Consider the following 112,545-nt stretch of genomic DNA (forward strand, 5'->3'; position numbering starts at 1 on the left):
TGGTATCCCAGGTCGGCACCTGCACGCCCTTGTAGCCGCAATCGGCAGCCCACTTGGTGATCGCCGCAAACGAGTTGAACGGCGCCGCATCCCCGGCAAACTGCGCAAGAAACAGACCGGGGCCCTTGATCGTTTTCATGATTTTTCCTCGTCTAAGCTGCCGTGACCGGATCGATGTCACGCTGAAGAGGCGCCGGACACAGGGTTGGCCAAGCGCGATTGTGACCTGAAAAATGGGTGCGAAAGGAAAAGGCGCGCCCGACCGACGGGCGCGCCTGGCTTATCAGAACGGAGAATCCGGGAAGTAGAACTGCTCGGCATTGTCCTTGGTCACCAGCGTGGCGTCGAGGATGTATTCGCCGCTGACCGGGACCTGGTCGTAGAACTTGGCAGCCGTGAGCTGCATTGCGGTTGCGACCATCGCCGGCGGATAGAGCACGTCGACCGGGACCATCTTGTCGCCGTCCATGACCTTCTTGATCATGTCCTTCGAGCCGGCACCGGCAACGATGTACTGGATATCCGTGCGCTTTGCCTGGCCGATGGCTTCGAGTACGCCGACTGCCATGTCGTCGTCCTGGCACCAGACCACGTCGATCTTCGGGTATTTGGTCAGGTAGTCCTGCATGACGCGGAAGGCGTCGTCGCGGTTCCAGTTGCCGTACTGGCGGTCGAGAACCTTGACGTTGGAACCGGCAATGCCCTTGTCGAAACCATCCTGGCGCTGCTGGTCGATCGGGATCGGCAGACCGCGGATAACGACGACTTCGGCATCCGGCGTCGTCTTCTTGATATATTCGCCCGCGACCTGGCCGAGCGCCGGGTTGTTGCCGGCGACATAGAGATCGCGGATCGAGCTGTCGTTGACCGACGGGGCGCGGTCGACGAGCGCGACAAAGGCGCCGGAATCCTTGACCTGCTGGATGGCGTTGACGAGCGGATCGGGATCCGACGGCAGGATGACCAGCGCGTCCAGCCCCTGAACCGCAAGGTCCTGCACGGCGTTTGCCTGGGTGGCTGCGTCGGGCGATGTCTTGACGATGACGTTCAGGCCCGGATGTTCCTGCATCAGCAACTTGGCGACGCGTTCCGCATGGAACACGACGCCGGCCGTCCAGCCATGGTCGGCTGCCGGGATCGATACGCCGATGGTCACCTTCTTGTCCTGCGCAAAGGCGCCGGGTGCGGCGCCTGCAAATGCCGCCACGGCGGCAACGGCCAGGCCGATAATTTTTTTACGCATAGTCTCCCTCCCAAGAGTTCCATGGGGCATAGCTTGCAATGAAACCGGGCTCGCCCCAACGGCCCGGCCAATCTCATGTGCGGCGCATCAGCGACCGCTGCACCAGCATGGCGATGATGATGATCGCACCCTGGATGGCGCCGATCAGGTATTCGCTGACGAAATTCGAAAGCAGCATGATGTTGCCGACGATCTCCAGGATGAAGGCACCGCAGACCGTGCCCCAGACACGTCCGACGCCGCCTCTGAGCGCCGTGCCGCCGACGACCACGGCGGTAATCGCCTGCAACTCCCAGAGAATGCCGGTGGTGGCCGACGTCGAGCCGAGGCGTGGCACATAGAGCAGGACGGCGACGGCGACGCAGAGGCCCTGGATCACATAGGCGATGGTGCGAACCTTATTGACCGAGATGCCGGAGTAACGGGCCACGTCCTCGTTGGAGCCGACCGCAATGACGTGACGGCCATAACGCGTGCGATAGAGCACGAAGGCAGCAATCGCGGCCGTCACGAAGATGATGATGATCGGCACGGGAACACCGGCGACCGATCCGAAATAAACTGGCCGGTAGATCTGCTGCAGTTCGCGGTCCTGTAGGGTGATCGCGCCACCTTGCGACAGCCAGGTGGTCAACCCGCGATAGATGCCCATGGTGCCGAGCGTGGCGATGAAGGGTTCGATCCGGCCGACGGTGGTGATGAGCCCGTTGACGAGCCCGCAGGCAGCCCCCAGCACCAGCGCCAGGATCGCGGCGCAGATCAGCATCAGCACGGGGTCGGCGATGACGCCGCTGTTTATGAACAGGATCATCAGGCTGGCGACGAAGGCGACCATCGAGCCGACGGAGAGATCGAGCCCGCCCGACGAAATCACATAGGTTGCACCCAGCGCGATGATGGCGATGAAGGCGCTGCGCGTGATGACGTTCAGCAGATTGGCGACGGAAATGAAGTTCGGATTGGCGAAGTAGCCAAGGATGAGCAGCAGTGCCAGCGCGACAAAGGGGGCGATCGCCGCCATGTCCCAGTCTCGCGAGGTTCGCGGCGCCTTCTGCGTTTCGGTTGCAACATTCGTCATGATCGTCTCCCGCGCTTACGCGGCCTCCCCGGTATTGGCGCCTGTCGCAAGAACGACGATCTCGTTTTCGTTCATCTTGTCTCCCGTAACTTCGCCGACGATATGGCCCGCCCGCATGACCAGGATGCGGTCGGAAATACCGATCAACTCCGGCATTTCAGAAGAAACGACGATGATCGACCGCCCCTCCTCTGCGAGCTTGGCGATGAATTTGTAGATCTGCTCCTTGTTGCCGATGTCGATGCCGCGCGTCGGCTCGTCGATGATGACGATCTCCGGATCGAGCATCATCATTTTGGCAAGCAGCAGCTTCTGCTGGTTGCCGCCGGACAGCTGCCCGGCAAGGATATCCTTGCGGCCGGTTCGGATGTCGAACTCGCGGATCGCCCCGTCGAGCGCGTCGGCTTCCTTCTTGCGGTCGATCTGCAGGGTTTTGACGAAGCGGGACAGCGACGCAAGCGTCAGGTTGACCCTCAGATCCTTGGTCAGCAACAGGCCCTTGCCCTTTCGGTCCTCGCTTAGATAGACCAATCCGGCCTTGAGGCTCGCCTCAACGCTCGAGAAATTCACCGTCTGGCCGTGATGCCTGATCCGGCCATGACCCGGACGAAGCCCGGCAATGCCCTCCATCAACTCGGTTCGGCCGGCGCCGACAAGCCCGGCAAAGCCGAGGATCTCGCCCTTGCGCAATTGAAAGGTGGCGTTGCGCGCGAAGCCCGGCACCGAAAAGTCTTCGATCTCGAGCACGACGTCGCGTGCAGGCCCACCGTGGCGTTCGGGGTAAAGTTTTGCGACATCGCGCCCGACCATCAGCCGCGCCATGTCGGCCGGCTGCAGCTCGGCGGCAGCGTGCCCAGCAACGACCCGGCCGTCGCGCAGCACCGTCACCCGGTCGGCGATCTCCTTCACCTCCGGCAGTCGGTGCGAAATATAGAGAACGCCGACGCCCTTGGCGCGGATATCCTTGATCACTTTGAGCAGCGCTTCAGTTTCATGCGGCGTCAGGGACGCCGTCGGCTCGTCGAAGATCACCACCCGGTGCGGCACCAGCAGCACCCGCGCGATCTGGACCAGCTGGCGCTGGGCGATCGACAGACGGCGCACAATGGTCCTTGGGTCGAGATCGGCACCGAGATCACGGATCGCTCTGGCCGCGCCATCGTTCATGGCCCGGTCGTCGACGGAAAGACCTTTGCGCAGTTCGCGGCCGAGATAGATGTTCTGCGCCACCGTCAGATCCGGTGCGAGCAGGATTTCCTGGTGAACGAGGACGATGCCGGCCTGTTCGGCATCGACAGGGCCGGAAAAGCTCACCGGTTTTCCATCGATCGCCAGCTCGCCCCGGGTCGGCAAATGGTTGCCGGCCAATATCTTCATCAGCGTGGATTTGCCGGCGCCGTTTTCGCCGATGATGGCGTGGACTTCGCCGGGCCGCACGGACACATCGATGTCGCGCAGCACCTCGACGATGCCAAACGTCTTTGAAATGCCCCTCGCCTCGAGGACGGGTGGCGCACTCTGGGATGCCGCAGCCGTCATGTGGCGACCGCAATCGTCAAGCCACGCCCCATAGGGTCGGCCGCCACGCCCCGTGCTCGGGCACGAACGCAACGAAACAATGTCATAAGAATTCCTCCGGAAGTACTGCTAACCCATTTTCTGAGGTACGTAAATCAGAATTTGTTTTTCAGCCTGTTGATTTCGAACGGCGAGGCCAAAAGCCAAAGAGAGAGCCCCGAGGCAGCGCAGCGTCAGCACGGACGATCGGTTTTAGGAAGAGAGAAGCTCAGCTGCAGCCGACCCGATGCGGGGCTCCAGACAGACGATCAGCCAGTCCGATGATGGCATGGCCGAGTGCGCGCGCGCTGTCAGAGGGGGCGATTGGCACACACGCCGCATGGCCGGATACGCGTGCGCCTAGAAGCGCGAGAAGCCTTTCAGCGGTGGCATGATCATGCCACGTCCGTCACCCATGAACTGGGACACGCCTCTCGCCACCTCCTCGCTCGGATCGCCGTAGACTTCGAATTTTTCGACGGTGCAATGCGCAGACACGCTCTGAATATGCGCATCCGACATCTGCCAGTGGCGCAGGACATCGGCGGAATTTCGGTAGAGCTGGTAGCTGACCGCCCGCATTTCTGTCTCGTCGATGAACGTGCGGACCATCAATTGTGGAGCGTTCTCTTCCACGAAGTCGACCGCTGCCCGCACCGCTTCACGGAAGGGCTGCAGATGCCCGGCTTTGATCTTCATGACATTTCGAAAGAGTAATTGGTCGGTCATCATGTTTCTCCATAGCGCTGTACGGAGTGCCTTATAGAAACTCAAGCATAGTTGAGGTCAATGGGCGCGATCTGTCGACGGCAAGATCTTGCATCAGACTTTGGTCTTGCAGGGCGGGCCGGCGGCACGCCGCATGATTGCGCTGAGCACCAGCGAAACAGCTTCACGTATTTCTTGTGAATGAGAACCGTCGAATTCAGCTAGCTTTCGCCGCGCACCCAACGTTGGAGGACGGCGGGCGCCCCACCGAATGTTTCGAGACATTCGGCGATCGACAAGGGAGGAACAATGTCGAAACTTTCAGCCGACCGACGGACTTCGAAATCGCGCACGCCGAACCTGCTCGGGACCCTGACCATGGGTCGACGCGCATGAACATACACAATCCCACCGCCGCGCCAACGCGGCCGACCGAACTCGTGCTCGGCCTCGACGATCGCCCCTCGCCGCCGATCGCCTTTCTTGCAGCGCTGCAGCATTTGCTGGCAATCATCGTGCCGATCGTCACGCCAGGCCTGCTGATCTGCCAGGCACTCGGTGTCTCTCCTCGCGACACGAACATGATCGTGTCGATGTCCTTGGTCATCTCGGGGATCGCAACCTTCGTTCAATGTCGCCGTTTCGGCCCGCTCGGCGCGGGCCTGCTGATCGTTCAGGGAACAAGCTTCAACTTCGTCGGCCCGTTGATTGCCGGCGGTGTGTTGATGGTGAAGCATGGGACGCCGGTCGAAACCGTGATGGCGTGCATATTCGGCGTCGTCATCGCCGGATCCTTCATCGAAATGGGCCTTTCGCGCGTGCTGCCCTTCGTCAAGCGCCTGATCACCCCTCTCGTCACCGGCATCGTCGTTCTGATGATCGGCCTTACCTTGATCAAGGTCGGCCTGATCAGCATGGGCGGAGGCTTTGCCGCAATGTCGCAGGGCACCTTTGCCAACGGCGAAAACTTGCTGCTGTCAGGCGTTGTGCTTGGGCTTATCATTGCGCTCAACCGCATTCCGGTCGTCTGGGTCCGCAGTAGCGCCATCATGCTGGCGCTCGCCGCCGGTTATCTGCTGGCGGCATGGATGGGTAGCCTCGACTTTGCCGGCGTGCATCAGGCAGCCTGGTTCCAGGCGCCGGTGCCGTTTCATTTCGGCGTCGACTTCTCGTGGTCGCTGTTTGCGCCGATGGTGGTCATCTATCTCGTCACATCGCTTGAGGCGATCGGCGACATCACCGCCACCAGCAAGATCTCGCGCCAGCCGGTCGAAGGTCCGCTTTGGATGGAGAGGATCAAGGGCGGCGTTCTCGTCAACGGCGTGAACTCGCTGCTGGCGGGCATCTTCAACACCTTCCCAAGCTCGGTGTTTGCGCAGAACAACGGCATCATCCAATTGACCGGAGTCGCCAGCCGTCACGTCGGCATCTACATCGCTGCCGTGCTGGTCCTGCTAGGGCTGTTCCCGACGGTGGCCGGCGTCATCCAGGCCGTGCCGGAACCGGTGCTCGGCGGTGCCGTCATCGTCATGTTCGGCGCGGTTGCAGCCTCCGGCATCAACATCCTTGCCGGCGTTCATCTGGACCGCCGCGCGCTTCTGATCATCGCCATCTCGCTTGCCCTCGGGCTCGGCGTCTCTCAGGTTCCCGAGTTCGTCACGCATATGCCCCGGGCGCTCGCGGACGTCCTGGAATCAGGTGTGGCAACCGGCGGCATCTGCGCGGTCTTCCTCAACTGGCTTCTGCCCGAGCGCCAGGAAGAAGTCATCGACTGACAACAAGGGGATCGCCACCCCAACCGCCCGCTCGTGCGAGCGGGGCCGGTTGGGGTCACCTTCGAGAGGTCAGTGCCTGCTCGGCGCGAAACTGACGGTGGCACCCTCAATCGTGGAAGCCGCAGCAAACAGGCCTATCAAGGGCGAAGGTTCTTGCGAGCTCACATCATAGATACACGGTGCTGCAAAAACCGCCGCTCCAAGTGCGATGATGATCATCAGCTTCATTGGATCCTCCGATGGCGATGCGCAAGCATCGCCCATTCCTTTCCATTCATCGTTTTAGGCGACCGTCAGCTCGACGTTGATGTTGCCGCGCGTCGCCTTCGAATAGGGGCAGGTCTGATGCGCCTCTTCGACAAGAGCTGTCGCCAGCTCCCGCTCGATACCCGGAATGTTCACCTTCAGCCGGGCCTGCAGCAGATAGGCGCCGTCGGTCGATCCGAGATCAATCTCGGCAGCCACGGAGAGATCTGCAGGAAGCTTGACGTCGCGCTTTCCCGCCGCTTTGCCAATGGCGCCAATGAAGCAGGCCGACCATCCGGCCGCAAAGAGTTGCTCGGGATTGGTCCCGGCATGGGCGCTTCCCGGTGGCGAGAGCTTGATGTCCAGCCGCCCGTCGTCGCTGCGCGAAGCGCCGTCGCGACCGCCACTGGTATGCGTCCTGCCGGTGTAGAGAACCTTGTCGACCTGTGTCATGGAACACTCCGTTGTTGTGTCGCTTGTGGCGACTGCGTTGACGGAGGGAGATTTGACCGGCTGAGGTATCCGGCATGTTTCCGAAAACGCCGGAAATGTACCAAAGCGTAGCGGTGGTCGCTCCGGACACCCACTGCATGTTTCCTTAAATCCTATTCGATTTGAGGATAAAAACATGCAGCAATTCAAAGTGCTACAGCGACCTTGGCGCGTCTAATAAGACGCGCGGCGCTGTAGAGCGACAAACCGCTTCGGCGAGCCTTGCCCGCGATATCAGCGGATGACGACCTCCGCCGCCAAACCGCCGCCGGCACGATTGTAGAGCCGCACCGAGCCGCCGATGGCCCCTGCCAGTTGCTGGGCGATCGCAAGTCCGAGCCCGGTGCCGCCCGTCTCCCGATTGCGGGACTGTTCGAGCCTGAAGAACGGCTGCATCGCAGCCTCGAGCATGTCGTCCGGAATGCCCGGCCCCCGATCCATCACCGTGATGGCGACCTCACCATTTTCCCGTCGCTCGACACTGATCTCGGCAGCGCCGGCAAATTTCAGCGCGTTGTCGATGAAGTTGGAGAGGATCCGGCGCAACGCATGCGGCTTGACGGGTATCGTCCCGTCAACGGCACTGACGACGGCCACGGACTTTCCGGTGTCCTGATAATCATAGGCCAGGCTGTCGATAAAGGATGCGAGGTCGATGCGGGAAGTCTTCTCGACATTGCCGTGCGCACTTCGGGCGTAGGCAATACCGTCCTGAACCAGTCGTTCGATCTCGCGGAGATCCTGCACCAGCTTATCCCTTTCAGGCGATTCATCCGCCATGTCGGCGCGAAGCCGCATGCGCGTGATCGGCGTCTGGAGATCGTGGGAAATGGCGGCAAGGATCTGCACGCGCTCTTCGAGATAGTGGGCGATCCTGTCGCGCATGGCATTGAAGGCCCGGGCGGCATGCGCGACTTCACGTGGGCCGGCCTCGCTCAACGGCGCGGCCTTCCTGTTCGGGTCCAGCGCATCGGCGGCAGCGGCAAGATCGCTCAAAGGGCGGATGACCTGATGCACGGCAAACCAGACGCAAAGGAGCAGAAGCGCCATCTGGGTCGCCAGCACGTAAGGCAGCCATTCGGCGATCGGCATGACGCCCCGTGGCGTCACGTCTATCGTCAGGGGCGCGCCGTCGCTGAGCGTCAGGTGGGCCTGCAATCTCTTGTCCTCACCTGGGATCGCCTCCACGTGCACGGGAAAGCGATGCCCGGCCGCCTCCTCGATCTTGGTAGCGATCTCCGCACCACGGGTGGTGAGATCCGGCACGCCGGGAAGGCCGGGCCCCAGCACGAAACGATAGCTGCCGCGGCTGAGACGATCGAGCCAACCCGCTCGCTCGCTCGCCGGCAGCCGATCGAGAATGGCGATCGATGTGGCAACATCGGTTTCGAGCGTGCCAAGCATGACCGCCTTCGCCGACATGTAGCGTTCGAGAAACAGGACGCTGAAAGAAAGGCCGTAGGCGATTGCGAGACCGAGGAGAAGAACGAGAAAAAGCCGAGCGCGTAAGGTGCTCGGCCAATACCAGCTGACAGTCGATGTGACGCCCAAGCTCATTGCCTGGGCTCCGAGATCTCGACCGGAACGGAAAAGACGTAACCTTCGCTGCGCAGGGTCTTGATGTAGGTCGGCTCACGCGCATCGTCACCGAGCCGCTGGCGAAGACGGCTGACGAGAAGATCGATCGAGCGATCGAACAGCTCGGCGTCGCGCCCCTGGGTCAGATTGAGAAGCTGGTCACGGTTGAGCACGCGCTGCGGATGATCGATGAAGACACGCAGCAGCCGGTATTCGGCACCACTCAAGGCGATCTCCGTGCCCTGCCTGTCGAGAAGGCGGCGGCCGACCGTGTCGAGCTGCCAGTCGCCAAAGGTCAGCAATTGACCCGCCTCAGTGATCTGCAGGTTCGGAGGCAGCATTCGGGTTCGGCGCAGCACCGCCTTGATGCGTGCCAAGAGCTCGCGCGCAGCAAATGGCTTGGGCAGATAGTCGTCCGCTCCCATTTCCAGGCCGATGATCCTGTCCATCTCATCGCTGCGAGCCGTCAGCATCAGGATCGGCGTCGCCTTGTGCTTGCCGGCGCGCAGCTCCCGGCAGAGGACCAGTCCGTCGTCGCCGGGCATCATCACATCGAGCACGATCAGATCGACGGTGTTGGCTTCCAGAAAGGCGCGCATCTGGCGGCCATCCGCGGCAACGGCCGTGCGCAGCCCGTTCTTCTTCAGATAACTCGACACCAGCTCGCGAATTTCGCGATCGTCGTCGACGACCAGGATGTGATCGACGTGTTCCATATCCGACTTCCCACTCCCCTATGCACTCAGCCAACAGCGCCTGATGCCTTTAGACCCAAGGCGGCTTGCGCGAGGCAGGCATCCACCAGGTCACGCGCCCTGTTGCCGACCATCGTCGGTCTAAAAGCGATCCACGTCCATAACCGCCTGTGCGAACGCCTGCGGCGCTTCCTGCGGCAGGTTATGCCCGATGCCGCCGCTGATGGTACGATGTTCGTATTTTCCGGAAAACTTGCCGGCATAGGCGGCGGGCTGCGGATGCGGCGCGCCGTTGGCATCGCCTTCCAGCGTGATGGTGGGAAGCGAGATCTTCGGTCCCACGGAAAGCCGCTTTTCGTAGGCGTCGTATTTGCGTTCGCCTTCCGCCAGGCTCAATCGCCAGCGATAATTGTCGATGACGACGGCGACATGGTCGGGATTGTCGAAGGCTTCAGCCGAACGCTCGAAGGTCGCATCATCGAATTTCCAGGTGGGCGAGGCGGTCTGCCAGATCAGCTTGGCAAAGGCGCGCCGATTTTCCTCGTAGCCCAGCCGCCCGCGCTCGGTGGCGAAATAGAACTGGTACCACCAGGCAAGCTCGGCGCTGGGCGACAATGGCTTCCTGTTGATTTCCTGGCTTCCGATGAGATAGCCGCTCACCGAGACCATCGCCTTGCAGCGCTCCGGCCAAAGTGCCGCCATGATATTGACGGTGCGTGCGCCCCAGTCGCAACCGCCAAGCACCGCCTTTTCGATGCCCAGCGCATCCATCAAGGCGATCATATCCGCCGCGATCGCCGATTGCTGGCCGTTGCGCGGCGTATCCGGCGAAAGGAAGTGCGTCGTTCCGTAACCGCGCAGGTAAGGCACGATCACGCGGTAGCCGGCTTGAGCAAGCAAGGGCGCGACGTCGACATAGGTATGAATGTCATAGGGCCAGCCGTGCAGCAGCAGAACAGCCGGCCCATCGGCGGGACCTGCCTCCGCGTAGCCGACTTTGAGCACGCCGGCCCGGATCTGCTTGAGTGCGACAAAGGAGGTGTGTGTGCCGGGCTTGATGTCAGGCAGCCGTGCGGCGGACGCTTGCCCCGACTGCGCCATCGCGGCACCCGCCATGCCAAGCTCGACCGCAGCAATGGTCATGGCAGCCACCCCGAAAAACTTGCGGCGTTCATGGTTGATTTCGTCAGACATCGGCCTCTCCTTTTTGAACCCAAGCACAATGGGAGAAAGATGGGCCGCTTGTATCCTGCGTGTGTCGCGCCCGCCCGATCTTGAATACCAATGTAGCGCCGACCCGCCCGGATACAGTCTGATACAAAGACGCCTTGCGACCAGCCAACTCGATCCGCCGGCGCGTGTCTGATGGCTGATCATCGGCAGCCGATTTGTATCGCTCTGTAGCAGGCCGGGCTACGCCTACATCCCGGTACATTTTCATACCTGAGCGGACACATGCGGGATACGTCGCAAAGACCAGATGCGATCCGTTGCTGGTCAAGGCACATCGCCGTCCAGAGCCCGATCAATCGGTTCAAAGGAAACGATGATGACGCTTCTCATCATAGCCTATCTCGGAGGCGCGCTGACGATCTTCAGTCCGTGCATCCTGCCTATCCTGCCTTTCGTTTTCGCACGCGCCGAACAGTCCTTCCTCCGAAGCACGCTGCCGATGCTTGCCGGCATGGCCATCACCTTTGCGCTTGTCGCCACCCTGGCAGCCATCGGCGGCAGCTGGGCCATCCATGCCAACGAATATGGCCGCATTGCCGCGATTGCCTTGCTTGCGGCGTTTGGCGCAAGCCTGCTGTCACCGCGGATCGCCAGCGCGCTTTCACAGCCCGTCGTCGATTTCGGCAACCACCTGATGAGGGCCACCGGCCATGGGCGCGCGACGCCCGATGTGGCCGGTTCGTTTGTTCTCGGCATCGCGACCGGCCTGCTCTGGGCCCCTTGCGCCGGGCCCATCCTTGGTCTGGTCCTGACCGGCGCGGCACTGCAGGGTGCCAATCTTGCGACGACATTCCTGCTGCTTGCCTATGCTGCCGGTGCGGCCACCTCGCTTGCCACAGCCATGTTTGTCGGCGGAAAGGTTTTCGCCGCCATGAAGCGGTCGCTGGGGATCAGCGAGCGCATTCGCCAGGTCCTGGGTGCCGCGGTGCTCGCCGGCGTTGCGGCAATCGCGCTCGGCCTCGATACCGGCTTGCTGGCCCAGCTTTCCTACGCCAGCACGGCATCCCTGGAACAGACCGTGCTCGAAAAGCTCGATACCAAAGCCGCTGGCGGACCATTCTCCGCGGCTGCCGACAAGGGCGTGGACGTCGCATCGGCCGATACGACCCGCCCCTTTCAAAGCGACCTGCCCGTCGAAGGCGCTGCACCATCGCTTGATGGAGCGGTGGAGTGGCTGAACTCGCCGCCGCTCACCGCGGAAGCCTTGCGGGGGAAGGTGGTGCTCGTCGATTTCTGGACCTATTCCTGTATCAACTGCATTCGCACCGTCCCCTATGTCCGCGCGTGGGCGGAAAAATACCGGGATCAAGGCCTCGTCGTCATCGGCGTGCATGCGCCTGAATTCGCCTTCGAGAAGAAGATCGACAATGTCCGCAAGGCGGTCAGCGATTTCAACATCGGCTATCCCGTCGCCATCGACAACGACTACCGCATCTGGCGCGCCTTCGAGAACAGCTACTGGCCGGCCCATTACCTGATCGATGCCAAGGGGCAGATCCGCTACCATCATTTCGGCGAGGGCAATTACCCGCAGACGGAGAAGGCCATCCAGGACCTGCTCAGAGAAGCCGGTAGCGACATGGCGGCGAGCAGGCCGGTAGTGCCCGAGACCAAGGGCGCTGAACTCGGCGCCGACCTCAACAATATCCGCTCAAGCGAAACCTATCTCGGATACCAGCGCGCTTCGAACTTCGCCTCCAACGAGAGCCTGAGCGCCGATGCGGCGCGCAAATACACGGTCGCCGAACCGGGTCTCAACGAATGGGGCCTCACCGGCACCTGGACCGTCGGCCCGGAACAGGCAACGCTCGACGAGCCGGGAGGCGGCATCGCCTCGCGTTTCAGCGCCCGCGACCTGCATCTCGTTCTTGGGCCGGGAGCGGCCGGAAAGCCGGTCCGCTTTCAGGTGACCATCGACGGCAAGGCGCCGGGCAAGGACCACGGCGCCGATATCGACGTCAATGGAAACGGCACGGTCACGGCAACAAGGCTTTATCAGTTGGTGCGCCAGGCAGGCGACGTCTCGGCGCGCAACTTCAGCATCCGGTTCCTTGCCCCAGGCGTTCAGGCCTACGCCTTCACCTTCGGCTGAGACCTCGAGACATGTTCAAACCTGCCAATCGCCATCAACCCGACAAGGAGTGAAATCCATGAACCGTCATCTTTCCACCCTCGCGCTCGCCCTCTTCACCAGCGCGATTGCCTTTGCGGCCCAGGCAGCCGAGGTCCAGAATATCGTCATCGTTCACGGTGCATTGGCCGATGGCTCCGGCTGGCGCCAGGCAACCGAAATTCTCGAGAGGCGGGGCTATGCCGTGACGATCGTTCAACAACCCATCACGTCGCTGGCGGATGACGTTGCCGCCACCAACCGCGTGCTCGATCTGCAGCATGGTCCGACCTTACTCGTCGGGCACAGTTATGGCGGCATCGTCATCACCGAAGCCGGCAACCGTGCCGACGTCGCAGGCCTCGTCTATGTCGCCGCCTTCCAGCCCGACAAGGGCGAAAGTCTGCTCGCCCTCGCCAGCTCCAAACCGGCCGGCGGCATGAACATCAGGGAGACCAAGGACGGAAAATACCTCTATCTCGACCCAAGCGCCTTCGCCGCCGATTTCGCTGCGGACCTTCCGAAGGACGAAGCGGCATTCCTTGCAAAATCTCAGGTCTTTGCCGCCAAGGCGGCGTTTTCGGCCAAGGTCGACGATCCGGCCTGGCGAACCAAGAAGAGCTGGTCGATCGTGGCGACGCAGGATCGCGCGATCAATCCCGATCTCGAGCGCGACATGGCCAAGCGGGCGAACAGCGAGGTGACGGAGATCACGGCGAGCCATGCCGTCTTTGCCTCTCAGCCGGAGATGGTTGCTGATGTCATCGAAAAGGCAGCCAAACAGCTCGGCCAGTAAGTCGATGCACGGCAACTGACGTGCAAACATCTGGCTGCAGCGTTTATCGCAATTGGTCCGGGCGTTGCAGCGCCCGGCCGAGCATTCCTTCACTCGTTCGGGAACCTGGACGGCTCGAAGCCGTTAGTTGGGATCGATAAAACGAGGGCAAGGACATGAGCTTCGATCAACTCGTTCCGGCGCCGGATCTCGCAGCCAAGGGCAAATCGCCCTTTCCCGGCGAAACGGCTGAGTACAGAAAGGCGCGGCAGGCTTTGCTGCGCGAAGAAATCGAGTTCCGGCGGCAGATGACGCGGCTGGTCGAGCTGCGGCGGTCGCTGCCGGATGGGCCGGTGATTGAAAAGAATTATCGCTTCAAGGATGCCAACGGCAACGACATCGGCCTGCTCGACCTCTTCGGCGACAAGCAGACGCTTGTCACCTATTTCTGGATGTACGGGCCAGAGCGCGCACACCCCTGCCCGATGTGCACGAACTGGCTCGGCGCAGTGAACGGCAATGCCGCCGATATCAAACAGCGGGTGGCGTTGAAGATCCTCGGCCGCAGCCCCGTCGAGCGCCAACTGGCGTTTGCCCAGGAGCGCGGCTGGCGAGACCTCGATTTCGTCCAGACCGTCGGCGACGACTATGCTCGGGATCTCGGCCTCATCAATGCGGACGGAAGCGAAAACCCGGCGCTTGGCGTCTTCAAGCGTGAAGGCAATGCCGTCAGGCTCTTCTGGGCAAGCGAGATGACGATGGAGATGGCCGACCCCGGTCAGGACCCAAGGGATGCACCCGACATCGCCTCGCTCTGGTCGATCCTGGACCTGACGCCGGAGGGTCGCGGCACAGACTGGTATCCGAAGCTCAGCAACTGACGATCGACACCAGACCGAGTTAGAACGACTGGAACCGGTCGCTGTTCGCTGTGGCAGACCCCGTGACGATCAGGAGAGCTGATTGCATCGAAATGTTTTCAACTCCGCAAGATTTGTCTGCCCGTTCGTGCAAATCTTTTCGCTGTGGAGAGCGGAGAGGACACGAACATGCGTAAAGATCTGCCGCAGCGGGAATTACGGACCTATCCCGGCGCCGACGGACGCACCGTAACGAGCCCGCCCGTTCCGCGCGACGTTGCCGAGGTTCTCGCGCGCCACGCCGAGCCAATACAGGCGCGCCTCCTGCAGGTTCGCGATCTCATCTATGCCCTGGCAGGCGAGACCGATGGGGTCGGTCCGTTGACCGAGACACTCAAATGGGGAGAGCCGGCCTATTTGACGGAGGCAAGCGGAAGCGGAACGACCATCCGGCTCGGCGTCGCCAAATCAGCGCCCGAACGTTGCGCTGTGTTCTTCAATTGCAGGACGACGCTCGTCGAAACCTTCCGCATTCACTTTGCCGATGATTTCACCTTCGAGGGCAATCGCGCCCTCCTCATCCCCGCCATCGGCGATTTGCCGCGAGAACCGCTGGCGCTCTGCCTGCGGGCGGCACTAACCTATCATCACGATCAGCGAGTCTGCACGTGGACTGGTTCAACAAGCAGCTGAGCTGACGCGGTCCGCGGCTGTCTCAGTTCGACACCACCAGTCGATGATCGTTCTAGCGGGGGCCCGCGGCCCGTCGATGAAGGGTTGGGCAGGCCAGGAGGCGATTTCGGACCTGCCGCAAATCGCCTCGCTCACACGATGAAGCGGATGGCGCGCTGGATTTCGAAGAAGTCCTTGGCCTCGAAGCGCAGCGTGCGGGCGGCGACATGTTCAACGCCGGGATACCAGCTGCCGCGATAGGCCTCGATCGGGGTCGTGTATTCGACAACAAGCTCGAAGCGGTCGGCGAGCTTCGGTAGGCAGGCCCTCAGATCGCCCGACAGCGCCTTCTCCACGCCCTCGCTAATGGCTGCAACCGAAGCCTTCGGCGTCAGCGATCGGGTCGCGGGGCCGAAACCTTCGCTGGTGGCAACGGTGCCGATGCCGGAAACAATCGCCCTGGCCTCAGCGCACATGCCGGCGTCGCCGGAGAGAAACGCCGACGGAACGCCGTAGCGTGCGGCGCAAAATGCGTTCAGCGTGAATTCCGACGCCACGTCGCCATTGATCAAAAGCCGCGACACCGTGCCGGTCAGCGTATGGGCGAGCGGATTGGTGTCGGTGCCGGCCTTGTTGTGATAGCCAGTGTAGAGGGCTGCCGAAAAACTCTTGTCGATGCCGAACATCATCAGATCGGGATGACCGCTCCAGCCCCTGACGATGCTGACATAGGCCGGCAGCTTCGACAGGATCAGATTGCGCGCGGTCGAATGCGCATCCTTGACTACCACCTCCTTGGCACCGGCCGCCTTCGCCCCTTCGCAGGCCGCCACCAGCTCGTCGGTCATGTATTCGCGGAATTCCTCGTATTCCGGATGCCCCTTCTTGGCCTCGTCCCAGGCGGTGATCCCCGCCGTGCCCTCGATATCTGCGCTGATGAAAACCTTCATGATCGTTGCCTCGTATTTCAAAGAAGCTCGGCCATCGACTGCAGCAGCCGATCGATCTGAGCTGGGGAATGTTCGGAAAACACCGCGAGCCGCAGGGTCGGCACGTCGGGTGCGTCGGAATAGCCGCCCGCCGGCTGCACACGGACGATGATGTCGCGTTCGGCGAGACGGTCGCGAAGCTGCTCGAGATCGGTCACGCCCTTGACGGTGACGATCGGCACTGGCGTGTCGGCGACCTCGAAGCCCAGCGCTCGCAGGCCGCTGCGCACATGCTTGATGTTGCGGGTGAGGTTCGCGCGCTTTTCCGGCGTCGTTTGCAGGACCCGGAGCGATGCGGCCGCCGCCGCCGCAAGACCGGGCGGCGCCGGCGAGGCGCCGCGCATGATCATTGCGTTGCGGGCAATCTTTTCGGCAAGCGCTGCGTCGCCCGGAACGACGCGCCGAGTGCGCCGAATGCCTTGCTCATGGTGCCGGCCAGAAAATTGCCCTCGCCCTCGAGCCCGGCATGCTGCAGCGAGCCACGCCCGGTTTCGCCGAGAACGCCGACGCCGTGGGAATCGTCGATGCAGAGCAGCGCGCCCTCGTAGGCCGCCATCGCCTGGCGGTAGTCGGCAAGCGGTGCAAGCTTGCCTGATGACGGGAAAACGCCGTCCGTCAGAACAGCCGGCCGCTCGCCTGCCTTCACATGCAGCGACAGTTGCGCTGCGAGATCTTCCGGGTCGGCATGGCGAAACTCGTGGATCGGCTTGCCGAGCGTCGGGATCGCGTCACGGGTGCTGTAATGGGTGGCCGAGTCGATGAGGATGACGTCGAAATCGTCGCGTAGCCCCTGCAGCAGCACCATCGGGCTGGTGTAGCCGGAGATCATGTAGACGACCTCCTCGGTGCCGAACCAGTCGCGCAGCCGCTCCTGCAGGTCGGCATAGACCTGCATGTGGGCGAGCGTTCCCGGCCCCATGCCGTACTGCCGGGTGGCGTCGCAGGCCGCCTCGATCACTTCGGGGTGGCCGTGCAGGCAGAAGTAGGACGTGCCGCAGTAATAGTCGACCTCGCGCCCGCCGATGAACATACGGGCGCCGAGCGGCGATTCCATCTTGATCGGAGCAACCATGGTCCGGATCACGCCGCTTCCGCCTGGGACGGGCTGCGCCGTTCCAGGAACATCGGGCCGACGCGGATGCCGCGCTTGCCGTTGTCATCGACGGCGTCGAGTTCGAGGATCTCGTCCTCGTAGAGCCGGCCGTGCATGCGGAAGCGCCCTTCCTCGACCGGCTCGCACGTGTGCGTGCAGAAATACTCGATCAGGCACTTCAGCCCACCATGGCTGTGGGTCAGGTATGTGATGTTGAAATCCGGCCCGTATTCGCCGAGATGCGGCTTGATCGCGTCGGGCACGGTCTCGTCGAGAGGTGCCTCGATGCGCGTCCAGTTCGCATCCTTCCAGAGGAGCTTGCCGGCTTCCGGGAAGGAGAGGTTCATATGGGCATAATCAGCGCCGCGCCCGTAGATGCGGCCGTCTATGACGAAGTCGTTGCCGGCGACCGGACGAATCTGGTGTGGCACGCCCTCGCCCATCAGGTAGATCTTGCCGTCCTTGGACTTGACCTCGACGATCTCCTGCGTGGCGTCGTCGCGGTAATAGCCCGGCAGCGTCTTGAACTGCGCCTCGGAGATTGCAGGCGGGCGCTGCACGCGCTCCGGCATCTTGCCCATCCTGCGTTCGGCAAGGACGATGCGCACGCCGTCGACGCCCAGCCGCGAGGCGATCTGGTTGGAGAAGTCAAGCGTCGCGAAGATCAGCACACCGACGCCGGCGGCCGGCAGCAGCATCATTTGCGAAGCATAGCCATAGACGGCGCCGCCATGGCCGACAGAGGTCCAGCCGTCGACATCACCGGACCCGAAGCACAGGCCGTAGCCGGCAAGCGTCTTGTCGTGACCGGCCGGGCGCTTGCCGAACGGCGTCCACATTTCGCGCAGCGCCGCCGGCGAGATGATGGAATTGCCTTGCACGTCGAACCCGCCGCGCAGCAGGCACTGGGCGTAACGCGCCATGTCGCCGGTGGTGGAGAAGATATTGCCGGCCGGCGATCCGCCGAGGCTGAACACCGGCGCCGGCGTGTCGCCGTCGAGCGTCCACATGTCAGCTGGTGCAAGCCTTTCACGAATGCCGGGTGCCATGCCGCACGAGGAGCTGTCCATGCCGAGCGGCTTTAGGATGTTGGCGGCGACATAATCGGAGTAGCTCTGGCCGCTGACCGTCTCGATCACCCGGCCGACGACGGCGATGCCGGCGTTGGAGTAATGCATCACCCCGAGGCTCGGGTCCTGCTTCAAGGTCGAGCTTGCCAGCTCGTTGACCGTGTCTTCGAGCGGCGGACGGGTGGCATCGAGATAGTGCCCGCTCTTCGGCTCGCGTACAAGGCCGGCCGTATGGGTCATCAGCTTGCGCAGGCTGATGACCGAGCCGTAGGGCCCGCCTTCGGCGCCGGCGAACGGGTTTATCGGCTTGAAGCCGGGGAGATAGGTCGACACGTCGACATCGATATCGACAAGCCCCTTCTCGACCAATTGCATGATCGCCAGTGAGGTGAAGGTCTTGGTGATGGAGCCGATGCGGAAGCAGGTGTCCCTGCCCATGTCGAAATGCCGGTCATGACGCTGGACATGGCCTTCGGCGAGCACGCCGTCACGGTCGACAAGGGCATAGGAGATCGACGGGATCGCCTTGTCCTCGACCTCGTAACGGATCAGATCCTCGAAAAGCTCGATCGAGGCGGCAGACAGAGAGGGCATCGGTACGCTCCTTGGGTCTCGATAGGATGGGTCTCAATGGGAATGGCGAGGGTCCAGCATGTCGCGCAACGCATCGCCGACAAGGTTCCACGACAGCACGAAAAGGAAGACGGCAGCGCCGGGGAAGGCCAGCGTGTACCAGAACTGGAAAGGGTTGCCGGGCTGGCCGACGATCCAGTTGCGCGAGTAGGCGATGAACTGTCCCCAGTCGGCATAGCCTTCTTCGGTGCCGACGCCGAGGAAGCTGAGCGCCGAGGCAGACAGCACCATCGAACCAGTCGCCATCGTTGCCAGCACCAGCACCGGGAACATGGCGTTGGGCAGGATGTGCAGCACGATCAGTCTGAGATCGCTGGCGCCGTAGCTGCGTGCCGCATGGATATAGTCCATCTCGCGAATCCTCAGGATCTCGCTTCGGACGATACGGGCATAGCTCATCCACCCGAACGTCGTCAGGGCAATGGTGATCGGCACGATGCCCTTGCCAAGCAGCGCCGTCAGCACCATGGCCGCGATCAGGAACGGCACCGCCATGAACACGTCGACGATGCGCATCAGGATTTCTTCGGCAAGCCCGCCATAATAGGCGGCGACCGCGCCGACCACCGTGCCGATCAGCACGGAGATCGCCACGACCCCGAGACCGATCTTGAACGCCGTGCGCGTTCCCCAGACGACACCGTAGAAGATGTCGTACTGGCCTTGCGTGGTGCCGAAAACGGCCTCCGGCGAAGGTGGCTGCGGCGTTGCCAGGAAGCCTGCGCGCGGCGTGTCGTAGGGTGAAAGCTGGAAGCTTTGCGGCGGCGCCAGAACGGGTGCGAAGACGGCGATCAGCACGAAGGCCAGAAGCACCACGACGCCAAAGAGGGACACCGGATTTCTTGCGAGGTAACGAAGAACCTTCATTGCGTCTTCACCCTCGGATCGAGCAGCGGATAGATAAGGTCGACGATGAGGTTCATCAGCACCAGAACGACCGCAAAATAGAGGCCGAAACCGAGAACCGCCGGGAAATCCAGATTGGCGGCGGTCTTGGCTGCGAACTGGCCGAGGCCGGCATAGTCGAAGATCGTCTCGGTGATGACGACACCGCCCATCATCACGGCGAGTTCCATGCCGGCGATGGTCGCAACCGGCAGAAGCGCATTGCGCCGGGCATGGCGCAGTTCGACGACGCGGCGCGGCAGACCCTTGGCGCGAGCGGTGCGCACATAGTCCTGGCGCAGCGTCTCCAGCATCGACGTGCGCATCACCCGGGTCATGCTGGCAACGTTGACATAGGTCAGCGTGATCACCGGCGCTGCCAGATGGCGAAGCGCATCGCCGAAGATCGCCAGATTGCCGTTCAGCAGCGCATCAACAGTGTTGGCGCCGGTATAACGCACGAAGTCGCCGGAACTGACCACGGTCTGTGCCCATTGGCTGAGCCGGCCGGGCGGAAACCAGTCGAGCGCCGAGTAGAAGATCAACAGCATCAGCAGACCGAAAACGTAGACCGGGAAAGACCAGCCGAGAATGGTGAAGATGCGGATGAGGTGATCCGGCCAACGATTGAGATAGATGCCCGCCCGTGAGCCAAGGAAGATCGCGAGCAGCAGGCATGGAACGAAGGCCAGCACCACCAGTTCCAGGGTCGCCGGAAACAGCGACATCAGCGCGGTCGAAACCGGCTGGCGGGCCGTCTCCGACCAGCCGAGATTGCCGGTCAGGATGCCGCCGATCCAGCGGCCGTACTGAATGTAGAAGGGATCGTTAAGCCCGTACTGTTCGATCATCCTGCGGATGCTTTCCTGACCACCCTTGAGATAATCAGGCGACGGCGCATAGGCCGCCAGTCTCTGCGTCGGCGAAAGCGACATCTGCAGCGCAAAGATCATCAACGACAGAGCGAAGAGAACGATGGGCAACATCATCAGTCGTCTGAGTGCATAGTTCAGCACGGTTCACACGTTCCGATTTCAGGGAAAATGAAACAAAGGGATGTCGGGCGGGGATGCCGCCCGACATGCAGCAATTCAAAGTGCTACAGCGACCTTTGCGCGTCTAATAAGACGCGCGGCGCAGTAGCCAATCAGTCGTTGGCCTTGGTGACCGGATAGAAGTCCCAGGCACCGTAGAGGATCATGTTGTCGACATAACCATCGATGTTGCTGCGGGTGACGACGTAGCCGAAGTCCTCCCACAGGAACTGGGTGGTGGCGTATTCGTACGACATTTCCTGCAGCTTGGCGTAGATCGGCTCGCGCACGGCGGGATCGACCGAGGCCCAGGCCTCATCGAGCAACGGCTTGAACTTCTCCGCCATCAGGTCGCGATAACCCTGGCCAACCATGCCGCCGACGAGACCCGTGGGCGAGAGATAGTAGCTGGCGGCACCGAGCGGACCGCCCGGGTCGGAATAGTCGGGCCCCCAGCCCATCACCGTCAAGGGTGCGGCCGGCTTTTCGCGGTTGTTGAGCTTGTCCGAAACGGATGCCCATGGCAGCGCCTGGATCTGCATCTTGAACTTCGGGTTGATGCGCGACAGGCCCTGCTGCAGCGCCGAAAGTGCGGCGGTCAGCTGCGGGTTGCCTTCGGTGACATAGGCCGTAAACGCAAAGCCGGTCTCCCAGAGCTTGCCGCCGAACGCCTTCTTGAAGTGTTCCTCGGCCTTGGCGGGATCGTAGCTGTAAACAGGCGAATCCGGGCGATAGCCCATGATGCCGCGCACGGTCGGCCCGCGCGACTGCACGGTCTTTCCGAGCAGCACCTGGTTCAGGAGCGCATCGTAGTTCTGGGCGTAGTTGAAGCCCTTGCGCACATCGATGTCGGCGAAGAAGTCCGGCGGAATGCCGGCACCGTCGAGCTTGCCGCTGCCGATGGCCGGGTTGTCGTTGTCGTCGAGCGGCCAGGCGAAGAAGACGCCGCGCGAAAACACCTTCTGCAGGCCGTCGATGACCTTGACGCCCTCGGTCTTGCTGAGTTCGTCGATGAACTCGACCGGCGCGGTGACAAAATCGGCGTCGCCGGACAGAAGCTGCAGGCGTCGCGTCGTCCATTCCGGAACGGTGCGCATGACCACCCGCTCGAGCTTGGCCGGCCCCATGAAATAATTGTCGAAGCGCTTCAGAGTGATGCGCCGGTCGGTGCGGTCCCATTCCTCGAGCATGAATGGCCCTGTGCCGTTCTCCTCGGCAAACAGCGGATTGGCGCCGAGTTCCGGACGATAGTGGGCCTTCCAGGTATCGCCCGAGCCATCCCAGCCGCCGACCGAGGCAACCCATTCCTTGTCGAGAACCGAGGTACCGAACGGCAGCGCGATCACGCCAAGGGTGGCCGGAAACGACTTCGGCAGCTTCAGCGTGAGATTGTCGCCATCGACGATAATCTGCGAGGCGAGCTGGTCATAGACCTTGCGCAGGATCTCGGGGCTGGCGTCGTTGATGGACTTGACCTCGCCTTCGGTCTCTACCCACTTGGCGATGTCGGTATATTTGCCGGCGGTGATCACCTCGGTGATCGCGTTCGACATCCACGACTGACCCTGAAGAATGGCGCGCAGCAGCGAATAGCGCACGTCCTCGGGCGTGATCTGGCCGTAGCCCGGCTCGATCGTCGCCTTCTGGGCGTCGGTCAGCTTGTCGTAATATTCCCAGGTGACCTTGCCGTCGGCGCCCTTGACGCCGACCTTGTGGGCGAAAACGCCCTTGCGGATCGGGAAGGTATAGCTCACCGAGCCGTCGTCGCCCTGCTTGATGAGGCCGTTTTCAAGCGACGGCACCTCGGTCGAAAGCGACGGCACGAACTCGGAGATCTTCGAGCCGTTGAAGTTCAACAGCCGGCTGTAGATGTTGAGCGCGCCGTAGGAGCTTGGCGTGTTGGCGATATAGGCCGGATCGAACGACTGGATGTCGTCGGTCCACATGAAGACGAAAGTGCCGGGGTTCTTGGTCTCGGCCATAGCGGGCGCAGCCGCGATGCCGAGCCCCAGGCTGAGGGCTAGGGCTAAGGTGCGTTTCATCGTTGTTCCCATTTGGTGGAGGCGGAAGTTTTCTTCTCGTTATAAGGGAGGCTAGAAGAGCGCTTGCAGGTCTGTCCAATGTGTAGTTAGGATAGACTATGCAAAACACGCATGAGGGCCGGCATGGAACTGCAATGGCTTGAAGATTTTCTGGAAATCGCCGCGACGCGGAATTTCTCGACGGCGGCGACCGCGCGCAATATTTCCCAACCGGCCTTCAGCCGACGCATCAAATCGCTGGAGAACTGGATTGGCGCCGACCTGATCGACCGCAGCACTTACCCCGTGCAGCTGACCCGGGCCGGCACGATGTTCCTGCCCGGCTGCCAACGGCTCGTCCGCGAAGCGTACCGCCTGCGCACCGACTGCCGCAATGTCGCCGGCGAAAGCTCGGCCATGCTCACCTTCACCTCGCTGCATACGCTGGCGATGTATTTCTTTCCAAAGTGGATCGGCTCGCCGCTGATCTCGCGCATGCCGCTTCGCACCAGCATGCATGCGGCCGACTTCCTCGAAAGCATCGATCACCTGTGCTCCGGCCAGTGCGATTTCGCCATCACTTATGTCCATCCCGACGGCCCTCCGGTGCTGGAGGGCGGCCCGTTCGAATCCCTGCAGATCGGCAAGGACCGGCTCATTCTCGTATCGGGAACCGACGACAACGGCCGGCCGCTGTTCGACATCGACGTGCCCGAAACCACCGAGATCCCCTATCTCGCCTATTCCTGGAGCGACGGTTATATCGGCAAGCTGGCAACGCTGATCCAATCGCGCTGGCGCCGCCCGCTCAACCTCAGCACCGTCTACCAGTCCGGCCTTGCCGATGGCTTGAAGCACATGGCCGTTGCCGGGCGGGGCGTCGCCTGGCTGCCGCAGATTTGCGTCGCCGAGGCCATGCGGCAGGGACGCCTGGCCCAGATCGGCGGCCAGCAGATGTCGCTGGAAATGGAGATCCGGATCTTCAGGCGCGCCGGCCCCGGTAGCCATGACAGCGATGCGCTATGGCAGCATCTCAAGCAATGTGCCGCACTGCCCCAGTACAAGAGCGGCTTCGAGGCAACGACCGACGCGGCCTGAGGCGTCAATCCGCCCGAAATCGCACGACCGGCGCGATATGCGAAGACAGGCGATACAATGCGCAAAGCACATAGTTTTGCCTGCCACAATCGTGACACATTGATTTCACTGGATTTTGCGGCGGCAGCGGATTGGGAGCGAGGCCGATGTCTGCTCCAGCGACCCGGCGGACAGGGCTGATCGCACCTCCCTTCCGTATTGACAGGATGCGACCTCGTTGCGAGACCTGAAAGCGCAACGTCCCTTCGAAATCGGGTGCATGTGCTGATGATCCTGTCCAAATCCGCAAAGCCTGAGCTGCCCGAGGATGTCATCCTTTCCGTGGAAGACCTCGAAGTTTCCTTCGCTGCCGGCACCCGGGCGCAGCTGCGCGCGGTGCGTGGCGTCTCCTTCAGCATCGCGCGCGGCGAGACCGTCGCGCTGGTCGGAGAATCCGGATCGGGCAAATCGGTCACGGCGATGACAATCATGCGGCTGACCGAATATGACGGCGCAGCCATCACCGGCGGACGGGTGTTGATGCGTTTGAAGGACGGCAAGGTCGCCGACCTCGCCAAGCTCTCGGAAAAGCGGGTCGAGGCGCTGCGCGGCGCGGAAATCTCGATCGTCTTCCAGGATCCGATGTCGAGCCTGAACCCGGTCTTCACTGTTGGCGATCAGATCGCCGAGGCGGTGATCCATCATCAGGATAAGACGCCGGAACAGGCGCGCCAGATCGCGCTCAATACCCTGAAGCTGGTCCGTGTGCCCGATGCCGAGCGCCGGCTCGACCAGTATCCCCACCAGCTTTCCGGCGGTATGCGCCAGCGCGTCATGATCGCCATAGCCCTTGCCTGCCGCCCCTCGCTGATGATCCTCGACGAGCCGACAACCGCGCTCGACGTGACCATCCAGGCGCAGATCCTCGATCTGGTTCGCGCCTTGCAGCGCGAGATCGGCATGTCGGTGCTGTTCATCACCCACGACATGGGCGTGGTTGCCGAAGTCGCCGACCGGGTCTGCGTCATGCTCAAGGGCGAGATCGTCGAGGAAGGCTCGGTCTACGACATCTTCGCCAAGCCGAAACATGCCTACACACGCGCGCTGATTTCCGCCGTGCCCCGCCTCGGCAGCATGGCGGACAAGGACGCGCCGGAGAAATTTCCATTGCTTGTGTTCGAACCCGAGCGCCTGCTTGCCGAGGTGACAGAATGAACGCGTCCGCGCCGATGAAGGAAACCCGAAAGCCGCTCGTCGAGGTGCGCAACCTGGTGACGCGCTTCGATTTGAAGGCCGGATTGTTCGGCCATGTCTCGGGTCGGGTGCACGCGGTGGAGAACGTCTCCTTCGACATCTTTCCGGGAGAGACCCTGGCGCTGGTCGGTGAATCCGGCTGTGGCAAGTCGACGGTTGCCCGTTCGATCATGCAGCTCGACCGACCGCGTTCGGGCTCGATCCGGTTCGACGGAACCGAGTTGATCGGCGCGCCGCGCACTATGCTCGCGCGGTTTCGACGCGACGCCCAGATGGTCTTCCAGGATCCGTTCTCGTCGCTCAACCCGCGCATGACGATCGAGCAGTCGCTGATGGACCCTATGCGCGTTCACAAGCTGGGCTCGACCGCGGTCATGCGCGCCCGCGCCGCCGAGCTTCTCTCCAAGGTAGAGCTGTCGCCTGAGCATCTCGAGCGCTATCCGCACGCGTTTTCCGGCGGCCAGCGCCAGCGCATCTGCATCGCCCGCGCGCTTGCGCTCAACCCGCGCCTGATCGTCGCCGACGAGGCCGTCGCCTCGCTCGACGTGACGATCCAGGCGCAGGTCATCAACCTCCTGATGGACTTGCAGCGCGAGATGCAGATCGCCCTCCTGTTCATCAGCCACGACATGGCCGTGGTCGAGCGCATCGCCCACCGTGTCGCGGTGATGTATCTCGGCGAAATCGTCGAGATCGGCGACCGCCGTTCGGTCTTCGGCAATCCGCAGCATCCCTATACCCGCAAGCTCCTGTCGACCGTTCCGATCGCCGACCCGACACGCCGCCCGGAAGGCCGCCAGCCGATGTCCGACGAGATCCCAAGCGCCGTGCGCCCGCCGGACTTCGTGCCGCGCGAACTGCCGATGCAACAGGTCTCATCCAGCCATTTCGTGCGACAGGTCGCAACGGGCTGACGACGACAACCAATCCCCTCTTCAGATCAGAGCATTCCGAGATGAACACTTCCAAAGTGATGCTGGCGGCTGCGAACGCTACCGGCAACGTGACCGCAGACATCGACAGCGCCCCGGCGCAACCGAAAGCCAACGGCTTCCTGCGCCCTGCGGCCGCAGAGCGACCGACGCCCTATATCGAAGTCGACGAATTGCGCCTTGCCCGCAACATTGAGGCCATGCAGCAGCGTGCCGATCAAGCCGGCGTCTCGATGTTTCCGCACGTGAAAACGCACAAGAGCCTTTATGTCGCGCGACGGCAGCTGGCACTTGGCGCCCGCGGCATCACCGCGTCCAAGCCAAGCGAGGCGCTGGTCTTTGCGGAAGCCGGGATACCGTCGATCATCCTTGCCTATCCCATCGTCAAGCCGCAGTCGCTCGACCGTCTGCTGCCCGTGGTCAAGGCGCGCGGCACGCAGCTGCGCACGATCGTGGCGAGCGCGACGGGCGTCGAAGCGTTGTCGGCGCCGCCACAAGTCACGGTGTCGAAATCGGCGTCTTCCTCAAGGTCGATGTCGGCCTCGGCCGCGTCGGCCTCAAGCCGAACGATCCGGCTGCGCTCGAATTGTGCGCCCAGATCGCCGCTTCCGACGGCCTGCACTTTGCCGGCCTGCTTTCGCACGCCGGCCATTCCTACGCGGCCACTGGCCCGCAGGGCCTGGCCAAGGTCTCCCGCGATGAGGCCGCAGACCTTGCCGGTCTCGCCGGCCGGCTTCGGGACCGCGGCATCGCCGTCGACTGCATTTCCGTCGGCGCAACGCCGACCTGTGTCGGCGCGCCTCTGTCCCAGGAGGTCGACTGCGTCCGGCCCGGCAATTACGTGTTCCTCGACGGAACCGCGCTCAGGCTCGGCATCTGCACGGCCGACGACCTGGCGCTCTCGGTGGTTGCGCGCGTCGTTGCCTCCAATGACACGCACTTCATCATCGACGCCGGCTCCAAGTCGATGAGCTCCGATCGCGGCGCACACGGCATGGGCGGCGCCGGCTTCGGCACCGTCGTCAGCGCCGAAGGCGATGGCGAAACAGGTGTCTGGACGCTCGAGCGGCTGTCTGAAGAACATGGCTTCGTTCCCTTCTCGGGACGCCCCTTGACCCTCGGAAGCCGTGTGCGGGTCTTTCCCAACCACTCCTGCGCATCGATCGCCAACTTCGATCATTTCACGCTGCATCACGCCGATGGCGGGGCGACGACACTGCCGGTCGATGCCCGCTGCTGCCAGACCTGATCGGGCGTGTGACGCACGGATGCGTCACAACGACATCGCCGCCCGTGCTACGCGATGGCCGTGTGGCCCAACCGGAGCCCACTGCATGTTTCCTTAAGTCCTATCCGATCTAAGGATAAAAACATGCAGCAATTCAAAGTGCTACGGCGACCTTTGCGCGTCTATTAAGACGCGTGGCGCTGTAGAACTGAAGGCGGGCCTTCGCCTTCAGCCGGCAAAACCTGCCCGCCGGCACGCCACCTTTACCCCTAAGGATCAGCCCCGCTCTCAAGCGACCCCGGCCGGTGAAACGTTCGTTACCAACGGCAGACGGTCTTCCGTTCCGTCTGGACCGAACTGCTGTCATTGGTCAGGGCGTTGCACTTGTCCGCGGTATCTATGCGCGGGAAGAAATCGCCGACGGCCGCCTAGCCGTCGCTCTCGATCGACCATGGCCGAGCGAATTCGCCTATTATATCGTGACGTTGCCTGCGGCGATCGAACGGCCGGCAATTGCGCATTTCGTCGACTGGCTGATGGAAGAGGCGCAAGCGCGACACTTTCGCGGCTCCAACGCCTGAGGCAACGCCCGCCTCCAACTTTGCCTGAATGGCAATTTGACTTATGTCACGACCGATGAATAATGTCAGCAATCGACAACTGAAGGATCCCCATGCCTATCCGCAACACCGATCAGATCATGCACAAAGCCGCGTGGCTCTACTATAGCCATGGGTTACGGCAGGACGAAGTTGCGCAGAAACTGGGGATCTCCCGCGCCTCTGTCGCGACCTATCTCAGGCGAGCACGCGAGACCGGGATCGTCAACATCACCACTTCGACCGAGCTTTTCACCGACGACGTGCTGGCGCGCGAGCTCGAGGATGCAACCGGGGTCACGGCGGCCTGGATCGTGCCGGAGGACCGGCAGGCCATGGACCCGACGGCTGAGATGCCGGTGCTGGCTGCATCCGTCTTTCTCGAACTGATCAACAAGGGAGATCGCGTCGGCGTCGCCTGGGGACGGACGGTCTATCATATCGCCGACGTGATGCCCTTCGCCGACCTGCGGGGCGTCACTGTGGTCCAGCTCTGCGGCAATCTCGGCGCGCCCTATTCCTACCGGCCGGACCAGTGCACGACGGAGATCGCCCGGCGGCTCAACGCTGAAGGCATCAACTTTTATGCCCCGCTGGTACTTTCGTCCGAACGGCTGGCCGAGGAGCTTCGCGGCGAGCCGGTGATCCGCGAGCAACTGTCGACGATCGCCGACTGTCATCTGGCGCTCTATTCCGTCGGCGGCATCGAGGACGACAGCCACCTCGTCAAGTGCGGCGCGCTCAGTGCCAGCGAGATGCACCGCATGGGCGAGGAAGGCGCTGTCGGCGTCATTGCGGGACAATTGATCGACCGTGACGGCCAATGGGTGAATTGCGCCCACAATCGCCGCTGCATCTCGGCGGACCTCTCTTCGATCCGCGCCATCAAAAAGCGCATGCTGGTCGTCCAGGAAGACAGCAAGTTCGAACCGCTGATGGCGGCGCTGAAGGGCGGCTTCGCCTCGCATCTGGTGGTCACGACATCAATGGCGCGCCGCGTCATGGAGCGCTGGAGCCGGGACGGTCTCGGCAAGGTAGACGCAACGACGACTTAAAGCGCGTTGTGATGCGTAGGGCTGGCAGTACGCAAACGGGGCGGTCTTTCGACCGCCCCACTTTCATCAACAAACCGCGTGATCAGGGCTTCGGCATCCACGCCGGCATGGCGACATCCGCATGGGCGAACTGCGGCAGCTTGGTGCCGAGTTCTTCCATGTTCTTGATGTCCTGATCGTTCAGGTCCTTCTGGGTAATCAACGTCGGGGGCACGATGACGCTGCGGCCCGGATCCTCGCCGGCAAGCAGCATGGCGAGTGTGCGAACCGAGACTTGCCCGACCACGGCCGGGTTGGTGGCGGCAGTCGCAGCCCAGGCGGAATCCGGCTCGCGCATTGCCGCGATATCGGAGGTCGAGATATCGGCGGAATAGATCTTCACGTTGGACGAAAGACCGGCTTCGTCGACCGCAATCTTGACGCCCTTGGCGAACTCGTCATAGGGCGCGAACATCACGGTGATATCGGGATTGGCGGAGATGACGGAACGCGCCTGGTTGGCAACCGAGTTGGCAATCGGGTTGTCCATGGTGCCGAATTGCGAGACCTCGCTGATCCCGGAATACCTGCCCTTGAATTCCTTCCAGGTCTCGTCGCGACGGTCGAGCGGAGCGATGCCGGCGACATAGACGTAGCCCGCCTTGAAGCTCTCGCCATTGTCCTTGATCGCCTGCTCCAGAGCGAGGCGGGCAAGATCGCGGTCGGACTGTTCGACCTGCGGGATTTTCTCGTTTTCGACGTTCACGTCGAAGGCAACGACCTTGATGCCGGCGTCGACCGCGCGCTGTGCCGCTTCCTTCATCGATTCCGTCAGGCCGTGCTGGATGATGATCCCCTGCACGCCGAGCGCGATCGCCTGGTCGACCATGTCGGCCTGCAGCGCTGCATCCTGGCGGCTGTCGAGAACCTGCAACTGAACGCCGAGAGCCTTTGCCTGCGCCTCCACGCCGGCAAGGTAGGACTGGAAGAAATCGCCGGTCGACAGATAGCGCACCAGCGCGATCTTGACGTCAGCCGGCTTGTCGAAGGGCTTCGGCATATCGGCGGCAAAGGAAGCGGTGGCGAAAGCCACGGTTCCGGCAAGGCCAAGCGCCAGCTTGCCCATTGCTCTGCGTGTCATGTTCATTTCAGTCTCCTCCACTGGTGAACGTTTGTTGTCCGCGGGCGGGGCTTTCCCGTCAGCGTTTGCCTCTTTTCGAGAGCGCAAAGGTGAAGATCAGGGCGATGACGAGAACCGCGCCCTTGATGAAATCCTGCGTGTAATAGGGCGCATTCATCATCGTCAGGCCCTGGAGCAGGATGCCGACGAAGAGCGCGCCGATCGCCGTGCCGAACGCATTCGGCTTGGCCGCCCCCAAGACGGCAAAGCCGATCAGCGCGGCGGCAACGGCATCGAGCAGCAGATTGTTGCCCGAGGCGATGTCGCCGCGGCCGAGGCGCGCGGCGAGCAGGATGCCGCCGATCGACGCGAAGACGCCTGAAATGACATAGGCCGAGATCTTATAGGCGTTGACCGGAGCGCCAGCCAGGCCGGCGGCGCGCTCGTTGGAGCCGACCGCATACATCATGCGCCCAAAGCGGGTGTATTCGAGGAAGAACCAGATCAGTACCGCCAGCACGATCAGCACCACGACGGCAACCGGCACGAGGTTCGGCAGGATGAGATCGAAGCGATGGCGGCCAAGCCCCAGGAAGGCAGGGCTGAAAGTGCCTGTTGCCACCGAGCCATCGGGAAGCGTCATGCCGGCGGCGATCGAACGGCCCTCGGTCGGTATGCGCTGCAGGCCGAGCAGCAGGAACATCATGCCGAGCGTCGCGAGCAGGTCCGGCACGCGCATGTAGACGATGATGATACCGTTGATCAGCCCGACGAGAACGCCGATCGCCAGGCAGACGAGCGTCGCCGTCAGCGCATCTCCGCCCATCACCACCATCACATAGGATGACGCCATCATTGACGTGGTCGCGACCGAGCCGATCGACAGGTCGAAACCGCCAACAACGAGCGTGGCCGTGACGCCGAGCGCCAGGATGCCGGTGATCGACACGGATTGCAGGATGAAGACGGCGCTCTGCGGCGAGGAAAACCCGTTCGTCACCAGCGAGAAGTAGACGACCAGTCCGCCCAGAAGGACAAGGAAACCGTATTTGATGGCGATATCGCGCAGGCCAACCGTGGCCGTGGGCGGCAGCACCGGCAACGCGGAAGCGGCGGGCACCGCGGGTTTCATCTGTTCACTGCTCATGGGGCTGTCCCTGCTGATGATGTTGACCGGCGATCTCCTGCAGGAGGCGCTCGACGTCGACCGAAGCGTTGCGATGCTCGCCGACCACAGTGTGTTCCGACATCACCAGAATGCGGTCGGCGACCTCGAAAGCTTCGTCGAGTTCGGTCAGGAAGACGATAGTGGCGCGACCCGCCGCCGAGGCGCGCAGTTTGGCGCCGATATCGCGGCGTGCGGCGATGTCGACGCCCTGGAAAGGCTCGTCGAGGATCAGGAGACGCGACGGCTCGGAAAGCCACCGCCCGACCATCACCTTCTGCTGATTGCCGCCGGAAAGCGTCTGCATTTCGTCGCGCTCGCTGCGGCAGACGACGCCGAGGGCGGCGATCTGCGCCCGCGATTTCGCCCGTTCGGACCGGCGGTTCGCTATGCCGAAGCGCGACAGCCGCTTGAGGAACGGCAGGCTGATATTCTCGTAGATGTTGAAATCGGGAACGATGCCGCTGTCGGATCGATCCTTCGCCACCAGAAACACGCCCTTGGCAATCGCCTGGCCGGTCGATTGCGGGCGATAGGAAGCGCCGTCGAGCGTCATCTGGCCGGCGGCGGGCGGGCGGGCTCCGAAGAGCGTCTCGGCCAGCGCCGTCTTGCCGACGCCTACGAGGCCCGTGACCGCGACGATTTCTCCATCGCCCAGTTTGAGATCGAACGGACGCGACGTGTCGGTAAGTTTCAGTCCCTGGGCAGAAAAGACGCAACCGAGCCCTTCGCGCACGGTCACGTCGCCTGCCGAGACTTTCTGTCCGAGCATCGCATTGACGGCACCCTCACAGTCCAGATCCGCGCCTTCGAAGCGGCCGGTTATGCGCCCGTCGCGCAGGGTGACGATGCTGTCGGCGAGCCTGCGGATGTCGGACATCCGGTGCGAGATATAAAGGATCGCGACCCCACGGGCTTTCAGCCGGTCGAGAAGCTCGAACAGCCGATCGGCCTCTGCACTCGAGAGCGACGACGTCGGCTCGTCGAGGATCAGCACCTGCGGCTCGTGCGCCATGGCGCGGGCGATCGCCACCATCTGCCGGTCGGCGAGCGTCAGATCGTTGATATCAGCGGAAAGATCTATGGCGAGGCCCATGCGGGCGGCAACGACGGCTGCCTCGCGCCTTACCCGGCGCGGGTTGAAGAACAGGCGCGCACCGCGGCCGTTCAGCCGGTCGAGCGTGAGGTTGGTCGCGACGTCGAGGTCGGCAACGACGCCATCATTGATGTTCTGGTGAACCGTCACCACACCAGCACGGATCGCCTCCGCCGGTGTTGTCGGCGAAAAAGGGAGATCATCCAGCTGCATGGCTCCGGCGTCTCCGACGTAGACGCCGCAGAGGATGCGCACCAGTGTCGACTTTCCAGCGCCGTTGGCGCCCATCAGCACCGTCACGGCACCCTTACGCAATTCGAGATCGACGCCCTTCAGAACCGGTATCGGCCCGAAGGATTTGCGCACGCCCTCGACGCGAAACACTGCTTGTTCGCTCATGCTCTCCTCCCAATGAAGTCAGGTTAGGATGGCTATCCATCAAATGTCAAGGCGATTGACATTTGACAGAATGCCGACTTACCTATGGTCCATGACAGCATGGCGAGGAGCGGCCGAGGCCGGCCATGCCCATAGGGAGGACCATATGGACAAGCACGTTTTCGAGGCGCTCAGCGCCGAAACGCTGCCATTAAGGCTGAGCGGCAATGCTGCGCTATGTGACAGGATCGGCGGCGATCATGGCCGTTGGCAGGTCAAGGAGGTCGGCGACGGCAACCTCAATCTCGTCTTCATCGTCACGGGCGATAAGGGCGCGGCGATCGTCAAGCAGGCGCTCCCCTATGTCAGGCTCGTCGGCGAGCGCTGGCCCCTGCCGCTGAAACGGTCATTTTTCGAGTACCACGCCCTCACCCGCCAGGCGGCGCGCGACCCGGGCATGGTGCCGGAAATCCTGTACTTCGACGCCGAGCAGGCGATGATCATCATGGAGTACCTGACGCCGCACGTGATCCTGCGGCGCGCGCTGATCGCGGGGCGCAGGCTGCCGAAGATCGGTCGCGATCTCGGGCTTTTCGCCGCCCGCACGCTCTTTCGCGGCTCGGATCTTTCGATGCCGACGCGCGACAAAAAGGCCGATCTCGCGCTTTTCGCCGACAATGTCGAACTTTGCGATATCACCGAAAACCTGGTTTTCTCCGATCCCTACTTCGAGGCGGAGATGAACCGGCATACGACACCACACCTCGACAGCCTGGTCGAGGAACTCCGCCGCGACCGTGACTTGAAGGTCGAAGCGCAGCGCCTGAAACATATCTTTTCCGCCAAGGCCGAAACGCTTTGCCACGGCGACCTGCACACCGGCTCCGTCATGGTCACCGACGACGAAACGCGCGTCATCGACCCGGAATTCGCCTTCTACGGCCCGATCAGCTTCGACGTCGGCATGCTCTTGGCGAACTTCTGGATGAGCTACTTCTCTCAAGGTGGCCACGAGAGCGCGGCCGGCGAACGCGACCAGATGCGCACCTACCTGCTGGATACGACAGAGACGATCTGGGAAACCTTCTGCGACGAGTTTTCCGCGCTCTGGCGCAGCGAGCGCAATGGCATTCTCTACCAGGCAAGCGTTTTCGAAGAACGCGACGACCCGTTCGGCTCGGAACAGGCGCTGACTATCGTCCTCGATGAGATCTACCGCGAGATGCTCGGCTTTGCCGGGGTCGAGATCCTCAGGCGCATCCTCGGCCTTGCCCACAACGCCGATTTCGAAACCATCGACGACCTCAGCCGCCGCGCCAAATGCGAAAGCAAGGCGCTGAAGCTCGGTCGCCATCTTGCCGTCAACCGGGATCGCATTGCGAGCCTCAGGGATATTCGCGCAACCGCGCAGCGGCTTCAGCAGGAGACACTTTCGTGAAAGTCGGAGAAAAGCACTACCATACGATCTGGCTCAACGCCGACGGCCGCTCGGTCGACATTATCGACCAGCGCTGGCTGCCGCACGAATTCCGGATCGTCACGCTGAAGACGGTCGCCGACGTCGCCGTCGCCATTCGCGACATGTGGGTGCGCGGTGCGCCGCTGATCGGCGTCACGGCCGCCTACGGCATCGCCATTGCCATGGCCGACGATCCGTCAGACCGCCATCTCGATTCAGTCTGGGAGGAGCTCAACGAGACACGGCCGACGCGATCAACCTGCGCTGGGCGCTCGACGCCATGCAGCAGTTCCTGCGCCCTCTGCCGGCCGAAGAGCGCGCCGAAGCCGCTTATCGCCGCGCTGGAGAGATCGCCGAGGAGGATGTCGAACTCAATCGGGCGATCGGCGCCAACGGCCTGAAAATCATCCGCGAGATTGCGGCGACCAAGAAGCCCGGCGAGCCGGTCAACATCCTCACCCACTGCAATGCCGGCTGGCTCGCAACGGTCGACTACGGAACGGCGACAGCGCCGATCTACATGGCGACGGAGGCGGGCATCCCCGTCCACGTCTATGTCGACGAGACCCGGCCGCGCAACCAGGGTGCGCAGCTCACCGCCTGGGAATTGAACGGCCATGGTGTCCCGCACACGCTGATCGTCGACAATGCCGGCGGCCACCTGATGCAGCACGGCGAAGTCGACATGGTGATCGTCGGCACCGACCGCACCACCGCCAATGGCGATGTCTGCAACAAGATCGGCACCTATCTGAAGGCGCTTGCCGCCAGCGACAACGACGTCCCCTTCTATGTCGCGCTGCCCTCGCCGACCATCGACTGGACGGTCAAGGACGGCGTGAAGGAGATTCCGATCGAGGAGCGCACCGGCGACGAGGTGAGCTTCGTCCAGGGCCGCGGCCCCGACGGTTCGATCATCTCGGTTCGCGTTTCGCCAGAAGGCAGCCCTTCGGCAAACCCGGCCTTCGACGTGACGCCGGCCCGGCTCATCACTGGCCTCATCACCGAGCGCGGCGTCGCCGTGCCCTCGCCCGAAGGCCTCAAAGCGCTGTTTCCGGAAAGGAGCTGACCGATGAGCCTTACAAACCAGAAGACCACCGAAGAAATCGCGCTCGGCATTCGCCGCCGCGTCTTCTTCCACACGATGAAGAACAACGGCGGCTATCTGAGCCAGGCCTGCTCGGCCGCCGAAAGCCTTGCCTTGCTCTACAACGAGATCCTGACGCTCGGCGAGCCGACCTTGCCCAAAGTACCGCTGCCGTTTCGCGGCGTGCCCTCTGCCGATAACCCGGAGGCCTTCACCGGCGCGGGCTATCACGGCCCGGCAGCACCCGAGTACGACCGCTTCTTCATCTCGCCGGCGCACTATGCGCTGGTGATTTATAGCGCGCTCATCGAAGTCGGCCGTATGGACGATAGCGCGCTCGACCATTTCAACAAGGACGGAAGCTCGGTCGAGATGATCGGCGCCGAACACAGCCCGGGCATGGAGGTTACGACCGGCTCGCTGGCACAGGGGCTTTCCATGGCCTCCGGCGTCGCCTTCGCTCGCAAGAAGCGCAACGAACCAGGCAAGGTCTGGGTCTACATGTCCGACGGGGAATTCCAGGAGGGACAAACCTGGGAGTGCCTTGCCGCCATGGCCCATCACGGGATCGACAACATCCGCGTCATCGTCGACGTCAACCGCCAGCAATGCGACGGCGCCATGTCCTCGGTTCTCGATCTGAGCGACCTCGCCGGTCGGGTCGAAGCCTTCGGGGCAACCTGCCGCTCGATCGACGGTCACGATCTGCAGGCCATGCGCATTGCTGCCAACAGCGCAGAACCCGGCAAGCCGCTGATCATCCTCGCCAATACGTCGCCGTTCCAGGGAATGAACTTTTTGCAGAAACGCTTCCCCCGCCTTCATTACGTGCGCTTCAAGAGCGCCGAGGAGCGGCTTGAGATGCAGGCGGCACTGGCTGTCGAACTGGGCGTGAGCCCGAACGAAATGGAAGGGGCCTGACCATGGTCGAAATCGTCAACCGCCCTTATGCGAGAGCATTCGAGGCTTTCGCGACAGCGCGCCCGGAAGTGCTTTGCCTTTCGGCTGACCTCACCTCTTCCTGCGAAGTCGACGGTTTCCGTGATCGGCATCCGGAGCAGTTCCTGTCGCTGGGGATGGCTGAGCAGAACATGCTCTCCTTCGCCGGCGGGCTTGCCATGCAGGGTTATCGGCCGTTCATCCACACCTTCTCGGTCTTTGTCTACCGCCGCCCCTACGATCAGTTGATCAATTCGATCGCCTATTCCAATCGCAAGGTCCGGCTGATGGGCTTCCTGCCGGGCATCACCACGCCGGGCGGTATCACCCACCAGGCCATCGAAGACATCGCCGTCATGCGCGCCGTGCCGAACATGACGATCTTCGAGACCGGCGACGCGACCGAGGTCGAGACCGTGCTCGAGGTTGCCGATGCGATCGACGGCCCGGTCTATGTCCGCGTCCTTCGCGGCGAAGTTCCACGGCTTTTTTCTACGCCGTTCGCCTTCAACAAACTGCGCACGCTCTCGGAAGGCGACGACATCCTCGTCGTCAGCTCGGGCGTCTGCACCGAAGAGGCCCTGCGGGCGACACGGCCGATCGAAGCCCGCGGGATCGGGCTGCATCACCTGCACGCCTCGACGCTCAAGCCGTTCGACCGAGACGGGTTGATCAAGGCTGCGCGCGGCAAGAAGGGCATCGTCACGCTCGAGAACCACACCATCGTCGGCGGGCTCGGATCGCTGGTGGCCGAGATCCTCGCCGAAGAGGGGCTTGGCGTCCGTCTGAAGCGCCTCGGCCTGAAGGACACTTTTGCCCATGGCGCCTCGAAGCCTTACCTGATGAAGAAGTACGGCCTTGATGCCGGCGCGCTGGTGTCGGCAATCGAGGAGCTTACCGGCAGATCGCTCGAAATCGGCGAGGACGAACTGACCGAGGTTCGTCTCGACCACGTGCATTCGGCACAGAAGGCGGAGGCGCTCTGATGGCGCCCCGGTTTACCGTCAGCTATTACGTCAGGGCCGCAGATGAAGCCGAGGCGCGCGCACGGGCGCTGGATATCGCCCTGGAACAGACGGTCGAAATCCCGCGCGATGTCGTGCCCAAAGGTTATGTCGAGGATGAAATCCTCGGCAAGCTCGAAGCCCTCGCGCAGGACCCGGTCGGGCGCCCCGGCTACCTCGCCACCATTTCCTATAGCGAGGACGATGTCGGCGGCGACTTCCTACAATTCCTCAACATCGTCTTCGGCAACAGTTCGATCAAACCGGGATTGAAAGTCGAGGACATCGGCCTGTCCAAGGGCATCCTTGCTCTCTGCCATGGTCCGCGACATGGCATTGCCGGGCTGCGGCAAAAAGCCGGCATCGGCGCGAAACCGCTGTTGATGTCGGCCATCAAGCCGGTCGGATTGTCTACGTCCGAACTGGCGCGCCGCGCGCACGACTTCGCGCTCGGCGGCATGCATTTCGTCAAGGACGACCACGGATTGGTCGATCAAAGGACGTCACCATTTGCCGCACGCTTGGCAGCTTGCGTCGACGCCGTCGGCGAAGCCAATGCGAAGGGCGGCGGGCGAGCCAGTTTCGTGCCGAATATTACAGCGTCGTCAAAAGAGCTGTTCGAGCGGGCGAAGATGGCGGAAGAGGCCGGCGCCGGCGCGGTCATGATATCCCCGGCGCTGGCCGGCTATCACGTCATTCACACGCTGGCGTCCGACCCGGATTTCACGTTGCCGATCGTTTCACACCCCGCATTTTCGGGCGCCAACGTCGTCTCGCCGGATACCGGCTTTTCCCATCGGTGCTTCTACGGCGCCTTGCAGCGGCTGATGGGTGCCGATGCGGCGATCTATCCGAATTTCGGCGGCCGTTTCGGCTTTACCCGCGAGGAGTGCCAGTCGATCGCCAAGGCCTGCGCCGACGACATGGGCGGCCCGAAGGCGATCGTGCCGGCGCCAGGTGGCGGCATGAATCTTAGCCGTGTGCCGGAGATGCGCGAGGCCTACGGAAACGACGTAATGTATCTGATCGGCGGCGCGCTGCTTCAGGACACGGACATCGTTTCGGCCAGCCGCCGGATCGTCGAAGCGGTTGCACGCTAAGCGTACGACGGTTCAGCTACGAGATAGCCTCCCAAGGCTCTGCCGGGCGCGATGGTGCGCCCGGCAGGTTTGATCGCCGTCGCAGCAAAGACGCGGCAAGGACGGCCCGCCCTACGCGGCGCAAAGCGCTTTCCGGGTGTCCATCCCCCCGCAGATGCCAGCTCGACAATGAGCCTCCGTGGCTCTTGCCAAGGCCGCTGGCTTGACGCTGTTTGGAAACTGGCAGGTGGTTTCGCCCGTATCCGCGAACTGAGCGACTGCCGTCGCTCGACGGCCGTCGGCCCCCACGCTCAGATATCGCCGGATAACTTACCGCTCCTGCGACGATGCGCATCCCGCCTTCGGGAAACGTCCGTGCGAAGCGGGCGCCTGTTCGTCAGTCGGTGTCGCGATCGAACTGGTTGACGATGCGCATGGTCGCCTTCCTCTGGGCGTGACGCACGTCGGCATCGTTCCTGCTTTTCAGCATCAGGTGAGCGGCACGCACCGCCGGCAGCGCCACCGGCTTGTAGCCGGGCTCGATTACGGGATGGGCCGTGGAATTAAGCTTTGGCTTACGCATAGTTCACTCCTCAGTCGAACACTGCCCAGGTCGTTCATGCACCTTGACGAGGCGCGATCTGAGACCGGACACGACGGGAGCGTGCCCGCCAATGGAGGCGAGCGTTTGATCAGACGATTCAAGATTTGTTGCGGTCTGAAATGACGTTTCGGGTTCGACCGGATGAACCGGAACCTCCCAACTCCCCAATCGTGTCGAGGAACCGGCACTTATCCTTTGCCTGCTGGCACTCTTTGGCGAACGGCAAGGGGCACAGGAAACGAAAGCACTGGCCGCACCTTGACAAGGGCGGCCACGCTCGGTAAGTTCACTATATAGCACGCGTTCAACATATTGAACAAGGAAAAAATCGCGATGAGCGGCCGGGGCGCGGAAAGAATTTTGGACCTGATCGAGTGGCTGGCGTCGCGCAGCGAAGCCGTCTCGCTCGCCGAGGTCGTCCAGGCCCTTGCCCTGCCGAAGAGCAGCACGCTGCTTCTGCTGCGCACCCTAGTTGAAGCCCGGTACGTCACCCGCCAGACCGACGGACGCTACCTGTTGATCCGGCTCCCGGGTGAGCCGTCGGAGGCAAACAGCGGCTGGGGCACGATCCTGCGGGTGGCTGAGCCGATCCTTCGCGAAACGGTGGCGGCGATCGAGGAGACCGGCTTCATCGCCGTGCTGACGGACGACCGGCAGGTCCGCTATCTCAACAAGATCCTGCCCATTCGCGAGATCCGCTATGACCGCGATATCGCCACACAGCGTGTCGCCCACTACGTCGCAAGCGGACTGATGCTACTGTCCGGCCTGACGGACCAGGAGCTCGAAACCTATCTCGGCCGATCCGTCCCGACCGAAGACGATCCGCATGCCATCGCCGAGCGCGTGAGCGCCGGCCGCCGAGAAGGCTATGTCGCCAACCTCTACGGCCGGGTCGAGGGTGCCGCCGGCGTCGCGGCGCCCATTCGCGATCCTGATGGCCGCATCGTAGCCGTCGTCAATATTTCCGGTCCACGCGAGCGGATCGCCAACAATCTCGATCGCGTCACCGAGGCGACGGTCGAAGCCGCGCGTCGCGCAAGTGAGGAGCTCTCGCGACGCATTTTCAAAAATGGGAAAACCCACGGGAGGAATTGATGTCCTATTTGAAGAGAGAGCTCGCCGGTTGGCTGCTGGCCGCATTGGCGATGGTCTCGACCAGCGCCTTTGCCCAGGAGCCGAAGCTGCCTGAGTACTATCCGGCCGATTACGGCCAGATCGTCGAAGCCTCGCGCAAGGAAGCTGGCCTCGTCGTCTACTCCAACATGGCCGACAACAACTGGCAGCCTGTCATCAAGGGCTTCAACGAACTCTATCCCTGGATCAAGATCGAGACGCTCGACCTCGGCTCCGGCACCGTGCACACCCGTTGGGAAGCGGAAGCTGGCAGCGGTGCGCGCACCGCCGACATCCTGGTCTCCGGCGCAAACGACCGCTGGGCACGTTATGGCAGCGAGAGCCGCATGCTCGATTATGCCAGCCCGGAAACCGAACGCCTGCCGGGCTTCGCCAATCCCTATCCCGGCATCTACGTGATGTCGGCGGACCCGCTCGTCATCACCTACAATGCCGCGCTGCTGCCGGTGGGCCAGCGCCCGACCGGTTTCGCCTCGCTCGTCAAGGCGGCAGCCGCCGACAAGGCGACGTTCGACGGCAAGATCACCACCTATGACGCCGCCCGCAACTCCTTTGGGCTTGCTGCCTGGTGGAAGACGCTGCAGGTCAAGGGCGACGACGGCTGGAAGGGCTTGCGCGAAATCGGCCCGATGATCCGCGGTGAAGTCTCAGGCGGCCCGATGAACGAGAAGATCGCCACCGGCGAATATCTCGTCGGCATCGCCGTGTCCGGCATCACCATCTTCCCCCGCCTGGAGCAGCCCGGCGGCGAGATCCTCGGCTTTGCCTTCCCCGATGACGGAACGCCGGTCATGCTTCGCGGCCTCGGCATCCCGAGCGAGGCGGCCAACCCGAACTCGGCAAAACTGTTCGTCGACTATCTGCTCAGCCAGAAGGGCCAGACGCAGGTCGGCAAGGGCGGACTGACGCCTTATCGCGAGGACGTCGAAGAAGCCGAGGTTCGCTACACCTATCAGGCGATCGCTGCCAAGGTAGGCATGGAAAACCTGATCGCCGTCGGCTTCGACAAGGCGATCATCGATGACGCTGCGGGCTTTGCCACCAAGTGGACCGCCGCGATGGCCGGCAACTAACGGGCCTCGACTCAGCAACCGTCGGCCGCGATACGGTCGGCCGGCGGTTCCTCTGCCCTCATTTTCAACTCTACGAAGCCTGACGACCGTCTTTCGCGTTCGCGGACGGCTTTCGAGGACTATTGCCATGACCGAGCTCACAGCAGGGTCGGCACCGAGCGCCACGCGTGACCGGTCGACCATCACCTTCTGGGCGGTAAGCATCTTGACCACGATCCTGGTGATCGGGCCGATTGCGCCCATTATTCTCCAGGCCTTTCTCGACCGGCCGCTCTACAAGCCCGACGCCGTCGTCACCGCCGGCAACTTCGTTCGCCTGTTCACCGAGGCGGGCATGGGCAAGATCGTGCTCAACACGCTGTTCTTCGCCGTCGTCACGATGGTCGTTGCCCAGCTGTTCGGCTCGGTTATGGCCGTCATCGTCGGCCGCACCAATCTGCCCGGGCGCAAATGGATCGGCGAGATCCTGATCTGGCCCCTTTTCGTCAGTAATCTCGTCATGGCCTTCGGCTGGTTCACCATGTACGGACCGTCGGGCTATATCACCCTCGCCTTCAAGGCGAGCACCGGGCTCAGCCCGTGGAACCTCTACAGCCTGACCGGCATGAGCATCGTTGCGGGCTTGAGCCAGGCGCCGCTCGCCTATCTCATGTGCATCGGCGCCGTCACCAAGGCCGATGCCCAGCTGGAAGATGCTGCCCGCTCGGCCGGCGCCAGCCCGATGCGAGCGCTAATCAGCATCACCGTACCGATGATGCGGCCGGCCATGGTCTATTCCGCTGTTCTGAACTTCGTCATCGGCATCGAGATGCTGGCAATCCCGTTGGTTTTCGGCGGCCCGAGCGGCATTCATACCGTCACGACCTTCCTCTATGACCAGGGCATCAACGCCGCGGTGCAATCCGACTACGGCATCGTCGGCGCCGGCGCGGTCATGCTGCTTGTGATCGTCGGTCTGCTCGTCTGGCTGCAGGGCCGGTTGATGAAGGACAGCGGTCGCTTCGTCACCGTGCGCGGCAAGGCCTCCCGCCCCTCGCTCGTCGACCTCGGACACTGGCGCTGGGTCGCATTCGCCGCCGTCGCGGCCTATGTGCTCTTCACCATCGTCGCCGTCTTTGCGGGCATCTTCATGCGCGCCAGCGTCAGCTTCCTGACGCCGCTGGTCCCGTTCTGGAAGCTACTGACCCTTGCCAACTTCGAGCTGATCTTCAATCAGCCGGGATATGTCAGGGCGATCCTCAATTCCGTCGTCATCTCCTTCCTCGGCGGCATCATCGGCACCGCCTGCGTCGTGCTCATCGCGCTTGTCGCCAAGCGTTCCGAATTCCGCTTCCGCCGCGCGCTGGAATATGTCGCGCTGTTCCCGCGCTCGCTGCCCGGCATCATCGCCGGCCTCGGCTTCTTCTATGCCGTGGTCTGGGTCCCGGGCCTCGACATGATCCGCGGCACGATCTGGATCCTGATCGCCGCCTTTGTCGTGCGCTACATTCCGATCGGCTTCGGTGCGATCGCACCGGCGCTGTCGCAGATCGGTGAGGAGCTTGACCGCGCCTCGCGCATTTCCGGCGCCGACTGGTGGACGACGGTGACGCGCATCGTCCTGCCGCTGTTGAAGCCGGCGCTGTTTTCCAGCTTCGCGCTGCTCTTCATCCACTTCTTCAAGGAGTATGTGACGGCGGTCTTCCTCTATCAGCCGGGCTCCGAAATCATCGGCTCGACCATGCTGCAGCTCTATGCCCAGGGCGACAACGGACCCGTCTCCGCCCTTGCCACCATCCAAGTCATCATCACGGCCTTGTTCGTCTTCATGGCGCGCCGTCTGCTGGGAGCCAAGATCTATGGCTGATCTCATCCTCGACAACCTCTCCATCAACTACGGCTCCTACAAGGCCGTCAGCGAAGTCTCGCTGACCATTCCGAAGGGCGAGTTCCTGACGCTGCTCGGCCCCTCCGGCTGCGGCAAGTCGACGACGCTTTTTGCAATTTCCGGACTGAACCACGCGACATCGGGCGCAATCCGCATGGGCAATCGCGTGCTCTTCGACGGCAAGACCAAAACGGTGGTGCCGCCGGAACAGCGCAACATCGGGCTCGTCTTTCAAAGCTACGCGCTTTGGCCGCATATGTCGGTGGCGGAAAACCTCGCCTTCCCGCTGAAACTGCGCAAGATCGGCCGCGCCGAGCAGGACAAGCGCATAAAGGAAGCGCTTGAACTGGTCGAGATGGCCAAATTCGCCGAGCGTTACCCCTTCGAGCTTTCCGGCGGCCAGCAGCAGCGCGTGGCGCTCGCGCGCGCACTCGTCTATCGACCGGGCCTGCTTTTGCTTGACGAACCGCTGTCCAACCTCGATGCGAAGCTGCGCGAGCGCGCCCGTGTCTGGTTGCGCGAGCTTCAGGAACGTCTCGGCGTCACGACCGTCTACGTGACCCACGATCAGGCGGAAGCGCTTGCGGTTTCCGACCGCATCGCGGTGATGGACACGGGGCGTATCCGCCAACTCGGCACCCCGAAGGAAATCTACGAGACGCCGGCCGATGCCTTCGTCGCCGACTTCATCGGCTCCTCGAACTTCCTGACAGGTACCGTGGTCGATCGCGCCGCCGGCATCGCCAATGTTCGCCTCGAAGACGGAACGATGATCAAGGCGAACACCGGCCGGAACGGTGCTGACGAAAAAGTCGTGATTGCCGTGCGTCCGGAGCGGCTGCAGATCGTCGGCAGCGCCGGTGAAAACGTCGTACAGGCAACCGTTCAGGGCGGCTCCTATCTCGGCTCCGTCTATCAGTACGAGCTGACAGGCGCCGGCAGCACCTTCCGCGTCCAGACCGCGCGCGAGGTCGCCGCCAAGCATGTCTTCGTCTATGTGCCGCCGGAAGCCTCGACGCTGTTTGCCGCGCAATCCCGGCCGCAGGCCTGAGCCCTTAAACGCGGAGCACCTCATGACCAAGGAACCCAAAAGCTTCGACGCCGCCGCCAAAGGCCCGCTTGACGGCATTCGCGTCGTCGATCTGTCGCGGCTGGTCGCGGGCAACATGCTGTCGCTGCAGCTCGGCGATTTCGGTGCCGACGTCATCAAGGTGGAGCCGCCGGTCGGCGACCCCTTGCGCGACTGGCGCGACGGCGGAAGCTCGCTCTATTGGAAGACCTATGGCCGCAACAAGCGCTCGGTCATGCTCAACCTTCGCGAACCGGCTGCGATGGGTGCCATGCTCAAGCTGCTCGACACGGCGGATGTGTTCATCGAGAACTTCCGCCCGGGCACGCTCGAGGAGATGGGCATGGCGCCGGAGACGCTGCTTGCCCGCAATCCCGACCTGATCGTCGTGCGCATTTCCGGCTTCGGTCAGACCGGTCCTTACGCCACCCTGCCGGGGTTCGGCACGCTGGTGGAAGCGATGAGCGGATTTGCCGCCCGCACCGGCTTTCCCGATCGGGAACCGGTACTGCCGCCGTTGGCACTCGCCGACATGATCGCCGGCATCTACGGATCTTCGGCTGTCAGCATGGCGCTGCTGGCGCGCCAGCGCGGCACGGCGCGCGGGCAGGTCATCGACCTGTCGCTGCTGGAGCCGATGTTCTCGGTGCTCGGACCGGAGGCCGCGATCTACAAGACGACCGGCAAGATCAAGGAACGGGTCGGCAGTGGCTCCAACACGACATCGCCACGCAACGTCTATCGATGCGCCGACGGCAAATACGTCGCGCTGTCCGGCTCGACCCAGGCGGTTGCCAAACGTATCTTCGAGATCATCGGCCGTCCCGAAATGATCACCGATCCGCGCTTTGCCACCAATACCGACCGGGTCCGCAACCGGCCGCTGGTCGACGAGGCCGTCAGTGCCTGGTTTGCGACGAGGGAGCGCGACGACGCACTCGACGTCATGCGCCGGGCCGGTGCAACGGTCGGGCCGGTCTACAACATCGCCGATGCCTTCAGCGACGCGCATTTCATCGAGCGCGAGGTTTTTACCGAAGTGGAGGATCGTGAGCACGGGTCGCTGCCCATGCACAACATCCTGCCGCGGATGTCGGCGACCCCCGGCGTCTGGCGCAACCCGGCACCGGCGCTTGGCGAAAACACCCGCGACGTCCTCAACGAAGTCGGCCTGTCGACCGACGAAATCGACCTGATCATGGGGGGAAGAACCGAATGATGCTGCGCTCGCTACTTTATGTTCCCGGCAGTTCGCCCCGCTTTCTGGAAAAGGCCCACGAACGCGGCGCCGATGCCATTATCATCGACCTCGAGGACGCGGTCGCCGCCAACGAGAAGGACGCGGCAAGGGTCGCTCTTGCTCGAACCGTGCCGATGGTTGGCCAGCGCGGCGCTGCGGTGATCGTGCGGATCAACACCCATGACGAAACGACGATGCTGGCCGACGCCAGTGCGGCCTGCGAGGCCGGCGCACTGGCGCTCTACATTCCCAAGGTGTCTTCGCCTGAAGTCCTGCATCAACTCGATCGGCACCTGGAGCCGCTGGAATCGGCCGCGAACCGGCCGCCGATGCGGTTTGCGCCGCTGATCGAAGATCCCGCGGGATTGCTCAACGCCACGTCGATCGCCACAGGCCCGCGGGTCTTCGCCTTGTCGGCTGGTGGCGAGGACCTTGCGACATCCATGGGCGCCCAGCCGACGCCTGAGGTTTTGCGCATACCGAAGCTGATGATCCACTACGCCGCGAAGGCCGCTGGCGTCCTCTCCTTCGGGCTGCTGCGCAGCACGGCCGACTATGCCGACAAGGAGGGATTGGCTGCAGCCATAAGGGAAGCCAAGGACTTCGGTTTCGACGGCGCCACCTGCATTCACCCGAGCGTGATCTCGCTGCTGAATGACGGCTTCTCGCCTTCCGCGGAAGAGCTCGACCGCGCCCGACGGCTGATTGCCGCCGCCGATGCCGCCGCACTGACCGGGATCGGTGCCTTCACCTTCGAGGGCAAATTCGTCGACCTGCCGATCGTCACGCGCGCCCGCGGATTGCTGGCGCGCACCGCGGGCTGATCCAACCGCCCGGCGACCCCGCATCTATCCTGGAGAACAGAGTGTCCGACTTTCCAGCTGCCGAGAACCATACAAACCGCAAATGGCGCGTCCTTGTAACCCACAACAGGATTGCCGAGAGCGCCGTCGCGCTGCTCAACGCCCATGACTGCGATGTCTTCTTTTCTCCACCCTATGACGCCTCGGATGTCGTCGCCGCACGCGCCGCCGATCTCGGCGTCGACGCGATCATGGTGCGGCAGGGCCAGATCAACGAGGCTGTCATTGCCGCGTCGCCGAAGCTGAAGGTCATCGTCAAACATGGCGTCGGCGTCGACAATGTCGATATCCAGGCCGCCGCCGATCGCGGCATACCCGTGTTGCGCTCGATGGGCTCGAACGCGCGCGCAGTCGCCGAACACACGATCGCGCTTTCGCTGGCACTGATCAAGGAGATCGCACCGCTGACCGCGGCGGTCAAAGGCGGCCAATGGCCGAAACCGACCTTCATGGGGCGCGACATCGCCGGCACCCTCATGGGCCTCATCGGCTATGGCTCGATCGGCCGCGAGACAGCGGCCATGGCGCACGCACTCGGCATGGACGTCATCGTCTACGATCCGCATGCCGCAGCGACACTCGCTCAGGGGAACATAACCGCCATCGACGACGTCGACGAGCTTGTCGCCCGCGCCGACATCGTCAGCCTGCATTGCCCTTTGACGGCGGAGACTCGCCACCTGATCGATGCCCGTCGCCTGGCGCTGATGAAGCCGACGTCCTTCATCGTCAACACCGCCCGCGGCGGCATCATCGACGAAGCGGCGCTCGCCGTCGCCCTGCGCGACAGGCGTATAGCGGGTGCCGCGCTCGACAGCTTCGCAGCCGAACCGCCGGCTGCCGACAACCCGCTCTGGGCCTCGCCGCTGGTGCTGGCGACGCCCCACATCGGTGGCGTCACCCACGGCTCATCGAAAGCGATGGCCGAAATTGCCGCGCGCCACATCATCAGCGTCCTCAACGGCCAAGCGCCTGATGCCTTCAGCCTTGCGGCTCCGCAGAGCCTCGGCCTGCGCAAGGCGACCGCCTGAAGCTTTCCCGGGAAACGCGAGGCGGATTTCCGCCGGGAAATGCATGAAAACAACGAGATAGAGCGTTTCTACGACCCGCCTAAACCGGAAACGCTCGAGAGTTCCAGAAGGAAGACCACATGCCCATCGGTTTCAGAGTAAAGAACAGCATGAAGCGTATCGACGCTTCCTATGTCGAGGCCTTCCGCGTCCTGCCCGTCGCCAACGTGTCAGACAGCATGTCGCGGCTTGTCGCCGGCGGTGATCGGCTACGCCCGATGCATAGCGGCGGCGTGCTCGCCGGCCCGGCGCTGACGGTCAAGACCTGCCCGGGCGACAACCTGATGCTGCACAAGGCAATCGACATGGCGGCACCGGGCGACATCATCGTCGTCGATGCCGGCGGCGACACGACCAATGCGCTGATGGGCGAACTGATGCTGGCGCATGCGGTCAAGCGCGGCGTTGCCGGCTTCGTCCTCAACGGCGCAATCCGCGACGCCGAAGCCATCCGCGCCCAGCCCTTGCCGCTCTATGCACTTGGCGTCACCCATCGCGGCCCGTACCGAACGGGACCGGGCGAGATCGGCTTCCAGATTTCCATTGCCGGCATGGTGATCAATCCGGGCGACCTGATGCTCGGCGACATCGATGGTATCGTCTGCGTGCCGAAGGCGGATGCCGAAGCGGTCCTCAAGGCAACCCGGGCCAAACAGGATGCCGAAGCCAAGCAGATGGCGGCGACGCTTTCTGGAACGATGGACAGGTCCTGGGTGGACCGGGAACTCGAGCGGCTGGGCTGCGCCCTGGTCGACTAGCCTGCTCGATCAAAAGGCGCGGACCAAACACGACCGGGTTCCCCACCCGGTCGTTTTACGACGATAACTGCCCGACCGTTTCAACAACGCAGTGATCGACGTGGCCGCCAGCCGGTTGTCGGCCAAGCGCCCCGTTACGCGGCGTCTGCGACGCCCGTGCCTTCCGCCATCAGAGCCTCGTGGACCCGCCGGTCTAGACGCGACCTAACAAAAGCTGCGCGACATACAGCGCTCTGGCACGAATGCCCCTATTTTGGCCAGTTCCTCTCTCGAGCGAGAAGGTCGGGAGCCGTAGTGTCTGCCCATGCCGACGTTAGATGTCGCGAGGGAGCCGACGATGAAAAGCACGCTGTTTCCTTAAATCCCATTCGATTTAAGGATGAAAGCATGCAGCAATTCAAAGTGCTACAGCGACCTTTGCGCGTCTAATATGCCGCGCGGCGCTGTAGATACCTACATCGCCGACGCCAGTTTCTGCTCGTGGCAGCAGCCCTGGCCGCCACTGGTGCAACAGCGAGGAGCAGGGCCATGGCCGAGGAAACGTCCAAGAATGTCGTAGGCGGCAACGGCGTCACCATCGCCACGGGGACCTTTGGCGATCCCTTAGCGCCGCCGGTGCTTTTGATCATGGGTGCGATGGCCTCGATGATGTGGTGGCCCGACGAATTCTGCCGCAAGCTGGCGGCAAGCGGGCGCTATGTCATCCGCTACGACAACCGCGATACGGGGCTTTCCACCAAATATGCCCCCGGCAATCCTCCCTATTCGATGGAGGACATGGCCGGTGATGCAGTTGCCGTGCTCGACGCCTATGGCATTGCATCGGCTCACCTCGTCGGCATGTCGCTCGGCGGCATGATCGCTCAGATCCTGGCGTTGTCCGCTCCGGAACGGGTGTCGTCGCTGACGCTTGTCAGCACTACGCCAATGGGACTCGAGCTTGAGCTTCCACCGATAAGCACTGACTATATGGAACACGTCGCTGCGGCCGAAAGCGTTGACTGGTCGGATCGGACACAAGTGATCGATTTCATGACGAAGGACGCCCGCATGGTCGCGAGCACAGCCCACCCCCATGACGCGAACCGGATCCGTGCCTTCATCGAGCGGGATCATGATCGCTCGGGCGGCCTACTCTCCGCCACGAACCACTTCATGCTTCAGGGCGGCGACACTGTCAAAGGCAAGCTCAAATCGCTCGAAGCGCCGCTGCTGGTAATCCATGGCACCACCGACCCGATCTTCTCGGTCGAGCATGGGATGGCCATTGCCGAAGTTGTGGCCGGCTCCGAATATCTTCCGATCGCCGGCGGCGGGCATGAACTTCACAGGGCCGATTGGGGTATCATCATCCCGGCCATTGTCAGACACACGGACTAAAGCCAGGAAAAGTGCGAGGCGGTTTTCCTGGAAATGTGCAAAAACAAAGAGATAGAGCGTTTCTGCTACCTCGTCGAAACCAGATGCGCTCTCGGTGAAGGCAGTATCCCGCCTGCACAATATGGGTCGAAAGTACGCAGCGCCGACAACGTGCTGCGTGCTCTCGCCGTTTGGCGATGAGACAGCGAGGCGCCTGCGCCAACATCAAGGTCCGCGCTGATGAACGTCAGCGACAACGGGTTCTGTTGCGGGCAATATCTCGCCTGATTTCCTTGAGCGTGTGTCGCAACTCGGCAAGAGTGCCATCATCGCTGAGAGCGGTGCTGGTGCACTCGAGAAAATCGAGCTTGAGCTCCAGCTCGTCGTGTCGTTCGATCAATCCGGCCAGTATTCGAGACGTGCGCATGTCATACCCATCAAACGTCGGCGCCGTCATGGGCGGGCGCGGACGTCAAGATTGCTTCGCGGTCTCCGATACCCCTCCTGTGCGACAGTTTGTTGAAGCGTGAGCGCTTTCGCCTCGAACCGTTCCTTCAATTGAAACGTGCATGCCCATAGTCTGCGCGCCGATCCGGCCATATATTCCCGGCGGCGCTCACCCAAATACGTCCCGATGGTTACTGGCTGAGCGAAAACCGAAAACGCGCAAGGGAGATGTTTTGATGTATTACGCCATCCTCGCCTATCACGAAGAGGGAGTGGTCGAATCCTGGACCGAGGAGGAGGACGCGGCCCTGATGACCGACCTGCTCCAGGTCAATGACCGCCTCGTGCGGGAAAAATCCTTGGGCCCGGCGGCACGGCTTGGCCCCACCCAGCATGCAGTGACGCTGCGAGGCAAAGGCGAGGGCATTGTCATCGACGGCCCCTTTGCCGAAACCAAGGAACAATTGCTCGGTCTCTACGTCGTGGATTTTCCAACGCTTGAGGCAGCCGTGGCGGCAGCCCGTGATCTGCGCCGCGCCAACCCGACGGCCACCTATGAGATCCGGCCGATTTCGCTTTATCTCCCCGGCACGTCATTGGATTTCAAGGAAGAATAATAGTAAGCAATGCCTTACAATTAAAAATCGGGCTCGCCGATAGGGAGAGCCCGTTCTTCTTGCGTCTGCCGTTGCGACTTGTTCGAGGCTATGAAGCGCCAGCTGCGCACGATCAAACAGCGATGCGACGGTTGCCACAGCAGATGGTCACCTCGCCGATCGCTTCCAGACGAAACGCCCTTCCGGCCAGCGTCAGTAAAACCTTCCACGAGTGGAAATCCTCGGGGTTTGCGCTTGTTTGCACTGACTTTCGACGCCGGGAAAAGCCTGACCGCGGCAACGAAGCGGATCAAGCGACCTCAGCCCTGCCGGCGACGACACGGTTCCAATCGTCCTGCCGCAGCCGGAAGCACATCCACGGCGACGGCGTGCCCGAGAGGTCCAATATCGCGTCATAGAGATGCGCCGCACCGAGCTTGGCAGTCGCCTTTCGCGAACGAATGTTTGTCGGCGCGATATGGAACCAGACTTCCGGATAGGTACCGAAGGCATGGCCGAGCATCAGCCGCTTCAGGTCGAAGTTGGTGCCGCCGCCCCAATAGGCGTTGTTGAGGAAAGTAAAACCGATCGAAATGCTGTCCGGCATGTCAGGAGCGACGTAGTAGCGGGAGCATCCGATGATCTTGTCGTTTTGCCGATCTATCGCCACGAGCGTCGTTTCGCTTGCAAGCAACAACGCGAAGTAGGGCTCGAAGTTCTCCCGCTTGTAGCGATCCGTTGCTGGATGCCCTGCCCAGACGTCGGGATGGCTTGCTGCGGAGTAAAGGCCCTCGAGGTCTTCCGGCCGCAGCGGCCTGAGGAAGATGGCCTCGCCGCTCAATGCCGGTTGTGGATCGAAATCAGACTTGAACATGCTCTTGTCTCATGATGATGATGATGGAACGGGGATCATGTCCGCAATTGCGCGGTCGAAATCGCGATGACTTTCCGAAAGGCCGTTCCTGACGCCCATCCTGTCCGGCTCTGGACGGTTCTGGCTCAGCTTGCGTTTGCCTGTCAGATGCGTAATCGGCATTCGAATACCGACGATGCCGCGCAATTGCGCTGCGATATAAGCCGCAGGCGCATCGCTGACGGCCCACGGCTTTGCGGCCGCCGCCTCGTGGAGATCAGTGAGCCGCTTGACGACATCGAGCAGCCGGGCCGGATCATCGAAGAACTCGACCGGGCCCTTTGCTTGAACAGCAGTGTAGTTCCATGTCGGAACCACCTTTCCATGCTCGGCCTTCGCTGCATACCAGGCCGGGGTGATGTAGGCGTCGGGACCCATGAAGACAGCGAGGCCATCGCCAATCATGGGCGTTTGCCACTGCGGATTGGGGCGGGCGAGGTGGGCATAAAGCGTACCCATTTCTCCCTCCTCAGCGTCGAGCAACATCGGCAGCGGTGTCGCCAAGGGACCTTGCGCCGTCGCGGTGATAAAATTGGCGATGCGGCATGCCCGCATCATCGCGTGTATTTCGCTGGTGTCGTCGACCACAAAAGCTGGCGGCGTGTACATGGAACTCTCCTTGAACTTCGCGCAGCATCGGCGTTAACTGGCACAAAATAAACGTCCAGTTTCGGAGATTTTCATTGGGCCAGTTGAGCGGTGGGAGATCACAACGCACGGGCGCTGCCCGCCGCATTTACCTTGAGCTGCAAGAGCAGATTGGTGCTGGCGTCTATGCGCCCGGTGACAGGCTGCCATCGAGCCGTGCGCTCGCCGAGGAACTGGGCGTGTCGCGCACGACGGTCACGGCCGCTTTCGACCAGCTCGTCTCCGAGGGCTACGTGATCAGCCACCAGGGCTCGGCGTCGATCGTCTCGGATATGGCCGGGCCAGGAACGCGACACAGCCGACAGGCTGAGCATCGCCTGGAATGGCCGATGTCGGACTATGCTGCCCGGCTGATGGAGCTTCCGATCCACTATGCTGAGAGGCGGCCGGCACTGGAGTTCGATTTTCGCTATGGCGATATTGCCGCCGCCGACTTTCCGACGCTGCTGTGGCGGCGGGCGATGAATGCGGCGCTGCTGCGCCGCCGTGATAGCCTTTCCTACGAGCATCCGGCCGGCTCCGCCGCCCTGAAACAACAACTTCAGGGCTATCTCTGGCGTGTGCGCGGCATCCGCTGCGACGCCGATCAGATCGTCGTCGTTTCCGGCTCGCAACAGGCGCTGGATCTCTGCGCCCGCGTTCTCGTCGATCGCGGCGACCGCGTCATTGTTGAGGAACCGTGTTATGCCATGGCGCGCAACGTCATGGTCGCCGCCGGCGCTGAAATCGTTGCCGCTCCCTGCGACCGTGCCGGCCTTGTCGTGGAGCACCTGCCGTCCCGTGGAAAATCAGCGCTCGCCTACGTGACGCCGAGCCACCAGTTTCCGCTCGGTGGCGTCCTGCCGCAGAGCCGGCGGGACGCGTTGCTCCAATGGGCCTATGCGGTCGGAGCCTATATCATCGAGGACGACTACGACGGCGAGTACCGCTATGACGTGAAGCCGATACCGCCGCTGTTTCAAGCGGATCGTGACCGGGTCATTTATGTCGGCACAGTCTCGAAGACGCTCTCGCCGGCCCTCAGGCTGGGCTATCTCGTGGTTCCCCGGCCGTTGATCGAGGTCTTCACGCGATGCAAGCAGATCGCCGACCGGCATAGCCCGAGCCTTGAGCAGGAGGCGCTCGCAATCCTACTGGAAGCAGGCTCATACGAACGGCATGTCCGTAGGATGCGCCGGTCCAATGCCGAGCGTCGCGCCGCCCTGATCTCGGCACTGACATCATGCTTTGGCGAACAGTTAGAGATCGTCGGCACATCGGCCGGGCTGCATGTCGTCGTCTGGTTCCGTGAGATCAGCGCACAGCATGAGACGCGGCTGATCGAAACCGCGGGGGCTGCCGGGATTGGCATCTACCCCGTGTCGCCGCTCTATCTCGAACGCAAACCGGACCGGGCCGGCATGGTGCTCGGCTATGCCTCGCTGACACCGGACGAATTGCGCCGGGGAACGGAAAAGCTGGCATCCGTCGTTTACGGATTAGGCGAGCTGTCCTGCGGCCCAAACGACGGTTGAGTTGCCCACAGGCCTAGATTTCTGCCACCAGCTTCGCCAGCGCTAGGGATGCGGTGAGGCCGGGCGACTCGATGCCGAACAGATTGATCAGTCCGGGCACGGCGTGCACGCTTGGTCCTTGCACGACGAAGTCCTGGCTTGCGACCTCCGGCGGCACGATCTTTGGCCGGATACCGGAATAGGCCGGCACGAGCGCGCCGTCCTTCAGGCCAGGAAAATAGCGGCGAACACCGGCGTAGAATGATGCGGCCTTCGCCGGATCGACGTCATAGCTCAATGTATCGACCCACTCGATATCGGGGCCGAAACGGGCCTGGCCGGCCATATCGATGGTTAGATGGATGCCGAGTCCACCCTTGACCGGCACGGGATAGATTAACCGTGAGAACGGCGCCCTGCCGACATGGGAGAAATAGTCGCCCTTGGCATAGTACTCTTTCGGCACGAGCCCGAGAGGCATGCCCTCAAGCTGGCGCGCCAGCATCGGTGCGCCGAGGCCGGCGGCGTTGACGAACAGCCGGCAGGCAAGGCTCATGGGTTCGGCGCCGCCGACGTCGATGACGATACCGCCATCGGTCACCTTGCCTCGCTCGACGGGGCTGTTGAGCGCCAAGACCGCGCCGGCATTCTCGGCATCGCCAAGCAGCGACATCATGTACGCGTGGCTGTCGATGATGCCGGTTACCGGCGACAGCAGCGCGCCGGTGGTGGCAAGCGCCGGTTCGAGGACGCGCGCATCCGCGGCCGAGATTTGCCGGAGATCCGGCACGCCATTTTGCGCCGCGCGCACCGCGATATCGGGGAGCTGCTCAAGCTCCAAGGCCGAGGTGGCCACGATCAGCTTTCCGCATTGCCGATGGGGGATGCCGCGTTCGCGGCAATAGGCATAGAGCAGGGCCCGGCCTTCGACGCACAAGCGCGCCATCAGGCTGCCCGCCGGATAGTAGATCCCGGCGTGGATCACTTCGCTGTTGCGCGACGACGTTACGCTGCCGATACGATCGGCCGCTTCGACGATGATCACCTCACGGCCGGCTTGAGCAAGCGCGCGAGCGACGGCCAACCCGATGACGCCGGCTCCCGCGACAATGCATTCCACTTGCTCATGGGACATAGCGGACCTCAACAGCGTCGCGCGTCAAATGGGACGCCAAGGGCGCTGCAAGACGATGCAGTAGCACAGCATGACGGGATACGTCAGGCAGCACAGGAACGGATGATCTGAACCATCGATATCCCCTGCTGCCTGACGTCATATGCTGCGGACCCGCTTTCAGGCTGCCCGTGCACCGGCGGCGAGCGGGATCTCGATGTCGACTTCCAGCGTCGTCACGTGTTCGCCGCGGTCCATCTTGACTGTGACCTTGTCGTCGTCGATCTGAACGTGCTTGGAGATGACCGCAAGAATCTCTTCCCGCAGCAGCGCAACGAGATCCGATTGGCCGACGGAGGCGCGCTCATGTGCCAGCAGGACCTGCAGGCGCTCACGCGCCGTCGGGGCCGAGCTCTGCTTTTTGAAGAAACTGAAAATGCTCATGCTGCCCTCCGTCCGAAGATCTTGCCAAACAGACCGCGTTTTTCACCCGGGATGGTCATCGGCACGGTTTCGCCTGCAAGCCGGCGAGCGGCGTCGAGATAGGCAAGCGCCGGCGCAGACTTGCTGTCGGCGAGCGTCACCGGGGCGCCGATGTTGGATGCCCTGAGCACGTCCATGCTCTCGGGAACGATGCCGAGCAGCGGAATCGACAGGATCTCCAGGACATCGTCGACCTTCAGCATGTCGCCACGTTCGGCGCGCAGCGCATCGTAGCGGGTCAGGAGCAGGTGCTTCTCGACCCGTTCTCCCCGCTCGGCCTTCTCTGTCTTGGCGTCGAGCAGGCCGATGATCCGGTCGGAGTCGCGAACCGAGGAAACTTCCGGATTGGTCACGATCACGGCCATGTCGGCATGGCGCATGGCAAGCGTTGCACCGCGCTCGATCCCGGCAGGGCTGTCGCAGATGATCCAGTCGAAATGCTTCTTCAGGTCGTTAATGACACGTTCCACGCCTTCCGGCGTCAGGCTGTCCTTGTCACGGGTCTGCGATGCCGGCAGCAGGAAGAGCGTCTCCAGGCGCTTGTCGCGGATCAGCGCCTGCGGCAGCTTGGCGTCACCCTGAATGACGTTGACCATGTCATAGACGACACGGCGCTCGGCACCCATGACGAGGTCGAGATTGCGCAGGCCGACATCGAAATCCACGACGACGGTCTTCTCGTTGCGCTGCGCGAGCGCTGCGCCGAGAGCAGCGGTCGACGTCGTCTTGCCGACGCCGCCTTTGCCCGATGTAACAACAACTACTTTCGCCATCTTCCGCTCCTGTTTCCTGGCCGGCACCGGCTCAGTTAAGTCTCTCTGCCATGATCGAGTCGTCTTCGAGCCAAAGCTGCACCGATTGTCCACGAAGCTCGGACGCCATGTCGTCGGCGGTCTTGTAGACACCGTCGATGGCCAGCAGTTCTGCCTCCAGCCGGCGGCAGAAGATCCGTGCCGAGGTGTTACCTACGGAACCCGCCAGCGCCCGCCCCCGGAGCGCTCCGTAAATATGGATCGAACCGCCGGCGATGATTTCGGCGCCGGATGCGACCGACCCGATCACGGTGACATCGCCTTCCGGAAAGATCACCGATTGTCCGGAACGAACCGGCTCCCTGACGATGATCGACGCGCTCGCTCTGGCCGCCGGCGTTTCCTGGCCGATGACGGAGACAGCCTCAGGTGCCTTCGGCTCACCGGCGATCAACTCGCCCGCTGCCGCCTCGAATTCCGGCGCCGGCCGCCCGCCTCTCATTGAGGGTGGCATGCCCGGCTCGAACAGCGAGGGACGTCCGCCCTCGATGCCCAGGACGCGGACGTTCCTGCTGGCGAGTTCTTCGAGCAGGCCCTTCAGCTGCGGCCGGTCGATTTCGAGGTCGACGATATCAAGCACTACCGGTCGGCCGAGAAAAAAACCCGCCGAGCGAGCGGCCAGATCGTCGAGCCGCGTCAGCCACGAATCGAGTGGAAGCTCGGGCGACAGCGCGAGGCTCAGGAACGAGCGGCCCTTGATACGGATCGAACGAGCGTCTGTTAGCACTTTGATCATCTTCGTTAATTTTTCGTTGCCGTGATCTAGGCGACGGATGGTTAACAATTGGTTAACAGGTGCCTGCCGCTTCTCGCAGGCGGGCTTTTCGAACGGCTTGCCTCGACACAACTTCGGCAAGCAGGACCGTTGTACGCTTCATCGCGAATGATCTGCCATCGGGTGCACCACGGCCGATTGAACCGGGTACGCCGGTGTCCTATTGGTGCCGACGGCGGTTTCTCGAAAGCAGAATGAATGAAGCACTTTGTCATCGATTGTCAGGGGATTGCAACCGATGCGGATCTCTGGCGCCGCTACCTTGCCGTGACGAATCCTGCGGCTGGTCAAGACTTTGGCTGCAACCTCGACGCGTTCTGGGACGCGGTCGAGGGCGGCGGGCCGGGCTATCCCGGGCGATGCAAACTGACGTTCAAAAATGCAGCAGCGTTCAGCCACATCAAGACCGGCAGTGGCGTATCCCTGTTGGATGGCTTGCAGAATATCGCGCGGGCCGCGACCGTCGTCGTGATTGAGTTCAAGTAGTCGAGATCATCAAAGGCGAGCACTGGAACAGGCTGCATCTCACCTCTCACGCGAGACCCTTGTTGCGGGGTTCGGCATCGATCAGCGACACGCTCAGCGCCGCAAGCAGTAGCAGGCCCGAAATGACGCCGAGCGCGGTCGTGAAACTGGTCGCCATGATCGGGGCAACCATCGACGGCGCAAGCAACCCGCCGACACGGGCGATTGCGCCGGCTGTGCCCATGCCGCTTGCGCGCAGGCTCGTCGGATAGATTTCCGGCGTCAACGCATAGATCGCACCCCACGTGCCCAACAGGGCAAAATTCATCAACAGCGTAGCCGCAACGACAAGCCCTATGCTCTGCCCAAGAGCATAGGCCAGGGAGCCGGCCGCGCTGAGGAGGAGAAAGCCGATCAATGTTGCCTTCCGCCCCCAGCGTTCCACGCCATAGGCAGCCAACGCGTAACCGGGCAACTGGGCCAGTGCCAGAACGACGAGAAAGACTTCGCCGCGTATGAAACCGAAGCCCTCGCCGGCAAGCTTGACCGGCAAGTAAACGAAGATGCCGTAGTAGGATATGGAAATGAGCAGCCACGCCGACATCAGAAAGATCGTCCGGCGGCGAAGCGCAGGCGATAGAAGTGCTGTGATCGATTTGCGCTCGGCAGCCTGAGGGACGATCGGCGGGATGGCGACATCCCGTCCGTTCACATCAGCGATGCGCTGCAACACGCTGCGGGCCTCGGTCGAATGTCCCTGCCGGTTCAGGTAAAAGGGCGATTCCGGGACGTAGAAGCGCAGGACGACACCGATCAACGCCGGAATGCCGGTGATGAAAAAGATGATCCGCCAAGCCTCGCTGCCATGACTGCCAGCCACAAGCGCCAGGATCGCCAGTGCAACGGTCCCAATGGCCCAGAACCCCTCCAACAGCACCAGCCAGCGCCCCCGTCGGTTGGCCGGCAGAAATTCAGCCATCATGGCGTAATCGACCGGCAGCGTGCCGCCAACCCCAAGCCCGGTGAGGAAACGGGCCACGAATAGCCAGGTAAGGTCGGGTGCAAAGGCCGACGCGATGCCGAAAATTGCGTCGATGATGATCGCGATGAACAGCACGGGTCGCCTGCCGATGCGATCGGCGAGCCGCCCGAAAACAAAGGCACCGACGAGCATGCCGAGAAAGAAGAACGTGCCCGACTGCAGAGCCTGCGGGATGGTGACGCCGAACGTCGCAGCAATTGACGGCGCGCTGAAACCGATTGCCAGCACCTGCATGGCATCTGCCGCCCAGACAAGGCCGAAGATGACGAAGAGGCGACGCTGGAACAGCCCGACGCCGGCGGCCTCGATGCCCTGTTCGATGCTGACTGACTGCATGGGAGGCCTTTGTGCTTATCGTTAATCGGTGGCGCGGCTGTTCGGGCGAGGATGCATCTGCGGCTATCGCACCCGAGAGATGTCCGTCTTTCGTGAAACCTATCCGCGCCGACGCACAATCGCCAAGCCTTCAGCCCGCCCGCGAGCGATAAACGACAACGATGCTCGCCGCACTCAGCAGTGCCAGCACATACCAGGTTACCGCATAGACGAGATGACTGTTGCGGAAGCTGACCACCGTCAGCCCGCCGACAGGGAGACCACCCGGATGGGGCGTGGCGTCGGCATCGATGAAATAAGGTGCGATATTCGCCAGGTCCTGGGCCCTGGCGATCGCAACGACGTCACGCGAATACCAGCGATCGGCTGTCGGGTCGTTGGAACGCAGGAAGCCGCCACCCGGTTCCGGCATTCGCAAGAGGCCGATAACCTCGACAACACCGGAAGTCCGGCTCTGGGAGCGGGCGGCAGCATCGCGCCGATCGAGCGGAACAAAGCCACGGTTGATCAGAATGGTCGACCGGTCGTCCTGGACGATCGGCGTCATCACCCAGAAGCCGGCGCCACGCTCGGTGACCGCCTGGACCAGCACTTCCTTCTCGTGCTCGAAGACGCCGGTCGTGGTCACGCGACGGTATTCGTCCTTTTCCGCGCTGATACCGGGCCATTCGGCCGGGGGCGGAGCCGGAACAGGTTCGGCGTGAACCCGGGCATCGACGCGGGCAATCAGCTCGAGCTTCCAGAAGAGCCTCTGCACCTGCCAGGAGCCGAGGGCGAAGAAAGCCACCATCAGCACCGACAGGGCGACGGTGAGAATGGTGCGAGCGCGGACAGGCTCTGCCCCCACTTCGATCTTCGCCGCTCCCCCATTCATCGCCATGCCGTCAACGGACCGTCATGGCATGTTCTTCATCATTTCGTGCGTCATCGGCATCATGTTGACGTTCAGATGGTGCATGACCCACAGCGAGCCGGCGAGCGCGATGCCGACGATAATGAGCGTGAAGATCAGCGCCATCATCGTCCAGCCGCCTTCCGAACGCGGGTTCATGTGCAGGAAAAAGATCATGTGCACGACGATCTGGATGGCCCCGAGGCCCATGACGAAGACGGCCGTCGTCAGCTTGCTATCGAACACGCCGCCTATGACCAACCAGAAGGGAATGGCGGTCAGGACGACGGAAAGCGCGAAGCCGATCATGTAGCTTCTGAACGAGCCGTGGCCGGCTTGGTGGCCGTGGCTGTGGCCGTGATGGGCCTGGCCGGCATCTTCATGGGTGAGGCTGTTTGGCTGTGAGCTCATCCGATGGCTCCGATCAGATAGACGAAGGAGAAGACGCCAATCCAGATGACGTCGAGGAAGTGCCAGAACATCGACAGGCACATCAGGCGGCGACGGTTCTCGGGGATCAGGCCATGCATCTTGACCTGCACCATCATCGTCACGATCCAGATGATGCCGAAGGTGACGTGCAGGCCGTGGGTGCCGACGAGCGTGAAGAACGACGACAGGAACGCGCTGCGTGTCGGGCCTGCCCCCTCAAGGATCAGGTGATAGAACTCGTAGAGTTCCAGCCCGAGGAACGCCAGGCCGAACACGGCGGTCACGCCAAGCCAGAAGATCGTCTCCATCTTGGCGTTGCGCTCCATCTGGAGCATGGCAAAACCATAGGTGATCGAGGAGAACAGCAGCATTGCCGTGTTGATGGCAACAAGCGGCAGATCGAACAGATCGGCCGGCGACGGACCGGCCGCATAGTTGCGCCCGAGCACGCCATGGGTGGCGAAGAGGACGGCGAAGATGAGGCAGTCGCTCATCAGGTAGATCCAGAAACCCAGCATGGTGCTGCCTTCGGGATGGTGCTCTTCCTCCAGGTAGAACTGCGGCGCTTCGGTTGCTTCGACTTGGGTCTTGTTCGCCATCTCAGGTGCGCTCCGCCAGAAGTTCGGACCGGGCGTCCTCGGTTGCGGTGACGGTCTCGGCAGGGATGTAGAAATCCCGCTTGTAGTTGAACGTGTGGCCGATCGACACGACGAGCATGGTAACGAACGCAACGATCGCCAGCCACCAAATGTACCAGATCAGCGCGAAGGCGAGCACGACGCTGAGACCCGCGAGGATGACGCCGGTTCCGGTATTCCGTGGCATATGGATCGGCTTGAAGCCGCCGAGCGGACGCTCGTAGCCACGGTTCTTCATATCGTACCAGCTGTCGTGATCGTGCACGACGGGCGTGAAGGCGAAGTTGTAATCCGGCGGCGGCGAGGAGGTCGACCACTCGATCGTCCGGGCGTTCCACGGATCGCCCGTCGTGTCGCGCAGCTGATCGCGCCTGAGGTAGCTGACGACGAGCTGGACGACGAAGGAGGCGATGCCGAGCGCGATCAGCACGGCGCCGAAGGCGGCGATGACGAACCAGATCTGCAGCGACGGGTCCTCGAACTGCGACACGCGGCGGGTAACGCCCATCAGGCCGAGCACGTAGAGCGGCATGAAGGCGAAGAAGAAGCCGATCTGCCAGAACCAGAAGCTCATCTTGCCCCAGAACGGATCGAGCTTGTAGCCGAAGGCCTTCGGCCACCAGTAGACGAGACCCGCCATCAGGCCGAACACGACGCCGCCGATGATGACGTTGTGGAAGTGGGCGATCAGGAACAGCGAGTTGTGCAGCACGAAGTCTGCAGGCGGGATGGCCAGCATGACGCCGGTCATGCCGCCGATGACGAAGGTAACCATGAAGCCGACCGTCCACAGCATCGGGACTTCGTAGCGGATGCGGCCGCGATACATGGTGAAGAGCCAGTTGAACATCTTCGCCCCCGTCGGGATCGAGATGATCATCGTGGTGATGCCGAAGAAGGCGTTGACCGATGCCCCGGACCCCATGGTGAAGAAGTGGTGCAGCCAGACAAGATAGGACAGGATCATGATCACGCAGGTCGCATAGACCATGGAGGCGTAACCGAAGAGCCGCTTGCCACAGAAGGTGGCAACGACTTCCGAGAAGATGCCGAAGGCCGGCAGAATGAGAATGTAGACCTCCGGATGGCCCCAGATCCAGATGAGGTTCACATACATCATCGGGTTGCCACCAAGGTCATTGGTGAAGAAGTTGGTGCCGGCGTAGCGGTCGAGCGACAACAGCGCCAGCGTCGCCGTCAGGATCGGGAAGGTGGCGACGATCAGGATATTGGTGCAGAGCGACGTCCAGGTGAAGACCGGCATCTTCATCAGCGTCATGCCCGGCGCGCGCAATTTGACGATGGTCGCGATCAGGTTGATGCCCGATAGTGTCGTTCCGACACCCGCGACCTGCAGGCCCCAGATGTAATAGTCGACGCCGACGCCGGGACTATAATCGGCGCCCGACAGCGGCGGATAGGCAAGCCATCCGGTGCGCGCGAATTCGCCGACGAACAGCGACATCATGATGATCACGGCACCGGCCGTCGTCATCCAGAACGAGAAATTGTTGAGGAACGGAAAGGAGACGTCGCGCGCACCGATCTGCAGCGGCACGACATAGTTCATCAGGCCGGTGACGAAGGGCATGGCCATGAAGAAGATCATGATCACGCCATGTGCGGTGAAGATCTGGTCGTAGTGGTGCGGATTGAGATAGCCCTCGTTGCCGTTGAAGGCGATCGCCTGCTGCAGGCGCATCATGATCGCGTCGGCAAAGCCGCGCAGCAGCATGATGAGCGCTAGGATCACATACATGATGCCGATCTTCTTGTGATCGACACTGGTGAACCACTCGGTCCAGAGGTAGCCCCAGAGCCTGTATTTCGTGATCAGCGCCAGGACGGCGATGCCGCCGATCGCCACGGCGATGAACGTCGCGACCAGGATCGGCTCGTGATAGGGGATCGCTTCCCAGGTGAGCCGCCCGAAGATGAATTGTGTGAGGTTGGTGTTACCGAACATAGGGCTATCCAAATTCTCTTGAAATGCGGGCGTCAGGGCTTCGTGGTGCCGGCGTTGTTCAACTGTGCGGGCGCCGGACCGGCTTGGTTCCCGGCAGGCGCCGCTTGATCCCCGTGCATGTTGTGCATGTCGTGGTTCATCGTCTGCGGCTCTTTGTCGATGCCTTCGGCCGGCTCTTCGCTCTTCGAAGGATTGCCCGTCGCCGGGAAGGTGGCGCCCGGTGCTGCTTCGCCCGCATGGCCCGTTTCCCCGGCATGGCGGTTGTCGTGCTCGAGCTTGGCGCGGTTTTCGTGGCTTTCCACGCCGGCGCCACCCATCATGTCGATGTGCATCATCTGGTTCATGCACATCTGGCCTGTGCGCACGCACATGTTCAGCACCGCGTCGTAAAGCCCGTCCTCGACGCCGGCGTAGTATCGGACCGGTTCCTTCGTGCTCGGCTTTTCGAGTTTCAGGTAGGCGTCGCGATTGAGCATGGTGCCGTTCTGCTTGACCCTTGCGACCCACTGATCGAAGCCGGCCTGGTCCAGCCCATGAAACTTGAAGCGCATGTGCGAGAAGCCGTCGCCGCTATAGTTGGACGACAGGCCTTCATACTCGCCCGGCTTGTTGATGACGGCGTGCAGCTTGGTCTGCATGCCCGGCATCGCATAGATCATGCCGGCCAGCGCTGGCACATAGAAGGAGTTCATCACCGACGATGCGGTAATCTTGAAATTGATCGGCACGTCCACGGGTGCTGCCATCTCGTTGACGGTGGCGATGCCGTAGTCCGGATAGAAGAACAGCCACTTCCAATCGAGCGCCACGACCTCGACGGTCAAAGGCTTCGTCTCGGCGGGAACAGGCCGATTGGCGTCAAGCCGGTCGAGCGGCCTGTAGGGATCGAGCTTGTGGGTGCTGATCCAGGTGACGGCCCCGAGCGCAATGATAATCGCCAGCGGCGCTGACCAGATGACGACTTCCAGCCCGGTGGAGTGATGCCATTCCGGATCGTACTTGGCAGCCGTGTTGGACTGGCGGTAGCGCCAGGCGAAGAACAGCGTCAGGAAAAGCACCGGCACGATGATGATCAGCATGAGGATCGTCGAAACGACGATCAGATCTCTCTGCTGTGCCGCGATATCGCCGGAGGGCGACATCACGACCAGGTCACACCCGGCGAGGGCCAGAGTCGATAGAAGAACGGCCGATCGTCCGGCGAGCTTCAATGGAGTGGGCATTTCGGGCTCCATTTGCGTTTTGTCTAGTCGGCACTAATCGCGTATCGGGCTCGGCGGAATGAGGTCGTTCGTCGCACTGCAACATTCTGTCGCATCGCAGCAGAATGGACAGCGACGTCCGCAAATGCCCAATCTAGTGCATCCTCGCCGGCTGACCATTGGCAAGATGCCGACGAGTTCACGTTTTTTTTTCGCCGCTTCCTTGATCTCGGGCGTTGATTGATCAACATTTCGACGAGGCGGCACAAATCGCCGGGAGGAATTCATGAGCTCGGTCGTCAATCCTACGTCTTCAGGCCTTGAGCGGGACGCCCGTCGCATCCATGACGACAAGCCACTGTCACCAGGCAGCATCGCCATTGGCGTGGTCATCGGCCGGATGTCGGAGTTCTTCGACTTCTTCGTCTACGGCCTCGGCTCGATCCTGGTCTTCCCGAAGCTCATCTTCCCGTTCGCTCCCAGTCCGGTCGCGGCCACGCTGATGTCGTTTGCGATCTTTCCGCTAGCCTTTATCGCGCGTCCGGTCGGCTCACTCGTCTTCATGTGGATCGACCGCAACTACGGCCGCGGCACCAAGCTGACCATCGCCCTTGTCATCCTCGGGGGCTCAACGGCCTCGATTGCTTTCCTGCCGGGCTACGAGACCATCGGCTACTGGGCGGTGGCGCTGCTGGCGCTTTTCCGACTTGGACAGGGTTTTGCGCTCGGCGGCGCATGGGACGGACTTGCGTCCCTGCTCAACCTTAACGCCCCGCCGAACCACCACGGCTGGTATGCGATGATCCCGCAGCTCGGGGCCCCCATCGGCTTTGCCCTCGCCAGCATCATCTTCTGCTATTTCGTCGCCAATCTTTCCGAGGAGGATTTCCTTTCCTGGGGCTGGCGCTACCCGTTCTTCGTCGCTTTTGCGATCAACGTCGTGGCGCTGTTTGCCCGACTGCGCATCGTTGCAAGCAAGGAATTCGGCGCGGCGATGGACGCACAGGAGCTGCAAGCCCGGCCAGTGTTCGAAATGCTGAGCAAACACGCGCTGGACGTGGTGCTCGGCGCCTTCGTGCCTTTGGCGAGCTTTGCGATGTTCCATCTGGTGACGATCTTCCCGCTCAGCTGGGTCATCCTGAACGGCGGACAGTCGGCTGCCCGGTTCCTGCTGGTCCAGGTCGCAGGCGCAGCCGTCGGCGTGATCGGCATTATCGTGTCGGGCCTGATCGCCGACCGCGTCGGCCGCCGCAACGAGCTGATGATCGGCGCGACACTGATCGCCATCTTCAGTTTTTCCGCACCCTTCCTTCTTGACGCCGGCGGGGCCGGGCAGGACGCCTATATCCTAATCGGCTTTGGCGTCCTCGGCCTCACCTTTGGCCAGGCCTCCGGCGCTGTTTCCTCGCGCTTCACCCAGTACTACCGCTACACCGGAGCCGCACTCACCTCCGACCTGGCTTGGCTCGTCGGCGCGGCGTTCGCACCGCTGGTGGCGCTTGGGCTTGCGACCAGCTTCGGCATCGTCTTCATCGGCGGCTACCTGATCTCCGGCGCGATCTGCACGCTGGTGGCACTCAGCCTCACCCGGGCGCTCGACCAGAACTGAACCGCTTCCGGCGGTTCGGCTCCGCATCTGACACTGCCGTCCAGCCTGCCTTTGCGTTCTTCTGAATGAACGGGGAATAATCCCTGACGCCGACCGTTCTTCCGCCCATCCGAACGGAGAACGAGCATGTTGCGCGAAACACTTTCCTTACTCGAACTGCGGCGTCGATGGTCAATCACGAGACCGCCGACACCCCTGCCCGGCGCTCGCGGCTTGCCATTAGGCCGCCAACGGCGGTGACGATAATGACGGCGGCGTAGATGTCGGTGGTCGTTTGATAGCCCAGTGTCTTTGCAAGAAACCCTGCGGCCATCGCCGGCAGACTGAAGGCGAGATAGCTCTGGATGTAGAAGGCAGAAAGCAGCCCGGCGCGCTCATCCGCCTTGGCGAGCGGCATGATCGAGCCCATGATGCCGAGGAAGCTGGTGCCGAAACCGACTCCGGTTAGCAAGGTGCCAAGGGTCATGACCGGCACATTTGCGAGGTGCGTGCCGGCAACCACGATCAGCATACCGGCGGTCGTGGCCGAGACGCCGAAGGCCACGTTTGCCCGGGGACTGCGCGAGCGGCGCAGGAAGACGCTGACGGCACCGGCTGCCATCAACGTGGCGACAACGGCTCCACCGGTCAGCGGTGCCCGGCTGCCGGTGACGGACGCGACGAGCGAGGGCATCAGCGAGAGATAGAAGCCCCCAAGCGCCCAGTTGGCGATGTTGATCGGCGTCACCAGTGCCAGCGGTCGCTTGATCTGAGGCGGAATGGCGATCGTCGGCTTCAGCGAAGACAGCGCGCCGCTGCGTCTGCCGCCGGTCTCCGGCGTCAGCCATATCGCGAGCGCCAGCACTGCAAAGCCGATCAGGAGCACGCCATAAACGAGGTGAAGCGGAAACGGCCCGTATTGAATGAGCGCGCTGGTGCCCAATGCGCCAACGGCCATGCCGATCAGCGGCGCGAGCGAATTGACGAGCTGGCCCCTGCCGCGATCGACGTCGACCAGCGACGCACCGATAGAGGCGCCCGCAATGCCGGTCGCAAACCCCTGGACGATACGCGCCGCGATCAGCCAGGGCGGTCCGTCGGCAACGACGAAGAGCGCCATCCCCACGATTTCGAGAAGCAGCGCAACGAAAATCACCGGCTTCCTGCCGAGATGGTCAGATATCGAACCGGCGATCAGCAGGGCGGACAGAAGCGCGAAGGCGTAGACCGCGAAGATGCCGGTCATCATCACGGGCGAGGCGGCAAAGCTCTCCTGGTAGATGCGGTAAAGCGGCGTTGGTGCCGCCGACGCGCCGAAGAACGTGGCAAGCGTGACCGCGTGGAAGGCGATGGGGTTGGCGGCCGGACCGCCACTCTCACTGGATTTGGCAGAGGAGAACATCTATATAGCCCTTAACGCTAAATCGTTGCGTTTAGGCGATGTAGGGACGAACGCCGATAAAAGCAAATAATTTGCGTTTATGGTGCAGTGAAAGTTTCTGATCCATGCGCAGCACGCGGAAGGAAGGGTTGGAATGGCAGGCAGGGAAGGTCCCCGTCCAGGCGGGCGAAGCGCCAGGGTACAGGCATCGGTGCACGGGGCCGTTCAGGCTCTGATGACACGAATGGAGCGCGCAGAGATCACCATTCCGATGATCGCCGTCGAAGCGGGCGTCACGCCCTCGACCATCTATCGCCGTTGGGGCGACATCCAGGAACTCCTGGCAGATGTCGCTGTCGAACGGCTGAAACCCGACATGCAACCTGTCGATACCGGAAATGGTGGCAAGGATCTCCTGGCGTGGGCCGAACAATACGCCGAGGAAATGTCCTCGAAACCCGGGCGCGAGATGATACGCGACGTGCTGGCAGCGCAGGACGGCGGCGGCGCCTATCAGTGCTGCAACTTCACCAAGCAGCAGATCGACGTGATCGCGGCGCGCGCTGCAGGCCGTGGCGAAGCATTTCCTGAGGCCGACGCCGTCATGGACCGCGTCGTCTCACCGATCATGTACCGCATCCTTTTCGGCGAGGCGCCGGATACGGCACATGTCGCGCGTCTGGTCTCGGGCGCAATGGGACTGGTTTCGAAAGCGCCCGCTTCCGTCTGATCAAAGCGCGTATGCACCGACGTGACGGCGGTGCCGGAAGCGGCCGAGCATTGCGATGACCAACACGAGGACCGCACCCAGCGCATAGGCGAGCACATCCCACCAGTCCGGCGTGGCTCCAAGCACGATCCTCAAGACGGGATTGGAAATGCGGATATCGAAACTGGCCGCCAGATACTGCGCAAGCTCGATCGCCACGCCTAGCAGGAAGGCGATACCGGCGAGCAGCTGGGGTCGAGCTTTCACCGCCGATGCAAGCGTGCAGTACACCCACATCACGGCAAGGACATCGCCGGAAAAACTGCGGACCCAACCCCATCCGGCCCCACGCGTCGCCAGCACGACGAGGACGACGAAAAGAAGGATGGAAAACAAGAAGGCGGTGCGGTCGAAGCGGAGTTCCATGGCGAGCGATGTAACGGGATGCGACCCGCCTGTCGAGCGGTGAGGCTCGGCAAATGGCGCGATGGCCAAACCGAGGATCACCGTATCCATCAACGAACCTTCGTGCCGGCCAACCCCTATTTCAAATATACGTAAAGTCACATTCTCGTACCGTTAGCCTGTTTTTAACAAGCAGGGTCGGCAGCGCCTGCGGGCGTTGGCTGGGCGCAAAAGGCTGGTGTCTGAAAGTCGCGGCCAGGCGGCGTTGCTCTTTCGATGAGGGCATCGGCCTGAAACGCCGATGCCTCTCTTCAGACTGTCGAAACCACAGAATGGGGAATTGGAGAACCCGGCACGCCTCAGCGACGACCCTGCCGCCCGAGGTGCCACTCAGCCAGTGACCGCCCCTTCATTGGCCGGGCGGGCCAGTGCGGCAAACTTTGCCAGCACACCGCGTTTGTAGCGCGGTTCCGGCTGCCGCCACTGGGTGCGCCTTCTTGCCAGCTCTTCCGGATCCACTTCGAGTTCCAGCAACTGCCGATGGGCATCGATGACGATCCGGTCGCCCTCCTCCACCAGCGCAATCGTGCCGCCTTCGAAGGCCTCCGGCGTGACGTGGCCGACGACCATGCCCCAGGTTCCGCCCGAGAAGCGGCCGTCGGTGATGAGACCGACGCTGTCGCCAAGGCCCCTGCCGATGATCGCCGAGGTCGGTGCGAGCATCTCCGGCATTCCCGGGCCACCTTTCGGCCCGAGATATCGCAACACCAGGATGTCGCCGGGCCTGATCCTGTCCGACAATATGGCGTCCATTGCCGATTGTTCGTCCTCGAACACACGCGCAGGGCCGCTCATGACAGGGCTCTTCAACCCGCTGATCTTGGCGACAGCACCGCCTTCGGCCAGATTCCCCTTCAACACCGCGAGGTGGCCCTCGCGGTAGATCGGTCTTTCAGAGGGCCGGATGACATCCTGATCCGACCGCGGCTCGTCCGGAACGGCTGCAAGCTCTTCCCCGATCGTCCTGCCTGTGATCGTCAAACAGTCGCCATGCAGAAGACCTGCATTCAGAAGGATCTTCAGCACCTGCGGCACGCCGCCCGCCTTGTGCAGATCGACGGCCATGTATCTGCCCGACGGCTTGAGGTCACAGAGGACGGGGACCTTGCGGCGAACGCGCTCGAAGTCGTCCAGTGTCCACTCGACTTCCGCCGCATGCCCGATGGCGAGGTAATGCAGCACCGCATTGGTCGATCCGCCCGTCGCCATGATCAGGGCCACGGCATTTTCGATCGACTTGCGCGTGACGATGTCCCGCGGCTTGATGCCCTTCTTGACCGCCTCGACCAGGACCTTGGCGGATTGAGCTGAGCTCTCCATCTTCTCCTGGTCTGGATTGGCCATGTTGGACGAGTAAAGAAGCGACATACCAAGCGCCTCGAAGGACGAGCTCATGGTGTTGGCGGTGTACATGCCACCGCAGGAGCCGGTCGACGGGCAGGCATTGCGCTCGATGCCGTCGAAATCCTCCTCGCTCATCTTGCCCGCCATGAAGGCGCCGACGGCTTCGAAGGCGGAGACGATCGAAAGGCTTTGCCCCTTCCAGTGGCCAGGCTTGATCGTGCCGCCATAGACATAGATCGCCGGCACATTGGCGCGGAGGATACCGATCATGCCGCCCGGCATGTTCTTGTCGCAGCCGCCGAGCACGAGCACGCCGTCCATCCACTGTCCCTGTACCGAGGTTTCGACGCAGTCGGCGATGACCTCGCGGGACACAAGCGAATATTTCATGCCTTCGGTGCCCATCGACATGCCGTCGGAAATCGTCGGCGTGCCGAAGATCTGCGGATTTGCACCGGCAGCCTTGATGGCAGCGACAGCGGCGTCGGCCAACGGCTGCAGCCCGGCATTGCAGGGCGTGATCGTCGAATGACCGTTGGCAATACCGATCATCGGTTTGTCGAAATCGGCTTTCTCGTAGCCGAGCGCATAATACATCGCCCGGTTGGGGGATCGCGCGACACCTTGCGTGATGTGTTTCGAGCGCTCGTTGTAGGCCATGATTTGCTCCCTCGGTTCATTCAAGGTCGAGTTTACTGGCGTTCAGCAGGCCTGTGAAATATACTTTTTTCGCACAAATAAGTCGTAGAACATATCAATCGGAATGCATCATGGATTTGAGGCAACTTCGCCAATTCGTCGCCGTCGCCGAAGAGCTGCATTTCGGCCATGCGGCCGCTCGCCTCAACATGACCCAGCCGCCGCTCAGCCAATCGATACAGGCACTGGAGGGGGAGCTGAAGGTACAGCTGTTCAAGCGCACCAAGCGGAACGTGGAACTGACATCTGTCGGCAGGCAATGGCTCGCCCATGTCCGCCAGGTGCTTGACGGGGCGAACGGCCTTGCCGACACCGCAAAAAGGCTGTCACGCGGCGAGATCGGCCACCTGCGTTTGTCCTTCGTCAGCACAGCCGACTATAGCGTTCTGCCCGACATGGTCAGCCGCTATCGCGCGGCCTATCCGCATGTGGAACTGACGATGCGCGAAGCCACCAGCGATATCCAAATCGAGGCGTTGCTCGACGAAGAAATCGATGTCGGGCTGATCATTGCCCCCAGCCAAGCGTCGCTTCATCCTGCCCTTTCCTACCAGGCTTTGCTGCGGGAACCGCTGGTTGCCGCGGTGCCGACGGCCTGGATCAACGAAGGACGAAAGGGGTTTGCTGGAAAAATCCTGGAGCCAGCCGACTTCTTCAAGGCGCCATTCATCGTTTTTCCACGGCGGGCGGCACCGGCTTTTCACGATATCGTCTCGGGATATTTCGCCGAACATGGGCTGGCGTTCACCGCCTATCAGGAAGCCATCCAGATGCAGACGATCGTCGGTCTGGTCGCATCCGGGCTGGGGGTGGCGCTGGTGCCGCAATCGATGACCAATCTTCAGCGGCGCGGGGCAACCTATCTGCCGCTGGCCGGCAGCGTACCGGAGGTGGAAACCGGCCTTGCGTGGCGCAGTTCGGACCAGAATCCGGCACTCGACACCTTCCTTGCCGCGGCGGTACCGGCCGATAACAGGTGACCGCGCGTTGTCGGCTGGTAGGGCGCGCAGCGCAACGGCATCCCTGGAACATCAAGTGCACGCTACCGCATCAGGCCGCGCAGGTCGGGCATGCGGTTGCTGATGATGGTTTCCATCGAAAAGAAGCCGGTGACCGTCATCAGGTCGAAATCGGTGATGAGCTTCTGGTAGAAGGAGTCATAGCCAGCCATGCCACGCGTCACCACCTTGATCAGATAGTCCCAGTCGCCGCCGATCCGGTAGAGGTCCGTCACCTCCGGCAGACGCTCGACATGCTTGCGGAAGTTGTCGGCCCATTCCTTGGAATGATGGCGGGTGCGGATCATCACGAACACGGTAAGGTCGAAGCCGAGCGCTGCGACGTCGATTGCGGCATGGGTACCAAGCACAAGCCCGCTGGCGTTCAACCGTTGCAGGCGCCGCCAGCAGGCGTTCTGCGACAGTCCGACTCGGTCGGCCAGATCACGCTGCGAAATCGTGCCGTCCTTTTGCAGGCAGGACAGGATCCGCATATCAATTTCGTCAATCTTTTCCATTTCAGCGATCACATGACCCGATTTTGACTCGCAGAAGCATAAGAATGATGAGGTTTGCATGCAACCGATCGATTAGACTTATCGTCTGTCCGACTCCGGGAGGAAACGATGACGACGCCGTGCCCACGCCAGCCCTATCTTACCGGCCCGCTCGAAGCATTTCGAGAAAGCCTTGCCGGCGACAACGCAATCGCTGACCTGCGGGCTGGGCTTGTCGGCAAGACTGCAAAGATCGACGGTCCCTTCGGCGTCAAGAACCTCGTCTATGCCGACTATGTCGCATCGGGCCGGGCATTGATGCAGATCGAGCATTTCATCCTCGAACAGGTCCTGCCCTATTATGCCAACAGCCACACCGAGGCGTCCTACTGCGGCGGCTCGATGACCAGGTTGCGCCGCGACGCGCGTGCTGTGATCGCCGCCTGCTGCGGCGCCGGACCTGAACACGCCGTCATTTTCGCCGGCTCCGGCGCCACCGCCGGCATCAATCGGCTGGTGAGCCTGCTGGGTGTTACCGAGGCGGTCGCCACCGGTCGGCGCGTGCGCATCCTAATCGGGCCCTATGAACACCACTCCAATATCCTGCCCTGGCGCGAAAGCGGTGCCGAGGTGGTCGAGATCGCCGAGTGTCCGGCTGGTGGGCCGGATCTCGCTGCACTCGACGAAGCGCTGAAGCAACCGGCCGATCTCGTCGTTTGCGCCTTTTCCGCCGCTTCCAATGTCACGGGCATCGTCACCGATGTTGCGGCCGTCACCCGGATCGCGAAGGCGGCAGGCGCAAAGATGGTGTGGGACTATGCCGGTGCTGGACCCTACCTGCCGATCGACATGTCGCCCGAGGGCGCTGCTGCGATTGACGCGGTGGTCATCTCGCCGCACAAGTTCATCGGTGGCCCCGGTACGTCAGGCATTCTGGTCCTGCGGCGTGACGCGGCTGTCACCGCCAAGCCATCCTGGCCCGGCGGCGGCACCGTCAAATTCGTTTCGCCCACCGGTCACGACTACAGCAATAGCCTCGAGGCGCGCGAGGAGGCCGGCACGCCGAACGTCGTCGGCGATATCCGCGCCGCACTCGCTTTCCTCGTCAAGGAAGCGATCGGTGCCGAGGCAATGCAGACCAGAAACGCCGAGCTGACCCGTCGCGCTATCGCCGCATGGCAAGGCATCGAGCGGCTGGAATTGCTCGGTCCTCTCGGGCCACAGCGGCTGCCGATCTTTTCCTTCCGCGTCAAGGACGGCAAGGGCGGCCATGTCCACCAGCAGCTCGTCACCCGCATGCTCAGCGATCGCTTCGGCATTCAGGCGCGCGGTGGCTGCGCCTGTGCCGGTCCCTATGTGCACCGGCTGCTCGGCATCGATGACGAGGAATCGCAACGCCTGCGCGACGCCATCCTTGCCGGACAGGAAATGCTGAAGCCGGGTTTTGTCCGGTTGAACTTCAGCGTCCTGCTCGCCGACGAAGAGGTGGCGTTCATCCTCGACGCCGTCGCCAAGCTTGCCGCCGACGCAGCCAGCTACGAGCAACACTACGATTTCGACCCGGCGCGCGCCATCTTCTTCCCGCGTGCAGCGCTTGCAGCGGAGGCCTGAGGCATGGCGAGGCCTGACATTGCGGCTTTCTTCGACCCGCGAACCTGGTCCGTGCAGTATGTGGTCAGCGACCCGAAAACGCGGGCCTGTGCGATCATCGATCCGGTGCTCGACTTCGACGAGAAATCCGGCGCGATAGCGACAGGCAATGCCGACCGGCTGCTCGACTTCGCGCGAGCGCAGGACCTGGACGTCCAGTGGATCCTGGATACCCATCCGCATGCCGACCACTTTTCCGCCGCCGCCTATCTGAAGGCAAAAACCGGCGCGCCCACGGCCATCGGTACGCACATCGTCAAGGTCCAGAAATTGTGGGCCGACATCTACAATTGGCCAGGCCTGAAAACGGACGGATCGCAATGGGACCGGCTGTTTGATCGTGGCGATACGTTTCGGATCGGCAGTCTCGAGGCCGGGGTGATGTTTTCGCCGGGACACACGCTGGCATCGATCACTTACCTCATCGGGGACGCTGCCTTCGTGCACGACACGGTGTTCATGCCGGACAGCGGAACCGCGCGCACCGATTTCCCCGGCGGCAGCGCCAACGCGCTGTGGGCGAGCATCCGCGACATCATGGCCCTGCCGGACGATACCCGTATCTTCGTCGGCCATGACTATCAGCCTGGTGGACGCGAACCGCGCTGGGAAAGCACTGTTGCACTGCAGAAGGCGGACAACATCCATTTGACACGCTATGTCTGCGAAAGCGAGTTCGTCGCGTTCCGCGAGGGACGGGACCGAACGCTGCCGATGCCCAAGCTCATCCTCCATGCCCTGCAGGTCAATATCAACGGCGGCCGGCTTCCCGACCCGGAGGAAAACGGCCGGCGCTACCTGAGATTCCCCATCGACGCCCTGCAAGGTGCCGCATGGTCCTGACGGCGCCCCGTTCGCGGGCACGTTCCGTGTCCCGGCCATCTTCCGGCTTCGGTGCATCTCGGGCGACGCGGTTCGCCCCCCAGCCCGGCGCCAAATGATGACGCTAGACCTCGTCCAATACATTCTGGCAGCCTTGAGTGGCGGTCTCGTCGGCTTCAGCCTCGGACTGTTCGGCGGCGGCGGCTCCATTCTCGCCGTGCCCCTGCTCGTCCAAGTCGTCGGGGTGAGCAACGTGCATGTGGCGATCGGCACGAGCGCCGTCGCAGTCGCAGCCAATGCGCTTTCGGGACTGGCAATGCATGCGCGGCACGGGACGGTGAAATGGCGCTGCGCGGCAATGTACTGCGTCACCGGCATCGGCGGCGCCTGGATCGGCGCAGCACTCGGCAAGGCGCTGGATGGCCAGCGGCTCTTGCTGTTGTTCGCGGCACTGATGGCCGTCGTCAGCGTGACCATGTTGCGGCGGCGCCACATGGTTGGCGATCCGGCGTCGAGCTGCACACCAAGAAACGCACCGAAGGTGCTCTCCTTTGGCGCCGGAACCGGCATCATCTCAGGCTTCTTCGGGATCGGCGGCGGGTTCCTGATCGTTCCGGGCCTGATGGTTTCAACCGGCATGCCGACGATCAACGCAATCGCCACGTCGCTGGTTGCCATTACCGCTTTCGGCCTTACAACCGGGGCAAGCTACACCTTCTCCGGTCTGGTCGACTGGCCACTCGCTCTCTCCTTCATCGGCGGCGGAGCCCTTGGCGCGCTTACGGGCTGTCGCGCCGCCCACAGTTTCAGCAAGTACCAATCGACGCTGAACCTGTTGTTTGCAGCCCTCACCTTCGCCGTCGCCATTGGTCTGGCGTTCTACGCATGGTGATAGGGCCGTCGGCGCGGCGCGTATGGCTCTTCGACGACACGCGGACCGAACAACCTGTTTGCCGGAAATTCTCTATCCTCGGCTTCATGTTCGGCTACAAATGTAGCTAATCTACATTTCTTTTGACATATGTAGATTTGTTCATTATCACGATGAGGACGCACGGCGAGTGAGACCACGAAGGCCCAGGCAGGGTTCTCGGGAGAGGCCGATGCGATCGTCTGGAGGAAATCAATATGTCACGCCGTTTCGCGCTGGCTTCAGCGCTTGTTTCCCTATGCTCAGTTTTCTCGACCGGCAGTGCCTATGCTGCCGGAATGACCGTCTATTGCCCGATGTCGGAAGACGATTGCGCCTCCGTGCTGAAGGCATTCAAGGACGATAGCGGCATCGAAGCACAGTTCGTGCGCATCGGCGCCGGCGAAATCCTCGCCCGCATCCGCGCGGAAAAGAGCAATCCCCAGGCTGGGCTCTGGCTGGCAGGTGCGGCCGACAACTTTATCCAGGCCGCCAACGAGGGCCTGCTCGCGCCGCACAAGAACGCCGGCATCGACAAGGTAGACCAGCGCTACACCGACAAGGAAGGCCGCTGGACCCCCATCTCGATCTCGCCGATCGTCTTTGCCTACAGCCAGACGGTTCTCGACGAGACCGGCGCCAAGCCGCCGACAAGCTGGAAATCCTTTGCCGACCCGGCCTTCAAGCAGAGCGTCGCCCTTGCCCACCCCGCATCCTCGGGAACGGCCTACGTGGCTCTTGCCTCGATGGTCCAGCTTTTCGGCGAGGACCCGGCCTTCGAGCTGATGAAGAAAGTCGACGAAAACGTGGTTCAGTACACGCGCTCCGGCGTCGCGCCATCCCGCATGGTCGCCAACAACGAGATCGCGCTTGCCATGGCCTATACGCAGGATATCGAGGCCGCACTCGCGCAGGGTTATCCCGTCGGCTACGCGTTTCCCGAAGAGGGCACCGGCTTCGAGGTGAATGCGGCAGCGGCAATCGCCAACGCATCCGAGGAGCAGTCGAAGGCCGCCGCCAGCTTCCTCGACTGGGTGCTCACCGAGAAGGGCCAGGCCGCCATCGGCGCAACATTCCGCGGGCCGATCGTGCCGGGCTACAAGAATCCCGAAGCCAAGATCGACCTCTCCAACGTGAAGATGATCGACTACAACTTCAGCTGGGCCGGCGAAAATCGCGCGCGCCTCCTGGAGCGCTATGAAAACGACGTGCGCCACAAGGCTGACGCAAAGTAACGCCGGCAAGGAGCCCCGCCATGACCCTCGTCTCGCAAGCGACCCCGTCCGGGCGGACGGGGGCATCGCCGGCCTTCCTGCGCAAGATCGTCGTCGATCCCTGGTTGTTCGGCATTTTCGCCGTCGTCACGCTCTCGGTGCTCGTCTTCGCCGCCTTGCCGATCTTCACCGTTCTGAAGCAGGCTGTGATCACCGACCGCGGCTTCGATCTCGCCGACGTCCTGTCGAAATCCTTTGTCTGGGAATCGTTGTTCAACACGCTGCTGCTCGGCGCGACTTCAGCAGTGATCGCCACCGTGATCGGCTTCGTGCTTGCCTTCTCGGCAACACGCACGACCATGCCCGGCAAAACCTTCGTGCACGGCGTGGCGCTGCTGCCGATCATCTCTCCACCCTTCGTCATGGCGCTCGCCGTGGTGATCCTGTTCGGGCGCTCGGGCCTCATCACCCGCGAACTGCTCGGCATACGCAACGCAAACGTCTACGGCTTTCACAGTCTGGTCTTGATCCAGTCGCTCGCCTTCACGCCGATCGCCTATCTCAATATCCGCGGCATGCTGCAATCGATCGACAGCGCGCTTGAAGATGCTTCCGCCTCGCTCGGCGCCTCACGCTGGATCACCTTTTCACGGGTGACGCTGCCGCTCGTCACGCCGGCGATCCTGAGCTCGGGATTGCTGGTCTTCGTCAAATCGGTCGAGGATTTCGGCAACCCGATGCTGATCGGCGGCAACTTCAACACACTCGCGGTCGAAGCCTATTCGCAGATGGTCGGCTACTTCGACCTGCATTCCGGCGCGCTGCTCGCAAGCCTCATGCTGGTTCCCTCGATCACAGCCTTCCTTATCCACCGCTACTGGGTCAGTAAGCGAAGCTACGTGACCGTAACCGGAAAGCCGACGGCTCAGACGATCCGCATTTCCGGCATGGCCGTGGTGCTGCCGCTTTCGATCCTCTGCTACGCCATCGTCTTTGCCATCCTGCTGTTCTATCTGACAGTCATCTACGTCTCCTTCACCCGCCTGCCGGGCATCGACAACACGCTGACGACCGACCACTACGCAACGGTGTTCACCGCTGGCTTCCAGACGCTCGCCAACTCCTTGCTGCTGGCCGGCGTCGCCACGCCTGTGACGGCCATTGCAGGCATGCTGATCGCCTATCTGCTGGTCAGGAAGGCGTTTCCCGGCAGCTTCCTGCTGCGCTGGGGCACGCTCCTTTCCTTCGCCGCACCGGGCACCATCCTCGGCATCGGCTATGTCAGCACCTTCAACGCGCCGCCGCTGCTCCTGACAGGAACCGCCTTCATCGTGGTTGCCGCCATGGTGGTGAAGAACCTTCAGGTCGGTATCGAGGCAGGCTCGAACCAGCTTCGCCAGATCGACAAGTCGATCGAGGAAGCCTCGATGACGCTCGGCGCGTCCAATACGCGGACCTTCTTCCAGATCACGTTGCCACTGCTCAAGCCGGCGCTGTTCACGTCACTTTCCTATTCCTTCACGCGGTCGCTGACGACACTGAGCGCGGTGATCTTCCTGGTTTCGGCCAACTGGACGCTGATCACGGTCACGATCCTGTCGCAGGTGGAAACGCTCAAGATCGGCGTCGCAGCGGCTTACTGCAGCATCCTCGTCTTCGTCGTGCTCGCCATCCTGGCGCTCATGCAGCTTCTCCTGTCGTCGACATCGCCCAAGAGGTAATCCCATGTCGAAAGTCATCTTCTCCAATATTTCCAAGCGTTTCCCCGGTGCTTCCGGTACGGCCGCGGGCCTTGCGGTCGACCGTCTCAACCTCGTCATCGAAGAAGGTACGCTGGTGACGTTGCTCGGCCCCTCGGGCTGCGGCAAGACGACGACTCTTCGCATGCTTGCCGGTTTCGAGGCGCCCTCGGAGGGCACCATCACCATCGGCGGACGCGACGTTACCAATGTCCCCGTCAACGCGCGCAATGTCGGCATGGTGTTCCAGAGCTACGCCCTCTTCCCGCACATGACGGTACGCGAAAACGTCGAATACGGCGTGCGTCTTCTCAACCTGCCGCGGCATGAGATGAAGGATCGGGTCTCCTCCGTTCTTGCGACGATGGCGCTCGAAACCTACGCCGACCGCTCGCCGTCACGTCTCTCGGGCGGCCAGCAGCAGCGCGTGGCGCTTGCGCGTGCCGTCGTGACCCAGCCGAAAGTGCTGCTGTTCGACGAACCGCTCTCCAACCTCGACGCGCAGCTTCGCGAACGCATGCGCGACGAATTGCGCGCCATCCAGCTTCGCCTCGGCATCACCAGCCTCTACGTCACCCACGACCAGAGCGAGGCCATGGCGATTTCGGACCGGGTCGTGGTGATGCGCAACGGCGTCATCGAACAGGACGACACGCCGCTCAACGTCTACTCGCGTCCCGGCACCGGCTTCGTCGCCGAATTCATGGGAAAAGCAAACATCCTGATAGGCAGCGTCGAAACGACGGATGAATCCACGGTGTCGATCCGCATTGCCTCCACGGTCGCCTTCACGCTGCCGCGCGGCAACCGTGCCTTCAAGCCGGGCGAACAGGTGCGCTGCGTCGTGCGACCGGAACATATCCGTGTCGACGCCAACGGCGCGACGCAGGCAAAGGTGCGCCGCGTGGTGTTCCAGGGCGCATATGTCGAATACCTGACCGATCTGGAGGGCGGCCAGGAATGCGTCTTCCTCGACAGCAATTATTACCGCACGGGCGTGGCCGAAGTCGGCCAGATGCTGGGCCTGTCGGTCGACACTCGGCCGGTCTGGATCCTGCCGAACAATGAAGCCGCCGAATTGGGAAAAGCCGCATGACCATCAATCAACCCATCCTCCGCGATCTCCACGAGACGATCGTAAGCGTTGCCAGGGAGGCCGCGCTTGCAGCAGGTGCCGTGGCGCGCAAGGGCTTCATCGAAGCAAGCCCCGAGAACCTGCAGACCGAGCAGAAGGCAGGCTTCTTCGACATCGTGACGGCTTGCGACAAGGCGGCGGAGGCGGCGGCCTGCGACATCATCTGGTCGCGTCTGCCGCAATCGCGCATCCTCGGCGAGGAAAGCGGCTGGCAAGGTGAAGGCGAGACGACCTGGATCATCGACCCGATCGACGGCACCAGCAATTTCGCTTCCGGCCTGCCGTTCTTCTGTGTCTCGATCGCCGCCTACCATGCCGGTGAGCCGGTCTGCGGTATCGTCTACGATCCGATGCGGGAAGAGCTGTTCATGGCGAATGCCGGGCGTCTGACGCTGAACGGCGACATCGTCTCGCCCTTCTCGCGCGCAAGTAGCGACCGTCACGTCGAACTGCTGAGCAACGCCCCCTATGAGGGCGAGCGGCCCGATCTGGCGGCACTCGAGGCCTATGCCGATCTCGTCACCTCGTTTCGCGCCGTTCGGCGGCTGGGTTCCTGCGCGCTCCACCTCGCCTATGTAGCGGTCGGGCGGGTCGCCATCGCCTATGAGTCCAAGTTCAGCGCCTGGGACATTGCAGCCGGCCTTCAGCTGGTTGCCGCAGCCTCCGGCCAGATTATCGCTCAAGACGCAAACGGGCAGCGCATCGAGCCGAGCGAACAAGCGCTTGGAGCGGTGAAAAGGCTCGTTGTCGCGCAGGCCGGTTTTGACTATCAATCGTCCTGCCTGTCGAAGCTGATGGCAGATGGCAAGTTGTAGTCCAATTGCGAAAGACGCTTTATGACACGTGCACTCAAGCTGCCAATACGATGGGTCCCATGCTGGATCTGATCAGGCAATCCCTGTCCCAGTTCACGCCCGCCGAGCGCAGGATCGCGGAAGCGATCCTCGACACGCCGAGCACGGCGATCACCTGGTCGATAACGGATGCGGCGCGCGTCGCCAAGGTCAGCGAGCCGTCGATCATCCGCTTCTGCCGCAGGCTCGATTGCGATGGCTTTCCGGATTTCCGTCTGAAGCTCGCCCAGCAGCTTGCCGTTCGCCAGTCCACGGCAGCCGTGGCCGAAAGCGGGACCGATCCTTTCTCCGGTATGGTGGACGACATATTCAACCGCGCAGCAGAAGCCTTGCGCGAGGCGCGGCATGACCTCGACCTCGATTCCCTGCGTCGCGCCGTGGACCTTCTGGCGAAGGCGCGCCGGATCGACGTCTATGGCTATGGTGGATCCGGCTTTCTGGCAGGCGAAGCGCAGCATCGCATGGCCTCTCTCGGGATCGCGAGCGTCGCCTATTCCGATCCGACCTTGCAGATGGTCTCGGCTGCGCGCCTCTCCCCCTCAGATGTGCTGTTCGTCCTCTCCTTCTCAGGCCGCACGAGCTACCTGATTTCCAACATCGAGATCGCCAAGAAGTCGGGCGCCCGCGTCGTCGCCATCTCTCCCGGCGGCTCCATCGTCGCCTCGCTTGCTGACGAAAACATCAATCTCAATGCCTACCGCACATCTGCGGGGCCCCTCATCGTGCCCACCGGCCGCGCGCCGATGTATGTGATGCTGGATGTGCTCTTTGCGCTGCTGGCACCTGAACTCGACAAGGCCGATTGAACCGCGCCGGGTGAGGCGCTCCGGTCGCGTCGTGATGCCCGGCACGACGGCGACCGGAATGCCGTCATACTTGTTACTCCCATCGTTTCGGCTTCGGTGCGAAACTACCTCCTGAGCAACAGCGCACAATCTTGGGCGAAGTCGCCCGTGCCAACGAGGAGGTTTCAAGCGCCATGACGACATCAGCGGAAAAAGGCGGACACCCCGCCATGCAGACACCACCGGTCGTATCTCCACAAGCCTGGGAAGAAGCCCGCCAGCAACTGCTGGTGAAGGAGAAAGCCCAGACCCGCGCCCGCGACGCACTGGCCGCCGAGCGTCGGCGAATGCCATGGATGGCCGTTGAAAAGGCCTATGCCTTCGACGGCCCTGCGGGCAGAGCCAGCCTGACCGACCTGTTTGCCGGCCGGCGCCAGTTGATCGTCTATCGCGCCTTCTTCGAACCGGGCGTGTTCGGCTGGCCCGATCATGGCTGCAGAGGTTGCTCCATGGTCGCCGACCAGGTTGCCCACGTCGCCCACCTCAACGCCCGCGACACCACGCTCGTCTTCGTTTCGCGCGCGCCGCAGGCGGACATCGCGCGGCTCAAGGCGCGCATGGGCTGGGAGATACCGTGGTTCACCATCACCGACGATTTCGATGCCGACTTCGGCGTGGCCGAATGGCACGGTACCAACGTGTTCTATCGCGACGGCGAGCGCGTGTTCCGCACCTACTTCATCAACAACCGCGGCGACGAACAGATGGGGAGCACCTGGAACTACCTCGACATCACACCGTTGGGCCGGCAGGAGGTCTGGGAGGATTCACCGCAAGGCTATCCGCAGACGCCAACCTACAAGTGGTGGAACTGGAACGACAGTTACGTCGCAGATGCCGCGCCCGACAAGAAATGGGTCGAAGTGTCGGACGCGGGCGAAGCGGCGTTCCGCGACCGACAGGCGGGCAACAAGCCTTGAGCTTTAGCATCGTAGACAAGGCGAAACTGGCGGCAAGGGTCGTGGGGCGTCGCCTTCGTTTCGCTAATTGCTGGGAACGATTGTCGGGCTCGGGGGCGGAGCGACGTCGGCGCCCGGCCTGATGGCGAGAATGCTCAGCGCGATTGCGACGAGCACGCAGATAAGGATGAGGAAGGCGATACCGGTTTTGTCCATCGCCTTACATCAAGCCTTCAATGTGGGGAAATCGAGACGAGAGAAATGTTCCTCTCCCAATTGGTTAGGCAGCGACCGTAGGACATGTTCCGCACCCGAACCGTTCTGCACCTGTTCGGGGGATGTTTAGAATTTGCTATTTCCCGGCGCGGAACGGCCGGCCTCATCGGCATGCCCTGCAGCGGAGCGCTCTCTTCAGGCCTGGACAAGCATTGCGGCATCGATACTCGCCCGCCCCCTCCACGAGAAACGGGCGAAGGGAAGCGGACAAGGTAGGGTGCTACAGCACTTCCAGGAAAAAGTGCGAAGCGGCTCTTAGACAGGAACGTCTAAGAACAAGGAGGTAGAGCGTTTCTGCCACTCAGTCTAAACTGGAGACATTCTGCAGCGCCGCGCGTCTTTTTAAACGTGCAAAGGTCGCTGTAGGACTTTGAATTGCTCCATGTTTTTATCCTTAAAGCGAATACGATTTAACGAAACATGCGGTAGTAGCCGGCTAGTCGGCGTCCATGGTTTCATCGCCGGTGCCGGTAGGATCGATATCGGGGTCGACCCCTTGTGATTGCGCGTAGGTCGTGTTGCTGGAGCCACTGGTCGCGCATCCTGAGATCGCCAGAAGCGCCGTGACTGCAATCGCCGTAAGAAATCTGGTGGGCATGGTTTTCTCCACTTGGGGGCTGCCGTTGCAGCCTGGGGTATCCGGCAGCGACCTAAGCCTGTTTTGTCCTGATCCGGAGATTCTCCTACGCTGACGGGAAACGCAAGTGGTATTCGCGCAGGATCACAGCTGTCGCGAGCGCCAGGTCGACTGACCGGAACCCTTTGCACTCTTTGCCGAATCGCCCGCACACCGCTACAGCATACTTCCTGCGTGCAAAGGGCGCGCGAAGGATGCTGTAGGGCTTTACCCTTGCCGCGCAAGACCAGTCGGGACACCACGTTGAAGACCATCGCCATTGATTTCGAAACCGCCAACGAGCAGCGCGGCAGCGCCTGTTCGGTCGGTCTGGCCTGGGTCGAGGATGGCCGGGTCGTGCGGATCGAGGAGCGGCTCATCCGTCCGAAGACCATGCGCTTCTCCTCCTTCAACATCGCAATCCACGGCATCCGCCCGGAGCATGTGGAGGACGCAGGCGAGTTTCCCGAAGTCATGGACGAATTCGCCGACGACTTTCGCGGCGCCACCATGATCGCCCACAATGCGGCCTTCGACTTCAGCGTCTGGCGCTCCTGTCTCGATCTCTACCGGCAGGATTATCCGGAACTGTCCTATCTCTGCTCGGTGAAGATGGCGCAAAAGGTCTGGCCGCATCTCGGATCGCACAAGTTAAACATCCTGGCCGGTCATCTCGGCTTGACCTTCGCACATCACAACGCTGCCGAGGACGCGGCGATCTGTGCCGAGGCAGCGATTGCGATTGCCGGGTCTCTGGGCATTTCGCAGGTCCGCGACATTCCGACCATGATCGGCATGCGGGCCGGACGGCTGTTTGCCAACGGCTACGACCCTTGCACCTGCCGGAAAAAATAAGCCCGCTGGGCAGGCATGCCCGGAGTGGTTCAGCCCGATACACCAGATCGCCCGCGAGATATGGCTTCACCCCATGATGGCTTCACCCCATGGGTGCGGCCTCGACCGAGATCCGGTAGCGCGTGACGAACGGCTGATCGGGATAGAAGGGCAGTGACGTGGGCGCGGCTGGCGATGCCAAGGGGTTGTCGGCTGACGAGACCGCCGGGCCGAAATCGAAGGCCGAGCAAACCGGCTCAACGCCAAGGGCGAGATGTTTCCCATCCCATGGATAGGCCTTCCGGCCGCGATTGCTGTACCAGAGCAACAGGCTTGGGAAATGCTCTTTCTGCCATTCAAGGCGGGCACGAAACCCCTCGTCATGGTAGTGCAAGGCGATCGCGCCATCGATGCCGACCAGCTGCAGCAGTTCCTCGGCATTCTGGTCAAGCGGAACGGACGCCGCATCGATGGTGGCGCCATCGCGGGCGTCGACGCTCTCAAGCTTCGACCATCGTCCGCCCGGCGCAAACAGCGTCGCCACCGGCTCCACGTCGCCGGGAAAACTGCGAACCTCGCCATAGGCTCCGGGCTCGAGCCTGACCGATCCGGGCCGGGGTGACAGGCGGAAGGTGGGGTGCAGGCCGATCGGCAGCCTGCAGGGTCGCCGCACCTCGATCTCGAGCGTGATGTCGACGGCGGCGGCCCGCGGGTCCGGCACGATGCGCCGGCGCAATTGGCGCACGGGATGGCCGTCCGGATAGCTGCACGTCAGGACGATCTGCCGCTCGTCGCAGTCGCCCCAACTCCAATGTGCGTTCGAGCCGTGGCCGTGCGGCACATCCGCTCCAGCGAAGGTCTCGCCAGCGTCCGACCAGCCTTTCGGCAGCGGGCGCGAGCCGTCGCTGCCGAAGGGCACGCAGGGCCATTCGCCGCGCAATTCCTGCAGGATCGGCGGCAGCGTCGTTCTGTCGGGATCCGAACCCCAGGGTGCGACATGCAGCGGGCTTACCTGTCGTCCATCAGGCAAAAGGAAAGTGACCGGCCCCAGCATGCCGCCCAGGGATTGCACCGCCAGGCATCCATGCGCCCAGGCCAGGCCGCGCCTTGTCGTCTCAGTCATCTCGATGCCGCCCCGCCAAATCGGTTCTCCGCCAGTCCGGGGGTGTCGACCGTCAGGGCATAAAGGCTGCCGGCGAGCCGTTCCCCGGGCTTTGAGAGGATACTGGCCGTCGTGACATAGAGCGTCTTCAGGTCGGCACCGCCGAAGGTGCAGGTCGTGATATTGGTGACCGGCATTTCGATGATCTCCGCCACGGAACCCTCAGGCGATATGCGCGCGATGCAGCCGCCGCCGAAACGGCAGTTCCAGAGATAGCCATCGCTATCGATCGCCGAGCCGTCAGGTGAACCGCGGGAGAAGTCAGCAAGGAATGTCCGTTCGTTCGAGATCGAACAGTCCGCTATTGCGTAATCGAAGGCGTAGATCTCGTTGGCGAGCGTATCACCGAAATAGAAGGTGCTGCCATCGGGGCTCCAGCAGAGCGTGTTGGAGATGCCGAGCCCATGCCGCCACTCGCTCACCGTTCCATCCGGCGCGATGCGGTAGAGGATGCCCTCGCCTTCTGCCGTCTCGCCAAGCTCGCCGTCGGGCAGAACATTGTTCTTCATCGACCCGACCCAGAAGTTTCCCGCCGGGTCGGGGCGACCGTCATTCAGGCGCACGCGTGGATAACCGGGCAAGCGGAAGCCGTGATCCTCGCGCCGGTCGGTTTCCGGCCACCACCACACGAGTTTTGAGGCGAGCGCCAGAAGCAGCCGCCCCGGCTCGTCGCTCAAGGAGACCGCCACCACCGGCTCGTCGAATATCCAGAAGCGAACCGAACCGCTCGCCTCATCATACCGATGGACGAGAAAGCGGTTGACGTCGCTCCAGTAGAGCGCCTGCTCGGATGCTGACCAGACGGCGCCCTCGCCGCATTTGTCGCCGACCGGGGCAACACAGGTAACCGACCTCACCATCCGCGCCTCCTACTCAGCCGCGAGATCGTGGGCAAGGGACCGGGACGGTCCGAGGGCATGGGCGTTCTGCACCAGCGCGCGCATGTACCCAAGCGCAAAGGCCTTGCCCGCATGCCAAGAGGCAGCACAGGTCATTGCCGGCGTATGGTCGGGGATCATCACGCCCTGATAGTTTTCATCGCGCAGGATGCGCACGATTTCGGCCATGTCGATATCGCCTTCGTCGACGAAGGTTTCGACGTAGCGCGGCATCTTGCCCTTCACATTGCGGAAGTGGATGTAGCCGATGCGCCCTGATCGCGCGAAACGGCGGACATGTTCGTAGATATCGCCGCCGGGCATTTCCTGAAGCGAGCCCAGGCACAACTCCAGCCCGTTCGACGGGGAATCGACGATCGACATCAACCGATCGTACTTTTCCGGCCGGTTGACGAGCCGGGCCGTGCCACGCAGCGCCTCGGCCGGCGGATCGTCGGGATGAGCACCGAGCATGACACCGGCTTCCTCGGCGACCGGAACCACATCCTTCAGAAAACGCGAGAGGCGATCCCAGATCTCGGCGTTGCTGACCGATACCGGTTTGGCGCCGGGCACGGCGCGGCGATACCGCATGTTCCAGACCATCCCGTCGGGGATGGGCGCGTCCGGATCGGGCACGGCGCCCGGCGCATCTTCGACGCCGAAGCCAACCGATTCAGCACCGCCGCGCGCATAGGGGCCACGGGTCCAGCCATAGACGCCGGCGAGCGAGAAATTGTAGCCGATGCAGGGAACGCCTGCGCGCCCGGCATCGCGGATCAGTTGCTTCAGCGCGTCGATCTGCGCATCGCGCTCCGGTCCGTCGAGCAGGATGTCGTGCCAGAAGCGCGGCGAAAAATTCTCGATGGCGGCAAGTTCGAGCCCGCCTGCCCGCACGTCCCGAACCAGAGCCGACAGCTCCTCATAGGTCCAAATGCGGTCGGTGGAGCAATCGCCCCATCCACCATTGTCGCCGCTGTCGATCTTCGGATCCTTGCCGGCGAAATAGTTGGTCAGATGCGCAACAATGTGGGTTGCGCCGGACTGGAGCGCGAAGCGGTAGTTGTCGGGCGTGAGCTGTTCACGATAGAGGCCAAGGCCGATTTTCATCTTGTTCTTTCCCTGTGCGATTATTTCACGCCGATGCCGGCGGTGAGCCCGCCGTCGATGCGGAAGTCCGATCCGGTGATAAAACCGGCACGATCGGATGCGAGATAGGCGACGAGGTCCGCGACTTCCTCCGGCTCGCCGATGCGGCCAATCGGATGGGCGGCGCCGAAGCGGGCGAAGGCTTCCTCCTCGCTGACGCCCTCGCCGCCATAGGTGCGCGCGGCCAGCGACAGGAGCGGAGTGCGGACGGAACCGGGGCTGACTGAATTCACCCGCACCTTGAGGTCGGCATGATCGAGCGCCATCGCGCGGGTCAGCGCATGGATGGCGCCCTTGGTGGCGACATAGGCGGCGACATTCTGCTGACAGCTATGGCCCTGGACCGAGGAAATGTTGACGATCGCCCCACCGCCGCGCTTGGTCATCTCGGGGATGGCGAAGCGCCCCGTCAGGTAGATCGAACCGACATTGACGGACAAGCACCGGTTCCAAGTCTCGAAGCTGGTGTCGAGCACGGTGCCGAAGGGATGAACGGCGGCGGCGTTGACGACGATATCAAGACCACCATGGCGCGACACAACCGCCGCGACGGCAGCCGCCACATCTGCCTCGACCGACACATCGACCAATCGTGAGGCCATTGCCAGGCCACGCTCCTGTGCGATCCGGTCGAACGTCTGGTTGGCCGCGGCATCGTTGCCGCAAGCCAAGACCTTGGCGCCGGCCGTGGCAAGCCTTATGGCCGATGCCAGCCCGATACCGGAGGTTCCGGTAACCAGCGCCACTTTTCCTGCAAATTCAGTCATGATCGGCTCCGAACTCCCTAACGCACACGTTCCAGGACTTGATTGAGAAGCACGGCGCCAAGGATGATCCCGCCACGCACGACGTACTGCCAGTACTCGCTGACGTTCATCAGGGTCATGCCGTTGGAGATGCAGCCGAGAAACAGCACCCCGATCAGGGTTCCCCAAATGCGGCCCTTGCCGCCGAACAGCGAGGTGCCGCCGATGATGACGGCCGCAATTACGTCAAGCTCCATGCCGGTGGCGGTCGTGCCGGTACCGGCTCCGATCTGCGAGGCGATCAGCGTGCCCGAAATCGCCGTCAGTGCGCCGGTGAGGCCGAGCGTCAGCGCCTTGACCTTCCAGATGTCGATACCCGAGAGCCGAGCCGCCTCCATGTTGCCACCGACGGCATAAACCTCGCGGCCGAAGCTGGTGTATTTCATCAGGAAGTGCATGGCCGCGAAGGTGAGCACGAAAATATAGACCGGGAAGGGAATGCCGAAGAGGTAGCCGCCACCGAGGAAATCGAAGCCGGTCGGAAACGTCGACAGCGGAAATCCACCGGTGATGAGGTTCGCAACACCGCGAAGGGCGGCAAACAAAGCGAGCGTGGTAATGAAAGTCGGGACGTTGAACCACTGCCGGAAGCGGCCGGTGAGGTAACCAAGCGAAAAGCCGACGGTAAGCGCGACGGCAAAGCCGAGGATAACGGCGTTCCAGCCGCCGATTGCGTCCGTGTAGGCGTCGGCGAACCAGGCAACGATGCATCCCGCCAGTGCGACCCCGGCGCCAACAGAAAGATCGATCTCGCCCGAAATGATCACGGCCGTCATGCCGAAGGCGATGATCCCCAGCATCGCCACGGTTCGCAGCACGTTGAGGATATTGGCGGTCGAGGCAAAGCCCGGCGCCATCAGGATGAGGAACAGGACCAGACCCGCGAGGATAATCTCCATCGGATAGGTCTTGAGGAGACGCAGCGAGACGTTCTGTCCGCCGCCTTCAGCTGTTTGTTGGCTGACAAGTGTCATTGGGAGGCCCCTTCCATGCATAGGCCGTAGAGTTGGGTAAGATCGGTCCTAGTGGGATCCACCTCCGCCACCACATTACCGTGGTGCATCACGAGAATGCGGTCTGCCACTTCGAGGACCTCCTCGAGTTCGGTCGAAACGAAGATGCTTGCCAGGCCGTCCGAGGCTTTTTGCCAGATGATGTCGAAGATCTGTCGCTTGGCCTGGACGTCGACGCCGCGGCTCGGCTCATCGAAGAACATCACCGAGGGAGCCCTGTTCAGCCACTTGCCGATCACCACCTTCTGCTGGTTGCCGCCCGACAGGGAAGACACCGGCAATTCCGGATCGCCGCACTTGATATGCAAATCGGCGATCTGCCGATCGACATGTGGCTGTTCGCGGCGACGGGAGATCAGTCCGTTTCGCGCAATGGGGCCGAGACTTGCCATGCAGAGATTGTCGGCCGTCGGCAGCGATTGCACGAGACCGACCTCCTTGCGGTTCTCCGGCGTATAGCCAAGACCGGCGGCGCGCATCTGGCGCGGCGTGGCGCCCGTCATCGATTGCCCGGCAAGGTGCACCGTGCCGGCATCGATGCGGTCGGCGCCAAAGATTGCGCGCATCAGCTCGGTCCGGCCCGAGCCCAGCAGGCCGGCGATCCCGAGTATCTCGCCGCGATAAAGGTCGAAGGAGACGTCGTTGAAGTGTCCTGCACGGGTCAGGCCGCGCACTTCGAGCAGCGGCTTGAGCCTGTCGATCACCTGGCGCGGCGGCCGTTTCGTGCGGGCGGCGTCGCCAAACATCATGCCGACGATCTCGGCGGGCGAGGTCACGGACATCTCGACGGCACCGATATAGTGGCCGTCGCGAATGACGGTGCAGGTGTCGGCGATCTCGAAAAGCTCGCTCATGCGGTGCGTGATGTAGATCATCGTCACGCCGCGTGCCCGCAATCGCTCGATCAGCGCGAAAAGCTGCTTGACCTCTTTCGAGGCGAGCGCCGATGTGGGTTCGTCGAGCAGCAGGATCGATGGGTTGAAGGACATCGCCTTGACGATCTCGACGACCTGCTGTTGCCCGACGCTGAGGCCCGAGACCGGCTGGCGGGAATCGATCGAGAGCCCCATGTCGGACAGAAGCTCGGTCGCGCGCTTGTGCAAACCCTTCCAATCGACGACACGCAAGCCCGCGCGCCTGGTGTGCGGCAGGCGACCGAGAAAAATGTTCTCGCCGACGGACAGTTCGGGAACGAGCGACAGTTCCTGATGCACCGTGACGATGCCAGCATCAAACGCGTCGTGCGGCGAAGTAAAGCTCTGGTCTCTTCCGTTGACGCTGATCGTGCCCGACGTGGGTTCGGTCACGCCGGCAAGAAGCTTGATCAGCGTCGATTTACCCGAGCCATTCTTTCCCATCAGGGCATGAACCCGCCCTGGGGTAAAATCATGGGTAAACTCCGACAGGGCAACCGTCGGGCCGTAACGCTTTGTGACGGATCGGAACTCGAGCCGCCCTTGGGCGGTATCTGTCCGGGGCTGAGAGTAGGTCATCGGTGGTTCCCGGTTGGCGCAGAAAATGGTGGCAGGGCCGAGTGGCCCTGCCACGCAACCTTACTTCAGAGCCTTCAGGCCTTCCTTGTAGGCGGCGACCCCGTCGGCATTTGCGCGCGTCAAGGGAAGGACGGGAACATTGACCTTGGTCTCGAACGTCTTGCCTTCGAGCAGTTTCTGCGCTGCCTCGATCGCCTGCTTGCCGACCTCTAGAGGCTGCTGCGCCGTCGTTGCCTGGAGCACGTTGTCCTTGTCGAGAAGCATGTTGGCGAGCTGCTCGGAACCATCGGTGCCGAAAACGAACACTTTGCCCTCAAGCCCGGCCTTCTTCACCGCCTGGACCGCGCCGATCGTGCCGCCTTCGTTGGCGGCATAGATCACCTTGATATCCGGGTTGGCGGTCAGCATGTCGCTGGCAACGGCCAGCGCCTTCTCGGCCAGCCAGGCATCCTGTTGCGCGACGATCTCGACCTGGGAGGACACCACGTGAAGGAAGCCGTCGACGCGAGCGTTCGACTGCTCAGGCAACAGCGCCTTGAAAGCGAGTGTCCCGATCTTGACCTTCTCGCCATTCCCGAGGGTTTTCAGAAACGGAGCAGCCGCCTCGCCTGTGCCGATGCCGATATCGCGGTCTGAACTGGTCACCGTCGCCTGGGCAACGTCACCATTGGCAGACGTGCCGTAGGTGACCACGGTGATGCCGGCATCGCGTGCCTTCTTGAGCGCGGGAACCGAAGCGTCGGCCGACAGCGGCGCGACCACGATCGAGTTGACGCCGCGGGCGATATAGGTGTCGATCAGCTGCGCTTCCTTTTCGAGCTTGCTGTCGCTGTTTCCGGCGAGCAGTTCGTCGCCGGCGGCTTCCGCCGCCTTCTCCATCCCGATCTGGATGCCGCGGAAGTACTGGTCCTGCTGGAAGACGATGCCGGCGATGGCCTTGCCGTCGGCAAGAACCGCGCTCGGCGCGAAGCTGACACTTACCAGAAGTGTTGCGAGCGTCAGGACGTGGCGTTTTGTTTTGATCATACTGGGTCTCCTCCCCTAGGCCCTTGATCGTGTTGCCGGCCCCGCGGGCAAAGGGGCCGGTTCTGACTGAATGCGGAAGACGATGCCGCCGCAGCCTCAAGTCTTGGTCGCGGCGGACTGTCCACTGGTCGCGCGCCGACGAATTTGAGGCCGAATTCGAGATGGCGGCTCATGAGATAGGCATAGGCAATTCGGTCGCGCGCCCTCAGCGCGCCGATGATTTCGGCATGGGCCTCGTAGGTCGCCGACTGGACCGGCCGCTCCGCCTTGCCGAGGCGCATGACTTCCTCGATGACGGTGCGCATCATCCGGTAGGCAGCAAGGGTCGTCCTGTTGCCTGAGAGTTCGACGATAGCCTCGTGGAATTCGTAATCGTAGCGGGCCGCCTCCTCGACGCTCTCAGCCGTCCGGATGCGAGCATTGGCCGCCTCCAGCCTGTCGAGGTCGGCTTCGCTTGCATGAAGAATGATGTGGTCGCCGACGCCGGTCTCGATGATGCGGCGGAAACCCTGCAGATCGCGGAAGGAATCGGGCGATATGCCGTTGTGAAAGGCAAAAAGCCGGCGGATCGCCTCGCCATGACCTCCGCTGATGACGGCACCGACCTTCGGCCGCGTCTCGACCAGACCATAGGCTCGCAGGACCTGAAGCGCCTCGCGAACCGTATTCCGTCCGGCCTGAAACTGCTCACCAAGATCGCGCTCGGTCGGCAGCGCATCGCCAATCCCGAGGCCGCGTTCGGCGATCAGATCCCTGATCTGCTCGACGAGCCTATCGACCGCAGACGTCTTGCCGACCTCAGCTGCCTCGACACCTGTCGATTGCGCCGGTTTTGCCGAATTGTGCGCCACGTTCTCCTCCTGTGTGCGGTTCTATTTGTTGGTCCAGATTGAGTAACAAGTCAAGAGCCGCATCGGAATTTTTGCCGCCTTGCCGGAAAAACAACAATGTAAGCGTATTTTCGCTTGAATTTGCGCCCACACCGATCCTTAATGCGTTATCTGGTCCAACAATAGAGATCATCCCGAGATCGCAGGAGTTTAAGAGATGAGGCCGATGGAAGAGTGCTTTCGCTGGTATGGCCCGGATGACCCGGTGCCGCTCAGCCACATCCGGCAGGCAGGGGCGACGGGCATCGTCTCAGCGCTTCATGACGTCTATGACGGCTCGCCCTGGTCCGACGATCAGATCCTGAAGCACAAGGCGTTGATCGAGGCGGCAGGCCTGCGCTGGAGCGTGGTCGAGAGCATTCCGGTGCACAATTCGATCAAGCTGGCATCGTCAGACAGCGCACGCTACATCGGCTGGTACAAGGACACGATGCGCGCGCTGGCGCGCTGCGGCATTGGCACGGTCTGCTACAATTTCATGCCGGTGGTCGACTGGACCCGCACCGAACTCATGCATCCGCTGCCGACCGGCGGATATGCGCTGCGCTTCGATGCTATCGATTTCGCCGCCTACGATCTCTTTGTGCTGAAACGGCCACGTGTCGAGCAGAGCTATTCGCCCGCCCAGATCGAAACGGCGGAGGCGCGGTTTACCGCGATGGATCCTGCAAAGATCGGCCGTATCGAACGGAATCTAATTGCCGGCCTGCCGGCATCGGAGCGTAAGTTTGATCGCGCCGGCTTTCTTGGAGCGCTCGCGGAGTACGATGGCATGAGCGCCGAGGGCCTGCATAAAAACCTCGCACGCTTCCTGCGCGAGATCGTGCCGGTCGCCGAGGAGGTCGGGGTGAAGCTCTGCATTCATCCTGATGATCCGGCCTTCCCGCTCTACGGCTTGCCGCGGATCGTATCCACTGCGGATGACGCGCGCCGCATCCTGGCAGCCGCCGACAGTCCCGCCAATGGCCTGACCTTCTGCACCGGATCCTACGGCACCCGCGCCGAAAACGACCTGCCGGCCATGGTGCGTGAGTTCGGCTCCCGCATCCATTTCGCCCATCTGCGCAACGTTCAGCGCGAAGCTGACGGGTCGTTTCATGAAGCCGACCATCTTGGTGGCTCGAGCGATATTCCGGCCGTCATTCTCGCCCTTCTCGAGGAGCAAGAGCGCCGGCGTACCGAGGGGCGCGACGATTGGCAGATCCCCGTTCGTCCAGACCATGGGCATCTGCTTGCCGACGACATCGGCAAGGAACGGATCAATCCCGGCTACTCGCTCATCGGCCGACTGAAGGGGCTCGCCGAGATCCGCGGCGTGATGCACGGCATTTCAGCGGTCGAGGCCGCACGGAACAAACAGGTGACACGATGAAGACTTTTGAAGACGATTCCGACTTGTTCGCGGCGATGCGAAGCCGGCTCTTCACCGCCGTTGTCGGCGATATTCTTGATACGATGGGGCTGCAGCATCAGTTCCTGCCGCCGAAGATCCGGGCCCTGCGCGACGACATGGTGACAGTCGGCCGTGCCATGCCGGTGCTTGAGGCGGATTTCTTTGCGACCGCGGGAGCCGGCGGCCACGCCGAGATCAGCTCCAAGCCCTTCGGCCTGATGTTCCATGCGCTCGACAGCCTGAAACCCAACGAAATCTACGTATGTTCAGGCGCCTCGCCGCGCTACGCTGTCTGGGGCGAGTTGATGTCGACACGCGCGATTCAGCTGAAAGCCGCAGGTGCGATCTGCGACGGATACTGCCGAGACAGCAGCGGCATCCTCGCCCTCGATTTCCCGACCTTCTGCTACGGATCCTATGCTCAGGATCAGGGACCGCGCGGCAAGGTCGTCGACTATGCGGTTCCGATCGAGATCGGCGGCATCCGCATTCAGCCCGGCGACATGCTGTTCGGCGACCGCGACGGCGTTCTGGTCATTCCGCGCGAGGCGGAACGGGAAGCGATCGCGCTGGCGTTCGAAAAGGCAGAAACTGAAAACAAGGTTCGCCTTGCCATCGAGGCCGGCATGTCCACGGTCGAGGCATTCGAACGCTTCGGCGTCATGTAGCCGCTCAGTGGCGGGACGGCGTCGTCATCGTCCTTACGAGCGGTAAATCTATGGCACGAACGCGTCCATCTCTCTGCGAGGTGACGCCCGTTGGGTTGGGCGCGCCGTGGATTACGGCGCGGCTGGATGTCGGTTGCAAACACCCATTCCCGGAGGCCGGAGGTCACACCGAAATTGCCCTCCGGCGTCACGTGGTGGTGCAGCGCATGGCGTCGCTTGAGCGTGAAAAACAGCGATCCTTGGCGTCCCGGTCGATAATGCACGAGATGATGAACCGTGGCATAGCAGAGATAATCGAACAGGAAGCCCGCGCTGAGGCTGTATGCAAATGCGGAGCCGCCGATCCACCACAACGGAGACATCAACAGAAGGAAATATGCGGGCACGCTGACAAATGTCGCCGACATCATCACCACCGGCGCACGAGCGGCATGTCGAACGCGCCGAAGGGTGGGGCACGGCCGGCAATGGTTTCACGCTTTCTTAACCACGAATTGTGAAAATGCGGCCCATCCGGTGGGCATGATGCCGACCGTTCGTTTGGGGTAATGAGTGCATGCGTAAGCCGCAAGATCAGGCGCTGTCCTCCGGCGCCACCAAACCGGAGTCCGGCTACTTCGTCTCCCGCCGCGCCGTGCTTTCGGGCCTCGGTGTCCTGACACTGCTTGGCGCCTCCGGCTGCTCGCAGACGCTCGAATTCCCGGAGCTGGGATCAATCGAGCCGTCGGGTGGCATGCCGTCTGGGGGCGTTGACCGCATGCCGACCGGTTCGATCCCACCGCTCAGCGTCGACAGCAACATCACCGATAACGGCACGATGTATGCCTCGCTGATCGACAATGGCCTCGTGATCCCGGCAGTTCCATTCCAGAAGATCAGGCCGGAATTCCGCCGTCAGATCGTTATCGATCCGACCGGCGAGGCGCCGGGCACGATTGTGGTGCGGCTCAACGAGCGGCATCTCTATTGGGTGCAGGAAGGCGGCGAAGCGATCCGTTACGGCGTCGGCATCGGCAAGGCCGGCTTCGAATGGAGCGGCCGCGCCGAGATCCAGTACACCAAGGAATGGCCGACCTGGACTCCGCCCAAAGAGATGATCGCGCGCAAGCCGGAGCTGGTGAAATGGACGGGCGGTCAGCCGGGTGGCCTCGACAACCCGCTCGGCGCCCGCGCACACTATATCTACAAGGACGGCCACGACACTGGCTATCGCGTGCACGGCTCACCCGAATGGTGGACCATCGGCACTCAGGCATCTTCCGGTTGCGTGCGCATGATCAACCAGGACGTCATCGACCTCTACAACCGGGTCAAGGCGTCGCCGACCAAAGTCCCGATTGTGGTGGCGTGAAAGGCGCTTCGCGCCGAGTGAGTAGGGAATCGAGAAGAGCCACGACGGTCCCTACCAAAAAAATCAGTCGTTCAATCCTGCCGCACCCGTCTGCCCTTCATCGGCCGGCTGATCGCAGACAACGAGGTTTTCGGGACCTCGCCCTCACTTTCCCGCTCGCGAAGCGGTCGCGACAAGGCTGATAAAATCTACAGGCGCGAAGGCGGATAGATATCCAGCATCTTCGACGATGACGCACCATTATCTTCAGCCTGTCGGCACCGACTTTGCATTTTCGGATCTGTGCACTGACAGCGACAGCAAGATGATTGCTCCAAGCACGATCGCGGCACCGAGCGCCCCGACCGACGACAACCGCTCCCCGAGAAACATCGCCGCGCCAATCGCTCCGAACACGCTCTCTGCGCTGACGATCACGGCGGCATGGCTGGCCGAGGTAAACCGTTGGGCGATCGTCTGGATGCCGAAGGCGGCCGCGGTCGAGAAGATGCCTAGCACCGCGAGTTCCGGGGCCGCATCACTGATGGCTGCCATCGATAGATTGCCGTGAAGGGCGCCAAACGGCAGGGCGATAACGGCTGCGCCGAGGAATTGAGCGGCGGCAGCAGTAACCGGAGCGCCGTGGGTCCGCATATGGCGGCCGAGCTCGACCATCCAAAGCGCGTAGCATGCGGCCGAAAGTATCGCTGCGAGATCGCCCTGGCTGAAGCTGGCGGTCATTCCGCCGGACAGAAGCAGCACTCCGACCAATGTTACGCACGCCGCAAGTCCGACGGTCGCGGTCGGTCGCTCGCCGATCAGGAACCACGCCGCAAGCGGGGTCATCACCGTTGCCGTGCTCACCAGGAAACTCGCATTGGTGACCGAAGTGCCGAGATAGGAGACTTGCTGGATGGCAATGGAAATTGAAAACAGCGCGCTCACCTTGATGAGACTCATCCTGTAGCCCGGTTCGAGCTTCCTCCCCCGGTCGAGCATCATCAGCGGCGCGGCCAAGAGTCCTGCGATCAGGCAACGCACGCCTACGGCGCTGAGCGGATCGAGATGATCCAGCACGGTCTTCTGCGCGACGTTGCCGAACCCCCAGAAGGCGGCGGCAAGCAGCAGCAGACAGTTGGCATGTGTCTTCGACATGGGCCGTCACGCTCCATCTCGGCGGTTGCCGGAGGACGATGCCAGCGCGCTCCCGGCTCGCACCTCCTGGAGGAGCAGCAGCAGGGCTGCCTTGGCCCATAGCAGATAGCAGACAAGCAATGTCAGCGGCGCAGCGACGAGCACCCAGGAGGCCCCCGACCATGCCTGCTGCAGGGCGATGCCGCTTCCGACCGCGGCCGATACCAACGCCGGCAGGCGGCTGGCCAGAACGGCACTGCGGAACGGATTGAGCCAGTTGGCTGGCCAGCCGGGTAACGGCCTGCCGTCCTCGAAGGCGCTGCCGAACTTGCCGAGCGCGTGCAGCAAGCCCGAGGTCGCCGCAAGCACGGGTTCGCCGAACAGGAACAGGGCGATGCCGAGTCCGATCGCCCCGATCCCCGACAGCATGTCGCCAAGGCGGTTTAGGGACGCGTCGGGGGGCGGCTTCCTAGCCCAGGCGCGGCAGTAGATCTCGCCGCTCCAGAAGAAGACCAGCGTGGCCATGGTGAGCGACAGGGCGGCGATGCTGCCGACGAAATAATCGAGGAGCGCGGCGTGGCCACTCAGGGCGGAACTCGGCGGCACGGCGACGATCTGGATCGTGACGCCCGTCACCAGCCCGAGCCCATTGCCGAGATTGTAATATCCTCCGGGACCTACCAAGCGTGAACCGATTGCCGCGGCGAACCGCGACAGGCCTGAGGTGTCGCCCGGCTCTCCGCCGGCATCGGGAAAATCATGGATGCTCATTGATAAACGAACCCCGCAATCAGGCAGTGCACGCCCACTTGCCGCCGCCTTTTTGGGGTCCCGGCAATGTCGCGCAGAAAGACCGTGCTGGATCAATCTCGATCCGCTCGGTGCCGAAAAACAGACAAGTTGGCCTGCGGCTAACCGCCGGCCTGCTTGTTCAACTGGTCGCAATATGGGCGGGCGCCGACCGGGACGATCTCATAACCGGCTTCGATCAACTGGAGGCTCATCTCCTCGAAGTGCCGCTTTGAGCCGCTGACGATCGATTCAGGCGTGTAGTTCCGGCCGTTGCGGGCAGCATTGGCCAGGATGTTGGCATACACATGCATGCTGGCGATTTTCACGTTTGATTCCAGCAACTGTCGGCACCCGCTTGCGAACGAAGGCGACGGTGGGGCGGAAAAACCCAAGACCGTGCACGCCAGCACTATGGATACAGAACGCATGAAACACCTCGGCTGATTGCGTGTTTCCATTGGGGAAGCTTGCACCGTGTGAGCCTGCGGCGGCATCGGGCAGATGCGGTATTCGGCCTGGTGCATTTGTAGTATTCTTCCGCTACGGAGGGGGAGCCGTTCCAAGGACGGGGGGCCACTATGGTGCTCGACGCTTCGAAAGCTCACACACTTGATGCCTTGTCGGGTCGCGAGCGCGCGGTCGCGAAAAAATTCGCGTCCGGCATGACTTACCGCGAAATCGGCAAGGCGCTTTTCATTGCCCCGGCCACTGTTCGCACCCACCTTGCGGCCATCTACGAAAAGCTCGGAGTGCGTAACAAGATCGGGCTCGCGGCACACTTTGCCGATTCCGGCGCGCCGCCGAAGGCACTTCCACCTTTGTCCGACGCCTCGCCGGTGCTCGCAATATTCCCGATCGAATGCCTGAATTCCGAAGAGCGCTGGCGCCGCCTGGCCGACGGCCTGTCGTCGGACATCACCGTCCACCTGGCGCATTATGCGGGTTTGCCCGTCATCGCGTTCCACACCATGAAATCGCTGGGCAGCAAGCCCGCCGACTTTGCGGCGGACGGCAAGGCGCTAGGCGTCACCTATATCGTGTCGGGCCGGTTGCACGCCTACGACCGGAGGGTTCGCTTGACGATCGAGCTTGCCGACGCACGCAACTGCGTCAGCCTGTGGAGCGAGCGTTACGACCGCCCGGTCGAGGATTTTTTCGCGCTCCAGGACAGCCTGACCGAAAGCATTACCAACGTGCTGATCGGCAGTCACGGAACGCTGGCCACGGTCGGCCGCAATGCGGTTCGCCGCAAGCCGCCTGCCAGCTTGAGGGCCTATGACTGCTATCTGCTTGCCGTCGAACAGCACACCACGTTCAGCCGTGCCGGAAATGCGGAGGCGATCCGCCTGTTCTTACGCGCGCTGGAACTCGATCCTACCTTCGCCAACGCCTGGGCTGAGCTCGCCTATGCCTATTCGATCGAGGCCTGCAACGGCTTCGGCGACGATGTGTCAACATCGATCGAGAACTGGCGGACGGCGGTCGAAAACGCGCTGCGGCTCGACCCGACGGACAGCTGCGCCTACGCTTGCCTTGTCAATCTCCGGGCATGCCTCGGCGACCTCGAGGGGGCGGAACACGCGCATCGGCGCGCTTTCGAATATGGCTTCAACCATGCCGGCATACTGCCGCTGCTGGCCGGAAGCAGGGCTCTTGTCGTCGGCGATCCGTCCGAGGCGATCCCGCTCATCGAGCGTGCGATGCGCCTCAATCCACTGGCCCCGCCCTGGTATTTCGGCATGCAGGGCCGCGTCCTGTTCGCCGCCGGCAGGCATTCGGAGGCACTTGCGGCGCTCCACAGAAGCGTCCCGGAGTCTCCGGACGTGCTGATGTTCCTGGCGCTTGCGCATGCGGCCGTGGGCGGGATCGGCGAGGCGGCCAGGACCGCAGTCCGCTTGAAAGCTGAATTTCCGGAGTTTTCGGTCGAACGCTTCATCTCGGCCTATCCCGTGACAAACCCCGATGCGCTCTCTGCCATCCGCCATGCCGCCGATGTGGCGAAGCTCGGCTGAGGTTCGCCCGATTCCGAAAACTCGAGGCGATGTCGCTGACCTCGCGATCCATGTTCTCTGCCGCGACGCTTAAGAGTCACGGCATGGATCCCACGGTCTCCGCTTTTTCGCTCCTGCTCCGCCCGCGAATTCAACGAAGCAACCGTAATGATCTCTTCGCAATATCTTCACAATGAGTGATTGAGAGCACTTATACTCGCCCGCGTGTTCCGATCGAATACATTATGCACTTCGGTTAGGTTGTCCAACCGCTGCTTGTTACCGTGTGAGGCTCGAGCGCAACGTGCGAAACAACCGCGAGCATGCTGACGTCGATCTGCGTGCGCATGCGCGCATCCATGCGTCCGGCGGAAAGCACAACCTAGGACTTAAGTCCAGTCCGTGCAGACAAAGGTCTTAGTTGCATTGCCGAATCTGCATGGTCCTGCCATTGCTGGTTGAGCGCCAATCGCACCATTGGCGCTAGTGATCCCAGAGCGGCGCCCCAGCCCCAAGCAAAGCAGCGCTCTGGGATCACCTTGCCCGAGGCACCCATGGCGATCGCTCATACCCTAACGAGAGAGTGCTACCTCCTTGATTGCCTGGAAAAAGATTGCAACAGATATCAAGATCGCTAGGGCTATCTGTAGCAGGAATATTGCAATGACGATGGTTGCAATATTCCGGGAAACTGTTTTCGCGATTTTCATCATCGTTTTAGCGCGATCCAAGGGCGACCCCTCCTCCACCTATTTAGCGTTGTGAGGTGAAGTGTGTACCCCTACGCTGAAGTGAGATCATTTCTTGTCTTCTTCTTGGCGATCGGTGACAGAACCAATCTGAGTGTTCGTAGAAAACGAGCCGCTTTTCTGCATTTGATTGTTATGGCCCGGATCGTTGTTTCTGGAGAGACGACGCGCGATTGCCGTTAGGATAGCAGCAACAACGACAGCGCCTGCACCACTGAAAATCCATTCTTTATTCTCCGCTACGTATTGCATGCCCCCTCCACCAATTGACTTCCAAAAAAGTAAGTTCTGGTGGCAACCCTTGCAAAGTCAACGCCGAAGTTGTCCCCATAGAAGCGGAGTTGAGAGGCCTTGAATGACCAAATCCTTGAAAGTGAGTATCGGCCCAATCCCGGCGCGCGAGATCGATGTATCCAAAGCCAAAGTGATCAATGCGCTTCTTACTCGACCGATCGCAAACGAAGCTGGCGATCCAATTCGACCGTTTGCAGTCGGGCTCTGGAATGACATCAGACCGATGTTGAAGCCCGAACACAGCGTGACGACGCTGCGCCGAGCGACAGGGACTCATCTGCGCACGAGCATAAGAAACAGAAGCCGCTTCGGATGCCCCAGCTCTCCCAGTCGAACGCACGTTTTTCACTCTCACTCATGACCGCCCCTAAGCAGGGTACATTCTATTTGCGAAACCCAGCCCAAACTGAATCTATTAAATTAGAGATCAGGGTTAGTTTCAGCGTAAATGCGTCTCTGGCATAAGAATCTCCGCCGCGCATGAAAAATACTTCGTAAATTTTTCCAACAATATACAAGAAAGCCAACCACATTACTATAATTCTGCTGTATTGACCAACGCATAGCGCAGCCACAATTCCTACCAATATTATACGATATAGCAATATGTGGGAGCGAATTAGATCCAGCATTTCTGTTCCGTTGCAAATTAAGGTAGGTCTTTCTGTCGCTTTTGATATTACGATTAGCGGAAAAGTTGCAATGGAATAAAAAACCGACACTGCGTGATTGGACTAATTAAAAGTCAGTTCTTTACGAGACAAATATCCACTCCTAAAAGTATTACTTAATGAGCCCCACCGTGCTCTATGCCGAAGCGTTGCTTAGAGCGCGGCAGACACGGCCCTCCATGCCGATGTCATTGAAGCCGCTGCGCGCATCGACGGATGGCTCCGATGTGATGCTCCATCAGGGCGCAGGCTCTTGCCCGATCGCTGTCGGCGAGAGCGGCGATCAGTTCCCGGGGGCTCGTCAGGTGCGCCGCAACGTTTCACGACCGTCTTCTCGGCGGTCCGAAATCTCTTCGTTCGGCCAAAACACTCGGCCATCGCCATCCAGCTGCATCGCCTCAGAGCATTCGCGATGTTTGACGCGCAAAACGAGAACAATGCACCTTTGGAGGCGTATTGTAGTTTACGGATTTTGGGCCGTTTGGACCGTGGTCGAACTCGGCCCGACAAAGCACACATGCCCACCTCCAGACTTTCTGGCGTGCCCAGATGACGGCAACGTGCCGACCACCGGCCGGAATGACCAACTTGCCATCAAAAGCATCTGGTAGCGGGAATTAGTATTCAACTGTGGATCGCTGGCATCAGGCGCAACCACGGGTTTTTCGCTAGCCAAGGAGAAACTCCAGCAGCGCAGCGTTAAACGCCTGCGAGGCCTCGACATTAACGATATGGCGGCCATGCAAGGACAATTGCCGGCCCTGTTGCACAGTGGCAGATATATGTGCCAGGTCGGATGGCGGGCATACCGGGTCCTCGTCGCCGGAGATGACAAGCAGAGGATTGGCGATGTGCTGGATTTCTTCCCGGAGATCGGCGCCGGCAAGGGCTGCGCAGCACCCGGCGTAGCCGTCGACCGATGTCGCTGCGAAGTTCTCGAGCACAACGCGGACGGTGCCGGGTTCGCAGGCCGTGAAGGCCGGGGTAAACCACCGCTCGGCCGTAGCGACGGAGAGAGGTTCTAGTCCGTTCGCCCGCACATCATCCATTCGTGTGGCCCAGCCTTCGGCGGTACCGATTTTGGCCGCTGTGGCGCAGAGGATGATCTTGCCAAGGCGCTGGCCGGCGTTGATGGCCAGCCACTGCCCAGTCAGGCCGCCAATAGACAGTCCGCAGAAATGCGCCCGCTCGATCTCCAGCGCATCGAGCAAAGCGATCACGTCCCTACCGAGATCGGCCAGTGAGTAGGGTGGCGGCGGGGCCGAAGATTGGCCGTGACCGCGGCGATCATACCTCAGAATACGAAAGTGCCGTGACAGCACGGCCACCTGCGCATCCCACATGTGAAGATCGGTTCCGAGCGAGTTGCAGAATACGAGCCAAGGCGAAACCGGGTCGTTCGCGTCAATACGGTAGTGGAGGCGATGGTCGGGAAGTTCGAGGTAGGGCATGCATTCAATCGTCCGCTTTGGCGAGACCGCGCGCATCGCGGCTCTCGGATTGGCCTTGTCGCACGGAAGTAGACAGTGCGAAGGCGAAGAAGTGCACGGCGGGGGCCAGCGGTTCGTCCGACAAACTCGGGGAGAGGCGCTCCGCCTACACCGACCGGGAGAGAGGCGTCCGCACGTCGGTGTCCCTTACCGCTGGCCGTCGCCTCATGCTGCCGCCAGCACCATGTCGCTCGAACGACGCGCGTTGCTGACCGCGAACACCAGCATCGCCAATGCCGAGATGACCGCCGGAAATGCGAAAATCAGGAAGTTCTGCTGGATCGGAAATTCCTTCGCCAGCAAGAGGCCGCCAAGTGTGGGTCCGACGATTGCGCCAATGCGTCCGATGCCGGAGGCCCAGCCGAGCCCCGTGGAGCGCACGGAGAGATTATAGAGTTGAGCCACGCTGGCATAGAGCAGGATCTGTGTGCCGATCGTGGTGGCACCGGCGATGAACACCATCAGGAAGAGCACGCCGGCAGGCGGATTGAAGCCGATGAGCGCGATCGATATCGCGGCTGCGGCGAAGAAGCCGACCACGACCTTTGGAAGCCCGAACCGGTCACCGAGCCAGCCGCCGGCGACTGCCCCGATCATGCCGCCGAAATTGAGAGAGAAGAGGCTCAGCAGGCTGGCCCTTTCGGCATAACCGGCTTCCTGCAGCACCTTGGGCAGCCACGAGGACAGAAGGTAGACCAGCAACAGGCAGCAGAAGAAGGCCACCCAGAGCATTGCCGTGCGCAAGGCGCGCTGATGCCGGAAGAGCTCAGCAACGGAAGCGGCGGCCCCCTTCGTTTCGGTAAAGGTCAGCGTGTCGCCGGCGGCGAGACGCGCGGACGGCGCGATCTTCGCATAGATCCGTTTCGCCTGCTCCTGCCTGCCCTGGCGGATGAGGAAACCGAGCGACTCAGGCAGTTTCCACAGAATGACCGGAAGCATGAGTAGCGGGACAGCGGCGATGAAGAACATCGGCTGCCAACCAAACTGCGGAATCAAGCCGATGCCGAGCGCCGCAGCAACCATTCCGCCAACCGAGTAACCGGAAAACATCAAGGCCACCATGGTGCCGCGAAGGCGCTTCGGAGCATATTCGTTCATCAGCGCCACCGCGTTCGGCATCAAGCCGCCGCAGCCGAGTCCGGCGATGAAGCGAAAGATCTTGAACTCCGTCGGCGTGTTGGCAAAGCCGGTCAGGAGGGTGGAGACGGTGAAGAGCAGGAAGCTGATCGCAATGCCCTTCTTGCGACCGATCTTGTCGGCCAACGGGCCGAAAAAGAGAGCGCCGAACATCATCCCGAACAGCGCCCAGGCCTGCAGTGCCCCTGCCTCCGGCTTGCTGAGCTGCCACTCCGCCATGAGGGTGGGCAGCACGGTTCCGGCGACGAAGACATCGTAGCCGTCGACGATCAGCAACAGGGCGCAGAGGCCGACCACCGTCCATTGAAAGCGTCCGACCGGATTGTTGTCTATGGCTTCATTCACATCGATAGCGCGCATGTTCGCTCCTCCACGAGTCGTTACGCAGGTCAGTCTTTGAATTTCAGCCGAGGTCTCCTCCGGCGACCGGCAGCACGTTGCCGGTGATGTAGGACGCCTCGTGCGAGGCGAGAAACAGGATCGGCGCTGCTTGCTCGTCGATCGTGCCGTAACGTTTCATGAAGCTCGAATGCTTCACCTGCTCCGCGACGTCGGCCATCCAGCCCTGTTCCGCCGCCGTGTCGCCAGTGGCATTGCGGGGGATGCGACGCGGCGGTGCTTGCGTGCCGCCGGGGGCCGTGGCGACCACGCGGATGTTGCGCTCGGCGAGCTCCATGGCCAGCGACTGGGTGATGGCGTTCACGCCGCCCTTTGCTGCCGAGTAGGGCACACGATGGATGCCGCGCGTGGCATTCGAGGACACGTTGACGATCGTTCCGCCGTCGCGCTCAAACAGATAGGGAAGAACGGCATGGCAGCAGTAAAGCGTCGGCATCAGGGACCGGCGGATTTCGGCGTCGATTTGTTCCGGCTCGAACTCCGAATAGGGGCGCATCCGGATCGCGCCGCCGACATTGTTGATCAAGATATCGATGCCGCCGAATTTTTCGCTGGCAAAGCGCATCGCCGCCGCGGCACCGTCATAGGTCTCGAGATCGGCGCTGAAGGCCACCGCATCCGCGCCCTTCACTTCCGCCGCCACGTCGGCAACGAAGGCGGCGCGGTCGACGAAGACCACCTTACCGCCCTCCTCGGCGGCGCGTTGCGCCACGGCGCGGCCGATACCCTGCGCGGCGCCCGTGACGACCAGCACCTTGCCCGCGAAACGGTCCGTGAAGCGCGCGGTGCTCATGCGGCCTCCTTCGCGACCGCGTTCGGTGTGAACTTTTCGTAGTGGAAGCTGTTGGGCATGACGCCGTTGTCGTCGAAATGTTTGCGCACGGCATCGACCATCGGCGGCGGACCGCAGAGATAGACGTCGACATCACCGCCGTTGAGCGCCTCGGCCGGCATGTGCTGGGTCACCCAGCCCTTACGGGGATGGCTGGAGGCCTCCTCTGCGACCACGGTGGTGTAGGTGAAGTTGGGCAGCCGGCCGGTATAGGCCTCCACCTCGTCCACGAGGACCAGGTCCAGATCGCGGGTCACGCCGTAGATCAGGTGGACCTGCTGCTGCGAATGTTCGCGGGCCAGTAGTTCCAGCATGGAAAGGAACGGTGCCAGCCCCGTCCCGCCGGCCAGGAACAGGAGTGGTCGTTCGACCTTGCGCATATAGAAGCTGCCGATCGGGCCGATCAGGTCGAGTTTCCCTCCCGTTTCGGCGCGCTCGAGCCAGGTGCTCATCACGCCGCCCGGGATCTTCTTGATCAGAAAGCCGATGCGCTTCTCGCCGGGCGCGGTGCTGAAGGAATAGGAACGGTGCTGGCCGCTGCCCGGCACGTCGATATTGACGTATTGGCCGGACAGAAAGGCGGGCGCATCGCCGTCCACGTCCAGTTCCAGCACGATCGCCGCATCGTTGTGCGGTACCACCCTGGCGACTGTGGCGGCAAAGGTCTGCTGCCCGGTCTTGCAGGCGACGGAGGTCGTCGGCACAGCAATGACGCAATCCGATGTCGGCTTCATCTGGCAGGTAAGGATGAGGCCGGTCTCCGCCTCGTCCGCGGTCAGCGCATCGTCGATATAGTCGTCGCCGAGGTCGTAGGAACCGCTTTCGGCGCGACACTTGCACGTGCCGCAGACGCCGTCGGAACAGTCCATCGGCAGGTTGATTTTGCTGCGGTAGGCAGCATCGAGCACCTTCTCGCCGTCCTTGCAGTCGATGAAACGGGTAACGCCGTCCTCGAAGTTCAATGCGATGTTGTAACTGGCCATGGAACCCTCCTCAAAAGTTTCCTGCCCGCCCGGCGACGCTCGTCAGATGTGATAGACGTCGATGACCTGGCGGATGTAGTCGTTCTTCAGCACGATCTTCTTGGCTGAAATCAGCAGCTGGTCGCCGCTGCGGCGCAGCGTGACGAAGATGGTTCCGAAGAAGTGATCGGTGACCTTGTAGCGGTGGTTGAGTGTGTTGAAGTTGTAGCGGACATCCACCTCCTCGCCGCGCTCCTCCAGCACCTCGACGTTGGTGACGCTGTGGCTGGTGCGCGGCTCCGGCGTCGATGCGCCGGACCGCTCCGTCTTGATCCGGAAGACCCGGTCTTCCAGGCCCTCGCGGCTCGGATAGTAGATTAGCGAAATCTGCGAATGCGGATCCTCGGTGATCTGATCATCGTCGTCCCAGGCCGGCATCCAGTAAGCCACGTCCTTCGCATAGCAGGTGAGCCACTGGTCCCATTCACGGTCGTCCAGCAGGCGTGCCTCCTTGTAGAGGAAGGCGCAGACGCTTTCGTAGGTGATGCTCATGCCGCGACCTCCTTGCGCTCGCCTGCGAGCGCCTCTCGCATCACCCTCGCCCAGTATTCGTGCTGGCGCACGAATAGGCCCTCGTCCTCGCTGCGCTCGCCGGAAAGCAGCGGATTCATTCCCATCTGCCTGGCGTTGTCGTCCGGACCTTCGATCCACAGTGGCGCGCCACGCGACATGTCGTTCCAGAGCGCGGCGATACCGGCATATCCAGCCTGGCAGGCCCGGAATTCCTCCAGGTCGTCGGCCGTACCCATGCCCGAGACGTTGAAGAAATCCTCGTATTGACGGATGCGCAGCGCGCGGTTCTCGGCGCTTTCGCCCTTCGGCGCGAAGCAGAAGATGTTGATCTCGGTCCTGTCCACGCTGATCGGCCGCGTGACGCGGATCTGCGTGCTGAACTGGTCCATCAGGAAGACGTTCGGATAGAGGCAGAGATTGCGGGTCTGGTTGACGATGAAGTTCGCCCTGTCCTCGCCTACACGCGCAGCAATCTCCTCGCGCGCGCCGTAGACGGGGCGCACCTCAGGATTCATCGTTCGGGTCCACAGCAGGATATGGCCGTTTTCGAAGCCGTAGACGCCGGCGGTGGACTTGCTCCAGCTGTTGGCATCCACCGCTTTGGTACCTTCCTCGGCGCGGCGGCCCATGGTCGCAGCGTAGTTCCAGTGCACGGAACTGACATGGTAGCCGTCGCAACCGTTCTCCATCTGGAGCTTCCAGTTGCCGTCATAGATGTAGGAGGAATTGCCACGCAGCACTTCCAACCCGTCCGGCGCCTGGTCGACGATCTGGTCGATGATCACCCTGGTTTCGCCGAGATAGTCCTCGAGTGGGGCGACATCAGCGTTCAAGCTGCCAAACAGGAAGCCGCGATAGTTCTCGAAACGCGCAACACGCTTCAAGTCGTGCGAGCCGCTCTGGTTGAACTGCGGTGGATACTGGGTCGTCTTCTCGTCCTTCACCTTGAGCAACTTGCCGGTGTTGGAAAAGGTCCAGCCGTGGAAGGGACAAGTGAAGCTGCCCTTGTTGCCGTGCTTACGACGACAAAGCATGGCACCGCGGTGGGCGCAGGCATTGATTACGGCATTGAGTTCGCCGGTCTTGTCGCGAGTAATGACCACCGGCTGGCGGCCGATGTAGGTGGTGTAATAATCGTTGTTGTCGGGGATCTGGCTCTCATGGGCGAGATAGACCCAGTTACTCTCGAAGATGTGCTTCATCTCCAGTTCGAACAATTCGGCATTGGTGAAAATGTCGCGCCGGCAACGAAACACGCCGGCCTCCTTGTCATCCTGCACCGCAGTTGCAAGCAACTGGTCGAGGTCATGGGCTTTTTCGATAATCACAGACATGGATCTTCTCCCGCTCGCGGCACACCTCTTCCCGTGCGGCCGCTGCAACAATGCCGAATTCACAATGTTCGGGGTGGCGGCCTCTCTCAGCCGCCACAGCGGCTTACGCCGCGGCGCGCTGGCGCTGCTCGTTGACCTGATTGTCCACGCCGTTCACGAGCGCGGTGAGATGAATGTCGAATTCAATCTCGGCGAACGGACCGGTGAGATTGTTTGCCTTTATCCTGGCATCGTCGGTGCGTTCGATGATGGCCGGAACGAGACCGTCGCGGGTTGCGTAGGCAAAATCGTCGTTGACCAGCGGATCGCCGTCGATATTGATCTGGGTGGTCAGCTTGCGGTGGCCGTCGGCACTGATGAAGAAGTGGATATGTGCCGGACGCTGACCATGACGGCCGAGCGCCGAAAGCAGCTTTTCGGTCGGGCTGCCCGGAGGGACACCGTAACCGTGCGGCACGATGCTCTGGAACTTGTAACAGCCCTTCGCATCGGCGATGATCGTGCGGCGCATGTTGAACGGCGCCTGTAGTCCGGTCGGGTCGAAGTGTGAGTAGAACCCGCGTGTGTCACAGTGCCAGACTTCGACGGCAGCGCCCGGTAGCGGCTTGCCGCCGGCGTCATAGACGGTTCCGTGCATGATCAGCGTATGGCCGTTGGTGTCCCTGCCGTCGTCAAGACGGGCAAATCCTTCCGAGGACGGGGCTCCCGCCACATAGAGCGGGCCCTCGATGGTGCGCGGGGTCGGATTCTTGATGCCGAGCGCTGCGTCAATTGCATCGAGGCGCTCGTCGAGGAAATGATCGAGGCCGAGACCGGGCGAGATCAGACCCGCCTGTCCCGAAGCACCGAGTTCGTTGAGCCAGGCAATGCCGGTCCAGTATTCGTCAGGAGTAATGTTGAGGTCGTCGATTGCCTTGAACAGGTCGGACATCACCCGATGAACGATCTGTTTCATGCGCGGATTGCCGGTGTCGCTATTCAAGCCGCTCAGAACCTTCAGGAAGTCCTGCACCTCGGGCTTGTCGAAAATCTTTATATCCATTGCCATTCTCCTCCTTCTTGGATGTTGCGAAAGCCGATCGAGACGCCCGCCATCCCGGCGCAACGCCACTCCTTGCTCAGCTGTCGTCGTCGCGGATCGACGACGGATGCCGCACCAGCGGCGTGACGGTGATCGTCATGAACTTGAACAGGGGCAGACCCGACAGGATTTGGTGCAGTTCGTCATTATCCCTCACGTCGAAGATGCTGTAGTTCGCGTACTCGCCAACGATCCTCCAGATGTGGCGCCATTTGCCGCCGTGCTGCATTTCCTGCGAATAGGCCCGCTCCTTGGCGACAATATCCTCCACCTCCTCCGGGGCGAGGTTTCGCGGGATGCTGACATCCATGCGAACTTGAAACAGCATGGTCTGGCTCCTCTACTTCGCGATGCTTACCGTCTTGCGCAGTCCATCGCGCTGGAAGAACCTGACGCGGTCTTCATCCAGCGTGATGCCCAAGCCGGGTCCATCGGGAATGGTCAGTTGGAAGTCGCTGTAGTTCAGCGGGGCCGCGAGGATCTCCTCGGTCAATAGGAGGGGGCCGAACAGTTCCGTGCCCCATTGCAGGTTGGCGAAGGTGGAAAAGGCATGTGCCGATGCGACCGTACCGAAGGCGCCTTCCAGCATGGTGCCGCCGTAAAGTTCGATCCCGGCGGCATCAGCGATCGCTGCCACGCGCAGCGCATTGAACAGGCCACCGCTCTGCTCGACCTTAACCGCAAACACGTCGGCGCCGTGGACCCTGGCGATCTCGAAGGCCGATTCCGGGCCGTGCAGGGATTCGTCTGCCATAAGCGCCACGGGAAAGCGGCGCATCAGGCGCGCCAGCCCTGTGGCCGATGCGACCGGCTGTTCGACCAGTTCGCAGCCGGCATCGGCCAAGGCTGCCAAGCCATAGACGGCCTCGGTCTCGCTCCAGGCCATGTTGACGTCGACGCGCACTGCGCCGCGGTCGCCCAGCGCACGCTTGATCGCGGCAACATGGGCAATGTCTGCGCGGATCGGCCTTGCGCCGATCTTCAGCTTGAAAATGTTGTGCCGGCGGATGGAGAGCATTTGTTCGGCTTCGGCGATATCCTTTGCGGTATCGCCCGAGGCAAGCGTCCAGGCGACCGGAAGGTGATCGCGCCGACGGCCTCCGAGAAGTTCGCTGACTGGAAGCCCGAGGCGCTTGCCGTGCGCATCAAGCAAAGCGGTTTCGACGGCACTTTTGGCAAAACGGTTCTCCTTGACCATCTTGCCGAGCCGCGTCATCAGCGCTTGCACCCGGCTGGCATCCTGACCGACCATCACCGGCGCGAAATAGCTATCGACGGCCAGCATCATGCTTTCCGGGCTCTCGGCGCCATAGGCCATACCGGCGATGGTAGCACCCTCGCCGATGCCGACGATACCGTCGCTGCAGTGGATTTTCACAAGCATCAGCGTCTGGCCGGTCATCGTCGCCACAGAGAGCTTGTGAGGACGAATGGTCGGAAGATCGACCAACAGCGCCTCGATCCGCTCGACGGTGGGAGCAATCCGGAAGGCAGTGGGCAAGGGTGCGGAGATCGTGTTCATGGCGGACATTAAGCCACCGCGACCTCACCTCGTCCAAGACCGTTTACGTTTTGAATAATACCTTTAAGATATGGAAGACTTGGAGAAGGCTGCACCGGTGCTTCTTTTGCAATGCAACATACCTAAACTGCGATGGGATCGCCTGGAATGGACCTTCGTCAGCTTCGCTATTTCATCGCCGTCGCCCGGGAGCGCAATTTCACCCGCGCTGCCGAAATGCTCCACATCGCACAGCCGCCATTGAGCCGACAGATTCAATTGCTGGAAGAAGAACTTGGCGTCACGCTCCTCACCCGCAAGAGCCGGCCGGTGCGACTGACCGAGGCCGGACGGCTGTTCTACGAACAGGCGATGCAGGTGCTCGGCCGGGTCGAACAGATGAAGGAGGCGACCCGACGCGTCGGTCTCAATCAGCACAGTGTGTTGTCCATCGGTTTCGTCGCCTCGACCCTTTACGGCGGTCTGCCGACGCTCGTGCGAAAGCTGCGCCAGCATGCACCCAATCTCGATATCCAGCTGCTGGAACTGATGTCTATGCAGCAGATTCAGGCGCTGAAGGAAGGTCGTATCGACGTCGGCTTCGGTCGCGTGCGACATGCAGACCCAAGCGTTGCGAGCATCGTTCTGCGCCAGGAGCGGCTGGTGGCGGCAATTCCGCAGGAAACTGCGCTTGCCGCCGACACCGCACCGCTGCCGATGAAGGCGCTCCTTTCCCAAAACCTGATCGTCTACCCGAAAGAACCCCGCCCGAGCTTCGCCGACCAGGTGCTGAGTTTGCTGCATGACCACGACGTGCGTCCGCCCGAAGTCCAGGAGGTGCGGGAAATCCAGACCGCATTGGGCTTGGTCGCTGCCGCCGCCGGCGTCTGCATAATCCCGTCCTCGGCTCGACAGATGCGCAATGATGTCCACTATCGGCTGCTGGAAGGCGAGCACGCCACCTCGCCCGTAATCCTGAACCACCGTGCAAACGACAACGGGTACTATATCGACCTGATCAAACAACTCATCCAGGAAATGTACGCAGAAAATCCGCCATGGCTGGCGCTCGAGCACAATCTGCCGTTTCGGCCATCTTTTTCCAAGTAGCCCAACCCACGCACCTTTCTCATACTTGATCCAGCAGGCACAACCGCATCGGTGGGGCTTGCGGCCATCGTCTACGCGAAGGCGCTCGGTCTTTCCGTCATTGCGTCGACGCGATCGCAGCAGAACCTCGCTCGCCTGCGTGAAGTGGGGGCTGATCATGCAATCGTCGATACCGGCGAGCCCTCGACTTTCGCTCCAACCCCAATAGGCGTTTCACCTTCCAGAGCGCGGTGCTGAAGCCAGCCCGTGCTCTTGCAGTTTCCAGTTCTGGCCAGAGGAGATCAAGAAGCTTTTCCCTGCGATGATGCCGGTTCGGAAAAGTGAAAAGGTAGGACGCCAGTCGCTTGCCGTCCGCGCCGAGCCCAGCTTGCACGCTCGCTCTACCCGTCTCCACAACGAAAGGTCCCAGTAAGCGAACCTGTACCATGACCTTGACCCGAGTTTGGTTGAACCCTCCGGACGCAGGACATCAGTTGGGGAAGCCTCGCCACCTTCAAGTTAATGCGTCGGTTGCTATTTCCTGGCTCTGGCAACGGCCAACTCAAATATCGCCTTCGCCTGTCGAACCCGTCGTGAGCAAGCACTTCCGGCCGCCGCCCAGCATCAGTCGACACCTCTATACTAAAGTAGAAGGGCAGCTATCCTAAGTTTTGTCAACAATACCAAAATGACACATAAGCAACCGTGAAGTTGCACGACAGTTATCGTTTGCTCCGATGCAGCGCATTGTGCTTAAGGTAACACCTAGGTGCCCCCTGCGGAGCCGAGGTGGTGCGATTTGTCGACACGGCTCTCGTGCCATTGCGATGATCAAGAGCGGACTGCTCCGATCCGCTGGCGCAGCCCAGTTCTGCGAACAGATTTTGTCCGATGGATCGCGGGTCGTAGCTGTGAGCGATACTGACGCGCTATTGCAAGCCCGATGCCACCGCCAACACCGATGCCGGCATTCGCAGACTTGCTGCGCGACCGCAAACCGTTCGACGCTTCGGCATTTTCGAGCTTGATGTTCTTTGCCGGTCGAAAGGCAGGATGTCTCCTGCTTGAAGTCCTTGGATTGTTCGGCGCCGATCAGGGTCGGTGACCGCCATATCCCATCAATTGACGCGTATAGTCGTCCGCCGGTGCCAGGGTTACCTGTTCCGTGGAGCCCGCTTCGACAACACGACCAAAGCGCATGACGACGAGCGTATCAGACACATGCCGGACGACCTTTAGATTGTGTGTGACGAACAACATCGACAGCCCGAACTCCTGCTTCAGATCAGCCAGTAGATTGAGGATCTGTGCCTGAACGGAAATATCGAGCGCAGACGTCGGTTCGTCGAGAATGAGCAGCTTGGGATGCAAGACTAGTGCTCTGGCAATGGCGACGCGCTGCGCCTGTCCGCCCGAGAGCTCTCGTGCTCGACGGGTGAGGAAAGTGGCGGGCAACCCGCAACGCTCAAGCATCTCGGCGGCGCGATCTCGCAGTTCCTTGAGCGGCACGTCGGCCTGTGCCGTCATCGGCTCGCCTAGGATTTCGGCAATGGTCAGGCGCGGGCTGAGCGACAGGAAAGGGTTTTGTGCCACGACGCCGATCGCACGGCGACGCTCGCGAAGGACCTGTTCAGGCAAAGCCAGCCAATCCTCGCCCTCAAGCCGAATGGTGCCGCTTTCGACCGGAACAAGCCTGAGGATCGCCCGCAGCAGACTGCTTTTGCCCGAACCGGATTCGCCG

General features: G+C 62.2%; 106 protein-coding genes and 3 pseudogenes (1 of these 109 only partly in view). 47 read left to right on the plus strand and 62 right to left on the minus strand.

The genetic code is table 11. The features are described 5' to 3' along the window. The 5 genes and pseudogenes from BKP54_RS35300 to BKP54_RS21975 form a co-directional block, all read right to left on the minus strand. Positions 1-139, minus strand: a pseudogene (locus BKP54_RS35300) (sugar phosphate isomerase/epimerase); the annotation flags it as partial. A 144-nt stretch (positions 140-283) separates the two neighbouring features. Further along, positions 284-1,243, minus strand: coding sequence for a substrate-binding domain-containing protein (locus BKP54_RS21960; protein WP_084814942.1), 960 nt, complete (start codon positions 1,241-1,243; stop codon positions 284-286). A 73-nt stretch (positions 1,244-1,316) separates the two neighbouring features. Then, positions 1,317-2,321 (minus strand): ABC transporter permease, encoded by a 1,005-nt coding sequence (locus BKP54_RS21965; protein ID WP_084814943.1) that lies wholly within the window; start codon positions 2,319-2,321, stop codon positions 1,317-1,319. A 15-nt stretch (positions 2,322-2,336) separates the two neighbouring features. Continuing rightward, on the minus strand, positions 2,337-3,860 hold the full coding sequence (locus BKP54_RS21970; protein WP_084814944.1) for a sugar ABC transporter ATP-binding protein: 1,524 nt from the start codon (positions 3,858-3,860) through the stop codon (positions 2,337-2,339). 378 nt (positions 3,861-4,238) lie between these two features. Continuing rightward, entirely contained in the window at positions 4,239-4,607 is a 369-nt protein-coding gene (locus BKP54_RS21975) for a hypothetical protein (RefSeq protein ID WP_057224427.1), read from the minus strand. Positions 4,608-4,978: 371 nt separating this feature from the next. On the opposite strand from BKP54_RS21975, the gene BKP54_RS21980 reads away from it, so the two are divergent. Further along, complete coding sequence (locus BKP54_RS21980) at positions 4,979-6,361, plus strand: nucleobase:cation symporter-2 family protein (RefSeq protein ID WP_084814945.1); 1,383 nt, start codon at positions 4,979-4,981, stop codon at positions 6,359-6,361. A gap of 69 nt (positions 6,362-6,430) precedes the next feature. Here BKP54_RS21980 and BKP54_RS36120 read toward each other — a convergent pair whose 3' ends face one another. From BKP54_RS36120 to BKP54_RS22000, 5 genes are all read right to left on the minus strand, one after another. Continuing rightward, on the minus strand, positions 6,431-6,589 hold the full coding sequence (locus tag BKP54_RS36120; RefSeq protein WP_198956860.1) for a hypothetical protein: 159 nt from the start codon (positions 6,587-6,589) through the stop codon (positions 6,431-6,433). 54 nt (positions 6,590-6,643) lie between these two features. Next, a complete protein-coding gene (locus BKP54_RS21985; RefSeq protein ID WP_084814946.1) occupies positions 6,644-7,060 on the minus strand; it encodes an organic hydroperoxide resistance protein in 417 nt (138 codons plus the stop codon). A gap of 273 nt (positions 7,061-7,333) precedes the next feature. Next, on the minus strand, positions 7,334-8,656 hold the full coding sequence (locus BKP54_RS21990) for a HAMP domain-containing sensor histidine kinase (RefSeq protein WP_084814947.1): 1,323 nt from the start codon (positions 8,654-8,656) through the stop codon (positions 7,334-7,336). Continuing rightward, on the minus strand, positions 8,653-9,393 hold the full coding sequence (locus tag BKP54_RS21995; RefSeq protein WP_025429477.1) for a response regulator: 741 nt from the start codon (positions 9,391-9,393) through the stop codon (positions 8,653-8,655). The genes BKP54_RS21990 and BKP54_RS21995 overlap by 4 nt, the downstream gene beginning before the upstream one ends. Before the next feature lie 120 nt (positions 9,394-9,513). Continuing rightward, positions 9,514-10,566 carry an alpha/beta hydrolase gene (locus BKP54_RS22000; RefSeq protein WP_084814948.1) on the minus strand — a complete coding sequence of 351 codons (1,053 nt, stop codon included), beginning with the start codon at positions 10,564-10,566 and terminating at the stop codon, positions 9,514-9,516. A 355-nt stretch (positions 10,567-10,921) separates the two neighbouring features. Here BKP54_RS22000 and BKP54_RS22005 point away from each other — a divergent pair, with 355 nt between their 5' ends. The 4 genes from BKP54_RS22005 (at position 10,922) to BKP54_RS22020 (ending at position 15,043) form a co-directional block, all read left to right on the plus strand. Continuing rightward, positions 10,922-12,697: a cytochrome c biogenesis protein DipZ gene (locus BKP54_RS22005; protein ID WP_084814949.1), complete on the plus strand. Its 1,776-nt coding sequence runs from the start codon at positions 10,922-10,924 to the stop codon at positions 12,695-12,697. Positions 12,698-12,755: 58 nt separating this feature from the next. Further along, a complete protein-coding gene (locus BKP54_RS22010; protein ID WP_084814950.1) occupies positions 12,756-13,511 on the plus strand; it encodes an alpha/beta hydrolase in 756 nt (251 codons plus the stop codon). Positions 13,512-13,666: 155 nt separating this feature from the next. After that, positions 13,667-14,371 (plus strand): DUF899 family protein, encoded by a 705-nt coding sequence (locus BKP54_RS22015; RefSeq protein ID WP_084814951.1) that lies wholly within the window; start codon positions 13,667-13,669, stop codon positions 14,369-14,371. A 168-nt stretch (positions 14,372-14,539) separates the two neighbouring features. Further along, positions 14,540-15,043, plus strand: coding sequence for a DUF1801 domain-containing protein (locus BKP54_RS22020; RefSeq protein WP_084814952.1), 504 nt, complete (start codon positions 14,540-14,542; stop codon positions 15,041-15,043). Positions 15,044-15,174: 131 nt separating this feature from the next. Here BKP54_RS22020 and BKP54_RS22025 read toward each other — a convergent pair whose 3' ends face one another. The 7 genes from BKP54_RS22025 to BKP54_RS22050 all read right to left on the minus strand — a co-directional run bounded on the left by BKP54_RS22025 (position 15,175) and on the right by BKP54_RS22050 (position 22,768). Beyond that, positions 15,175-15,972, minus strand: a complete 798-nt coding sequence (locus tag BKP54_RS22025) for a M55 family metallopeptidase (RefSeq protein WP_057207595.1) — start codon at positions 15,970-15,972, stop codon at positions 15,175-15,177. A gap of 17 nt (positions 15,973-15,989) precedes the next feature. Further along, a complete protein-coding gene (locus BKP54_RS37145) occupies positions 15,990-16,361 on the minus strand; it encodes an aminotransferase class I/II-fold pyridoxal phosphate-dependent enzyme (protein WP_280951663.1) in 372 nt (123 codons plus the stop codon). Further along, positions 16,358-17,095, minus strand: a complete 738-nt coding sequence (locus BKP54_RS37150; protein WP_280951664.1) for a pyridoxal phosphate-dependent aminotransferase family protein — start codon at positions 17,093-17,095, stop codon at positions 16,358-16,360. Before BKP54_RS37150 ends, BKP54_RS37145 begins: the two co-directional genes overlap by 4 nt. Continuing rightward, positions 17,092-18,768 carry a serine hydrolase domain-containing protein gene (locus BKP54_RS22035; RefSeq protein WP_084814953.1) on the minus strand — a complete coding sequence of 559 codons (1,677 nt, stop codon included), beginning with the start codon at positions 18,766-18,768 and terminating at the stop codon, positions 17,092-17,094. The genes BKP54_RS37150 and BKP54_RS22035 overlap by 4 nt, the downstream gene beginning before the upstream one ends. A gap of 33 nt (positions 18,769-18,801) precedes the next feature. Further along, positions 18,802-19,674, minus strand: a complete 873-nt coding sequence (locus BKP54_RS22040) for an ABC transporter permease (protein WP_025429487.1) — start codon at positions 19,672-19,674, stop codon at positions 18,802-18,804. Beyond that, positions 19,671-20,708 (minus strand): ABC transporter permease, encoded by a 1,038-nt coding sequence (locus BKP54_RS22045; protein ID WP_244496071.1) that lies wholly within the window; start codon positions 20,706-20,708, stop codon positions 19,671-19,673. The genes BKP54_RS22040 and BKP54_RS22045 overlap by 4 nt, the downstream gene beginning before the upstream one ends. A 131-nt stretch (positions 20,709-20,839) precedes the next feature. Continuing rightward, entirely contained in the window at positions 20,840-22,768 is a 1,929-nt protein-coding gene (locus tag BKP54_RS22050) for an ABC transporter substrate-binding protein (protein WP_057207598.1), read from the minus strand. A gap of 123 nt (positions 22,769-22,891) precedes the next feature. Here BKP54_RS22050 and BKP54_RS22055 point away from each other — a divergent pair, with 123 nt between their 5' ends. From BKP54_RS22055 to BKP54_RS22080, 7 genes and pseudogenes are all read left to right on the plus strand, one after another. Beyond that, positions 22,892-23,845: a LysR family transcriptional regulator gene (locus BKP54_RS22055; RefSeq protein WP_025429490.1), complete on the plus strand. Its 954-nt coding sequence runs from the start codon at positions 22,892-22,894 to the stop codon at positions 23,843-23,845. A gap of 267 nt (positions 23,846-24,112) precedes the next feature. Continuing rightward, positions 24,113-25,039: an ABC transporter ATP-binding protein gene (locus BKP54_RS22060; protein ID WP_082523601.1), complete on the plus strand. Its 927-nt coding sequence runs from the start codon at positions 24,113-24,115 to the stop codon at positions 25,037-25,039. Further along, positions 25,036-25,992: an ATP-binding cassette domain-containing protein gene (locus BKP54_RS22065; protein ID WP_082555556.1), complete on the plus strand. Its 957-nt coding sequence runs from the start codon at positions 25,036-25,038 to the stop codon at positions 25,990-25,992. The genes BKP54_RS22060 and BKP54_RS22065 overlap by 4 nt, the downstream gene beginning before the upstream one ends. 218 nt (positions 25,993-26,210) lie before the next feature. Further along, positions 26,211-26,797: pseudogene (locus tag BKP54_RS36685) on the plus strand (alanine racemase); the annotation flags it as partial. A gap of 117 nt (positions 26,798-26,914) precedes the next feature. Further along, positions 26,915-27,259 carry a hypothetical protein gene (locus BKP54_RS36690; protein WP_245317887.1) on the plus strand — a complete coding sequence of 115 codons (345 nt, stop codon included), beginning with the start codon at positions 26,915-26,917 and terminating at the stop codon, positions 27,257-27,259. 284 nt (positions 27,260-27,543) lie between these two features. Continuing rightward, positions 27,544-27,819: a LysR substrate-binding domain-containing protein gene (locus tag BKP54_RS22075; RefSeq protein WP_245317883.1), complete on the plus strand. Its 276-nt coding sequence runs from the start codon at positions 27,544-27,546 to the stop codon at positions 27,817-27,819. A 92-nt stretch (positions 27,820-27,911) separates the two neighbouring features. Then, positions 27,912-28,892 carry a sugar-binding transcriptional regulator gene (locus tag BKP54_RS22080; RefSeq protein ID WP_084814955.1) on the plus strand — a complete coding sequence of 327 codons (981 nt, stop codon included), beginning with the start codon at positions 27,912-27,914 and terminating at the stop codon, positions 28,890-28,892. A gap of 82 nt (positions 28,893-28,974) precedes the next feature. On the opposite strand, the gene BKP54_RS22085 is transcribed toward BKP54_RS22080, so the two are convergent. From BKP54_RS22085 to BKP54_RS22095, 3 genes are read right to left on the minus strand one after another with little or no spacing between them, the layout of a single operon-like run. Continuing rightward, positions 28,975-30,018: a substrate-binding domain-containing protein gene (locus BKP54_RS22085; protein ID WP_084814956.1), complete on the minus strand. Its 1,044-nt coding sequence runs from the start codon at positions 30,016-30,018 to the stop codon at positions 28,975-28,977. A gap of 52 nt (positions 30,019-30,070) precedes the next feature. After that, a complete protein-coding gene (locus BKP54_RS22090; RefSeq protein ID WP_128090476.1) occupies positions 30,071-31,138 on the minus strand; it encodes an ABC transporter permease in 1,068 nt (355 codons plus the stop codon). Continuing rightward, positions 31,128-32,651 (minus strand): sugar ABC transporter ATP-binding protein, encoded by a 1,524-nt coding sequence (locus BKP54_RS22095; RefSeq protein ID WP_084814957.1) that lies wholly within the window; start codon positions 32,649-32,651, stop codon positions 31,128-31,130. The genes BKP54_RS22090 and BKP54_RS22095 overlap by 11 nt, the downstream gene beginning before the upstream one ends. Positions 32,652-32,796: 145 nt before the next feature. Here BKP54_RS22095 and mtnK point away from each other — a divergent pair, with 145 nt between their 5' ends. The 5 genes and pseudogenes from mtnK (at position 32,797) to BKP54_RS22120 (ending at position 38,219) form a co-directional block, all read left to right on the plus strand. Then, positions 32,797-34,068, plus strand: a complete 1,272-nt coding sequence (gene mtnK, locus BKP54_RS22100; protein WP_025429497.1) for an S-methyl-5-thioribose kinase — start codon at positions 32,797-32,799, stop codon at positions 34,066-34,068. Beyond that, a pseudogene (gene mtnA / locus BKP54_RS22105) lies at positions 34,065-35,158 on the plus strand (S-methyl-5-thioribose-1-phosphate isomerase). Before mtnK ends, mtnA begins: the two are co-directional and overlap by 4 nt. Before the next feature lie 3 nt (positions 35,159-35,161). Further along, a complete protein-coding gene (locus BKP54_RS22110) occupies positions 35,162-36,097 on the plus strand; it encodes a 1-deoxy-D-xylulose-5-phosphate synthase N-terminal domain-containing protein (RefSeq protein WP_084814958.1) in 936 nt (311 codons plus the stop codon). Positions 36,098-36,099: 2 nt separating this feature from the next. Beyond that, complete coding sequence (locus BKP54_RS22115) at positions 36,100-37,101, plus strand: transketolase C-terminal domain-containing protein (RefSeq protein WP_025429500.1); 1,002 nt, start codon at positions 36,100-36,102, stop codon at positions 37,099-37,101. Next, a complete protein-coding gene (locus BKP54_RS22120; protein WP_025429501.1) occupies positions 37,101-38,219 on the plus strand; it encodes a RuBisCO large subunit C-terminal-like domain-containing protein in 1,119 nt (372 codons plus the stop codon). Before BKP54_RS22115 ends, BKP54_RS22120 begins: the two co-directional genes overlap by 1 nt. A gap of 376 nt (positions 38,220-38,595) precedes the next feature. On the opposite strand, the gene BKP54_RS22125 is transcribed toward BKP54_RS22120, so the two are convergent. Next, on the minus strand, positions 38,596-38,781 hold the full coding sequence (locus tag BKP54_RS22125; protein WP_025429502.1) for a hypothetical protein: 186 nt from the start codon (positions 38,779-38,781) through the stop codon (positions 38,596-38,598). Positions 38,782-39,135: 354 nt separating this feature from the next. On the opposite strand from BKP54_RS22125, the gene BKP54_RS22130 reads away from it, so the two are divergent. The 9 genes from BKP54_RS22130 to BKP54_RS22175 all read left to right on the plus strand — a co-directional run bounded on the left by BKP54_RS22130 (position 39,136) and on the right by BKP54_RS22175 (position 49,259). Further along, positions 39,136-39,900 (plus strand): IclR family transcriptional regulator C-terminal domain-containing protein, encoded by a 765-nt coding sequence (locus tag BKP54_RS22130; RefSeq protein ID WP_057207610.1) that lies wholly within the window; start codon positions 39,136-39,138, stop codon positions 39,898-39,900. Beyond that, on the plus strand, positions 39,900-41,012 hold the full coding sequence (locus BKP54_RS22135; RefSeq protein ID WP_084814959.1) for an extracellular solute-binding protein: 1,113 nt from the start codon (positions 39,900-39,902) through the stop codon (positions 41,010-41,012). Before BKP54_RS22130 ends, BKP54_RS22135 begins: the two co-directional genes overlap by 1 nt. 127 nt (positions 41,013-41,139) lie before the next feature. After that, positions 41,140-42,858 (plus strand): iron ABC transporter permease, encoded by a 1,719-nt coding sequence (locus tag BKP54_RS22140; protein ID WP_057207612.1) that lies wholly within the window; start codon positions 41,140-41,142, stop codon positions 42,856-42,858. Then, a complete protein-coding gene (locus BKP54_RS22145; RefSeq protein ID WP_084814960.1) occupies positions 42,851-43,930 on the plus strand; it encodes an ABC transporter ATP-binding protein in 1,080 nt (359 codons plus the stop codon). The genes BKP54_RS22140 and BKP54_RS22145 overlap by 8 nt, the downstream gene beginning before the upstream one ends. 22 nt (positions 43,931-43,952) lie before the next feature. Then, entirely contained in the window at positions 43,953-45,167 is a 1,215-nt protein-coding gene (locus tag BKP54_RS22150; RefSeq protein WP_025429507.1) for a CoA transferase, read from the plus strand. Beyond that, positions 45,164-46,012 carry a CoA ester lyase gene (locus tag BKP54_RS22155; RefSeq protein ID WP_198956861.1) on the plus strand — a complete coding sequence of 283 codons (849 nt, stop codon included), beginning with the start codon at positions 45,164-45,166 and terminating at the stop codon, positions 46,010-46,012. Before BKP54_RS22150 ends, BKP54_RS22155 begins: the two co-directional genes overlap by 4 nt. A 41-nt stretch (positions 46,013-46,053) precedes the next feature. Then, positions 46,054-47,082, plus strand: coding sequence for a hydroxyacid dehydrogenase (locus BKP54_RS22160; RefSeq protein ID WP_084814961.1), 1,029 nt, complete (start codon positions 46,054-46,056; stop codon positions 47,080-47,082). A 119-nt stretch (positions 47,083-47,201) separates the two neighbouring features. After that, complete coding sequence (locus BKP54_RS22165; protein WP_084814962.1) at positions 47,202-47,879, plus strand: RraA family protein; 678 nt, start codon at positions 47,202-47,204, stop codon at positions 47,877-47,879. A gap of 528 nt (positions 47,880-48,407) precedes the next feature. Next, positions 48,408-49,259, plus strand: coding sequence for an alpha/beta hydrolase (locus BKP54_RS22175; RefSeq protein ID WP_084814963.1), 852 nt, complete (start codon positions 48,408-48,410; stop codon positions 49,257-49,259). Positions 49,260-49,485: 226 nt separating this feature from the next. On the opposite strand, the gene BKP54_RS22180 is transcribed toward BKP54_RS22175, so the two are convergent. Further along, positions 49,486-49,695, minus strand: a complete 210-nt coding sequence (locus BKP54_RS22180; RefSeq protein WP_025429512.1) for a hypothetical protein — start codon at positions 49,693-49,695, stop codon at positions 49,486-49,488. 226 nt (positions 49,696-49,921) lie between these two features. Here BKP54_RS22180 and BKP54_RS22185 point away from each other — a divergent pair, with 226 nt between their 5' ends. Then, a complete protein-coding gene (locus BKP54_RS22185; protein WP_057224371.1) occupies positions 49,922-50,302 on the plus strand; it encodes a YciI family protein in 381 nt (126 codons plus the stop codon). 289 nt (positions 50,303-50,591) lie between these two features. On the opposite strand, the gene BKP54_RS22190 is transcribed toward BKP54_RS22185, so the two are convergent. Together BKP54_RS22190 and BKP54_RS22195 are read right to left on the minus strand one after the other, a co-directional pair. Further along, a complete protein-coding gene (locus tag BKP54_RS22190) occupies positions 50,592-51,155 on the minus strand; it encodes a GNAT family N-acetyltransferase (RefSeq protein WP_084814964.1) in 564 nt (187 codons plus the stop codon). Between the two features lie 9 nt (positions 51,156-51,164). Beyond that, positions 51,165-51,803, minus strand: coding sequence for an FMN-binding negative transcriptional regulator (locus BKP54_RS22195; RefSeq protein ID WP_057213140.1), 639 nt, complete (start codon positions 51,801-51,803; stop codon positions 51,165-51,167). Positions 51,804-51,877: 74 nt separating this feature from the next. Between BKP54_RS22195 and BKP54_RS22200 the strand changes: the two genes are divergently transcribed. Next, positions 51,878-53,356, plus strand: a complete 1,479-nt coding sequence (locus BKP54_RS22200; RefSeq protein ID WP_084814965.1) for a PLP-dependent aminotransferase family protein — start codon at positions 51,878-51,880, stop codon at positions 53,354-53,356. Between the two features lie 13 nt (positions 53,357-53,369). Here the strand turns inward: BKP54_RS22200 and BKP54_RS22205 are convergent, their stop codons facing one another. The 4 genes from BKP54_RS22205 to minC form a co-directional block, all read right to left on the minus strand. After that, complete coding sequence (locus BKP54_RS22205) at positions 53,370-54,470, minus strand: NAD(P)/FAD-dependent oxidoreductase (RefSeq protein WP_084814966.1); 1,101 nt, start codon at positions 54,468-54,470, stop codon at positions 53,370-53,372. A 159-nt stretch (positions 54,471-54,629) separates the two neighbouring features. Further along, on the minus strand, positions 54,630-54,893 hold the full coding sequence (gene minE / locus BKP54_RS22210; protein ID WP_025429518.1) for a cell division topological specificity factor MinE: 264 nt from the start codon (positions 54,891-54,893) through the stop codon (positions 54,630-54,632). Then, positions 54,890-55,705 (minus strand): septum site-determining protein MinD, encoded by an 816-nt coding sequence (gene minD, locus BKP54_RS22215; protein ID WP_025429519.1) that lies wholly within the window; start codon positions 55,703-55,705, stop codon positions 54,890-54,892. Before minD ends, minE begins: the two co-directional genes overlap by 4 nt. Before the next feature lie 31 nt (positions 55,706-55,736). Continuing rightward, entirely contained in the window at positions 55,737-56,480 is a 744-nt protein-coding gene (gene minC, locus BKP54_RS22220; protein ID WP_057207625.1) for a septum site-determining protein MinC, read from the minus strand. 237 nt (positions 56,481-56,717) lie between these two features. Between minC and BKP54_RS22225 the strand changes: the two genes are divergently transcribed. Next, on the plus strand, positions 56,718-57,005 hold the full coding sequence (locus BKP54_RS22225) for a barstar family protein (RefSeq protein ID WP_084814967.1): 288 nt from the start codon (positions 56,718-56,720) through the stop codon (positions 57,003-57,005). A gap of 46 nt (positions 57,006-57,051) precedes the next feature. On the opposite strand, the gene BKP54_RS22230 is transcribed toward BKP54_RS22225, so the two are convergent. The 6 genes from BKP54_RS22230 to cyoA all read right to left on the minus strand — a co-directional run bounded on the left by BKP54_RS22230 (position 57,052) and on the right by cyoA (position 63,513). Then, entirely contained in the window at positions 57,052-58,362 is a 1,311-nt protein-coding gene (locus tag BKP54_RS22230) for an MFS transporter (protein WP_025429522.1), read from the minus strand. 130 nt (positions 58,363-58,492) lie between these two features. Continuing rightward, complete coding sequence (locus tag BKP54_RS22235) at positions 58,493-59,242, minus strand: SURF1 family protein (RefSeq protein WP_084814968.1); 750 nt, start codon at positions 59,240-59,242, stop codon at positions 58,493-58,495. Positions 59,243-59,257: 15 nt separating this feature from the next. Next, positions 59,258-59,665, minus strand: coding sequence for a cytochrome o ubiquinol oxidase subunit IV (gene cyoD / locus BKP54_RS22240; protein WP_025429524.1), 408 nt, complete (start codon positions 59,663-59,665; stop codon positions 59,258-59,260). Further along, the gene (gene cyoC, locus BKP54_RS22245; RefSeq protein WP_025429525.1) at positions 59,662-60,285 is read right to left on the minus strand and encodes a cytochrome o ubiquinol oxidase subunit III; all 624 of its coding nucleotides are present in this window, start codon (positions 60,283-60,285) and stop codon (positions 59,662-59,664) included. Before cyoC ends, cyoD begins: the two co-directional genes overlap by 4 nt. A gap of 1 nt (position 60,286) precedes the next feature. Further along, positions 60,287-62,290, minus strand: coding sequence for a cytochrome o ubiquinol oxidase subunit I (gene cyoB / locus BKP54_RS22250; protein ID WP_025429526.1), 2,004 nt, complete (start codon positions 62,288-62,290; stop codon positions 60,287-60,289). A gap of 32 nt (positions 62,291-62,322) precedes the next feature. Continuing rightward, entirely contained in the window at positions 62,323-63,513 is a 1,191-nt protein-coding gene (cyoA, locus tag BKP54_RS22255; protein WP_084814969.1) for a ubiquinol oxidase subunit II, read from the minus strand. Positions 63,514-63,778: 265 nt separating this feature from the next. Here cyoA and BKP54_RS22260 point away from each other — a divergent pair, with 265 nt between their 5' ends. Next, positions 63,779-65,101 carry an MFS transporter gene (locus BKP54_RS22260; protein ID WP_084814970.1) on the plus strand — a complete coding sequence of 441 codons (1,323 nt, stop codon included), beginning with the start codon at positions 63,779-63,781 and terminating at the stop codon, positions 65,099-65,101. Between the two features lie 175 nt (positions 65,102-65,276). Here the strand turns inward: BKP54_RS22260 and BKP54_RS22265 are convergent, their stop codons facing one another. Further along, complete coding sequence (locus tag BKP54_RS22265; RefSeq protein WP_084814971.1) at positions 65,277-66,482, minus strand: MFS transporter; 1,206 nt, start codon at positions 66,480-66,482, stop codon at positions 65,277-65,279. A 133-nt stretch (positions 66,483-66,615) separates the two neighbouring features. Here BKP54_RS22265 and BKP54_RS22270 point away from each other — a divergent pair, with 133 nt between their 5' ends. Beyond that, a complete protein-coding gene (locus BKP54_RS22270) occupies positions 66,616-67,191 on the plus strand; it encodes a TetR/AcrR family transcriptional regulator (protein WP_084814972.1) in 576 nt (191 codons plus the stop codon). On the opposite strand, the gene BKP54_RS22275 is transcribed toward BKP54_RS22270, so the two are convergent. Both BKP54_RS22275 and ilvD read right to left on the minus strand, forming a co-directional pair. Continuing rightward, positions 67,192-67,686, minus strand: coding sequence for a DUF2809 domain-containing protein (locus BKP54_RS22275; RefSeq protein ID WP_245317884.1), 495 nt, complete (start codon positions 67,684-67,686; stop codon positions 67,192-67,194). Between the two features lie 279 nt (positions 67,687-67,965). Beyond that, positions 67,966-69,639 (minus strand): dihydroxy-acid dehydratase, encoded by a 1,674-nt coding sequence (gene ilvD / locus BKP54_RS22280; protein WP_084814973.1) that lies wholly within the window; start codon positions 69,637-69,639, stop codon positions 67,966-67,968. Between the two features lie 110 nt (positions 69,640-69,749). Here ilvD and BKP54_RS22285 point away from each other — a divergent pair, with 110 nt between their 5' ends. Next, entirely contained in the window at positions 69,750-70,658 is a 909-nt protein-coding gene (locus BKP54_RS22285; protein WP_057213112.1) for a LysR family transcriptional regulator, read from the plus strand. 62 nt (positions 70,659-70,720) lie between these two features. Here BKP54_RS22285 and BKP54_RS22290 read toward each other — a convergent pair whose 3' ends face one another. Then, positions 70,721-71,194 (minus strand): Lrp/AsnC family transcriptional regulator, encoded by a 474-nt coding sequence (locus tag BKP54_RS22290; protein ID WP_084814974.1) that lies wholly within the window; start codon positions 71,192-71,194, stop codon positions 70,721-70,723. A 108-nt stretch (positions 71,195-71,302) separates the two neighbouring features. Here BKP54_RS22290 and BKP54_RS22295 point away from each other — a divergent pair, with 108 nt between their 5' ends. The 9 genes from BKP54_RS22295 to BKP54_RS22335 all read left to right on the plus strand — a co-directional run bounded on the left by BKP54_RS22295 (position 71,303) and on the right by BKP54_RS22335 (position 81,262). After that, positions 71,303-72,784: an aminotransferase class V-fold PLP-dependent enzyme gene (locus BKP54_RS22295; protein ID WP_084814975.1), complete on the plus strand. Its 1,482-nt coding sequence runs from the start codon at positions 71,303-71,305 to the stop codon at positions 72,782-72,784. A gap of 60 nt (positions 72,785-72,844) precedes the next feature. Then, positions 72,845-73,666: an MBL fold metallo-hydrolase gene (locus BKP54_RS22300; protein ID WP_244445435.1), complete on the plus strand. Its 822-nt coding sequence runs from the start codon at positions 72,845-72,847 to the stop codon at positions 73,664-73,666. A 97-nt stretch (positions 73,667-73,763) separates the two neighbouring features. Next, positions 73,764-74,537 (plus strand): sulfite exporter TauE/SafE family protein, encoded by a 774-nt coding sequence (locus BKP54_RS22305; protein WP_025429540.1) that lies wholly within the window; start codon positions 73,764-73,766, stop codon positions 74,535-74,537. Between the two features lie 236 nt (positions 74,538-74,773). After that, positions 74,774-75,790, plus strand: coding sequence for an ABC transporter substrate-binding protein (locus BKP54_RS22310; RefSeq protein ID WP_057207638.1), 1,017 nt, complete (start codon positions 74,774-74,776; stop codon positions 75,788-75,790). Positions 75,791-75,810: 20 nt separating this feature from the next. Further along, positions 75,811-77,490: an iron ABC transporter permease gene (locus BKP54_RS22315; RefSeq protein WP_084814976.1), complete on the plus strand. Its 1,680-nt coding sequence runs from the start codon at positions 75,811-75,813 to the stop codon at positions 77,488-77,490. Between the two features lie 4 nt (positions 77,491-77,494). After that, positions 77,495-78,604 carry an ABC transporter ATP-binding protein gene (locus tag BKP54_RS22320; protein WP_084814977.1) on the plus strand — a complete coding sequence of 370 codons (1,110 nt, stop codon included), beginning with the start codon at positions 77,495-77,497 and terminating at the stop codon, positions 78,602-78,604. Continuing rightward, entirely contained in the window at positions 78,601-79,458 is an 858-nt protein-coding gene (locus BKP54_RS22325; RefSeq protein ID WP_057207640.1) for an inositol monophosphatase, read from the plus strand. The genes BKP54_RS22320 and BKP54_RS22325 overlap by 4 nt, the downstream gene beginning before the upstream one ends. A 59-nt stretch (positions 79,459-79,517) precedes the next feature. Next, on the plus strand, positions 79,518-80,303 hold the full coding sequence (locus tag BKP54_RS22330; protein ID WP_057207641.1) for a MurR/RpiR family transcriptional regulator: 786 nt from the start codon (positions 79,518-79,520) through the stop codon (positions 80,301-80,303). A 173-nt stretch (positions 80,304-80,476) separates the two neighbouring features. Further along, on the plus strand, positions 80,477-81,262 hold the full coding sequence (locus BKP54_RS22335) for a DUF899 domain-containing protein (RefSeq protein WP_057213202.1): 786 nt from the start codon (positions 80,477-80,479) through the stop codon (positions 81,260-81,262). A gap of 63 nt (positions 81,263-81,325) precedes the next feature. Here BKP54_RS22335 and BKP54_RS37155 read toward each other — a convergent pair whose 3' ends face one another. Continuing rightward, positions 81,326-81,457 carry a hypothetical protein gene (locus BKP54_RS37155; RefSeq protein ID WP_272953725.1) on the minus strand — a complete coding sequence of 44 codons (132 nt, stop codon included), beginning with the start codon at positions 81,455-81,457 and terminating at the stop codon, positions 81,326-81,328. Positions 81,458-81,953: 496 nt separating this feature from the next. Further along, positions 81,954-82,115 carry a hypothetical protein gene (locus BKP54_RS36125; protein WP_198956862.1) on the minus strand — a complete coding sequence of 54 codons (162 nt, stop codon included), beginning with the start codon at positions 82,113-82,115 and terminating at the stop codon, positions 81,954-81,956. A gap of 282 nt (positions 82,116-82,397) precedes the next feature. Here BKP54_RS36125 and BKP54_RS22340 point away from each other — a divergent pair, with 282 nt between their 5' ends. After that, positions 82,398-82,988 carry a 3'-5' exonuclease gene (locus BKP54_RS22340; protein ID WP_057207667.1) on the plus strand — a complete coding sequence of 197 codons (591 nt, stop codon included), beginning with the start codon at positions 82,398-82,400 and terminating at the stop codon, positions 82,986-82,988. A gap of 82 nt (positions 82,989-83,070) precedes the next feature. On the opposite strand, the gene BKP54_RS22345 is transcribed toward BKP54_RS22340, so the two are convergent. From BKP54_RS22345 to BKP54_RS22380, 8 genes are read right to left on the minus strand one after another with little or no spacing between them, the layout of a single operon-like run. Further along, positions 83,071-84,090, minus strand: coding sequence for a hypothetical protein (locus BKP54_RS22345; protein WP_057224353.1), 1,020 nt, complete (start codon positions 84,088-84,090; stop codon positions 83,071-83,073). Next, a complete protein-coding gene (locus tag BKP54_RS22350) occupies positions 84,087-84,989 on the minus strand; it encodes an SMP-30/gluconolactonase/LRE family protein (protein WP_084814978.1) in 903 nt (300 codons plus the stop codon). The genes BKP54_RS22345 and BKP54_RS22350 overlap by 4 nt, the downstream gene beginning before the upstream one ends. A gap of 9 nt (positions 84,990-84,998) precedes the next feature. After that, positions 84,999-86,117 carry a mannonate dehydratase gene (locus BKP54_RS22355; RefSeq protein ID WP_084814979.1) on the minus strand — a complete coding sequence of 373 codons (1,119 nt, stop codon included), beginning with the start codon at positions 86,115-86,117 and terminating at the stop codon, positions 84,999-85,001. Positions 86,118-86,137: 20 nt separating this feature from the next. Then, a complete protein-coding gene (locus BKP54_RS22360) occupies positions 86,138-86,923 on the minus strand; it encodes an SDR family oxidoreductase (RefSeq protein ID WP_025429550.1) in 786 nt (261 codons plus the stop codon). Positions 86,924-86,940: 17 nt separating this feature from the next. Continuing rightward, positions 86,941-87,936 carry an ABC transporter permease gene (locus BKP54_RS22365; RefSeq protein WP_057213094.1) on the minus strand — a complete coding sequence of 332 codons (996 nt, stop codon included), beginning with the start codon at positions 87,934-87,936 and terminating at the stop codon, positions 86,941-86,943. Further along, a complete protein-coding gene (locus tag BKP54_RS22370; protein ID WP_084814980.1) occupies positions 87,933-89,468 on the minus strand; it encodes a sugar ABC transporter ATP-binding protein in 1,536 nt (511 codons plus the stop codon). Before BKP54_RS22370 ends, BKP54_RS22365 begins: the two co-directional genes overlap by 4 nt. A 60-nt stretch (positions 89,469-89,528) precedes the next feature. Beyond that, complete coding sequence (locus BKP54_RS22375) at positions 89,529-90,494, minus strand: substrate-binding domain-containing protein (RefSeq protein ID WP_025429553.1); 966 nt, start codon at positions 90,492-90,494, stop codon at positions 89,529-89,531. Next, entirely contained in the window at positions 90,491-91,345 is an 855-nt protein-coding gene (locus BKP54_RS22380) for a FadR/GntR family transcriptional regulator (RefSeq protein ID WP_084814981.1), read from the minus strand. Before BKP54_RS22380 ends, BKP54_RS22375 begins: the two co-directional genes overlap by 4 nt. Before the next feature lie 205 nt (positions 91,346-91,550). Here BKP54_RS22380 and uxuA point away from each other — a divergent pair, with 205 nt between their 5' ends. From uxuA to BKP54_RS22400, 3 genes are all read left to right on the plus strand, one after another. Further along, a complete protein-coding gene (gene uxuA, locus BKP54_RS22385) occupies positions 91,551-92,756 on the plus strand; it encodes a mannonate dehydratase (protein ID WP_084814982.1) in 1,206 nt (401 codons plus the stop codon). Further along, positions 92,753-93,445 carry an RraA family protein gene (locus BKP54_RS22390; RefSeq protein ID WP_084814983.1) on the plus strand — a complete coding sequence of 231 codons (693 nt, stop codon included), beginning with the start codon at positions 92,753-92,755 and terminating at the stop codon, positions 93,443-93,445. The genes uxuA and BKP54_RS22390 overlap by 4 nt, the downstream gene beginning before the upstream one ends. Before the next feature lie 556 nt (positions 93,446-94,001). After that, the gene (locus BKP54_RS22400) at positions 94,002-94,796 is read left to right on the plus strand and encodes a L,D-transpeptidase (RefSeq protein ID WP_084814985.1); all 795 of its coding nucleotides are present in this window, start codon (positions 94,002-94,004) and stop codon (positions 94,794-94,796) included. A gap of 246 nt (positions 94,797-95,042) precedes the next feature. On the opposite strand, the gene BKP54_RS22405 is transcribed toward BKP54_RS22400, so the two are convergent. The 3 genes from BKP54_RS22405 to BKP54_RS35310 form a co-directional block, all read right to left on the minus strand. Further along, the gene (locus BKP54_RS22405; protein ID WP_084814986.1) at positions 95,043-95,930 is read right to left on the minus strand and encodes a DMT family transporter; all 888 of its coding nucleotides are present in this window, start codon (positions 95,928-95,930) and stop codon (positions 95,043-95,045) included. A 6-nt stretch (positions 95,931-95,936) separates the two neighbouring features. Further along, a complete protein-coding gene (locus BKP54_RS22410; protein ID WP_198956863.1) occupies positions 95,937-96,680 on the minus strand; it encodes a hypothetical protein in 744 nt (247 codons plus the stop codon). A 140-nt stretch (positions 96,681-96,820) separates the two neighbouring features. After that, positions 96,821-97,225, minus strand: a complete 405-nt coding sequence (locus tag BKP54_RS35310; protein WP_128090477.1) for a hypothetical protein — start codon at positions 97,223-97,225, stop codon at positions 96,821-96,823. 54 nt (positions 97,226-97,279) lie between these two features. On the opposite strand from BKP54_RS35310, the gene BKP54_RS22420 reads away from it, so the two are divergent. Next, on the plus strand, positions 97,280-98,713 hold the full coding sequence (locus tag BKP54_RS22420) for a LuxR C-terminal-related transcriptional regulator (protein WP_084814987.1): 1,434 nt from the start codon (positions 97,280-97,282) through the stop codon (positions 98,711-98,713). A gap of 776 nt (positions 98,714-99,489) precedes the next feature. On the opposite strand, the gene BKP54_RS35315 is transcribed toward BKP54_RS22420, so the two are convergent. The 10 genes from BKP54_RS35315 to BKP54_RS22465 all read right to left on the minus strand — a co-directional run bounded on the left by BKP54_RS35315 (position 99,490) and on the right by BKP54_RS22465 (position 109,736). Beyond that, on the minus strand, positions 99,490-99,693 hold the full coding sequence (locus BKP54_RS35315; protein ID WP_128090478.1) for a hypothetical protein: 204 nt from the start codon (positions 99,691-99,693) through the stop codon (positions 99,490-99,492). A gap of 1,381 nt (positions 99,694-101,074) precedes the next feature. Then, positions 101,075-101,857 (minus strand): 3-oxoadipate enol-lactonase, encoded by a 783-nt coding sequence (gene pcaD / locus BKP54_RS22425; RefSeq protein ID WP_025429563.1) that lies wholly within the window; start codon positions 101,855-101,857, stop codon positions 101,075-101,077. 204 nt (positions 101,858-102,061) lie between these two features. Then, on the minus strand, positions 102,062-103,393 hold the full coding sequence (locus BKP54_RS22430; protein WP_084814988.1) for an MFS transporter: 1,332 nt from the start codon (positions 103,391-103,393) through the stop codon (positions 102,062-102,064). 43 nt (positions 103,394-103,436) lie between these two features. Continuing rightward, positions 103,437-104,225, minus strand: a complete 789-nt coding sequence (benD, locus tag BKP54_RS22435) for a benzoate diol dehydrogenase BenD (RefSeq protein WP_084814989.1) — start codon at positions 104,223-104,225, stop codon at positions 103,437-103,439. Beyond that, positions 104,222-105,247 carry a benzoate 1,2-dioxygenase electron transfer component BenC gene (gene benC, locus BKP54_RS22440; protein ID WP_025429566.1) on the minus strand — a complete coding sequence of 342 codons (1,026 nt, stop codon included), beginning with the start codon at positions 105,245-105,247 and terminating at the stop codon, positions 104,222-104,224. Before benC ends, benD begins: the two co-directional genes overlap by 4 nt. 42 nt (positions 105,248-105,289) lie before the next feature. Continuing rightward, complete coding sequence (benB, locus tag BKP54_RS22445) at positions 105,290-105,778, minus strand: benzoate 1,2-dioxygenase small subunit (protein WP_025429567.1); 489 nt, start codon at positions 105,776-105,778, stop codon at positions 105,290-105,292. Then, complete coding sequence (locus tag BKP54_RS22450; RefSeq protein WP_084814990.1) at positions 105,775-107,133, minus strand: Rieske 2Fe-2S domain-containing protein; 1,359 nt, start codon at positions 107,131-107,133, stop codon at positions 105,775-105,777. The genes benB and BKP54_RS22450 overlap by 4 nt, the downstream gene beginning before the upstream one ends. A gap of 103 nt (positions 107,134-107,236) precedes the next feature. Continuing rightward, positions 107,237-108,175 carry a catechol 1,2-dioxygenase gene (gene catA, locus BKP54_RS22455; protein ID WP_084814991.1) on the minus strand — a complete coding sequence of 313 codons (939 nt, stop codon included), beginning with the start codon at positions 108,173-108,175 and terminating at the stop codon, positions 107,237-107,239. A 76-nt stretch (positions 108,176-108,251) separates the two neighbouring features. Then, entirely contained in the window at positions 108,252-108,542 is a 291-nt protein-coding gene (gene catC, locus BKP54_RS22460) for a muconolactone Delta-isomerase (RefSeq protein ID WP_025429570.1), read from the minus strand. Between the two features lie 12 nt (positions 108,543-108,554). Beyond that, on the minus strand, positions 108,555-109,736 hold the full coding sequence (locus BKP54_RS22465; RefSeq protein WP_051509306.1) for a muconate/chloromuconate family cycloisomerase: 1,182 nt from the start codon (positions 109,734-109,736) through the stop codon (positions 108,555-108,557). Between the two features lie 147 nt (positions 109,737-109,883). Here BKP54_RS22465 and BKP54_RS22470 point away from each other — a divergent pair, with 147 nt between their 5' ends. Continuing rightward, positions 109,884-110,825 carry a LysR family transcriptional regulator gene (locus BKP54_RS22470; protein WP_084814992.1) on the plus strand — a complete coding sequence of 314 codons (942 nt, stop codon included), beginning with the start codon at positions 109,884-109,886 and terminating at the stop codon, positions 110,823-110,825. 1,071 nt (positions 110,826-111,896) lie between these two features. Here the strand turns inward: BKP54_RS22470 and BKP54_RS22480 are convergent. Then, positions 111,897-112,545, minus strand: the 3' portion of a protein-coding gene (locus BKP54_RS22480) for a dipeptide/oligopeptide/nickel ABC transporter ATP-binding protein (RefSeq protein ID WP_198956865.1). The gene runs 173 nt beyond the window's last position; only the last 649 of its 822 coding nucleotides appear in the window; its start codon lies beyond the right edge, outside the window; the stop codon is at positions 111,897-111,899.

Origin of the sequence: Ensifer sp. 1H6 (assembly GCF_001976035.1) — a bacterium.
In the GTDB taxonomy this organism is placed as follows: domain Bacteria; phylum Pseudomonadota; class Alphaproteobacteria; order Rhizobiales; family Rhizobiaceae; genus Ensifer; species Ensifer canadensis.

What these genes read in the sequence shown, in the direction of transcription:
- BKP54_RS21960 (WP_084814942.1), bottom strand. Translation starts at nt 1,243, where the DNA reads ATGCGTAAAAAAATTATCGGCCTGGCCGTTGCCGCCGTGGCGGCATTT.
- BKP54_RS21965 (WP_084814943.1), bottom strand. Translation starts at nt 2,321, where the DNA reads ATGACGAATGTTGCAACCGAAACGCAGAAGGCGCCGCGAACCTCGCGA.
- BKP54_RS21970 (WP_084814944.1), bottom strand. Translation starts at nt 3,860, where the DNA reads ATGACGGCTGCGGCATCCCAGAGTGCGCCACCCGTCCTCGAGGCGAGG.
- BKP54_RS21975 (WP_057224427.1), bottom strand. Translation starts at nt 4,607, where the DNA reads ATGACCGACCAATTACTCTTTCGAAATGTCATGAAGATCAAAGCCGGG.
- BKP54_RS21980 (WP_084814945.1), top strand. Translation starts at nt 4,979, where the DNA reads ATGAACATACACAATCCCACCGCCGCGCCAACGCGGCCGACCGAACTC.
- BKP54_RS36120 (WP_198956860.1), bottom strand. Translation starts at nt 6,589, where the DNA reads ATGAAGCTGATGATCATCATCGCACTTGGAGCGGCGGTTTTTGCAGCA.
- BKP54_RS21985 (WP_084814946.1), bottom strand. Translation starts at nt 7,060, where the DNA reads ATGACACAGGTCGACAAGGTTCTCTACACCGGCAGGACGCATACCAGT.
- BKP54_RS21990 (WP_084814947.1), bottom strand. Translation starts at nt 8,656, where the DNA reads ATGAGCTTGGGCGTCACATCGACTGTCAGCTGGTATTGGCCGAGCACC.
- BKP54_RS21995 (WP_025429477.1), bottom strand. Translation starts at nt 9,393, where the DNA reads ATGGAACACGTCGATCACATCCTGGTCGTCGACGACGATCGCGAAATT.
- BKP54_RS22000 (WP_084814948.1), bottom strand. Translation starts at nt 10,566, where the DNA reads ATGTCTGACGAAATCAACCATGAACGCCGCAAGTTTTTCGGGGTGGCT.
- BKP54_RS22005 (WP_084814949.1), top strand. Translation starts at nt 10,922, where the DNA reads ATGACGCTTCTCATCATAGCCTATCTCGGAGGCGCGCTGACGATCTTC.
- BKP54_RS22010 (WP_084814950.1), top strand. Translation starts at nt 12,756, where the DNA reads ATGAACCGTCATCTTTCCACCCTCGCGCTCGCCCTCTTCACCAGCGCG.
- BKP54_RS22015 (WP_084814951.1), top strand. Translation starts at nt 13,667, where the DNA reads ATGAGCTTCGATCAACTCGTTCCGGCGCCGGATCTCGCAGCCAAGGGC.
- BKP54_RS22020 (WP_084814952.1), top strand. Translation starts at nt 14,540, where the DNA reads ATGCGTAAAGATCTGCCGCAGCGGGAATTACGGACCTATCCCGGCGCC.
- BKP54_RS22025 (WP_057207595.1), bottom strand. Translation starts at nt 15,972, where the DNA reads ATGAAGGTTTTCATCAGCGCAGATATCGAGGGCACGGCGGGGATCACC.
- BKP54_RS37145 (WP_280951663.1), bottom strand. Translation starts at nt 16,361, where the DNA reads ATGATCATGCGCGGCGCCTCGCCGGCGCCGCCCGGTCTTGCGGCGGCG.
- BKP54_RS22035 (WP_084814953.1), bottom strand. Translation starts at nt 18,768, where the DNA reads ATGCCCTCTCTGTCTGCCGCCTCGATCGAGCTTTTCGAGGATCTGATC.
- BKP54_RS22040 (WP_025429487.1), bottom strand. Translation starts at nt 19,674, where the DNA reads ATGAAGGTTCTTCGTTACCTCGCAAGAAATCCGGTGTCCCTCTTTGGC.
- BKP54_RS22050 (WP_057207598.1), bottom strand. Translation starts at nt 22,768, where the DNA reads ATGAAACGCACCTTAGCCCTAGCCCTCAGCCTGGGGCTCGGCATCGCG.
- BKP54_RS22055 (WP_025429490.1), top strand. Translation starts at nt 22,892, where the DNA reads ATGGAACTGCAATGGCTTGAAGATTTTCTGGAAATCGCCGCGACGCGG.
- BKP54_RS22060 (WP_082523601.1), top strand. Translation starts at nt 24,113, where the DNA reads ATGATCCTGTCCAAATCCGCAAAGCCTGAGCTGCCCGAGGATGTCATC.
- BKP54_RS22065 (WP_082555556.1), top strand. Translation starts at nt 25,036, where the DNA reads ATGAACGCGTCCGCGCCGATGAAGGAAACCCGAAAGCCGCTCGTCGAG.
- BKP54_RS22080 (WP_084814955.1), top strand. Translation starts at nt 27,912, where the DNA reads ATGCCTATCCGCAACACCGATCAGATCATGCACAAAGCCGCGTGGCTC.
- BKP54_RS22085 (WP_084814956.1), bottom strand. Translation starts at nt 30,018, where the DNA reads ATGAACATGACACGCAGAGCAATGGGCAAGCTGGCGCTTGGCCTTGCC.
- BKP54_RS22090 (WP_128090476.1), bottom strand. Translation starts at nt 31,138, where the DNA reads ATGAGCAGTGAACAGATGAAACCCGCGGTGCCCGCCGCTTCCGCGTTG.
- BKP54_RS22095 (WP_084814957.1), bottom strand. Translation starts at nt 32,651, where the DNA reads ATGAGCGAACAAGCAGTGTTTCGCGTCGAGGGCGTGCGCAAATCCTTC.
- mtnK (WP_025429497.1), top strand. Translation starts at nt 32,797, where the DNA reads ATGGACAAGCACGTTTTCGAGGCGCTCAGCGCCGAAACGCTGCCATTA.
- BKP54_RS22110 (WP_084814958.1), top strand. Translation starts at nt 35,162, where the DNA reads ATGAGCCTTACAAACCAGAAGACCACCGAAGAAATCGCGCTCGGCATT.
- BKP54_RS22115 (WP_025429500.1), top strand. Translation starts at nt 36,100, where the DNA reads ATGGTCGAAATCGTCAACCGCCCTTATGCGAGAGCATTCGAGGCTTTC.
- BKP54_RS22120 (WP_025429501.1), top strand. Translation starts at nt 37,101, where the DNA reads ATGGCGCCCCGGTTTACCGTCAGCTATTACGTCAGGGCCGCAGATGAA.
- BKP54_RS22125 (WP_025429502.1), bottom strand. Translation starts at nt 38,781, where the DNA reads ATGCGTAAGCCAAAGCTTAATTCCACGGCCCATCCCGTAATCGAGCCC.
- BKP54_RS22130 (WP_057207610.1), top strand. Translation starts at nt 39,136, where the DNA reads ATGAGCGGCCGGGGCGCGGAAAGAATTTTGGACCTGATCGAGTGGCTG.
- BKP54_RS22135 (WP_084814959.1), top strand. Translation starts at nt 39,900, where the DNA reads ATGTCCTATTTGAAGAGAGAGCTCGCCGGTTGGCTGCTGGCCGCATTG.
- BKP54_RS22140 (WP_057207612.1), top strand. Translation starts at nt 41,140, where the DNA reads ATGACCGAGCTCACAGCAGGGTCGGCACCGAGCGCCACGCGTGACCGG.
- BKP54_RS22145 (WP_084814960.1), top strand. Translation starts at nt 42,851, where the DNA reads ATGGCTGATCTCATCCTCGACAACCTCTCCATCAACTACGGCTCCTAC.
- BKP54_RS22150 (WP_025429507.1), top strand. Translation starts at nt 43,953, where the DNA reads ATGACCAAGGAACCCAAAAGCTTCGACGCCGCCGCCAAAGGCCCGCTT.
- BKP54_RS22155 (WP_198956861.1), top strand. Translation starts at nt 45,164, where the DNA reads ATGATGCTGCGCTCGCTACTTTATGTTCCCGGCAGTTCGCCCCGCTTT.
- BKP54_RS22165 (WP_084814962.1), top strand. Translation starts at nt 47,202, where the DNA reads ATGCCCATCGGTTTCAGAGTAAAGAACAGCATGAAGCGTATCGACGCT.
- BKP54_RS22175 (WP_084814963.1), top strand. Translation starts at nt 48,408, where the DNA reads ATGGCCGAGGAAACGTCCAAGAATGTCGTAGGCGGCAACGGCGTCACC.
- BKP54_RS22180 (WP_025429512.1), bottom strand. Translation starts at nt 49,695, where the DNA reads ATGACGGCGCCGACGTTTGATGGGTATGACATGCGCACGTCTCGAATA.
- BKP54_RS22185 (WP_057224371.1), top strand. Translation starts at nt 49,922, where the DNA reads ATGTATTACGCCATCCTCGCCTATCACGAAGAGGGAGTGGTCGAATCC.
- BKP54_RS22190 (WP_084814964.1), bottom strand. Translation starts at nt 51,155, where the DNA reads ATGTTCAAGTCTGATTTCGATCCACAACCGGCATTGAGCGGCGAGGCC.
- BKP54_RS22195 (WP_057213140.1), bottom strand. Translation starts at nt 51,803, where the DNA reads ATGTACACGCCGCCAGCTTTTGTGGTCGACGACACCAGCGAAATACAC.
- BKP54_RS22205 (WP_084814966.1), bottom strand. Translation starts at nt 54,470, where the DNA reads ATGTCCCATGAGCAAGTGGAATGCATTGTCGCGGGAGCCGGCGTCATC.
- minE (WP_025429518.1), bottom strand. Translation starts at nt 54,893, where the DNA reads ATGAGCATTTTCAGTTTCTTCAAAAAGCAGAGCTCGGCCCCGACGGCG.
- minD (WP_025429519.1), bottom strand. Translation starts at nt 55,705, where the DNA reads ATGGCGAAAGTAGTTGTTGTTACATCGGGCAAAGGCGGCGTCGGCAAG.
- minC (WP_057207625.1), bottom strand. Translation starts at nt 56,480, where the DNA reads ATGATCAAAGTGCTAACAGACGCTCGTTCGATCCGTATCAAGGGCCGC.
- BKP54_RS22225 (WP_084814967.1), top strand. Translation starts at nt 56,718, where the DNA reads ATGAAGCACTTTGTCATCGATTGTCAGGGGATTGCAACCGATGCGGAT.
- BKP54_RS22230 (WP_025429522.1), bottom strand. Translation starts at nt 58,362, where the DNA reads ATGCAGTCAGTCAGCATCGAACAGGGCATCGAGGCCGCCGGCGTCGGG.
- BKP54_RS22235 (WP_084814968.1), bottom strand. Translation starts at nt 59,242, where the DNA reads ATGGCGATGAATGGGGGAGCGGCGAAGATCGAAGTGGGGGCAGAGCCT.
- cyoD (WP_025429524.1), bottom strand. Translation starts at nt 59,665, where the DNA reads ATGAGCTCACAGCCAAACAGCCTCACCCATGAAGATGCCGGCCAGGCC.
- cyoC (WP_025429525.1), bottom strand. Translation starts at nt 60,285, where the DNA reads ATGGCGAACAAGACCCAAGTCGAAGCAACCGAAGCGCCGCAGTTCTAC.
- cyoB (WP_025429526.1), bottom strand. Translation starts at nt 62,290, where the DNA reads ATGTTCGGTAACACCAACCTCACACAATTCATCTTCGGGCGGCTCACC.
- cyoA (WP_084814969.1), bottom strand. Translation starts at nt 63,513, where the DNA reads ATGCCCACTCCATTGAAGCTCGCCGGACGATCGGCCGTTCTTCTATCG.
- BKP54_RS22260 (WP_084814970.1), top strand. Translation starts at nt 63,779, where the DNA reads ATGAGCTCGGTCGTCAATCCTACGTCTTCAGGCCTTGAGCGGGACGCC.
- BKP54_RS22265 (WP_084814971.1), bottom strand. Translation starts at nt 66,482, where the DNA reads ATGTTCTCCTCTGCCAAATCCAGTGAGAGTGGCGGTCCGGCCGCCAAC.
- BKP54_RS22270 (WP_084814972.1), top strand. Translation starts at nt 66,616, where the DNA reads ATGGCAGGCAGGGAAGGTCCCCGTCCAGGCGGGCGAAGCGCCAGGGTA.
- BKP54_RS22275 (WP_245317884.1), bottom strand. Translation starts at nt 67,686, where the DNA reads ATGGATACGGTGATCCTCGGTTTGGCCATCGCGCCATTTGCCGAGCCT.
- ilvD (WP_084814973.1), bottom strand. Translation starts at nt 69,639, where the DNA reads ATGGCCTACAACGAGCGCTCGAAACACATCACGCAAGGTGTCGCGCGA.
- BKP54_RS22285 (WP_057213112.1), top strand. Translation starts at nt 69,750, where the DNA reads ATGGATTTGAGGCAACTTCGCCAATTCGTCGCCGTCGCCGAAGAGCTG.
- BKP54_RS22290 (WP_084814974.1), bottom strand. Translation starts at nt 71,194, where the DNA reads ATGGAAAAGATTGACGAAATTGATATGCGGATCCTGTCCTGCCTGCAA.
- BKP54_RS22295 (WP_084814975.1), top strand. Translation starts at nt 71,303, where the DNA reads ATGACGACGCCGTGCCCACGCCAGCCCTATCTTACCGGCCCGCTCGAA.
- BKP54_RS22305 (WP_025429540.1), top strand. Translation starts at nt 73,764, where the DNA reads ATGACGCTAGACCTCGTCCAATACATTCTGGCAGCCTTGAGTGGCGGT.
- BKP54_RS22310 (WP_057207638.1), top strand. Translation starts at nt 74,774, where the DNA reads ATGTCACGCCGTTTCGCGCTGGCTTCAGCGCTTGTTTCCCTATGCTCA.
- BKP54_RS22315 (WP_084814976.1), top strand. Translation starts at nt 75,811, where the DNA reads ATGACCCTCGTCTCGCAAGCGACCCCGTCCGGGCGGACGGGGGCATCG.
- BKP54_RS22320 (WP_084814977.1), top strand. Translation starts at nt 77,495, where the DNA reads ATGTCGAAAGTCATCTTCTCCAATATTTCCAAGCGTTTCCCCGGTGCT.
- BKP54_RS22325 (WP_057207640.1), top strand. Translation starts at nt 78,601, where the DNA reads ATGACCATCAATCAACCCATCCTCCGCGATCTCCACGAGACGATCGTA.
- BKP54_RS22330 (WP_057207641.1), top strand. Translation starts at nt 79,518, where the DNA reads ATGCTGGATCTGATCAGGCAATCCCTGTCCCAGTTCACGCCCGCCGAG.
- BKP54_RS22335 (WP_057213202.1), top strand. Translation starts at nt 80,477, where the DNA reads ATGACGACATCAGCGGAAAAAGGCGGACACCCCGCCATGCAGACACCA.
- BKP54_RS37155 (WP_272953725.1), bottom strand. Translation starts at nt 81,457, where the DNA reads ATGGACAAAACCGGTATCGCCTTCCTCATCCTTATCTGCGTGCTCGTC.
- BKP54_RS36125 (WP_198956862.1), bottom strand. Translation starts at nt 82,115, where the DNA reads ATGCCCACCAGATTTCTTACGGCGATTGCAGTCACGGCGCTTCTGGCG.
- BKP54_RS22345 (WP_057224353.1), bottom strand. Translation starts at nt 84,090, where the DNA reads ATGACTGAGACGACAAGGCGCGGCCTGGCCTGGGCGCATGGATGCCTG.
- BKP54_RS22350 (WP_084814978.1), bottom strand. Translation starts at nt 84,989, where the DNA reads ATGGTGAGGTCGGTTACCTGTGTTGCCCCGGTCGGCGACAAATGCGGC.
- BKP54_RS22355 (WP_084814979.1), bottom strand. Translation starts at nt 86,117, where the DNA reads ATGAAAATCGGCCTTGGCCTCTATCGTGAACAGCTCACGCCCGACAAC.
- BKP54_RS22360 (WP_025429550.1), bottom strand. Translation starts at nt 86,923, where the DNA reads ATGACTGAATTTGCAGGAAAAGTGGCGCTGGTTACCGGAACCTCCGGT.
- BKP54_RS22365 (WP_057213094.1), bottom strand. Translation starts at nt 87,936, where the DNA reads ATGACACTTGTCAGCCAACAAACAGCTGAAGGCGGCGGACAGAACGTC.
- BKP54_RS22370 (WP_084814980.1), bottom strand. Translation starts at nt 89,468, where the DNA reads ATGACCTACTCTCAGCCCCGGACAGATACCGCCCAAGGGCGGCTCGAG.
- BKP54_RS22375 (WP_025429553.1), bottom strand. Translation starts at nt 90,494, where the DNA reads ATGATCAAAACAAAACGCCACGTCCTGACGCTCGCAACACTTCTGGTA.
- uxuA (WP_084814982.1), top strand. Translation starts at nt 91,551, where the DNA reads ATGGAAGAGTGCTTTCGCTGGTATGGCCCGGATGACCCGGTGCCGCTC.
- BKP54_RS22390 (WP_084814983.1), top strand. Translation starts at nt 92,753, where the DNA reads ATGAAGACTTTTGAAGACGATTCCGACTTGTTCGCGGCGATGCGAAGC.
- BKP54_RS22400 (WP_084814985.1), top strand. Translation starts at nt 94,002, where the DNA reads ATGCGTAAGCCGCAAGATCAGGCGCTGTCCTCCGGCGCCACCAAACCG.
- BKP54_RS22405 (WP_084814986.1), bottom strand. Translation starts at nt 95,930, where the DNA reads ATGTCGAAGACACATGCCAACTGTCTGCTGCTGCTTGCCGCCGCCTTC.
- BKP54_RS22410 (WP_198956863.1), bottom strand. Translation starts at nt 96,680, where the DNA reads ATGAGCATCCATGATTTTCCCGATGCCGGCGGAGAGCCGGGCGACACC.
- BKP54_RS35310 (WP_128090477.1), bottom strand. Translation starts at nt 97,225, where the DNA reads ATGCACCAGGCCGAATACCGCATCTGCCCGATGCCGCCGCAGGCTCAC.
- BKP54_RS22420 (WP_084814987.1), top strand. Translation starts at nt 97,280, where the DNA reads ATGGTGCTCGACGCTTCGAAAGCTCACACACTTGATGCCTTGTCGGGT.
- BKP54_RS35315 (WP_128090478.1), bottom strand. Translation starts at nt 99,693, where the DNA reads ATGCAATACGTAGCGGAGAATAAAGAATGGATTTTCAGTGGTGCAGGC.
- pcaD (WP_025429563.1), bottom strand. Translation starts at nt 101,857, where the DNA reads ATGCCCTACCTCGAACTTCCCGACCATCGCCTCCACTACCGTATTGAC.
- BKP54_RS22430 (WP_084814988.1), bottom strand. Translation starts at nt 103,393, where the DNA reads ATGCGCGCTATCGATGTGAATGAAGCCATAGACAACAATCCGGTCGGA.
- benD (WP_084814989.1), bottom strand. Translation starts at nt 104,225, where the DNA reads ATGAGCACCGCGCGCTTCACGGACCGTTTCGCGGGCAAGGTGCTGGTC.
- benC (WP_025429566.1), bottom strand. Translation starts at nt 105,247, where the DNA reads ATGGCCAGTTACAACATCGCATTGAACTTCGAGGACGGCGTTACCCGT.
- benB (WP_025429567.1), bottom strand. Translation starts at nt 105,778, where the DNA reads ATGAGCATCACCTACGAAAGCGTCTGCGCCTTCCTCTACAAGGAGGCA.
- BKP54_RS22450 (WP_084814990.1), bottom strand. Translation starts at nt 107,133, where the DNA reads ATGTCTGTGATTATCGAAAAAGCCCATGACCTCGACCAGTTGCTTGCA.
- catA (WP_084814991.1), bottom strand. Translation starts at nt 108,175, where the DNA reads ATGGATATAAAGATTTTCGACAAGCCCGAGGTGCAGGACTTCCTGAAG.
- catC (WP_025429570.1), bottom strand. Translation starts at nt 108,542, where the DNA reads ATGCTGTTTCAAGTTCGCATGGATGTCAGCATCCCGCGAAACCTCGCC.
- BKP54_RS22465 (WP_051509306.1), bottom strand. Translation starts at nt 109,736, where the DNA reads ATGAACACGATCTCCGCACCCTTGCCCACTGCCTTCCGGATTGCTCCC.
- BKP54_RS22470 (WP_084814992.1), top strand. Translation starts at nt 109,884, where the DNA reads ATGGACCTTCGTCAGCTTCGCTATTTCATCGCCGTCGCCCGGGAGCGC.